At 49.2% G+C, this 115,343-nt stretch carries 108 protein-coding genes (2 of these 108 running past the window's edge); 51 read left to right on the top strand and 57 right to left on the bottom strand.

Annotated features, from left to right (window positions below; translation table 11 throughout):
* Nucleotides 1–302: the start of a GOLPH3/VPS74 family protein gene (locus tag ACN0UY_RS09130; protein WP_417666406.1), read on the bottom strand. It extends 412 nt beyond the left edge of the window; only the first 302 of its 714 coding nucleotides appear in the window; it begins with the start codon at nt 300–302; the stop codon falls past the left edge of the window.
* Between the two features lie 301 nt (nt 303–603).
* Nucleotides 604–1,446 carry an HNH endonuclease gene (locus ACN0UY_RS09135; protein ID WP_417666408.1) on the bottom strand — a complete coding sequence of 281 codons (843 nt, stop codon included), beginning with the start codon at nt 1,444–1,446 and terminating at the stop codon, nt 604–606.
* 262 nt (nt 1,447–1,708) lie between these two features.
* Between ACN0UY_RS09135 and ACN0UY_RS09140 the strand changes: the two genes are divergently transcribed.
* From ACN0UY_RS09140 to ACN0UY_RS09155, 4 genes are all read left to right on the top strand, one after another.
* The gene (locus ACN0UY_RS09140) at nt 1,709–3,937 is read left to right on the top strand and encodes a type I restriction endonuclease subunit R (RefSeq protein WP_417666410.1); all 2,229 of its coding nucleotides are present in this window, start codon (nt 1,709–1,711) and stop codon (nt 3,935–3,937) included.
* A gap of 45 nt (nt 3,938–3,982) precedes the next feature.
* Nucleotides 3,983–4,840 (top strand): hypothetical protein, encoded by an 858-nt coding sequence (locus ACN0UY_RS09145; protein ID WP_417666412.1) that lies wholly within the window; start codon nt 3,983–3,985, stop codon nt 4,838–4,840.
* A 61-nt stretch (nt 4,841–4,901) separates the two neighbouring features.
* A complete protein-coding gene (locus ACN0UY_RS09150; protein WP_417666414.1) occupies nt 4,902–6,533 on the top strand; it encodes an HsdM family class I SAM-dependent methyltransferase in 1,632 nt (543 codons plus the stop codon).
* On the top strand, nt 6,526–7,728 hold the full coding sequence (locus tag ACN0UY_RS09155) for a restriction endonuclease subunit S (RefSeq protein ID WP_417666416.1): 1,203 nt from the start codon (nt 6,526–6,528) through the stop codon (nt 7,726–7,728). Before ACN0UY_RS09150 ends, ACN0UY_RS09155 begins: the two co-directional genes overlap by 8 nt.
* A gap of 252 nt (nt 7,729–7,980) precedes the next feature.
* On the opposite strand, the gene ACN0UY_RS09160 is transcribed toward ACN0UY_RS09155, so the two are convergent.
* From ACN0UY_RS09160 to ACN0UY_RS09175, 4 genes are all read right to left on the bottom strand, one after another.
* Nucleotides 7,981–9,069: a HigA family addiction module antitoxin gene (locus ACN0UY_RS09160; RefSeq protein WP_417666418.1), complete on the bottom strand. Its 1,089-nt coding sequence runs from the start codon at nt 9,067–9,069 to the stop codon at nt 7,981–7,983.
* Nucleotides 9,062–9,406 (bottom strand): type II toxin-antitoxin system RelE/ParE family toxin, encoded by a 345-nt coding sequence (locus tag ACN0UY_RS09165; protein ID WP_417666420.1) that lies wholly within the window; start codon nt 9,404–9,406, stop codon nt 9,062–9,064. Before ACN0UY_RS09165 ends, ACN0UY_RS09160 begins: the two co-directional genes overlap by 8 nt.
* A 114-nt stretch (nt 9,407–9,520) precedes the next feature.
* Nucleotides 9,521–9,952: a hypothetical protein gene (locus ACN0UY_RS09170; RefSeq protein WP_417666422.1), complete on the bottom strand. Its 432-nt coding sequence runs from the start codon at nt 9,950–9,952 to the stop codon at nt 9,521–9,523.
* A gap of 92 nt (nt 9,953–10,044) precedes the next feature.
* Nucleotides 10,045–10,908 (bottom strand): YicC/YloC family endoribonuclease, encoded by an 864-nt coding sequence (locus ACN0UY_RS09175; RefSeq protein WP_417666424.1) that lies wholly within the window; start codon nt 10,906–10,908, stop codon nt 10,045–10,047.
* 122 nt (nt 10,909–11,030) lie between these two features.
* Here ACN0UY_RS09175 and rph point away from each other — a divergent pair, with 122 nt between their 5' ends.
* Nucleotides 11,031–11,744: a ribonuclease PH gene (gene rph / locus ACN0UY_RS09180; protein WP_417666426.1), complete on the top strand. Its 714-nt coding sequence runs from the start codon at nt 11,031–11,033 to the stop codon at nt 11,742–11,744.
* 53 nt (nt 11,745–11,797) lie between these two features.
* On the top strand, nt 11,798–12,442 hold the full coding sequence (gene pyrE / locus ACN0UY_RS09185) for an orotate phosphoribosyltransferase (RefSeq protein WP_417666428.1): 645 nt from the start codon (nt 11,798–11,800) through the stop codon (nt 12,440–12,442).
* Nucleotides 12,443–12,458: 16 nt separating this feature from the next.
* On the opposite strand, the gene ACN0UY_RS09190 is transcribed toward pyrE, so the two are convergent.
* Complete coding sequence (locus ACN0UY_RS09190; protein WP_417666430.1) at nt 12,459–14,150, bottom strand: cyanophycinase; 1,692 nt, start codon at nt 14,148–14,150, stop codon at nt 12,459–12,461.
* Between the two features lie 126 nt (nt 14,151–14,276).
* Between ACN0UY_RS09190 and ACN0UY_RS09195 the strand changes: the two genes are divergently transcribed.
* Complete coding sequence (locus tag ACN0UY_RS09195; protein ID WP_417666432.1) at nt 14,277–15,746, top strand: hypothetical protein; 1,470 nt, start codon at nt 14,277–14,279, stop codon at nt 15,744–15,746.
* Here the strand turns inward: ACN0UY_RS09195 and ACN0UY_RS09200 are convergent.
* The gene (locus ACN0UY_RS09200) at nt 15,743–16,219 is read right to left on the bottom strand and encodes a BCAM0308 family protein (protein ID WP_417666434.1); all 477 of its coding nucleotides are present in this window, start codon (nt 16,217–16,219) and stop codon (nt 15,743–15,745) included. The two genes, ACN0UY_RS09195 and ACN0UY_RS09200, sit on opposite strands and share 4 nt — an antisense overlap.
* 157 nt (nt 16,220–16,376) lie before the next feature.
* Between ACN0UY_RS09200 and ACN0UY_RS09205 the strand changes: the two genes are divergently transcribed.
* From ACN0UY_RS09205 to ACN0UY_RS09215, 3 genes are all read left to right on the top strand, one after another.
* Nucleotides 16,377–17,018, top strand: coding sequence for a response regulator transcription factor (locus tag ACN0UY_RS09205; protein ID WP_417666436.1), 642 nt, complete (start codon nt 16,377–16,379; stop codon nt 17,016–17,018).
* A gap of 124 nt (nt 17,019–17,142) precedes the next feature.
* Entirely contained in the window at nt 17,143–17,613 is a 471-nt protein-coding gene (locus ACN0UY_RS09210) for a CBS domain-containing protein (protein WP_417666438.1), read from the top strand.
* Between the two features lie 25 nt (nt 17,614–17,638).
* A complete protein-coding gene (locus tag ACN0UY_RS09215) occupies nt 17,639–18,100 on the top strand; it encodes an Hsp20/alpha crystallin family protein (RefSeq protein ID WP_417666440.1) in 462 nt (153 codons plus the stop codon).
* A 4-nt stretch (nt 18,101–18,104) separates the two neighbouring features.
* Here ACN0UY_RS09215 and ACN0UY_RS09220 read toward each other — a convergent pair whose 3' ends face one another.
* Nucleotides 18,105–18,569: a tRNA (cytidine(34)-2'-O)-methyltransferase gene (locus tag ACN0UY_RS09220; RefSeq protein ID WP_417666442.1), complete on the bottom strand. Its 465-nt coding sequence runs from the start codon at nt 18,567–18,569 to the stop codon at nt 18,105–18,107.
* Between the two features lie 77 nt (nt 18,570–18,646).
* Here ACN0UY_RS09220 and ACN0UY_RS09225 point away from each other — a divergent pair, with 77 nt between their 5' ends.
* Nucleotides 18,647–19,627, top strand: a complete 981-nt coding sequence (locus ACN0UY_RS09225; protein ID WP_417666444.1) for a cation diffusion facilitator family transporter — start codon at nt 18,647–18,649, stop codon at nt 19,625–19,627.
* On the opposite strand, the gene ACN0UY_RS09230 is transcribed toward ACN0UY_RS09225, so the two are convergent.
* The 12 genes from ACN0UY_RS09230 to ACN0UY_RS09285 all read right to left on the bottom strand — a co-directional run bounded on the left by ACN0UY_RS09230 (nt 19,551) and on the right by ACN0UY_RS09285 (nt 36,934).
* The gene (locus tag ACN0UY_RS09230; protein WP_417666446.1) at nt 19,551–20,534 is read right to left on the bottom strand and encodes an alpha/beta fold hydrolase; all 984 of its coding nucleotides are present in this window, start codon (nt 20,532–20,534) and stop codon (nt 19,551–19,553) included. The genes ACN0UY_RS09225 and ACN0UY_RS09230 overlap by 77 nt on opposite strands.
* A complete protein-coding gene (locus tag ACN0UY_RS09235; protein WP_417666448.1) occupies nt 20,535–21,923 on the bottom strand; it encodes a sensor histidine kinase in 1,389 nt (462 codons plus the stop codon).
* Nucleotides 21,924–21,930: 7 nt separating this feature from the next.
* The gene (locus tag ACN0UY_RS09240; RefSeq protein ID WP_417659158.1) at nt 21,931–22,608 is read right to left on the bottom strand and encodes a response regulator transcription factor; all 678 of its coding nucleotides are present in this window, start codon (nt 22,606–22,608) and stop codon (nt 21,931–21,933) included.
* A gap of 123 nt (nt 22,609–22,731) precedes the next feature.
* Nucleotides 22,732–24,129 (bottom strand): nitrogen regulation protein NR(I), encoded by a 1,398-nt coding sequence (gene ntrC / locus ACN0UY_RS09245; RefSeq protein WP_417666450.1) that lies wholly within the window; start codon nt 24,127–24,129, stop codon nt 22,732–22,734.
* On the bottom strand, nt 24,126–25,268 hold the full coding sequence (gene glnL, locus ACN0UY_RS09250) for a nitrogen regulation protein NR(II) (protein ID WP_417666452.1): 1,143 nt from the start codon (nt 25,266–25,268) through the stop codon (nt 24,126–24,128). The genes ntrC and glnL overlap by 4 nt, the downstream gene beginning before the upstream one ends.
* Nucleotides 25,252–25,857: a hypothetical protein gene (locus ACN0UY_RS09255; protein ID WP_417666454.1), complete on the bottom strand. Its 606-nt coding sequence runs from the start codon at nt 25,855–25,857 to the stop codon at nt 25,252–25,254. Before ACN0UY_RS09255 ends, glnL begins: the two co-directional genes overlap by 17 nt.
* Nucleotides 25,858–25,871: 14 nt before the next feature.
* A complete protein-coding gene (gene glnA, locus ACN0UY_RS09260; protein ID WP_220445678.1) occupies nt 25,872–27,284 on the bottom strand; it encodes a glutamate--ammonia ligase in 1,413 nt (470 codons plus the stop codon).
* Between the two features lie 284 nt (nt 27,285–27,568).
* Nucleotides 27,569–30,697, bottom strand: a complete 3,129-nt coding sequence (locus tag ACN0UY_RS09265) for an efflux RND transporter permease subunit (RefSeq protein WP_417666456.1) — start codon at nt 30,695–30,697, stop codon at nt 27,569–27,571.
* A complete protein-coding gene (locus ACN0UY_RS09270) occupies nt 30,690–31,640 on the bottom strand; it encodes an efflux RND transporter periplasmic adaptor subunit (protein ID WP_417666458.1) in 951 nt (316 codons plus the stop codon). The genes ACN0UY_RS09265 and ACN0UY_RS09270 overlap by 8 nt, the downstream gene beginning before the upstream one ends.
* A gap of 110 nt (nt 31,641–31,750) precedes the next feature.
* Nucleotides 31,751–33,421, bottom strand: coding sequence for a PepSY domain-containing protein (locus ACN0UY_RS09275; RefSeq protein ID WP_417666460.1), 1,671 nt, complete (start codon nt 33,419–33,421; stop codon nt 31,751–31,753).
* Nucleotides 33,418–34,161 (bottom strand): hypothetical protein, encoded by a 744-nt coding sequence (locus ACN0UY_RS09280; protein ID WP_417666462.1) that lies wholly within the window; start codon nt 34,159–34,161, stop codon nt 33,418–33,420. The genes ACN0UY_RS09275 and ACN0UY_RS09280 overlap by 4 nt, the downstream gene beginning before the upstream one ends.
* A 70-nt stretch (nt 34,162–34,231) precedes the next feature.
* Nucleotides 34,232–36,934: a TonB-dependent receptor gene (locus tag ACN0UY_RS09285; RefSeq protein WP_417666464.1), complete on the bottom strand. Its 2,703-nt coding sequence runs from the start codon at nt 36,932–36,934 to the stop codon at nt 34,232–34,234.
* Nucleotides 36,935–37,354: 420 nt separating this feature from the next.
* On the opposite strand from ACN0UY_RS09285, the gene ACN0UY_RS09290 reads away from it, so the two are divergent.
* Together ACN0UY_RS09290 and typA are read left to right on the top strand one after the other, a co-directional pair.
* Nucleotides 37,355–38,383 carry a CNNM domain-containing protein gene (locus ACN0UY_RS09290; RefSeq protein WP_417666466.1) on the top strand — a complete coding sequence of 343 codons (1,029 nt, stop codon included), beginning with the start codon at nt 37,355–37,357 and terminating at the stop codon, nt 38,381–38,383.
* A gap of 162 nt (nt 38,384–38,545) precedes the next feature.
* On the top strand, nt 38,546–40,387 hold the full coding sequence (typA, locus tag ACN0UY_RS09295; protein ID WP_417666468.1) for a translational GTPase TypA: 1,842 nt from the start codon (nt 38,546–38,548) through the stop codon (nt 40,385–40,387).
* 163 nt (nt 40,388–40,550) lie between these two features.
* Here the strand turns inward: typA and ACN0UY_RS09300 are convergent, their stop codons facing one another.
* From ACN0UY_RS09300 to ACN0UY_RS09310, 3 genes are all read right to left on the bottom strand, one after another.
* Nucleotides 40,551–40,937, bottom strand: coding sequence for a GreA/GreB family elongation factor (locus tag ACN0UY_RS09300; protein WP_417666469.1), 387 nt, complete (start codon nt 40,935–40,937; stop codon nt 40,551–40,553).
* Between the two features lie 218 nt (nt 40,938–41,155).
* Complete coding sequence (trhA, locus tag ACN0UY_RS09305; protein WP_417666471.1) at nt 41,156–41,812, bottom strand: PAQR family membrane homeostasis protein TrhA; 657 nt, start codon at nt 41,810–41,812, stop codon at nt 41,156–41,158.
* Between the two features lie 13 nt (nt 41,813–41,825).
* Complete coding sequence (locus ACN0UY_RS09310) at nt 41,826–42,110, bottom strand: DUF3081 family protein (protein ID WP_417666473.1); 285 nt, start codon at nt 42,108–42,110, stop codon at nt 41,826–41,828.
* Between the two features lie 148 nt (nt 42,111–42,258).
* Between ACN0UY_RS09310 and ACN0UY_RS09315 the strand changes: the two genes are divergently transcribed.
* A complete protein-coding gene (locus ACN0UY_RS09315) occupies nt 42,259–42,882 on the top strand; it encodes a TetR family transcriptional regulator (protein ID WP_417666475.1) in 624 nt (207 codons plus the stop codon).
* 12 nt (nt 42,883–42,894) lie between these two features.
* Here ACN0UY_RS09315 and ACN0UY_RS09320 read toward each other — a convergent pair whose 3' ends face one another.
* Genes ACN0UY_RS09320 through ACN0UY_RS09330 form a run of 3 tightly spaced genes read right to left on the bottom strand, consistent with a single transcriptional unit; the run spans nt 42,895 to nt 44,813 of the window.
* A complete protein-coding gene (locus tag ACN0UY_RS09320) occupies nt 42,895–43,407 on the bottom strand; it encodes an NADPH-dependent FMN reductase (RefSeq protein WP_417666477.1) in 513 nt (170 codons plus the stop codon).
* The gene (locus ACN0UY_RS09325; protein ID WP_417666479.1) at nt 43,408–44,061 is read right to left on the bottom strand and encodes a DUF2959 domain-containing protein; all 654 of its coding nucleotides are present in this window, start codon (nt 44,059–44,061) and stop codon (nt 43,408–43,410) included.
* A 59-nt stretch (nt 44,062–44,120) separates the two neighbouring features.
* Complete coding sequence (locus tag ACN0UY_RS09330; RefSeq protein ID WP_417666481.1) at nt 44,121–44,813, bottom strand: SDR family NAD(P)-dependent oxidoreductase; 693 nt, start codon at nt 44,811–44,813, stop codon at nt 44,121–44,123.
* 133 nt (nt 44,814–44,946) lie between these two features.
* On the opposite strand from ACN0UY_RS09330, the gene ACN0UY_RS09335 reads away from it, so the two are divergent.
* Genes ACN0UY_RS09335 through ACN0UY_RS09350 form a run of 4 tightly spaced genes read left to right on the top strand, consistent with a single transcriptional unit; the run spans nt 44,947 to nt 47,459 of the window.
* Nucleotides 44,947–45,843: a virulence factor BrkB family protein gene (locus ACN0UY_RS09335; protein WP_417666483.1), complete on the top strand. Its 897-nt coding sequence runs from the start codon at nt 44,947–44,949 to the stop codon at nt 45,841–45,843.
* Entirely contained in the window at nt 45,840–46,289 is a 450-nt protein-coding gene (gene dtd, locus ACN0UY_RS09340) for a D-aminoacyl-tRNA deacylase (RefSeq protein WP_417666485.1), read from the top strand. Before ACN0UY_RS09335 ends, dtd begins: the two co-directional genes overlap by 4 nt.
* 2 nt (nt 46,290–46,291) lie before the next feature.
* Entirely contained in the window at nt 46,292–47,197 is a 906-nt protein-coding gene (locus ACN0UY_RS09345; protein WP_417666487.1) for a YiiD C-terminal domain-containing protein, read from the top strand.
* A gap of 13 nt (nt 47,198–47,210) precedes the next feature.
* A complete protein-coding gene (locus ACN0UY_RS09350; RefSeq protein ID WP_128352635.1) occupies nt 47,211–47,459 on the top strand; it encodes a TraR/DksA family transcriptional regulator in 249 nt (82 codons plus the stop codon).
* Here the strand turns inward: ACN0UY_RS09350 and hutH are convergent.
* Genes hutH through hutC form a run of 3 tightly spaced genes read right to left on the bottom strand, consistent with a single transcriptional unit; the run spans nt 47,456 to nt 51,393 of the window.
* Nucleotides 47,456–48,997, bottom strand: coding sequence for a histidine ammonia-lyase (gene hutH, locus ACN0UY_RS09355; RefSeq protein WP_417666489.1), 1,542 nt, complete (start codon nt 48,995–48,997; stop codon nt 47,456–47,458). The genes ACN0UY_RS09350 and hutH overlap by 4 nt on opposite strands.
* Nucleotides 48,994–50,673, bottom strand: coding sequence for a urocanate hydratase (gene hutU, locus ACN0UY_RS09360; RefSeq protein WP_417666491.1), 1,680 nt, complete (start codon nt 50,671–50,673; stop codon nt 48,994–48,996). The genes hutH and hutU overlap by 4 nt, the downstream gene beginning before the upstream one ends.
* A 21-nt stretch (nt 50,674–50,694) precedes the next feature.
* Nucleotides 50,695–51,393, bottom strand: a complete 699-nt coding sequence (gene hutC, locus ACN0UY_RS09365) for a histidine utilization repressor (protein WP_417666493.1) — start codon at nt 51,391–51,393, stop codon at nt 50,695–50,697.
* A gap of 113 nt (nt 51,394–51,506) precedes the next feature.
* On the opposite strand from hutC, the gene hutI reads away from it, so the two are divergent.
* Nucleotides 51,507–52,712 carry an imidazolonepropionase gene (gene hutI, locus ACN0UY_RS09370; protein ID WP_417666495.1) on the top strand — a complete coding sequence of 402 codons (1,206 nt, stop codon included), beginning with the start codon at nt 51,507–51,509 and terminating at the stop codon, nt 52,710–52,712.
* On the opposite strand, the gene ACN0UY_RS09375 is transcribed toward hutI, so the two are convergent.
* The 9 genes from ACN0UY_RS09375 to rpmE all read right to left on the bottom strand — a co-directional run bounded on the left by ACN0UY_RS09375 (nt 52,694) and on the right by rpmE (nt 62,668).
* Nucleotides 52,694–53,740 carry a formimidoylglutamase gene (locus ACN0UY_RS09375; protein ID WP_417666497.1) on the bottom strand — a complete coding sequence of 349 codons (1,047 nt, stop codon included), beginning with the start codon at nt 53,738–53,740 and terminating at the stop codon, nt 52,694–52,696. The two genes, hutI and ACN0UY_RS09375, sit on opposite strands and share 19 nt — an antisense overlap.
* 6 nt (nt 53,741–53,746) lie before the next feature.
* Complete coding sequence (gene rraA, locus ACN0UY_RS09380; RefSeq protein WP_417659183.1) at nt 53,747–54,232, bottom strand: ribonuclease E activity regulator RraA; 486 nt, start codon at nt 54,230–54,232, stop codon at nt 53,747–53,749.
* Nucleotides 54,233–54,324: 92 nt separating this feature from the next.
* Nucleotides 54,325–55,662 carry an HslU--HslV peptidase ATPase subunit gene (hslU, locus tag ACN0UY_RS09385; protein WP_417666499.1) on the bottom strand — a complete coding sequence of 446 codons (1,338 nt, stop codon included), beginning with the start codon at nt 55,660–55,662 and terminating at the stop codon, nt 54,325–54,327.
* Nucleotides 55,655–56,191 carry an ATP-dependent protease subunit HslV gene (gene hslV / locus ACN0UY_RS09390; RefSeq protein WP_417659184.1) on the bottom strand — a complete coding sequence of 179 codons (537 nt, stop codon included), beginning with the start codon at nt 56,189–56,191 and terminating at the stop codon, nt 55,655–55,657. The genes hslU and hslV overlap by 8 nt, the downstream gene beginning before the upstream one ends.
* Before the next feature lie 67 nt (nt 56,192–56,258).
* Nucleotides 56,259–56,810 (bottom strand): SPOR domain-containing protein, encoded by a 552-nt coding sequence (locus ACN0UY_RS09395; RefSeq protein ID WP_417666501.1) that lies wholly within the window; start codon nt 56,808–56,810, stop codon nt 56,259–56,261.
* A gap of 2 nt (nt 56,811–56,812) precedes the next feature.
* The gene (argS, locus tag ACN0UY_RS09400; protein WP_417666503.1) at nt 56,813–58,555 is read right to left on the bottom strand and encodes an arginine--tRNA ligase; all 1,743 of its coding nucleotides are present in this window, start codon (nt 58,553–58,555) and stop codon (nt 56,813–56,815) included.
* A 127-nt stretch (nt 58,556–58,682) separates the two neighbouring features.
* Nucleotides 58,683–60,857, bottom strand: a complete 2,175-nt coding sequence (priA, locus tag ACN0UY_RS09405) for a primosomal protein N' (protein ID WP_417666505.1) — start codon at nt 60,855–60,857, stop codon at nt 58,683–58,685.
* An 86-nt stretch (nt 60,858–60,943) separates the two neighbouring features.
* The gene (locus ACN0UY_RS09410) at nt 60,944–62,188 is read right to left on the bottom strand and encodes a malic enzyme-like NAD(P)-binding protein (RefSeq protein ID WP_417666507.1); all 1,245 of its coding nucleotides are present in this window, start codon (nt 62,186–62,188) and stop codon (nt 60,944–60,946) included.
* A gap of 258 nt (nt 62,189–62,446) precedes the next feature.
* A complete protein-coding gene (gene rpmE, locus ACN0UY_RS09415; RefSeq protein ID WP_128352648.1) occupies nt 62,447–62,668 on the bottom strand; it encodes a 50S ribosomal protein L31 in 222 nt (73 codons plus the stop codon).
* Between the two features lie 348 nt (nt 62,669–63,016).
* Here rpmE and argC point away from each other — a divergent pair, with 348 nt between their 5' ends.
* From argC to argH, 5 genes are read left to right on the top strand one after another with little or no spacing between them, the layout of a single operon-like run.
* Nucleotides 63,017–64,036, top strand: a complete 1,020-nt coding sequence (gene argC, locus ACN0UY_RS09420; RefSeq protein WP_417666509.1) for an N-acetyl-gamma-glutamyl-phosphate reductase — start codon at nt 63,017–63,019, stop codon at nt 64,034–64,036.
* Nucleotides 64,033–64,797, top strand: a complete 765-nt coding sequence (gene argB / locus ACN0UY_RS09425; protein ID WP_417666511.1) for an acetylglutamate kinase — start codon at nt 64,033–64,035, stop codon at nt 64,795–64,797. The genes argC and argB overlap by 4 nt, the downstream gene beginning before the upstream one ends.
* 43 nt (nt 64,798–64,840) lie before the next feature.
* Complete coding sequence (gene argF, locus ACN0UY_RS09430) at nt 64,841–65,755, top strand: ornithine carbamoyltransferase (protein WP_417666513.1); 915 nt, start codon at nt 64,841–64,843, stop codon at nt 65,753–65,755.
* Nucleotides 65,752–66,975 (top strand): argininosuccinate synthase, encoded by a 1,224-nt coding sequence (locus tag ACN0UY_RS09435; protein WP_417666515.1) that lies wholly within the window; start codon nt 65,752–65,754, stop codon nt 66,973–66,975. The genes argF and ACN0UY_RS09435 overlap by 4 nt, the downstream gene beginning before the upstream one ends.
* A 3-nt stretch (nt 66,976–66,978) precedes the next feature.
* Entirely contained in the window at nt 66,979–68,820 is a 1,842-nt protein-coding gene (gene argH / locus ACN0UY_RS09440) for an argininosuccinate lyase (protein WP_417666517.1), read from the top strand.
* Nucleotides 68,821–68,844: 24 nt separating this feature from the next.
* Here the strand turns inward: argH and metJ are convergent, their stop codons facing one another.
* Nucleotides 68,845–69,174, bottom strand: coding sequence for a met regulon transcriptional regulator MetJ (metJ, locus tag ACN0UY_RS09445; protein WP_417659193.1), 330 nt, complete (start codon nt 69,172–69,174; stop codon nt 68,845–68,847).
* A gap of 218 nt (nt 69,175–69,392) precedes the next feature.
* Between metJ and metL the strand changes: the two genes are divergently transcribed.
* Nucleotides 69,393–71,843 (top strand): bifunctional aspartate kinase/homoserine dehydrogenase II, encoded by a 2,451-nt coding sequence (gene metL, locus ACN0UY_RS09450; protein ID WP_417666519.1) that lies wholly within the window; start codon nt 69,393–69,395, stop codon nt 71,841–71,843.
* Between the two features lie 21 nt (nt 71,844–71,864).
* Here metL and ACN0UY_RS09455 read toward each other — a convergent pair whose 3' ends face one another.
* Nucleotides 71,865–74,327 carry a penicillin-binding protein 1A gene (locus tag ACN0UY_RS09455; RefSeq protein ID WP_417666521.1) on the bottom strand — a complete coding sequence of 821 codons (2,463 nt, stop codon included), beginning with the start codon at nt 74,325–74,327 and terminating at the stop codon, nt 71,865–71,867.
* A gap of 213 nt (nt 74,328–74,540) precedes the next feature.
* Between ACN0UY_RS09455 and pilM the strand changes: the two genes are divergently transcribed.
* From pilM to ACN0UY_RS09515, 12 genes are all read left to right on the top strand, one after another.
* On the top strand, nt 74,541–75,608 hold the full coding sequence (pilM, locus tag ACN0UY_RS09460; protein ID WP_417666523.1) for a type IV pilus biogenesis protein PilM: 1,068 nt from the start codon (nt 74,541–74,543) through the stop codon (nt 75,606–75,608).
* Nucleotides 75,596–76,189, top strand: a complete 594-nt coding sequence (locus ACN0UY_RS09465) for a PilN domain-containing protein (RefSeq protein WP_417666525.1) — start codon at nt 75,596–75,598, stop codon at nt 76,187–76,189. Before pilM ends, ACN0UY_RS09465 begins: the two co-directional genes overlap by 13 nt.
* Nucleotide 76,190: 1 nt before the next feature.
* The gene (locus ACN0UY_RS09470) at nt 76,191–76,781 is read left to right on the top strand and encodes a type 4a pilus biogenesis protein PilO (protein ID WP_417666527.1); all 591 of its coding nucleotides are present in this window, start codon (nt 76,191–76,193) and stop codon (nt 76,779–76,781) included.
* Entirely contained in the window at nt 76,778–77,314 is a 537-nt protein-coding gene (locus tag ACN0UY_RS09475) for a pilus assembly protein PilP (protein ID WP_417666529.1), read from the top strand. Before ACN0UY_RS09470 ends, ACN0UY_RS09475 begins: the two co-directional genes overlap by 4 nt.
* A complete protein-coding gene (locus ACN0UY_RS09480) occupies nt 77,314–79,455 on the top strand; it encodes a type IV pilus secretin PilQ (RefSeq protein WP_417666531.1) in 2,142 nt (713 codons plus the stop codon). Before ACN0UY_RS09475 ends, ACN0UY_RS09480 begins: the two co-directional genes overlap by 1 nt.
* A 124-nt stretch (nt 79,456–79,579) precedes the next feature.
* Nucleotides 79,580–80,098: a shikimate kinase AroK gene (gene aroK / locus ACN0UY_RS09485; protein ID WP_128352659.1), complete on the top strand. Its 519-nt coding sequence runs from the start codon at nt 79,580–79,582 to the stop codon at nt 80,096–80,098.
* Between the two features lie 31 nt (nt 80,099–80,129).
* A complete protein-coding gene (aroB, locus tag ACN0UY_RS09490; protein WP_417666533.1) occupies nt 80,130–81,230 on the top strand; it encodes a 3-dehydroquinate synthase in 1,101 nt (366 codons plus the stop codon).
* Between the two features lie 14 nt (nt 81,231–81,244).
* The gene (locus ACN0UY_RS09495) at nt 81,245–82,114 is read left to right on the top strand and encodes a Dam family site-specific DNA-(adenine-N6)-methyltransferase (protein WP_417666535.1); all 870 of its coding nucleotides are present in this window, start codon (nt 81,245–81,247) and stop codon (nt 82,112–82,114) included.
* Nucleotides 82,111–82,557 carry a GNAT family N-acetyltransferase gene (locus tag ACN0UY_RS09500; protein WP_417666537.1) on the top strand — a complete coding sequence of 149 codons (447 nt, stop codon included), beginning with the start codon at nt 82,111–82,113 and terminating at the stop codon, nt 82,555–82,557. Before ACN0UY_RS09495 ends, ACN0UY_RS09500 begins: the two co-directional genes overlap by 4 nt.
* Nucleotides 82,554–83,339, top strand: a complete 786-nt coding sequence (locus ACN0UY_RS09505; RefSeq protein ID WP_417666539.1) for a class I SAM-dependent methyltransferase — start codon at nt 82,554–82,556, stop codon at nt 83,337–83,339. Before ACN0UY_RS09500 ends, ACN0UY_RS09505 begins: the two co-directional genes overlap by 4 nt.
* Nucleotides 83,332–83,817 (top strand): peroxiredoxin, encoded by a 486-nt coding sequence (locus tag ACN0UY_RS09510; protein ID WP_417666541.1) that lies wholly within the window; start codon nt 83,332–83,334, stop codon nt 83,815–83,817. Before ACN0UY_RS09505 ends, ACN0UY_RS09510 begins: the two co-directional genes overlap by 8 nt.
* Before the next feature lie 8 nt (nt 83,818–83,825).
* Nucleotides 83,826–85,016: an NAD(P)/FAD-dependent oxidoreductase gene (locus tag ACN0UY_RS09515; protein WP_417666543.1), complete on the top strand. Its 1,191-nt coding sequence runs from the start codon at nt 83,826–83,828 to the stop codon at nt 85,014–85,016.
* A gap of 11 nt (nt 85,017–85,027) precedes the next feature.
* Here the strand turns inward: ACN0UY_RS09515 and ACN0UY_RS09520 are convergent, their stop codons facing one another.
* The 7 genes from ACN0UY_RS09520 to ACN0UY_RS09550 all read right to left on the bottom strand — a co-directional run bounded on the left by ACN0UY_RS09520 (nt 85,028) and on the right by ACN0UY_RS09550 (nt 90,926).
* Nucleotides 85,028–85,726 (bottom strand): SGNH/GDSL hydrolase family protein, encoded by a 699-nt coding sequence (locus tag ACN0UY_RS09520; RefSeq protein WP_417666545.1) that lies wholly within the window; start codon nt 85,724–85,726, stop codon nt 85,028–85,030.
* A 5-nt stretch (nt 85,727–85,731) separates the two neighbouring features.
* Nucleotides 85,732–86,472, bottom strand: coding sequence for a DsbA family protein (locus tag ACN0UY_RS09525; RefSeq protein ID WP_417666547.1), 741 nt, complete (start codon nt 86,470–86,472; stop codon nt 85,732–85,734).
* 11 nt (nt 86,473–86,483) lie between these two features.
* Entirely contained in the window at nt 86,484–86,978 is a 495-nt protein-coding gene (locus ACN0UY_RS09530; protein WP_417666549.1) for a protein disulfide oxidoreductase, read from the bottom strand.
* Complete coding sequence (locus tag ACN0UY_RS09535) at nt 86,975–89,047, bottom strand: protein-disulfide reductase DsbD family protein (RefSeq protein ID WP_417666551.1); 2,073 nt, start codon at nt 89,045–89,047, stop codon at nt 86,975–86,977. The genes ACN0UY_RS09530 and ACN0UY_RS09535 overlap by 4 nt, the downstream gene beginning before the upstream one ends.
* 73 nt (nt 89,048–89,120) lie before the next feature.
* Nucleotides 89,121–89,474 (bottom strand): hypothetical protein, encoded by a 354-nt coding sequence (locus ACN0UY_RS09540; RefSeq protein ID WP_417666553.1) that lies wholly within the window; start codon nt 89,472–89,474, stop codon nt 89,121–89,123.
* A gap of 26 nt (nt 89,475–89,500) precedes the next feature.
* On the bottom strand, nt 89,501–90,271 hold the full coding sequence (locus tag ACN0UY_RS09545; RefSeq protein WP_417666555.1) for an SDR family NAD(P)-dependent oxidoreductase: 771 nt from the start codon (nt 90,269–90,271) through the stop codon (nt 89,501–89,503).
* 97 nt (nt 90,272–90,368) lie between these two features.
* A complete protein-coding gene (locus ACN0UY_RS09550) occupies nt 90,369–90,926 on the bottom strand; it encodes a TMEM165/GDT1 family protein (RefSeq protein WP_417666557.1) in 558 nt (185 codons plus the stop codon).
* A gap of 163 nt (nt 90,927–91,089) precedes the next feature.
* Here ACN0UY_RS09550 and ACN0UY_RS09555 point away from each other — a divergent pair, with 163 nt between their 5' ends.
* Nucleotides 91,090–91,509, top strand: a complete 420-nt coding sequence (locus tag ACN0UY_RS09555; protein ID WP_417666559.1) for a hypothetical protein — start codon at nt 91,090–91,092, stop codon at nt 91,507–91,509.
* Nucleotides 91,510–91,582: 73 nt separating this feature from the next.
* Nucleotides 91,583–92,497 carry a surface lipoprotein assembly modifier gene (locus tag ACN0UY_RS09560; protein ID WP_417666561.1) on the top strand — a complete coding sequence of 305 codons (915 nt, stop codon included), beginning with the start codon at nt 91,583–91,585 and terminating at the stop codon, nt 92,495–92,497.
* 1 nt (nt 92,498) lies between these two features.
* Here the strand turns inward: ACN0UY_RS09560 and ACN0UY_RS09565 are convergent, their stop codons facing one another.
* A complete protein-coding gene (locus tag ACN0UY_RS09565) occupies nt 92,499–93,869 on the bottom strand; it encodes a S8 family serine peptidase (RefSeq protein ID WP_417666563.1) in 1,371 nt (456 codons plus the stop codon).
* 158 nt (nt 93,870–94,027) lie between these two features.
* Between ACN0UY_RS09565 and ACN0UY_RS09570 the strand changes: the two genes are divergently transcribed.
* The 4 genes from ACN0UY_RS09570 (at nt 94,028) to fnr (ending at nt 96,649) form a co-directional block, all read left to right on the top strand.
* A complete protein-coding gene (locus tag ACN0UY_RS09570; RefSeq protein WP_417666565.1) occupies nt 94,028–94,564 on the top strand; it encodes an RNA polymerase sigma factor in 537 nt (178 codons plus the stop codon).
* Nucleotides 94,554–95,264 carry a hypothetical protein gene (locus tag ACN0UY_RS09575; RefSeq protein ID WP_417666567.1) on the top strand — a complete coding sequence of 237 codons (711 nt, stop codon included), beginning with the start codon at nt 94,554–94,556 and terminating at the stop codon, nt 95,262–95,264. The genes ACN0UY_RS09570 and ACN0UY_RS09575 overlap by 11 nt, the downstream gene beginning before the upstream one ends.
* Nucleotides 95,265–95,294: 30 nt before the next feature.
* On the top strand, nt 95,295–95,816 hold the full coding sequence (locus ACN0UY_RS09580; RefSeq protein ID WP_417666569.1) for a CC0125/CC1285 family lipoprotein: 522 nt from the start codon (nt 95,295–95,297) through the stop codon (nt 95,814–95,816).
* Nucleotides 95,817–95,944: 128 nt separating this feature from the next.
* Nucleotides 95,945–96,649: a fumarate/nitrate reduction transcriptional regulator Fnr gene (fnr, locus tag ACN0UY_RS09585; RefSeq protein WP_417666571.1), complete on the top strand. Its 705-nt coding sequence runs from the start codon at nt 95,945–95,947 to the stop codon at nt 96,647–96,649.
* A gap of 28 nt (nt 96,650–96,677) precedes the next feature.
* Here fnr and ACN0UY_RS09590 read toward each other — a convergent pair whose 3' ends face one another.
* On the bottom strand, nt 96,678–97,214 hold the full coding sequence (locus ACN0UY_RS09590; protein WP_246013947.1) for a hemerythrin domain-containing protein: 537 nt from the start codon (nt 97,212–97,214) through the stop codon (nt 96,678–96,680).
* A 165-nt stretch (nt 97,215–97,379) separates the two neighbouring features.
* Between ACN0UY_RS09590 and norR the strand changes: the two genes are divergently transcribed.
* Nucleotides 97,380–98,936: a nitric oxide reductase transcriptional regulator NorR gene (norR, locus tag ACN0UY_RS09595; RefSeq protein ID WP_417666573.1), complete on the top strand. Its 1,557-nt coding sequence runs from the start codon at nt 97,380–97,382 to the stop codon at nt 98,934–98,936.
* A 44-nt stretch (nt 98,937–98,980) separates the two neighbouring features.
* Entirely contained in the window at nt 98,981–99,385 is a 405-nt protein-coding gene (locus ACN0UY_RS09600; protein WP_417666575.1) for a YbaN family protein, read from the top strand.
* Here ACN0UY_RS09600 and ACN0UY_RS09605 read toward each other — a convergent pair.
* Genes ACN0UY_RS09605 through ubiU form a run of 3 tightly spaced genes read right to left on the bottom strand, consistent with a single transcriptional unit; the run spans nt 99,382 to nt 102,476 of the window.
* On the bottom strand, nt 99,382–100,587 hold the full coding sequence (locus ACN0UY_RS09605) for an NnrS family protein (RefSeq protein ID WP_417666577.1): 1,206 nt from the start codon (nt 100,585–100,587) through the stop codon (nt 99,382–99,384). The genes ACN0UY_RS09600 and ACN0UY_RS09605 overlap by 4 nt on opposite strands.
* A gap of 12 nt (nt 100,588–100,599) precedes the next feature.
* Nucleotides 100,600–101,478 (bottom strand): U32 family peptidase, encoded by an 879-nt coding sequence (locus tag ACN0UY_RS09610; protein WP_417666579.1) that lies wholly within the window; start codon nt 101,476–101,478, stop codon nt 100,600–100,602.
* Between the two features lie 2 nt (nt 101,479–101,480).
* A complete protein-coding gene (gene ubiU / locus ACN0UY_RS09615) occupies nt 101,481–102,476 on the bottom strand; it encodes a ubiquinone anaerobic biosynthesis protein UbiU (RefSeq protein ID WP_417666581.1) in 996 nt (331 codons plus the stop codon).
* Nucleotides 102,477–102,563: 87 nt separating this feature from the next.
* On the opposite strand from ubiU, the gene ubiT reads away from it, so the two are divergent.
* Nucleotides 102,564–103,070 carry a ubiquinone anaerobic biosynthesis accessory factor UbiT gene (gene ubiT / locus ACN0UY_RS09620; RefSeq protein WP_417666584.1) on the top strand — a complete coding sequence of 169 codons (507 nt, stop codon included), beginning with the start codon at nt 102,564–102,566 and terminating at the stop codon, nt 103,068–103,070.
* A gap of 124 nt (nt 103,071–103,194) precedes the next feature.
* Entirely contained in the window at nt 103,195–104,574 is a 1,380-nt protein-coding gene (gene hemN / locus ACN0UY_RS09625) for an oxygen-independent coproporphyrinogen III oxidase (RefSeq protein ID WP_417666586.1), read from the top strand.
* Between the two features lie 16 nt (nt 104,575–104,590).
* Here hemN and nrdD read toward each other — a convergent pair whose 3' ends face one another.
* Nucleotides 104,591–106,426 (bottom strand): anaerobic ribonucleoside-triphosphate reductase, encoded by a 1,836-nt coding sequence (gene nrdD / locus ACN0UY_RS09630; RefSeq protein WP_417666588.1) that lies wholly within the window; start codon nt 106,424–106,426, stop codon nt 104,591–104,593.
* A gap of 35 nt (nt 106,427–106,461) precedes the next feature.
* Complete coding sequence (gene nrdG, locus ACN0UY_RS09635; protein WP_417666590.1) at nt 106,462–106,914, bottom strand: anaerobic ribonucleoside-triphosphate reductase activating protein; 453 nt, start codon at nt 106,912–106,914, stop codon at nt 106,462–106,464.
* Between the two features lie 413 nt (nt 106,915–107,327).
* On the opposite strand from nrdG, the gene ACN0UY_RS09640 reads away from it, so the two are divergent.
* Nucleotides 107,328–109,607, top strand: a complete 2,280-nt coding sequence (locus tag ACN0UY_RS09640) for a nitric-oxide reductase large subunit (RefSeq protein ID WP_417666592.1) — start codon at nt 107,328–107,330, stop codon at nt 109,605–109,607.
* A 95-nt stretch (nt 109,608–109,702) separates the two neighbouring features.
* On the opposite strand, the gene ACN0UY_RS09645 is transcribed toward ACN0UY_RS09640, so the two are convergent.
* On the bottom strand, nt 109,703–110,917 hold the full coding sequence (locus ACN0UY_RS09645; RefSeq protein WP_417666594.1) for a permease: 1,215 nt from the start codon (nt 110,915–110,917) through the stop codon (nt 109,703–109,705).
* 146 nt (nt 110,918–111,063) lie between these two features.
* Between ACN0UY_RS09645 and ACN0UY_RS09650 the strand changes: the two genes are divergently transcribed.
* Nucleotides 111,064–112,869, top strand: a complete 1,806-nt coding sequence (locus tag ACN0UY_RS09650) for an ATP-binding protein (RefSeq protein WP_417666596.1) — start codon at nt 111,064–111,066, stop codon at nt 112,867–112,869.
* On the opposite strand, the gene ACN0UY_RS09655 is transcribed toward ACN0UY_RS09650, so the two are convergent.
* Nucleotides 112,866–114,185 carry a hypothetical protein gene (locus ACN0UY_RS09655; protein WP_417666598.1) on the bottom strand — a complete coding sequence of 440 codons (1,320 nt, stop codon included), beginning with the start codon at nt 114,183–114,185 and terminating at the stop codon, nt 112,866–112,868. The two genes, ACN0UY_RS09650 and ACN0UY_RS09655, sit on opposite strands and share 4 nt — an antisense overlap.
* A 208-nt stretch (nt 114,186–114,393) precedes the next feature.
* On the opposite strand from ACN0UY_RS09655, the gene narL reads away from it, so the two are divergent.
* Both narL and ACN0UY_RS09665 read left to right on the top strand, forming a co-directional pair.
* A complete protein-coding gene (gene narL, locus ACN0UY_RS09660; RefSeq protein WP_417666600.1) occupies nt 114,394–115,038 on the top strand; it encodes a two-component system response regulator NarL in 645 nt (214 codons plus the stop codon).
* 82 nt (nt 115,039–115,120) lie between these two features.
* A protein-coding gene (locus ACN0UY_RS09665) for a thiamine pyrophosphate-binding protein (RefSeq protein ID WP_417666602.1) crosses the window boundary here: on the top strand, nt 115,121–115,343 show its start. The gene runs 1,373 nt beyond the window's last position; only the first 223 of its 1,596 coding nucleotides appear in the window; it begins with the start codon at nt 115,121–115,123; its stop codon lies beyond the right edge, outside the window.

Raw genomic sequence — 115,343 nt, forward strand, 5'->3', positions numbered from 1 at the left:
AGCTTAGGGATCTGGCCAATACGCATCACCCAATTTTTAAGCGTGTCGGGGCGCTTTTTATCGGTTATTTTTTGCAAAACTTCATCCAGCACCGCATCGTGGGTTGGTGATGCATCGAGCACTTCAACTTTGTCTTTGTTGCCGCGGTTCACGCGAATACGATTAAGCAACAGCAATTCCGCCAACACTGCAGCAGCCACACTGTACTCAACGTACCAGCCCTCGGTAGTGCCTTTTTCATCGTGCAGCGCCAGCAGCACAAGGCCTTCATAGAGCTTCACTTTGAGTTCGTTGGTGTGCATGGATTGCCTCGTTATTGATTTTATTTGATTCATCATAGGGAGGTGCGCACGAATGCTCAATTTTAGTGTGTAAGTTTTTGTATCAGTGTGGCTGATGAGCTGTTTATCGTGCTTATTCGGCTCAATGTATGAGCCGAATAAGCAGATTGACAGCGGCAACACTTGCGTGCGGAGGAGTTGTGGTGGCTATTCGATGTTTTGGATCTGAATATTTATAAATAACCCATACTATTGATAAACATAATAAATGCTTTAAACTCAACTTGATTAGTCACCACTATTGTCACCAAATTAGAATGCTTTATAGAGCAAGTTCAGCCTCAATGAGGCTTACCTTATCCTTTAAAATCTGATTGTATTCTTTTCCATCCGTCGCGTAATGAGCCCGCCGGTGACAATTCGGGCAAACGGCAACTACATTCTCAGGATGATCAGGGCCACCATCGGCTAAGCGCGTCATATGATGGCATTCAAGGAATGGACCTGCCTTTGTTTCAAAAGGCGCCGGTTCTCCGCAACCCTCACAGATTCCTTTTGAACGTTTCAGCACATATTGTTTTATCGCTTCTGAACGAAGCTGAGTGATCGAAGCTCGCTCTTTTGGCGTTGGGTCAGGTGAGACTGATGCTGCCGCAAGTGCAAGCTCTCTCAACTCTTTCAAACTAGAGTTTCTCAACTTGGTATCAGTGTAATCGCCATATATCTTCTTAGGTTCATGAACTTGTTCTTTATCAAGAATCGAATCAACAGCAAGATGGAATACAAAAGCGTTTCTTAGGTTACCATCTCGATCAGGCCTCTTCTCTTCGTGATAGTCGATACACTCTGCCTCGCCGACAAAAGTGACAAATGGGCTTTTTGAGTCCTGCTTTTCGAATATATACAGCTTTTTCCCGTTCGTTTGGTGATCTCTTATCGCTAAATTCCCTTTTTGCATTTTCATATCACCGACCTGCCCCTCGCCGGTATACATGAAAACCCCACCTACAAAGCCATCGATATACCCATGTTCTTCGCCACCAGGAGAAGTAAACAAAAAGACAGCTCGGTGGCCTTTTGGTGTGGCTATGCCGCCCCGTTGCTGACCTCCAAACTGCTCATGTATATCAGTTGCACGTCGGTAACTTTTCCCAACTTCAAACATCGATATCCCTCTCATAACATTCGTAGTTATCGCAGATTACCTTTTAGACACTCAAATGTCTGCAGAGTTAAGTCGCAAGTCGTTGTGCGACAACCTGACAAATGCGAGTCAGATTATTACCATAATTGTTTACTTATCGTTATAGTATGGAAATCTCTTAGGCGGAAACACGGGATTTTAATATCCTAGTCGAAACTATTAATATGCGCGTGAAGCAATTTGCTTGAACAGACCCCGAATAAAAACGATTACAAGGAATGTCATGGCCTTCAATACGAATAAATTCAATGAGGATAGCCGGGTCAAAATACCAGCAATACTGCACCTGATGCGCTTAGGCTATCGGTATCTATCACTCAAGGGTCAAACCTGGGACTTAGATACCAATATCTTCCCGGATTTATTCAAAGCGGCTATTGGAAAAATTAACCCCGGTATTGAAGATGCCGAAGTAGGCCGTTTATTCGACGATGTCAAACTACTGCTTGATAACGAAGACCTTGGTCGTGCTTTTTTTGAGCGATTGTCTGAACGTTCAAACACCAAACTGATCGATTTCGAGAATTTCAAAAATAACAGTTTTCATGTTGTAACCGAGCTGACTTGTCAGAATGGTGATGAAGAGTTCCGCCCAGATATCACTGTGTTGATTAACGGAATGCCGCTGGTGTTTATTGAGGTGAAAAAGCCCAATAACCGCGAAGGTATTCTGGCCGAGCGTGACCGCATCAATAAACGTTTTCAAAACCCCAAGTTCAAGCGTTTCGCCAACATCACCCAGTTTATGATTTTCTCCAATAACATGGAGTACGACGACGGCGACCCTGAACCCGTGCAAGGAGCCTTTTATGCGAGTAGCTCGTATCACAAACCTGTTTTTAACTATTTCCGCGAGGAAGAAATTTTAAATTTAACAGCGTTACTTAAGCCGGTATCGGATGATGAGGAGCTAAAAGTCCTAAAAGACAATAACCTGGAAGTAATCCGCAGTAACCCAGAATTTCAAACTAACAAGCAACCTGAACGCCCGACAAACCGAATCTGTACCTCTTTGCTAAGCCGCGAACGCCTCGCCTTTATTCTTCGTTATGCATTAGCTTATGTAACGGAATCAGATGGCTTACAAAAGCATATCATGCGTTACCCGCAGTTGTTCGCAACCAAGGCCATTGAGCGCAAACTAAGCGAAGGTATCAAAAAGGGCATAATCTGGCACACTCAAGGTAGTGGTAAAACCGCTTTAGCCTTTTATAGTGTTCGCTATTTAACCGACTACTTCCAAAAACAACAGATAATTCCAAAGTTTTACTTTATCGTTGACCGATTAGACCTTCTACAACAAGCACAACGGGAGTTCACTGGGCGTGGCCTAACCGTGCATATCATTAATTCACGTGATGCGTTTACACGTGATATTAAAGCCACACAGGTGATCCATAACCATTCTGGGAAACCAGAAATTACTGTGGTTAACATTCAAAAGTTTAAAGATGATCCGGATGTGGTTAGTACCAATGACTACAACGTCGCAATACAGCGCGTCTACTTTTTAGACGAAGTGCATCGCAGCTACAATCCCAAAGGCAGCTTTTTAGCGAATTTAAGTCAATCAGACAAAAACGCCATCAAAATTGGCTTAACTGGTACACCATTATTGGGTGATGACTACAACTCGCGAGCGTTGTTTGGCGAATACATTCACAAGTACTATTACAATGCTTCAATAGCCGATGGTTACACTTTGCGCTTAATTCGCGAAGAAATCAGCACACAGTACAAAATCGAACTACAGCAAGCCCTTGAAGAAGCCGAAGTCCAAATGGGAGATGTGGACCGTAAATTAATATACGCTCACCCAAGCTTTGTAGAGCCCATGCTAGCTTATATTGTGAATGACTTTGAAAAAAGCAGAGGTGCTTTGAACGATTCTAGCATTGGCGGGATGGTCATCTGTGATAGTTCAGACCAAGCCAAACAGATGTTTGATATTTTCAATTTGAAATATGCAAAAGCGCCTATCTTACCGCAAAAATATGGAGACCAACGCTCAGAAATGTTAGAAGCGGCCGAAGCGCCGCCAGTCACTTACGCAGACTTTGGTCAACAGTCGAATAAGGTAAAAAGTGCCGCACTAATTCTTCATGACATAGGCACCAAAGAAGAGCGTAAAGACTGGGTTGAAGATTTCAAGGCTGGTAAAATCGACTTTTTGTTTGTATACAACATGCTACTCACCGGCTTTGACGCGAAGCGCCTTAAAAAACTCTATCTTGGCCGCGTAATCCGCAAACATAACCTGCTACAGGCGCTCACTCGGGTAAACCGTACTTACAAAGATTTCCGCTATGGCTATGTGGTAGATTTTGCCGATATTCGACAAGAATTTGATGCAACGAACAAAGCCTATTTTGAAGAGCTACAGTCGGAGTTAGGCGATGAGATGGAGCATTACTCACACCTATTTAAATCTCAAGAAGAGATCGTACAATAAATTGAGCATATCAAAGACGTTCTGTTTCGTTTTAATACCGACAACATGGAAGAGTTTTGCAACCAAATCAGCCAAATTCAAGACCGTGATACCGTTTTAACGTTGAAAAAGGCCCTCGCCGATGCTCGCAGCCTGTATAATTTGATCCGCTTGCAAGGTGATTATGACTTTCTGGATGAACTGGACTTTGCCAAACTCAATGTGCTTTACCGTGAAACCAGCAACCACCTAGACTTACTCAACCTTAAAAATGATTTAGAAAGCGGCCAAGACACGTCAACACTGCTTAACCGTGCCTTGGAAGACATTATTTTTAAGTTTGTTAAAATTGGCGAAGAAGAACTGGTACTTGCCGACAAGCTTAAAAACACCCTGCGCCAAACACGCGAAGCCTTAGCAAGTAACTTTGACCAGCAAGATCCGCGGTTTATTAGCTTAAAAGAAGAATTAGAGCGACTGTTTAAGAAGAAAAACCTAAGCGAAGTCACGCAAGACGAAATGGTTGCCAATATTGATGCCCTGAATAAAATTCATGACCATGTCAAAGAGCTAAACCGCGAAAACAACCTGCTAAGGCAAAAGTACCTCGGCGATACTAAATACACGCGTATTCACAAGCGCCTGCAAGAGCGCCAACGGAGCCAATGCGATATCAGCGAGTCCGAGCGTAAAATATTTGAAGCCCTAGCGGGCGTGAAGCAAGATGCTGACGAACAGGTACTCAACAACAGCCAAGTGCTTCATAACGAAAATTACTTCGAGCGTCAGATGATGCCGCTCGTGATCGCGCGCTTTATGAAAGAACAAAACATTAAACTCAACGCCGATGCCTCACGTTATATCAATCATTTGGTCGTCGCCGAATATTTAAAAGAATTTAATACCGGTAACCAAGCGTGGTAGTGGCTATTTATTGACTACTGAAAATAAGCGCCGGTAAAACCAAATAGGAAATAAACAGAAAATGGTTGAGTTAGAATTTCAGCAAAAAACCAAAACTCTTATTGATAGTCTGAAGAGCATTTGTGCAAGTAATGGGTTAGGAAACAGTACGGGAGAATTTGAGATTATTACCCAAGTTTTTCTTTATAAATTTCTTAACGATAAATTTGCATTTGAAGCAAAAAAAATTGACTCGAAAGTGGCAAGCTCCGAGAAATGGGAGGAAGCCCTCGTTTCCATGAGTGAGGACGAGCTAGAGATGCTGCAACTGCAAATGGGTGGAGATACCGCGCGCTTGAAGCCTCATCACTTTCTCAGCCATTTATTTAAGCAGCAATACGCGCCAGATTTCGCTCGATTATTTGATGACACACTTATAGATATTGCGATCGAAAACAATGATGTATTTGCTGTAATGACTGATTCCGGAGAAAAAGTTCAACTCTTTACTCGCATCAGTGAAAATGTGACGGTATCAAAGCGAGACGCATTCTGTCGGGCAATTATTAACAAATTAGTGGAGTTCAGTTTCGAAAGAATCTTTACACAAAAGTTTGATTTTTACGCCACCATCTTTGAATACCTAATCAAAGACTATAACAGCAACTCCGGTGGGAAATACGCTGAATATTACACGCCTCATGCCGTAGCTCGTATAATGGCTGAGATCCTCGTGCCAAAAGATGTACAGGGAAAAGTCAAGAACGTAAATTGTTATGACCCGTCTGCTGGTTCTGGCACGCTACTGATGAATGTCGCTCACGCTATTGGGGAAAATCGTTGTAGCATTTACACACAAGATATATCAAAGAAGTCGTCCAATCTTCTTCGGCTAAATTTAATTTTAAATAACCTCGTACACTCAATACCAAACGTTATAGAAGGCGACACTTTACTTCACCCTCACCATAAGGACGGATTGCAGTTGAAGAAATTTGACTACATAGTGTCCAACCCCCCATTCAAGCTAGATTTCAGCGACATTCGTAGCAAACTAGACAGCAAAGAAAACAAAGATCGATTCTTTGCCGGTATTCCAAAGGCGCCAGCTAAAGCTAAAGACAAAATGGCAATTTACTCGTTGTTTTTACAGCACATCATTGCGTCAGTTAAACCAAACGGTAAAGCCGCTGTTGTGGTGCCAACGGGTTTTATCACCGCGCAATCGGGTATCGATAAAAAAATCCGTGAGCACTTGGTAAGAAATAAAATGCTGGCGGGCGTGGTCTCCATGCCATCCAATATTTTCGCCACCACCGGCACCAACGTGTCGATCCTGTTTATCGACGCCAGTAACGATGGCGATGTGGTACTGGTAGATGCTTCAAACTTGGGTCAAAAAGTCAAAGATGGCAAAAACCAAAAAACCGTATTAACGCCATTTGAAGAACAGCAGATCATTGATGTCTTTAACGCCAGAAAGGCGGTAGAAGATTTTTCCGTTGCGGTGAGTTATAACGACATCGAAGCAAAAAACTACTCGTTAAGTGCGGGCCAATACTTCGATGTCAAAATCGAATACGTGGATATTAGCCCCGAGGAGTTTGCCCAAAAGCTGCAGAACTTTACCAATGATTTAGATGGCTTATTTAGCCAGTCTCGTGAATTAGAAGCTGAGATTAAAGAGCATTTAACGGGATTAAAATATGAGTGATTGGCATGAAACTACCCTAGGAAAGGTTGCTGATGTTTTTACTGGCCATCCGTTTCGAAGTGAATTTTATTCTGATGGTCTTCAAGATATTAGACTTTTACGAGGGGACAACATTTCACAGGGGGCAATGGACTGGAGTGACGCAAAGAAGTGGCCTGCCGAACAGCTTGAGGAATATGAAAAATATCAGCTAAAAGAGGATGACATTGTTCTAGCAATGGACCGTCCGTGGATAGCCGCAGGGTTAAAGTACAGTCAAATAATTAAGAGTGATCTGCCCGCGTTATTAGTTCAGCGAACTGCAAGATTACGTGGCAGTAGTAACTTGGATATAGGCTATTTAAAATATATTATTGGTAGTCCTTGGTTCACAAGTTACATCAAAAGAATTACCACAGGTTCATTGGTTCCGCACATAAGCTTAAAACAAATTCGTGAGTTTCCGGTAAAGTTACCGTCTCTCGAGGAGCAAAAACAAGCGGCTACTGTTTTACAAGCGATCGACAAAAAAATCGAACTCAATAACCGTATCAACGCCGAACTGGAAGCCATGGCCAAAACCCTGTACAACTACTGGTTTGTACAGTTCGATTTCCCCGACGCCAACGGCAAACCCTACAAAACCTCCGGCGGCAAAATGGTCTTCAACCCAACCCTAAAGCGCGAGATCCCGGAGGGGTGGGAAGCTATTTCTATAGGGAATATAGTCGATATAAAGACAGGCAAAGAAGACGCTAACTTCGCAACAGAGAGTGGTAAATACCATTTTTTTACATGCGGAGTATCAGCGCTCAGATGTGATGATTTTGTATTTGAGGGTAAGGCTGTACTCTTAGCTGGAAATGGCTCTTTTTCAGTAAAGCGATATGAGGGGAAGTTCAACGCCTACCAACGAACTTATGTGTTAATCCCGAAACAAGGCGAATTATACGCGCCATTGTATTTTGCAGTCCATGATAAGGTAAAAACACTTACATCTGGATCTAGGGGTTCAATAGTCAAATTCATAACAAAAGGAGATATCGAGGATATCTATTTACCTCTTCCGATAAACAAGAAATTAGGCTTTGTAGAGGCGCTAAATTCTTGTTTTGCGCAGTCGTCCAGATTATACGAGCAGAATTTAATGCTCATATCGTTGCGGGACTGGCTACTTCCGATGTTAATGAACGGGCAAGTTACGGTTGGAGAATGATGAAAATGGCACGATCGAAATGAATAGCTTTACAATGAGTTATGGTCTGAAAGTTAGCGCAAGCCCCTATCAGTTTCGCCATGCCCGGATTACAACGATGCCTTAATCAGTAGACTGATTTGTCTGCATTAGGGGTTAGCCATACTTAAGAGAGAGGCACAATAATTATTTGTCGCACCGCAACCGAGGCTTCAATTACAGCTTGTTCATTTAACTAGAACCGGAATCCTTATATTTATTTCATTTGAGATATTATTCATGCGCCCATTTGAACCGTTGTTTTAGATCATTGCAGAATCTAACGTCCAATAACTTCCTATGTTGAAGCTGGCCTACGACTATTCCTGGAGCAATACCGATTGATTCAGCGAATGAAGAAATTGAGGCTTTACTAAAGTTCTTTTCAGCAATGAATGAGGAAAATAGCTTTTGAGGAATCAGTTCATTTTCTGCAAAAATGTTAGCTTCATCCTCCTTTTCTTTATCCATACCGTTATTACCTTCCAGAAATAGTTCTTTTTTCCCGTGGAGCAGGATATGACCAACTTCATGAAAAAATGTAAACCATAAATGGTCATCTGTTTTGTATCGAAGGCTTAATTGAATAACTGCTTTTTCCTTATTAAGCCAGCGAGTTGCGCCGCTGACACCGGTTTTCGGTAATGCAGGGACGAAAACTACAGCAACACCGGCTGAAGCACATAACTCTTGCATTGCAGGCACAAAGTGCGTCGGTTTTGTAGTCGTTAAACTCTTGACATCGTTTAGCGTTTTAATAAAAAGTGCTCGGTTATAAGGAGCGCACTCAATATTCGATGCCTCGATTTCCCCCTGTCTCAGCCATGCTGATAAAGCTTCAGCATAAACTTCATTAGTCTGACTTTGACGATATGCCACGTTAAGCCTAGGCCACATATCATCCCATTGCTCGACGCTAGCAATACCAAAAAACCGCAACACTTCGATTAGTTGTTGCTTTTTATCCTTGTACTTTTCGATCCAGCGCAGCTTTATCATCGCTCCAATGGGAATTCTCTTAAGCCAACCTAAGTCCCGTTCTAACTGTTCCTCTTCTGCAATTCGGGCTCGAATTTCGTGATAATGTGCTTGCAGATTTAGCCAGTATTCAGCCGGCATACCCAATGCTCTTTCAAGCTTTATCGCCGTTTCCGGAGTAATCGCAGCTTTCGCCTTCAATATTGAGATAATGTGTTTGGGAGTCAAGCCAGTGCGTTTTGATAATTCTTGCTGAGTCATTTTTCGTAGATCTAACTCAAAATTTAGAACATCACCAGGTGAAACCGCATAATCGGGTTGAAATTCATTTCTTATATCAACCATGGGTATCCTCCACATCTATAATTTCTATTGCTGTAACTCGAAACCAATCAAGACCACCCTCTGCTCTCATTGGCAATGGATCATTTATTGGTCTAAAAATCAGTCTGTAAGGATGATCTAAATCCAACGACAATTGCCCTTTTTTATTTCCTTTAAGTTCATGACAACGGTTAGGAGGGCTGTACGGTGGTGCAAAAGCTCCTAAGTTCGGAGCCGCTCGTAATTGCGTCATTACAATTTTTAAAAGTCGAGTTCGTCTAGGACCATGGGTTCGTGCCATGACCTTAGCCTCACTGAGTTGTTTTTGAACTTTCTTACTGGAGAATGTTATATCCATATAAAAAGATTAACCTATTAGGTTAGTAATTTTAATCCATAATAGTTGATATAGCAAGATACTACGCAAGTTAATCTAGGCGTTTGGTCTGCCGAGTGAGGTCGGAATTGCTATTTATGGGTCCGGACCGTTCCACTCAACCTGATCAGGGTCTATTCTTCGGATGGGTTTAGCGGTCAGCATACCGTTTTTTCTCTCAATACAATAAGACCACCCCAATTGCATCATATGCCCTGACGCGTCAATAAATCGAAAAATGCGATACTGTTTACGAAATCCATCAAAATTCACCATCAACGTTGAAGCCCAACCGAGGGGTCTCGTTGGTTTTTCTATTGACTCCACGAAGCCGGATTTTCTCGCCATATCGATGGTTCCGTAATAATGGTCGCCTGCAAAGTCAGAACGCATCAATACTTGGTTACCTAATTTGAGAGTGATCGTTTCTTCCTCTTCATCAAAAGCATGCTCCGACCCGCAAAATTTTTTATAGTCGATTTGAGAGAAGACTTTACCTCCAATCTTTCTAGCTTTATCTCGACTCACTATCTCCGACGACCACCAAGTAATGCGTTCCCGGCAATAACGCGACTCCGTTAGAGTCACGAACTTTGTGAACGGCCATGTAACGGATCACGCTACTCGATGTTCTGAATCTGCTCCCGCATCTGCTCAATCAACACCTTCAACTCCACCGCGGCGGCAGTGATATCCGCATTAATCGACTTCGAGCCCAAGGTATTCGCTTCGCGGTTAAATTCTTGCATCATGAAGTCTAAACGGCGGCCGCAGGCGCCGCCGTTGCGCAGAATTTTGCGGGTTTCAACAACGTGGGCGTTTAAGCGGTCTAGCTCTTCGGCTACGTCCACTTTCTGCGCCAGCATCACCATTTCAGCTTCAAGGCGTGCTGGGTCAAGCTCTACTTTCGCTTCTTCGAAGCGTGCGAACAGCTTGTCGCGCTGCCATTGCAGTACTTCTGGCATGTGGCCGCGCACGAAGGTAACTTGCTCAGAAATGCCTTCCAGGCGGGTTGCAATCATGCCTTCTAGCGCCTTGCCTTCACTGCCTCGGTTGGCAATAAATTCTTGTAGGCAGGCTTCAAACGCGCTCAAAATGTCGGCTTGAATGGTGTCCATGTCTTCTTCTTGCTGGGCAACCACGCCAGGCCAGCGCAATACGTCTAACGGGTTCAGTTGGGCGCTTGAGCTTTGGTTGGCCACCCAATTGGCTGATGAAATTACACTGCGCGCCAGCTCTTCATTTAAGCTCAGGCCGCCTTCGGCTTTTTGTTCAATGTGTAAGCGCAGGTTGCACTCCACTTTGCCGCGTTGCAGTTGCTTACGCAGCCTGTCGCGCAAGCTGTTTTCCATAGAACGAATCTGTTCTGGCAAACGAAAGTACGTTTCTAAAAAGCGTTGGTTTACCGAGCGCATTTCCCACGTTGCTGTGCCCCATTCGGCTTTTAGTTCGTGGCGCGCGTAGCCGGTCATTGATTGAATCATTGGTATTCCTCTAAATTTTAATTGCGGCTAGTTTAGCACCTCTCGCATAGCAACGGAATTTCGCCAGCACTTCTGATATAATTGCCGCCACAAATTTAGCGCCAACAGCAGAGGAATACATCATGCGTCCAAGTGGTCGTACAGCTCAACAGATTCGTCCGGTAACTATTACTCGGAATTACACGCGCCACGCCGAAGGTTCGGTGCTTATTGAGTTTGGTGACACCAAAGTGTTGTGTACCGCCAGTGTGGATAAAAATGTACCGCGCTTTTTAAAAGGCAAAGGGCAAGGCTGGGTCACCGCTGAATACGGCATGCTGCCACGCTCTACCCATTCGCGCATGGACCGTGAAGCGGCGCGCGGCAAGCAAGGTGGCCGTACCGTTGAAATTCAGCGCTTAATCGGTCGTTCACTGCGGGCCTGTGTCGACATGGCGGCATTGGGTGAGAACACCATCACCATCGACTGTGACGTATTACAAGCCGATGGTGGCACGCGCACTGCGTCAATTACTGGCGCATGTGTTGCACTGGTGGATGCCCTGAACTGGATGCGCAAGCAAGGCATTGTTAAAACCAACCCGTTAAAAGGTTTGGTGGCTGCGGTTTCTGTGGGCATGTATAACGGTCATGCAGTAGCGGATTTGGACTACCCAGAAGACTCTAAAGCGCAAACCGACATGAACGTGGTGATGACCGAAGCTGGCAAATTTATTGAAGTGCAGGGCACCGCAGAAGGCGAACCTTTCTCAAGTGAAGACATGACCGAAATGCTGGACTTGGCCAAGCACGCCATCCGCGAGCTCATGGACTTGCAAAAGCAAGCCCTCGCCTAACGAACAGCGAAGCGGACGAACAGCGCAGCGCACGAATAACGAGAAACGTACTTATGAAAGCTTATCAAAAAGAATTTATTGAATTCGCCATTGAACGTGGCGTACTGAAATTTGGTGAATTTACGCTGAAGTCGGGCCGTACCAGCCCGTATTTCTTTAATGCGGGACTGTTCAACCAAGGCTCTGACTTAGCCCGCCTTGGTCGGTTTTATGCTGCTGCGCTGCAAGACAGCGGCGTGCAGTATGACCTGCTGTTTGGCCCAGCGTACAAAGGCATTCCAATTGCCACTGCAGCGGCAATTGCCTTGTATGACACCTACCAGAAAGATGTGCCGTATTGCTTTAATCGCAAAGAGAAAAAAGACCACGGTGAAGGCGGTAACTTGGTGGGCTCGCCACTGAAAGGCCGCGTGATGTTGGTTGACGATGTGATAACGGCCGGTACCGCAATTCGTGAGTCGATGGAAATTGTACAAGCCAATGGCGCCGAGCTAGCGGGCGTATTGATTGCGCTCGACCGGCAAGAAAAAGGCCAAGGTGAATTGAGTGCCATTCAGGAAGTTGAGCGTGATTACAATGCCACGGTTATTAGCATTGTGAAGCTCAATGACGTGATTGCTTACTTACAAAATTCAACAGACTTTGCTGAATATTTGGACGCGGTAACTGCTTACCGCGCCCAATATGGTGTTGCATAACAAGTAAGCTAACGGCTTACCAGGTTTCGGGTTGCCAAGACACGCCAATGCGCGCATTGGTCACTTGGCATTCCCCGCCTGCTTTTTGGCGCTTGGTGCTCTCGTCACCCACCACCATTAAGCGAAATTCGTTTTGTACCAAGTTAAAGCTGTCGCGTTTTTGGCACAACAACCGCAATGAGTCGACCATGCCGCGATTGTTTAAGAAGCGCGTGGTCGGTGCTTCTTGCACCACGCCTTCACCTTCGGCAAATTCAATGTTACGCACGCCGTTGTCGGTCATTTGACCCGACGCACCACCCACTAAATAGTGGAAGGTTGCAGCAACTGCAGTTTCCGTTTGCTGAGCGCCAACACCAAAGAACACACCACGCTCACCAAGCACCTTAAATTTCCCATTCAGCACGTTCACGGCTAACGCTGTACGCGTATCAATGCCCACTGCCAGTTGGGTGTTGGTTGTTGCCGCAACGCGCAATAAACGACCATGGCGGCCTAACTCTGAGAATTGTCCGTCAAGCGTTGCCTGGCTCAATAAGCCCACGCCTCCCAACGGGTGATAGGTGGCGCTTTCGGCATTCATGTTACGCGGGCAACTGTCGTCTTTGCCACAGGCAAACGGCGGTGCTTCGCCGGCAATTGCGCCAGCACGCAGCGCTTCAGCACTGGTGCCACTGGCCACCATAGAACGTGCAGTCATAGCGTTCATGGCATCGCTGGTTGCGCCCACTACCAGTTTATTGGCACGCATCTTCAAATAAATGCTAGTCATTAAATCCGTTGGTTGGCTGAGTGGGTCTAAAAAGGCCTTACGCACTAAATTTGGCTGGTTCCCAACAATCAGCACCGCGTCGGCCCAGTCGACAATTTTGGCGCCTTGCAAGGGTGCTTTGCAGAATTCAACTTGCTCTTTATGCTGATTCGGAAATACCCGCGCCCGCTTCCAGGTGCCAAGTTCTTGTTCACGAATTTCATCAAGCTCGTCACATTTACCGGTGCGCTGCGCGGTGTTTACCGCCGCATCTATCGGCAACCAACGCACTTCTGCCCCTAAGCTAACAAAGGCACTGATAAACGGCTCAGCAGCAGTAATAGGGTCACGTGCGCCAGCAGCAGCGATGGCAATACGCGGCATGTCGTCACCACTGCGCACTTGGTCAGCTTGCACCAACATAGCCTGCAAAATATCGCGTTTGGCGCGTACTTTGGTCAGGTTAATGCGTGCGGTGTCATGCTTACCTTTTGGGGCTGGCATTTCTAAATGATCAACAATGAGGTTCCACTCACGCTCTGACAAGCTGTCGTACAAATGACGCGTGGCGCGGCGGGTAAACTCTTCTTGAAAGCTTCGCTCAGGCACTACTTCAGAGCGCATGCGTTCATACAATATCTCTATGGCCATTTTCACGTCATCACGAGTTTTGCGACGATGCGCAGGCCACAGTGCATCATCAAGCATGGGCGTCACGTAGCTGTCGCTCAGGTTAATGTAGCGATCGGTACGCATGCTTTCGCCGTCTAGCCAATCGGTGTCGTTACAATGGGTCCAGGCCATGCTCGAGCATAGCGCCATTTCATCGCCCATTAAGAACAACTGATACTCTGGCCCGCTCGCTTTGGCAGGTTCTGGTTGCTGTGTCTGCGCCTGCGCTGGGGTAAAAGCAGCGGCGCCACCCACTAGGAGTGCAGCAAAAATGGAAGCTTTCATTATTTTCTCCTACAACTTAAGGCGCTCAACCTAACGGCATTAACCGTTACAGTCAATTCTAGTTTAGTTTCATAAGTTTTATGACCTGATATACTGCTAAAGGTTTAAAGCGAAAGGAAAGTTGTATTGCGTGACATGACAAAACAGTTGGTTTATATCCTCTCGGTGCTGGTTGCAGTTGGCTTTTACATGCCTGCGCAAGCGCAACCATCGTCCAGCAGTGCGTCTGATCAAACATCCACACTAACCTTTCGCCAACCTGACGCTGGGCCCGTCGTTTACGCGGTGCAAGAAATTCTTGAAGAAGCTTATGCGGCGCTGGGTATTACCCTGCGCTATGTGGATATGCCGCGTAACCGCAGCTTGGTGGAAGCCAATAACGGGCGTATTGCTGGCGAGCTGGGTCGTTATGGTGAGCTCGATGACGCCTTCAAAAATCTTCAGCGCGTGCCATTTCCGTTATTTGCATTTGAAATTGTGCTGGTCGCCGACCGGCGTAACTGCGGTTTATGCAGTATTAACAACGTTGAAAATCTAGCGTTTATCAGCGGTATGCAAACTGTCATGCAACTGCTAAAAGACAACAACTTCAGCCGTCCAACGGTGCAAGCACTCGATATTCAGCAACTGAATCTAATGTTCATCAATAACCGCGTAAATGCCGTGCTGATGAATGACTTTGAGGCGCGCCAACTGGGTTACTACGACAACCCACATCTTATCATTACGCCCATGCTGTCGCAGATTGGCTACCATTATTTGCATAATAACTATGCGCATTTAATTCCAAGGCTAAACGAAGAACTTGAACGCATGCATGCAGAAGGCCGGGTAACCACGATTTATCGTGAACACGGCGTGACGTTTGAGCGCATGAGTTTATTTCAACAGACTCCTTTTTATCCCACGGTTTCCGTCACTGCAGGGTTAATGCGTGATCGCACCCATGTTGACGGCAGCGGGAGCTACTGGAACTTGATGAAACGCGTGTTTGAGCCAGTTACCGATAAGCTTGAATTGCATACCAACAGTTATCAGCGGGCCGTATTGGGTTTAAATGAAAACCGCTTTGACGTGTTAGTTGGCGGCACCCAAACACAGTCATCTATTAAGGGTGTTGCGTCATACACGCACTTTGATTACGACCGCGATGTGCATGCATTTACGCTGACGCAACAAGCCATGGATGAGCTGTTAAAGGCTAAGTTGGAACGGCCAGTCTGTTTTGTTGCAGGGTATGATTACGACACCTTTTTTCCAAAAGGGATGACTTACTACCGCGCGAACAACTCGCTGGACTGCTTTGCCATGCTGGATATGAAGCGAGTAGGTGCGGTAATAACGTTTAATGACAATACGCCGGACTGGAACACCACGCCATATATAGAACACAAGCTGCGTGAAGCCTACCCGATTCACGTCATGTTTCACGACACACCGCGCGGTCGCGAATTACGCGACTGGTTCGACAAACGCATGCGAGAGCTGGTGCACAGCGGTGAAATTCGAGAAATATTTGACCAAGCTACGCTGCGGCGTTCGTATCTCTATCACAGTTTACCGCCGTCCACGACACCGCAAGACCGCAACCGCTAGCGCTTCCATGTGGCCCGGCAGATGGCCTCATCATACTGTATGTCGAGCTCACCTGAGTGCGCATGCTTTAATGCGTTACCCACGCGTTTCGGCAAGTGCATATCGGTAAAACTGTATGTAACAGCATCCGGCTTCTGGTCCATTTGGATAATTCGATTCATCGGGTGCTGCTTATTCTCATGGTCAACCTGATGCTGAATTAAATGCATAATTTCATCTTTGTGGGCGAAAAAATAATCACCACTTAAACTCAGCACGCCTGTGGGGCTTTGTTCATTTGTTTGCCGACAAGCAGGGCAGACGACGCTTGCCGCTTCTGCACTTGCTTCACTTGGCCAGCACCAGCGGCCATCATGAAACTCGGCGCCACACTGCTTACAGCGCGACGGGCTCGTCAGCTTTCTTGATTCGTCATCAAGCCTCCATACACGAGGCTTTCCTTTTATTGTCTGGGTTGAATGCACGCGCGCCATAATGAAATCACCTTGAAGATTCAAATAGAACTAAAGCATACCGCAGCCATGGTGGTCATGAATTCAGACAATGGATGAAATTGGCATCAGGAAAAATCGTATCTATACACTATACTCATAGCCTGTATCGCCAAATTGTGGGGAGTAAGCCCCAACCATGTATAAAATACTTTTAGCGGATGCCTACCCCATCTGCCGATTAGGCTTAGCGACACTTATTGAGAGTGTGACCGATTTGAGCGTTTGTGGTGAAGCCGATTCAGCACATGAAGCGCAGCATCTCGTACAAAAATTACGCCCTGATGCGCTGGTGCTTGGCTTACAACTTGCTCAAGGTAGCGGGTTACAACTTATTCACAGCCTTAGGGCACAGCACCAAAAACTCCCCATACTTGTCGTTTCCATGTACGACGAAATACTATTTGCTGAGCGCGTTATCCGTGCTGGTGCAAATGGGTACATGCATAAGTCGGAGACAGGCGCGAACTTGCTGGTTGGGCTGCGGCAAATTCTGAAAGGTAAGCTCTACCTCAGTGCAAGTATGTCGGATAGGTTGTTGCGCTCGCATTTACACGGTCACGTATCCGACCCATTGCCCAGCGAGAGTAAGCTTACTGATCGCGAAATGGAGGTGTACATGCTACTTGGGCAAGGCTATACAACCAAGCGAATTGCCAACGAGCTACACCTTAGTCCCAAAACGGTAGATTCACATAAAGAACATATTAAAGAGAAGCTTGGAATTACCGACAACATCATGTTGTTGCGCCGAGCACTTACATGGAGCATTGAAAAGTAATCATGTAATCGTCTATCAGCAATTTCCCTATCCGCAATACCGACTCCTCCCTACAGTTTTATCTCGTCTTGATAACTAGTTTTATCAGGCGTTTTGCGCATTGTGCGCTTTTGAAGAGAACGTTATGAAAGTGAAAACCTATATGTCACCCGACGTACGCACTATAAAGTCAAAGGAAACTTTGCAAGACGCTGCGAAATTAATGTTGGAGGCCGACTGCGGCGCGCTGCCTGTTCTGAACGAAAAGCGCCAGCTGGTTGGCATGCTAACCGATCGTGATATTGCTTTAGCCGGATTTCGGAAAGGGCAGCCGCTGAAGGAAATTTCAGTAGCTGATGCCATGTCGAAGAAGGCTTTCAGTATTAACGCTGACGATCAACTCACTGTAGCTGAAGAGCTTATGCAAAAAGAGCAAATACGCCGTCTGCCAGTGCTTGATTCCAGTCAACATCTAATCGGAATTTTATCGCTCAGCGATATCGCTGTCGCTTTTCATCGCGATTCAGGCCGTCAGGTAAAAGCTGACGAAGTGGCAAATACACTAGCATCTATTTGCAGGCATCGCTCGCACGCTCACACGCCTGCGATTCTGTAATTTTTCATACGAAGAGGAGATTATCATGAGCTTTTTCCCGCAATTACGTAATGAAAGTCAAGTTGCCCGTTGGGACCCCTTTAATGGTGCAAGTTCAATTTTTGATGCGTTTAATGATGTGTTTAACACCTCATGGCCTGCGCCAATTGAGTCAAAATGGAATCCACCGTTAGATATCATTGAAAATGACAAAGAAGTGGTGCTGAAAATGGATGTGCCGGGCATGGAAAATAAGGATATTCACGTTGAAATTAATAACGGCGCATTAGTTATTCGTGGTGAACGAAAATACGAAAAAGAACATAAAGACGACAATTATTTATGTATCGAGCGTCGCTACGGCCAATTTGCACGAAGCTTCCGTCTGCCCGACTATGTCGATCAAGACCACGTTAAAGCGGAGTGTAAACATGGTTTGCTACAGGTTCACTTGAGCAAGAAACCTGGCAAAAAGAAAGACGTTAAAGAAATTTCAGTAAGTAGTTAAGTAGTTAGAGCTCGGTCATAAAGTTCTGCTGTCGCCACGCTTCATAACTAACCAACGCCACGGCGTTGGATAAATTCAGTGAACGGTTATTTGGCATCATGGGAATCAGCAGGCGTTGACCGGGTTCTATTTGTGCCATCACATCAGGGTCGAGCCCACTCGTTTCAGAACCGAATAACAACACATCGCCTGGCTGAAAAGCAACTGATGCGTAGCTGCGCGTGCCTTTGGTGGTAATGGCGTAAATTGGCCGTTCACCCATGGCTTGCTTGAAGGCGTCAAAATTTGGATAGCGCTCCACACGGCTTAGGTCATGATAGTCCAACCCAGCGCGGCGCAGCTTCTTTTCTTCAAAATCAAAGCCCAAGGGTTCAATTAAATGCAGCGCGCAGCCATTGTTGGCGCACAAACGAATGATGTTGCCAGTATTGGCGGGCATCACTGGATTGAACAGCGCTATATGAAACATCTAATTTCTCCATCGGTTCTAAAGGGTGTATTCTATCTTATTGGCACGGTGAATACAGAGCGAAATCAAGGGCAGGTATGTCAACCTCACAGCAATCAAAACAAGAAAATTATGCGTTTTGGGTAAAGCTGGCGACGCGCGCTTCGGTGACTGTTGCGTTCGTATTAATCACTGTGAAAGTTGTGGCATGGCTGATAACAGATTCGGCCAGTATGATGGCCTCACTTACCGACTCTATGCTCGACAGCCTGGCTAGCTTGTTTACCTTTTTTGCTGTGCGCTACGCCATTCAGCCGGCCGACAATGAACACCGTTTTGGTCATGGTAAGGCCGAGTCGTTAGCCGCTATGGTGCAGTCAGCATTAATTACTGGCTCAGCGATGCTGCTGGTTATTCACAGTGTGCAACAATGGATACAAGGCACGCCTGTAAGCCAAGCTGAAATTGGGGTGTATGTGTCGCTGCTAGCCATTGCGCTTACCTTAGCGCTAGTGATTTTGCAACGCATTGCCATACGCAAAACAGGTTCGCAGGCGATTGCCGCCGATGCCCTGCACTTTTCCTCAGACTTGCTACTGAACAGCGCAGTTATTGTGGCGCTGATTTTAAGTGCTTATGGCATGCTGTGGGCCGACAGTGTGTTCGCAATATTAATTGCAGTATTTTTGGCCCAAGGTGCCATTCGTATTGGTTGGCATGCATTTCAGAGTTTAATGGACCGCGAATTGCCCGATGCCGAAAAGCAATTGGTGATTACCACCATTAAGGAAGTGCCCGGCGTACGTGGCTTGCACGGGTTACGCACGCGCTCTGCGGGCCCTATGCGCTTTGTGCAAGCACACATTGAGCTTGATGATCATTTAAACCTGCGCCAAGCGCATGACATTGCCGATATGGTTGAGGTGCGGGTTGAAGCCTTGTTTGACCATACCGATGTGATCATTCACATGGACCCACTCTCGGTGGTACCCAAAGAGCTTCCTACTGAGACGCGTCCGGCTGAAACCAGCGCAATACCGCATCAAGAGCCGGCTGACGGTAGCGATCAGACTCCATAAATAGTTCGTGTCTTGCACCATCAATGCATTTTATTTGGCTACGTTCGTCTTGCAGACGCGCTAAAAAACGGTGGTGACTTTGATTGTCAACCACGCTATCGGCACCTGACTGCAACACCAGCACGGGTATGTCAATTTTGTCGGCCTGCTGCTGCGCTGCGCGCATTGCTGCGAAGGCCTGCGCCAGCCAATTAAACGTTGGCCCACCCAATTGCACTTCAGGATTTTGTTCGTAGGCGTCACGAAACATTTGATAGCGGGCTTCGCTATGGGTCAGTTCATTTTCGTCAAACGGCACGTACCGATAGTCAGTCATGCCGAAGAAGTACCAGGGTTTGCGTGGGCTAAGCAAACGGTTCAGTAAGGCACCAGCAATGACCATAGTTTGCGCATACCACTTGGGCTTATTACCGGTGAGTACACCCAGCATGGGCGACGACAATACGGCTTTTTCAATGCGGTGTTCATGTTGCGCTAGATATAATGCTGCAATCGCGCCCCCCATGGAGTGGGCAAGTAGATATTGAGGTACCTTTGGGTAATAGCTGGTTACTTGCTGTACCACGGCTTCAAGGTCATCGACAAAGTCTTGAAACTGATCAATATGCCCATGATGTGGATTATTGCTGAGCCGATCAGAGAAGCCTTGCCCGCGATGATCGACCACAGCCACTGCATAATTAGATTGTGCCAGTTGCCAGACTAATTCTTGGTATTTTAAAGCGGCTTCAATACGGCCCGGGCAAATCAACACCAGCCCTTGCGGATGCACGGGCCGGTGCAAGTACCAATGCAATAGCACGCCGTCGGGACGCGCTAACTGATGCGACTCAACGTGGTCACGCCAAAAGGGTTCAATTTGTTGGGTGTAAAAACGAATCCACTGCGGATCATCATCCGTGTACATCTAAGCGGGCTCCTGTTGCTCCTGTTGCAACGTGTCGATGGCCACAACTGGCAGGTGTATGGATACCTCGAGCCCTCCCTCAGGATGATTGCGCGCTGTAACCGAACCGCCAAGTACGTTTGCTGCCCTTAAGCTTAATGCCATACCTAAACCAACGCCAGCTTTGTGATGTCGTGACGGGTCACCACGGAAAAAGGGTTCAAATAATTGCACCAGTTGGTCTTCTGGCACGCCGTCGCCATGGTCACGCACAATAATGGTGAAATTGGCGTCATCGTGACGCTCACAACTTAGCTCGATAATCCCTGCGGTGTATTGCAGCGCATTGCGCACTAAGTTTTCCATGACCAGTCGCAATAACTCCTCGTCAGTACCTGTCACCAGCCAACCGCCATCCATAACAATCACGCGTTCGCCATGTTTGGCGTCAGCATAGGCTAAATCGGCGGCCAGTGTTTTGGCTAGGGCATGGGTATCAACCGGCTGTGGGTTCATTTTCACCAAGCCATTTTCCAACCGCGACAACGACAAAATGCGTTCAATGATGGTACCTAGGCGGTCCACGTCGCGGCTCATTTGCACTAAGTGCGGGTTGGCATCAAGATTGTCTTCGTCTTGGCTAAGCATTAAAGCAACTTGCATACGCGCCAGCGGCGAGCGCAGTTCATGTGACACATCGCTTAAGAGTCGGCGCTGGGCGTCACGGGATACTTTTAAGTCATGGGCTGCGGTTTCTAATGCGCGCGCCAGCTCACCTAATTCGTCAGTGCGGCGCGGTAAGCGTTTCAGGTGCAGGTGATCGGCGCCGGCCGCAATTTCACGGGTTGCGCGAATCAACCGTTTTAACGGTAGCACCAGCCAGAAACCAAGCAGTACCGCAATCAGCAACGAGCCAAACAATAGCGTCATGGTTTGTGCTTTATCAGACTGTTTCTGCGAAATGATTTGCTGCTGACGTTCGTCATCGGTTAACGGTCGGATGAGCAAAATACGCTGCTCGTCCAACACAAATGGACCTAACAACATGCCGTTGGGCATGCGCAACTGTTCCGGCTGTTCGGCGTCGAGTTGGCGCATCAGCTCGCGTCGGTGGGTATTGGCGAGGTTGGGTTCTAATTGCAGCCTACTTGGCCCTTCTTCAGGCGTAACCGCCGCCGCAACCCGATAGTTACCCGCCAGTAAACGGCCTGGAGTTAATGAGCTGAAGGTAGTTTGGTCAGTCAGTAAGGGCGATAGCGTTTCACGCACATCGTCAGAGAGTGGTTTAGCTGTTTCCGGCTGCGCATACCAAATCGCCAATAGGAAACCGCTGCTGGCCACTGCAAAAAGCAGCGCCCAAAACAGCAGCAACAAGCGAAGTGTTAGCGAATGGTACCAGCGGATTTGCATGCATACCTCAAGCTAACTGAAGTAGGCGATAACCTCGACCGCGCACGGTTTGAATACGCTCTGGATTATGATTGATTTTTTTACGGATGTTACTAATGTGCACGTCTAAGCTGCGATCAAATGGTGCTAACTGGCGGCCAAGAGCTGCCACGGAGAGCTGATCTTTGCTGACCACCTGACCTTTGCCTTGCACTAGGGAGCGCAGAATATCGAATTCCGTTGGGGTAAGTTCCAACACCTGCTCGTCGCAGCGTACTTCGTTTTGCAACGGATCAACGTGGAAGCCGGCAAATTCTAGCGGTTCTGGGCGTACTGAGGTGTTCGGGGTGCGACGTAACAAAGCGCGCACGCGGGCAACCAGTTCACGTGGATTAAACGGCTTCGGCAAATAGTCATCGGCGCCGAGTTCAAGACCCTGCACCCTGTCTTCGTCATCGCCACGCGCGGTTAGCATTAATACTGGTGTGCTACGGGCTTGTTGGCGGAGACGTTGCAACAGCTGGAAGCCGTCAATACCGGGTAACATCACGTCAAGTAGAATCAAATCAAACGAGCCGCTTAACGCGCGTTGTAAGCCAATTTCACCATCCGGCGCCAAGGTAAGTTGGTAGCCTTCTTTGGTAAGAATTTGTTCCAGCATACTGCTTAGTTCTGCGTCATCATCTACAAGTAAAAGCTTGGTCATTTCGATGTTGTCCTGCGTCATTCGTTACAGCTTATAATAGGTGGTCTTAATTATGTAAAGATAAGCCGCGGCTGCATACCCTGTTTACTGAACTTTTACTTGAATTTAGTCACTTGAAATTAGTCACTTAGATTCGTTCAGTTTACGGGCAAGGGTATTGCGTCCCCAACCTAATAATTCGGCTGCTTTTTGTTTATGCCCGTCGGTATGCTCTAAGGCAATATCAAGGGCTAAATGTTCAATGGTGGGCAACAGGTTATCTAAGATGTGGGTATCACCTGCTTCGCACCGACTTTTAATTTCGTTACGTAACAGTGTATACCATTCGGCGGAATTTGCTTGGGTATTTTTTACCTTGTCGTTTGATAAATCTTGAGGTAAATCAGCAACATCGATAGTTTGCCCTGGCGCCATGACGGTTAACCAACGGCAGGTATTTTCAAGTTGTCGAACGTTTCCGGGCCAGGCTGCGTTCACCAGCATCTGCTCTGCGGCAGGCGTAAGTCGCTTGGGGCTACCGCCAAGTTCTTGCGCCGCGCTTTGTAAAAAGTGCTGCGCCAATTGCGGAATATCTTCACGGCGCTCAGCCAGCGTTGGCAATTGCAGACGAATTACGTTCAGTCGATGGAACAGGTCTTCACGAAAGTCACCCTGACTTACCCGCTGCTCGAGATGCTGATGGGTGGCGGCGATAATACGCACATCAACTTTCACTGGCTGGTAGCTGCCTACTGGGTAGAACTGCCCTTCGGCCAATACCCGGAGTAAGCGTGTCTGCACTGCTAATGGCATGTCACCAATTTCATCTAAGAATAACGTGCCGCCGTGAGCTTGCTCGAAGCGGCCTTGGCGCTTTTGGGTCGCGCCGGTAAAGGCGCCTTTTTCGTGACCAAACAGTTCTGATTCAATCAAGTCGGCAGGAATTGCCGCCATGTTCAGTGCAATAAATGGCTTCTTTGCGCGCGGGCTATGTTGGTGCAAGGCGCGAGCAACCAATTCTTTACCGCTGCCGGATGCGCCGGTGATTAACACGGTTACGCTGGAATGCGACAAACGGCCAATGGCGCGAAACACGTCCTGCATAGCGGGCGCATTGCCGATGATTTCTTGCACGTCGTTGGCTTGCTCAGCGGCATCAGCCGGGCTAGCTGTGTGTTCGGTTTCACGCGCGAGCGCGCGGCTGACCGTATGCACCACTTCGTCAATGTCGAACGGCTTGGCCAAGTACTCGAACGCACCACCTTGAAAGGCGCTTACAGCGGAGTCCAAATCGGAATGGGCGGTCATCACAATCACCGCGATCTGTGGATAGTCGTGATTCAGTTTGCGCAATACTGCCAGGCCGTCATCGCCCGGCATACGAATGTCTGTCAGCAAGACTTTCGGTTGCGTTTCGCCCAGCGCAGTATAAAGGCTTTGTGCATCAGCGAAACTGGTGCAGCTTAACCCGGCTCGCGCCAAGGCGCGTTCCAGCACCCATCGAATCGAGCTGTCATCGTCCAGAATCCAAATCGAGTTCATGCTCTATCACCGTTTGCTTTGTCACCGCAAAGGGTTTCACTATAAGGCAGGTACACGCAAAATTCGGTGTGGCCTGGTTCAGATTGCACTTCAATTTTACCGGCATGCTGGTGCACCAAGTTTTGCACAATCGACAGCCCCAAACCTGTGCCGCCAGCCCGGCCGCTCACCATTGGATAGAACAAGGTGTCACGCAGCGCCACAGGAATGCCCGGGCCATTATCTTGAATAACCACCACGGCACACTGACGATAGCGCTTGCCATGAATGGTCTGCTGATGCGCAATACGCGTGCGTACGGTGATAGTTGGGTTGCTGGTGCTTTCGCTCTCCAGCAGTGAATCACAAGCGTTCATCACCAAGTTCAAAAACACCTGTTCCAATTGTTCAGGGGCCATTGTCAGTTCGGGCAGGCTTGGGTCGTAGTCACGCAACCATTCGATACCGGTACCCGCGCCTAAACGTGCCACCTTGATCACTTGCTCCAGCAGCGCGTGCAGGTTGGCTTCTTTGCGTTGGGGCAATTGATGCGAACCCAACATTCTGTCCACCAAGGTGCTCAGGCGGTCAGCTTGGCGAATGATTAAGTCGGTGTACTCTTGCAAGGCGCTGTCGTTCAATTCACCGGCCAGCAATTGCGCTGCACCGCGCAAACCACCCAGCGGATTTTTAATTTCGTGAGCCAGCCCACGCACCATACTTTGCGCAGCTTGCAGTTGTTGCTGCTGTGTTGTTTCCTGATTAATGCGGCGAATTTGGTCAATTTGGCGCAGCTCAAGCAAGATACTCAAGCGCCCGTCAGGTTGGCGCAGCGGCTGCGCAATGAACTCAATGGTAATGCGTTGACTGTCATGCAACACCAGCGTCACGTCGCTGTCGGAAACCGACTGCTCATCACGCAACGCGTGTTGTATCACCATGGGGTCAAGGCTACTGAAATGGAATAAACTGAAAAATGGCTGCAACTGAAAACGCCGCAGGCTGCCATCTAGAATAGCTTCAGCCGCAGCGTTCATATATTGAATTCGAAGTTGGTCGTCCAGCAGCACGACCGCAGTAAGCAACTGGTCAAGATGCGGTTGCACCAAGTTGGTGCAATCGCTGGGTGACGTTAGTTCGCGATCAGGCTCCGCCGCCATTGCCACCGCTACCTGCGCCTGCACCATTGATGGCGACGCGCAATACAAACACGACCACGGTATCCGAGCGCGCAACTTGATTGCCTTGTGCATCAACAATACGCACATAGATACGGCGCTCACCGCGACTAATTTCCGCCAGCGTTACCTGATTGCTGTCGCTGCCACGCCATGCTGGTTGTCCGTCAACGAACAACTCATACACGTAACCTTCTGGCAGGCGTTCAGGATCAGACTGCCACAACACATCGAACTGACCGTTGTTGGCCCGAATCGGCTGTTGTTGCTCAGGCGAGGTAATCGCTACCGAAAACTCAGTGGGAATCGCCTCAGCTTCGGCGGTACTGTCACCGCCGGTCGCTGAAACTTCAGGTTCACTCGGTTGTGTCGCCACAACCGGCTTCGCAAATTCAGTCACTGGCGCCTGCTCAATCTCTACCTTTTCAGCGCCTTGCAGCGGCTTGTCCGTGTAGGTGATTGAGCCATCGGCATTGCGCTTCTTATAGACTTGCGCATCGCTTGGTTCAACGTGCAACGCAGCGCCTATCAAAAAGATTAATAAAATTGCCAATAACGCCAGTGGTTTCATCGTTGCTCCAAACCTTACACGCTGTAGTACAGGTCAAACTCAATTGGATGCGTGGTCATTTTTAACTTCATCACTTCCTGGTGCTTCAGTTTAATGTACGCATCAATCATCGCGTCAGTCATCACGCCGCCAGCAGTCAAGAACTCACGGTCTTTGTCCAACGCTTCCAACGCCATTTCTAACGAGTGACATACCGTCGGAATTTCTTTCGCTTCTTCCGCTGGCAAGTCATACAAGTCTTTGTCCATCGCATCGCCAGGGTGAATCTTGTTTTTAATACCATCAAGACCAGCCATCAACAATGCCGCGAAACATAAGTACGGGTTTGCCGCCGGGTCAGGGAAGCGCACTTCAATACGACGTGCTTTTGCACTTGCAACAACCGGAATACGAATTGACGCAGAACGGTTACGCGCCGAGTAGGCCAACATAACAGGTGCTTCGTAACCTGGCACCAAACGCTTGTACGAGTTGGTGGTTGGGTTACAGAACGCATTCAATGCACGTGCGTGCTTGATGATACCGCCAATGTAATACAACGCCATTTCGCTCAAGCCACCGTACTGGTCGCCAGCAAACAAGTTTTTACCGTCTTTGCTAATCGACATATGTACGTGCATGCCTGAACCGTTGTCGCCAACAATTGGCTTCGGCATAAAGGTTGCCGTCATACCGTATGAATGCGCCACGTTGTGCACAACATACTTATAAATTTGGATTTCATCCGCTTTTTTCACCAAGGTGTTAAAGCGTGTTGCCACTTCGTTTTGACCCGCAGTTGCAACTTCATGGTGATGCGCTTCAACAACTAAGCCCATGTCTTCCATAACCGTACTCATGGTGCTACGAATGTCGTGCGCCGAGTCAACTGGAGGCACTGGGAAGTAACCGCCTTTCACACCTGGACGGTGCGCCAAGTTACCTTCTTTGTATTCTTTGCCCGAGTTCCATTTCGCTTCGTCAGCTTCGATTTTGTAGAACGAGCCGCTCATATCGGTATGAAAACGTACATCGTTAAACAAGAAGAATTCTGGCTCTGGGCCGAAAAATGCAGAATCACCAATGTTCATGCTTTGCAGATACTCTTCCGCACGACGCGCAATTGAACGCGGGTCACGGTCATAACCTTGCATGGTGTCTGGCTCAAGAATGTCACACACCACGTTCATGGTGATTTCATCCGTGAACGGGTCTAATACCACCGAGTCACAATCCGGCATAAGTACCATGTCTGACTCGTTGATGCCTTTCCAACCGCCGATGGACGAACCATCAAACATTTTGCCTTCTTCGAAAAACTCTTCGTTGATTTGCGAAACCGGGATGGTCACATGCTGTTCTTTACCTTTAGTGTCGGTAAAGCGTAAATCCACGAATTTGACATCGTGTTCTTCAATGTAAGCCATAACGTCTTGTGGTGTTGCCATGTGATCCTCCGCGATCGTGCATGTACTAGGTTCAGAATGAGTATAGCAAGCATCGACTGTTGTGCTTGCTTCTTTGCACCAAATTAAAGCAAAAACGATGCCAATATTAGATTTGGCAAATTTTTCAATAGGTTAACTTGATTCAGGTGCGGTTATGGTACTAGCTAATGGCTCTATTTGCACCATTATAGTGCAAATTAATGCACCACGGAAGTGCAAAGGATTTGAAGGCGTGGTTCGTTATTGGTTATTCGTTATTCGGAACAACCAATAACGATTAACGATTAACGCTCTTTAGCCATTCGGCGGCGTAGAAGCGACGCGTACAACAACGGAATAACCACTAGCGTTAATGCCGTAGACACCGCGATACCGAATATAAGGCTCACTGCAAGGCCGTTGAAAATGGGGTCGTCGAGTATGAAAAACGCACCCATCATTGCGGCGATTGCGGTCAGGGTAATCGGCTTGGCGCGCACCACTGCAGCTTCAATTACGGCGGTATTGAGATCTTTGCCGGCAGCGACTTCTTCACGAATAAAATCCACCAGCAAAATCGAGTTCCGCACAATAATACCGGCCAGGGCTATCATGCCGATCATTGAAGTGGCGGTGAACTGCGCTCCCAATAACGCATGGCCTGGCATGATGCCGATTAAAGTAAGTGGTATTGGCGCCATGATCACCAGCGGCGTCATATAGCTGCCGAAGTGGCCGACCACAAGTACATAAATCAGCAGCAATCCGACCGCATAGGCGAGGCCCATGTCACGGAATGTCTCGTAAGTAATTTGCCATTCGCCGTCCCACTTCAGCGCCGTTTGATCCCAAATATCGGGTTGCGCAATAAAGGTTTGTGGAATGTCGATCTGACCTGCGGCGTCGAACAGGCCGTACAGCGGGCTGTCGAGTTCGCCGGCCATGTCGGCGGTCACATACACCACCGGTCGCAGGTCTTTGTGATATATCGGCTGCGCATAGGCAAGTTCTTCGCGTTCAATCAGTTCAGCAATTGGAATTGCCTCACCGGTGGTTTGGCTGGTCACCGACAGGCTTTCTAATTGCGCCAATTGCCCTTGCCAATCGGCTGGCAAGCGCAGTTTTACGGGTACTGGCTGGGTTTGCCCAGGCATCGCCAAAAAGGTGACATCCATGCCGGCTAGTGCGGTTTGTAAAACTTGCACCACTTGCCCAGCCGAAACGCCAAGTTGTGCCGCACGTTCGCGGTTTACTTGCCAAATCTCTTGCGTGGCATCGGCCACGAGGGTGCTGTCAATGTCCACCACGCCTTCGGTTGCGCGAAGCTGCGCAAGCACGTCACGGGCGCCCTGCTCGCGGGCACTGGCCGACGGGCCATAGAGCTCGGCGACAATCGGTGCCAGTACGGGCGGGCCTGGCGGTACCTCAACCAGTTTTAATGAAGCGCCTACGGCGTCAGCAATAGGTGTCAGCATGGGACGAAGCGCTAGGGCAATTTCATGGCTGGCGCGATCACGGTCGCCAAGGTCAGCAAGGGTAACTTGTATGTCGCCCATATTGGCGCCTTCGCGCAAGTAATATTGGCGCACTAAACCGTTGAAGCCGATCGGTGATGCTGTTCCCGCATAAATCTGGGTGCCGACAACTTCGTCCACTTCATCCAGCTTCTGCGCCAATTGCATCAATACGGCATTGGTGTCTTCTAAGGTGCTGCCTTCTGGCATATCCAGTACCAGTTTGATTTCACTTTTGTTATCAAATGGCAGCATTTTCATGACCACGGCTTGCACCACGGCCAGCCCCATCATCAAGACAATCAGGGCAATTAAGCCAAAGCCCATAAAGTAGCGACGCTTGCGGTGCGTTAACAGCGGCTGCATGATTTTTTCAAAGAAGTTATGCAGCTTGCTGCTATGCGCTTCGCCTTGGTGGTGCTCGTCTTTCAGTAAATGACGGGCCAGCCACGGTGTCACGGTTAACGCAATAATCAGCGAGAGCAGCATACCCAACGACGCATTAATCGGGATTGGGCTCATGTAAGGGCCCATCAGTCCGCTGACGAAGGCCATAGGTAGCAATGCGGCGATAACGGTGAAGGTGGCCAGAATTGTTGGTCCACCCACTTCGTCAACAGCAGCTGGAATTGCTGTTTTTAGTGACTTCCCGAGGCCAAGGTGGCGATGTATGTTTTCCACCACAACAATGGCGTCATCGACCAAAATACCGATTGAAAATATCAGCGCGAATAACGACACGCGGTTCAGGGTAAAACCCCAAGCCCAGGATGCAAAGAGTGTCATGGCCAAGGTCAGTACCACGGCACTACCAACCACGATGGCTTCGCGCTTGCCCAGCGTTAACAACACCAAGGCGACCACCGAGATGGTTGCAAAAATGAGCTTTTGAATCAGCTTGGACGCTTTATCATCCGCGGTTTGCCCGTAGTTCCGGGTCACGTCGATGGTGATCTCAGGGGGCAGCCACTGCTGCTTGAGGGTGTCTAATCGGGCCAGCACTTCTTGGGCCACCACAACGGCGTTTTCGCCCGCCTTTTTGGTGACGGCTAAGGTCACTGCCGGTTGTGCTTCTCCGCCTGCGGGGCGCGACCACACGTAGCGCGACGGCACCACGGCGCTGTCACTTATTTCAGCAACTTGCTCCAAGCGCACGGGTTTGCCATCAACGTTCGCTACAATCAAGTTACGCAGAGTGTAAACGCTGTCGATAAAACTACTGGCTTGCACCGGAATTTTTTGCCCGTCTTGCAACCGATAGCCGGCCTGAGCACTTTGATTTTGCCCTGAAAGTGCTTGGCTGACAGCATTAAAGTCGAGGCCAATGCGGCTTAAGGCGGTGTTATCCAGAGTCACATTGATCTGTTCTGGCTCGGCACCAATTACAACCACTTCACGCACACCGCTCACATTTTGGAGCGGTTCAATTAAGGTGTCAGCGACCGACTTCAAATCAAGCCCATTTGAGGTGATGGTTAACCCAAGTATAGGAACATCGTCAATACCACGGGCTTTCACCAAGGGTTGAGAGAAGCTGGGGTGGCGTACTTGCCAGCTCGATAAGCTATCGAACAGTTCAACCAGCGCTTTTTCGCGCGGCACACCCACTTCAAACTGAACCGTCACCAGCGCTTGGCCTGATTGCGATACCGAGTAAATGTGTTCAATGCCCTGCATGCGGGCAAAATGTTGCTCTAACGGGGTAGCCAGCTGCGCTTCAACCTGGTTTACATCGGCGCCGGGAAACGCCACCATGACATCCGCCATGGTTACGTCAATTTGCGGTTCTTCTTCACGCGGCGTGATTAATGCGGCCATGATGCCGAGCATTAGACCAAAGATAGCGAGCAGCGGGGTGAGCTGCGAGCGTTCACCCCACGCCGCAATTTTACCTGCGATGCCGAGGGGTTTGTTACTCATAGCTGATCACCTCACCCGCCTGCAAGCCACTTACGATTTCGATATGGTCGTCTTGCTGCAGACCTAAACGCACCGCGCGCCAGCTATTGTCTTGCATTCGTACCATGGTCAACTCACCTTGATGGTAAACCGCAGCTACTGGCACTTGTACGCCTTGATGCTCACCAACTTTCACCAACACCGGTTGCCACTGGCCAGGCATCAGCCCACTGTCATGGGGCAATATCAACCGCATGCGCACGGTACTGGACTGGCTGTGCACGGTTGGAAACACTTGCTGAGACGTTGGCGTCAAGCCGTTGATACGAGCCCACTGATAGTCTTTTGCCGCTTGGGCATAGCTCGCTGGCAGGTCGACATGCAGACGCAGCTCACTGGGGTCAAAACCTGACAATAACGGGGTGCCGGGTTGCACCAACTCACCCGGTTCAACCATACGCGCGCTAACAATACCGGCATAAGGTGCTTTCACTTCGGTGTATGACAACTGCTCTTCAGCACGTTCGACGGCTGCTTCGGCTGAGCGCCGTTGTGCTTTCGCATTATCGAGTCGCGCTTTGGCGCGATCGCGCTCAGCAACCGGAATCAACTCACGTTCAACCAGGCTGATAATACGATCGTACTCTTGTTGCTCCGCCACCAGTGTGGCTTGCGCCGCAGCTACTTGCGCTTGCGCTTGAGTCAGCATTTGGTATTGCTCAACAGAGGTAATGGTCAGCAACGTTGCACCAGCTGACACTTCATCACCCACATCGACCAGCACACGTTCAATGCGGCCAGACACCTGCGCTGATACGGTGGCACTATTGGTTGACTCTACCAAGCCCTGCAAGCGCAAGTATTCCGCAATCGTTGATTGCTTCAACGACAATTCGGCGGCAGTAGCATTTGCCACTCCAGCAATACAAATAACGAGTAGATAGACCCATTTGTAGATAGACATCATCATCTCCAGACTTATCATTGCCAAACTTCAATATGGTATTTATTGAAATTATAGAGCAAAAAATAAGTCTGTTAATGATTTATTTCGTATTTATCTAAAATAAGGTTCTAAATGCCGAAGTCATCATATCGAATATGCGCTTGCGGAACCCCTATTGCACGCAGCATAGCTTGCGTTGCTGCTAACATAGCAGGCGGACCGCAAACGTATACATCGAGCGATTTCACATCTTGTGTTTGAATCCAAGCCTGCGCAATTTCGTGAACAAAACCGCTCAGGCCACGCCAATGCTCATCCTGCTCAGATAAAACGGGGTGATATTGCAAGCGTTCTTCGCTTTGTAACGCCATAAACTCATCGTAATAGCAAAGCTCAGATTTATTGCGTGCACCGTAGAAGAACTGAATTGGACACCTTGGCTGTGCCGATTCCAATTCAGCTTGGATAAGTGCACGCAATGGTGCAATACCCGCGCCACCGCCGATAAACACTTGTCGACGCTCATTCGCCGCTTCATTGTTGAGCAAGAAGTCGCCCATAGGGCCCATCGCATCTATCGTATCGCCAGGTTTCATGCTGCATAAATAAGTTGAACCAAGTCCAGGCTGACAACTCGTATTCGGCGCTGGCATTTTACGCACAGTGAACGTCAGTTCCGGTTGTCCTGGTGCAGTTGCGAACGAATAGTTTCGATGCAACACCACGGCTTCATTGCCGGTACTGCACGGAATAAGAAACTGCATAAACTGTCCAGCTTGATAGTTGAAGCCCGATTCCGTTTGAGGCAGAAACGTCAGTTCATTGATGCTCGGGGTTAAAACGCGATTATGCACAAGCTTAAGCTTAATCTGACGCGCGTCGGTTGCAGCAATATCAACCTCGTGGCCCTTGCTGATACGATGTTGACAGCTTAAGCGCAATCCATCACTCAGATCGGATTCGGTCAGCATGGCGCGATCGTTTTTCGTGGGGCTGGGCACTACGCCGCGAAAACGCACTTTACACAACCCGCACGTTCCGCCCCCGCCGCATGCGCTTGCAATTGGCTGCTGCTGCGCTTGGTAAAACTCTAGGTAAGTTTGCTTACGGCGAGGATTCATATCACCGCGCGCAAGGTTACGCCCTAACAAGATCAAACCTGACAAAGTAAACCAGAGTGTTACAACACCCGCACTGACAATCAGTAGATGGTTAAAATTACGCTCGCCGCTGTAGTCCATAAAGTGCAACTTGAACGCCCAGTCGGCTAATAACCATGGGGTATTGCGATGATCAATCACTGTGCCCGAAGCTGCGTCGACATAAATCCGTGTATTTAAATCGTCACGCATATCAACGCGATAGCCCGGCTCACGCCAACCGTTAACTTCGCTACTTCCTTCGGTAAGTGGGGTGACGCTTTCAATCGCCCCTGGGCCTGAATAGGTTGCTCGTGCCAAGCTAGCCGCCATGGCTTCCGAGGTTGACCACAGCTCACCCGTCGTTGCATCAAGGTAGCTAACGCCATCAAGATGCGTCACCACGTATTGCGGAATCCCACCGACGGTGCGTAAATCAACACCGCTGATACCGGAAAATTGGTTTGCTATCTGCGGCCAGTCAATTGTTTGCGAAGAGGTTAGCGGCGCATGACTATGGTCCATTTGGTGATATTGATGGCCCGACATCGCATGATGGCCTTGCAGTGAAAAATAGAAGCCGCTGATTATCCACAACAACACTTGAATAATAATAATCAGACTCGTCCATCGATGAAGCCATTGTAAAAAGCGCATCATGCTGAACCCTCCGTGGTGGTTTTCAGTGTCGGCTTCGGCTTACGCAAGGTGTAAACCAACAATACAGCGCCAGTCATCAAGAAAATAAAATTGGCTATAATAAACCCGCGCAACAACCAACTTTCAATATCCACTCGCTCTTCGTAATCCATAATGTGCAACATCCACATAATATCGAAACCACGCCAAAAGGTGTGACGCTTGGTTACTAGTTCGCCGGTTGATGGTGAAAAGTAAAGGCTGGTGCTACCAAAGTCATCGAAATCTACCCGCCACACCGGCAAGTGATCAGGGTTAAGCTCACTTGGAGGGTTTTCGGTTAACCATTGCACTCGGCTTGCTGGCTGCTCACCCAATGCATACATTTTTTCCGCAATAGCTTGTACGTCTGACTGGCTAAGCTCAACGACCGCTAAGCTTTGCGCATCAACGAGCTCAGCCATACCATGATGGCTAATGCGATACACGGGTTGCCACTGATGATTTAACCACTGTGACGTAAGTTGAATCTGCGATGCTTCCGGATAAGCCTTTAAGACATCATTGAATGGCGCCACGTGGTTCGCATGTTGGATCACAGCATCATGCTGGTGAACCAAGTGATCACCGTGAATAAATGGTAATTTAAAGAAAACCATGTACGCGCCGCTGATACTCCAAACTACCATTTGTAAGCCGACAATCAACGCCATCCAGCGGTGCCACACACGCCAGCGGCTACTGGCTATTTTTACGGCCATAAAACTCTCCACAAAATTCTATAAAAAACTGCGGGAGAGCCTAAGCCCTCCCGCAATTAAACGTCCAGGGTTAGAACGTATAACGCATTTTAACGAACAACTGACGCCCCAAGAGGTTGTATGTCATGGTATCAGTGTTCGCATCAGTCCAGCTTTGTATAAATGGAGGTTTCTTATCAAATACGTTGTTAATACCACCCACTAAGCTCATATTTGAATTAACAAAATAAGTGCCTTGTACGTTGTGGTAGAACACGCTTGGTGCATGGTCACCTACATCGCCTGGTGCCGCATTGATATCATCTGCGCCGCCAATATACTGAACACTCCAATGTGCCTGCCAATGGTCATGGTCAACCGTTACCGAGGCATTTGAGCGCCAGTTGGTGTAACTACCGCTGCCACCGGTGATCTTCCCAGCATATGCGATAGGTGTTCCGCCAGCGAATGGCGTAACGGTATATTCATCTAAATAGCTAACTGTCCAGTTCATGGTTGTTGCGAAACCAGAAAGATCCGTTTTATAGAATACGGCCGCATCGACACCCGACACTTCTTCCGTTGCTGCATTCGTTGGCTGTGCCGAGAGAAAGTTAATCTCGCCCGTTAAACTGTCCCGGGTGAACTGACTGTCGTTACAGAACGGATGCGATAGGTTTTCTGAGTTGTAACATACCGATAACTTGGTTGACCCAGGAATACGCTGAATCGCGTTCTCGATGTCAATTTTATAATAATCGACGGTGAACTGCAGATTATCTGCAAATGGCGCATCCCATACCACTCCAGCGGTAAAGGTTTTGGCATCTTCCGGTTCAAGGTTTGGATTACCGCCAACCGTTGTCAGTACAGTTGAGCCTAATTGGGTATACCCAGATGGCACGCCAGCAGCTTGGCAGTTTGCTGCTACAGTTGAATCTTTTCCAGGTTGATCCCAGCCGTCACACGGGTCAGTTGTGGTTAAGTTACCTTCAGCCACACCACCAAATAATTCAGGAATATTCGGTACACGAAACGCTGTAGAACGGGTTGCACGAAACTTCAATGAGTCATTGAGTTGCCAATGCAGGCTTGCTTTATAGTTACCGTCACTTCCAAAGGTATCGTAATCACTGTAACGGTATGCCAGCTCTAAGTTAACATCCTTCGCAAAGGCCTTATCGGATAACAACGGTAGCGCAGTTTCGACATACACCTCGTCAACGCTATAGCTGCCATCAATTGGATCGGCCTGGTTGGTATTCATAACGCCAGCAACAACCGCTGAATCTGGATTACGCCAGCCCTTCTCTTTGCGATGCTCAATGCCAAACGCGACTGGCACGTAACCAGAAGGCAGTTCAAACAAATCGCCAGTAATGCTCGCTGTAATTGAGCGCTGCTCGTTACCACCCTCGGAATCAATACGGAACATAATATAATCAACCGCATCTTGGCCAAAACCGCCAAAACCAAGTAAGTCGAGGCATGGAATGCCTGCATCTCCGCATTGGTCAGGGTCAATAGCGCGATTCAGTCGCTCCATATTAGCGATATTAGTTGCACCATCAATGCCTGAAGTACGACCGAAGTTGTAAGCAACTTCCCAATTCCAATTCGCGGCAATAGTGCCATTTAAGCCACCCACAAAACGCCAAGTGTTCACGTCTTGGAAGAATTCACGAGGTCCGGCTTCAAGCAAGCGGCGACTATCTAAACGAATAGTCTCGCCAGTCGGATTGTCCGGATGATCAACAGCATACTCAATACCACCAACTGTTCCTGAAGTCGCTAACTGGTTTGAGCGGCGATTGTTGTAAAGGACTTCGACAAACCCGTAGGTATCACCTGTTAGGCGATAGTCTGCAAACGTTGAGAAGTTCCAGTTAGTAATTGGGTTAACTGAATTCAGTTGAGAAAAGAAATCAAAGTTATGCTTGGCTGGGTCGTACGCCTCATAGAAATCGCTGTCACCACCTGGTTCTTGATTAAAGTTGATACGGCTGCCAGCATCAGGCCCAGTTAATATTGTTGCACGACCGCCAATGGTGCTTGAACTGCCGAAACAACCTAGCTCGCCTGGAGAAACTTCAGCTAATGCACAACCGGCTTGCTCTTGCATGTTGTAGGCATCACTTGAACGGTAGCCCACGGTACCCACAATTCGGGCACGATTCGTACTTGCACCAAATACCGTATTAATCGCTCTTTCTTCGGCATCACCGCTGTCGGTGGCACCAATGCGAGCGTCAACTGAAAAACCTTCATAGCTTTTACGCGTAATAATATTCACCACGCCAGCAACGGCGTCAGCACCATAAATAGCTGACGCACCATCTTTAAGTACTTCAATGCGCTCAATCATCTCAACAGGAATCATATTCAGGTCAACACTGCTGTTCGCACCGGTACCGCCGTTGACGACACGGCGACCATTAAGAAGAACCAGCGTGCGGTTAATACCTAAACCACGTAAGTTGACCTGCGCGGTTCCCCAGCCATTACTGGTCCAGTAAGCGTTGCTTTGCCCACCAGCCGCGCCTGCTGAAGCTGACATGCGCTGTAAAATAACCTCTAACGAGTTCACACCGGAGTTTTCAAGATCTTCCGCTGTGAAAACTTGAACGGGCGCGGCACTTTCAGCTTCGGTGCGCTGCAATCGCGAACCCGTTACGGTCACGCGCTCTACTTTTTCTTCTTCAACTTGTTGTTGGGTGTCTTGAGCTATGGTTTGAGTTGGTAATAGCAACGCAGTTAGTGCGGTTGCCACACCTGATAAGGCGAATTTGTTCATGGTGTCCCCTGAATATATTTTCATTGTTATTGAGTGTGGTCGTTATTGACAAACCCGACAGCCCAACTGAGTTGTCTATACATCTACAACATAACTAGTTTTTGTAAGCTGTAAAGTGGAAAATATCGCAAGTTGTCTATTTTTAAGGCATACAGCGTGGTTGTATAGTCAACTTGGTAGGCGATGAATGGCGGTTTAACTTGTTATTTTCTGCGAAAATTTCGTAAGCCTAGGGGGGCACGAAAAAAAAGTTGTCGAACTATGCATTAAATTACAATGAATAGAACCAACCATTAAGTGAATAGTTATTCGCGCTAACGTTAACGTAAACTCAGCTCTGCCGAAAATCATTACGTTGTTATTGTGAAATCGGCGACTCTTTGCGAGAATTCAGCATCGAATTAACCATTTGTGAGCCTCATGTTCTTATTAATTGTCTTTGCATTTATTGCTGTAGGCATCTCGTTTATCTGCTCCATTCTTGAAGCCGCTTTATTGTCTATTACCCCAAGTTATGTTGCGCAGCTTCGTGAGCAACGCCCCAAGTTGCACGCCAAACTGGCTAAGCTCAAAAACAATATCGACCGCCCACTGGCTGCAATTTTAACGCTCAATACCGTGGCACACACGGCTGGCGCGGCGGGTGTGGGTGCGCAAGTTGGCGTGGTGTTTGGAGACGGCTATTTGGCTGTGGCTTCGGCGGTTATGACCGTGCTTATTTTGGTGCTTTCAGAGATTCTACCCAAAACTATTGGCGCGAAATTCTGGCGCCAGTTAGCGCCTGTTTTGCCAGGTATTTTGAATTTCTTAATCAATAGCCTGCTGCCGTTCATTTGGCTATCTGATCAAATCACCAAACGCATTGGTGGTGAAGAAAACATCGACGTACGTTCAGAAATTAAAGCGTTGGCAATTCTGGGGCATGAGCAAAAATTGATCGACACCGACGAGCGCCGTGTGATTGGTAATATTCTCGACTTGCACACCATTCGTGTTCGCGACGTGATGACGCCACGTACGGTATGTGAATCGGTGCGTCCTGATGAGACTATCAGCGAATTCTTGTACCGCGCCAAATCCATGCCCTATTCGCGCTTTCCGGTGATTGATGCTGACGAAGTTCCGCACGGGATTATTCTACGTAACGAGGCATTAGAAGCGGAAACCGATAAAACCGTCAACCAATTGAGCCGCAACGTTGAAGTGGTGAGTGAAACTGTCAATGTTGAGAAACTCATGACGCTGCTGATTCAGAAACGCCAACACATGGCCTTGGTATTCGACGAACACGGCACATGGATGGGTTTGGTGACGCTAGAAGACATTATTGAAACCATATTGGGGCAACCAATTATGGATGAAACCGATACCATTCCGAGTCTACGCCGTTACGCGCAACAGCGCTGGGACAAGCGCCTCAAGCAAGAAGAGCCACCCGAAGACGCTTAACAAAAGCGTTCTCTGAGCCCTCTCGCAGGTTACTTCACGTAAAAAAGCTAGCGTGTGAGCGGCTGCACGCGTATAATACGCCGCTATTTTAACCAATGGTGGACCACCACCCGCGGTGCTCTACTTTTGGGTACACACCTCGCGTTTTAACAGGCTTTATCAATGACAATTCAAGCAACAGAACTTTCCAAGCTGCGTAATATTGCAATTATTGCGCACGTTGACCATGGCAAAACAACCTTGGTTGATACCCTTCTGCAGCAATCGGGCACGCTCGAAAGCCGCGGTGGCGCTGAAGAGCGCGTCATGGACTCCAACGATCTTGAGAAAGAGCGTGGCATTACCATTTTGGCGAAAAACACAGCGGTAAACTACAACGACTACCGTATCAACATTCTGGATACTCCAGGCCACGCCGATTTCGGCGGTGAAGTTGAGCGTGTTATGTCAATGGCTGACTCAGTATTGTTGGTTGTTGACGCGGTTGACGGCCCAATGCCACAAACCCGCTTCGTAACCCAAAAAGCGTTTGCTCACGGCTTGAAGCCAATTGTTGTTGTGAACAAAATTGACCGTCCGGGCGCACGCCCTGATTGGGTTGTTGACCAAGTATTCGATTTATTCGACAACTTAGGTGCAACCGACGAACAGCTCGACTTCCCTGTGGTTTACGCATCAGCGTTAAACGGCTGGGCGACACTTGATTACAACAACGTAACCGACAACATGACCGCCTTGTTCGAAACCATTTTGGACAAAGTGTCACCACCTGATGCTGACCGTGACGGTGCGTTGCAGATGCAAATTTCACAGCTTGATTACTCAAGCTACGTGGGCATCATCGGTATCGGTCGTATTAAGCGTGGTACCTTAAAGCTTAACCAGCAGGTCACCATTGTGGGTGCTGATGGCTCGAAACGTAACGGCAAAGTAGGCCAGATTTTTGGTTACTTGGGTCTTGACCGCATTGAAACCGACCACGCAAGTGCCGGTGACATTGTTGCGGTAACCGGTTTGGGTGAATTGAAAATCTCTGACACCGTGTGTGCAGCAGGTGCTGTAGAAGCACTGCCAGCGCTAACCGTTGATGAACCAACCGTAACCATGACGTTCCAGGTAAACACCTCGCCGTTTGCCGGTAAAGAAGGTAAGTTCGTAACTTCGCGCCAAATTCTTGAGCGTTTGCAACAAGAATTGAGACACAACGTAGCGTTGCGCGTTGAAGAAACTGACAACCCTGATCGCTTCCGTGTTTCAGGCCGTGGTGAACTGCACTTGGGTGTGTTGATTGAAAACATGCGTCGTCAAGGTTTCGAATTGGCGGTGTCTCGTCCAGAAGTAATTTTGAAAGAAGAAAACGGTGTAACGCTTGAGCCGTTTGAAAACCTGACCATTGATATCGAAGAACAGCATCAAGGTTCAGTCATGGAAAAACTCGGCATCCGTAAAGCGGAAATGACCAACATGACCCCAGATGGTAAAGGCCGTGTCCGTATCGACTTTACCGTTCCAAGCCGTGGCTTGATTGGGTTCCAAACTGAATTTATGACGCTCACTTCAGGCTCTGGCTTAATGTATAAGACCTTTGACCATTACGGCCCGCATAAAGGCGGCAAAATTGGTCAACGCGTCAACGGTGTCTTGATCTCAAATGCCACCGGTAAAGCGTTAACTTATGCACTTTTCAACTTGCAAGAACGTGGCAAGTTAATGACTGCTCACGGTGATGAAGTCTACGAAGGACAAATCATTGGCGTTCATAACCGTGGTAATGACTTAACCGTGAACTGTCTGAAAGGCAAGCAGCTAACCAACGTGCGAGCATCAGGAACGGATGATGCATTGACCTTGTCACCGCCTATTCGCTTAACCCTTGAGCAAGCACTTGAGTTTATCGATGATGATGAGCTGGTGGAAATCACGCCGAAATCGATTCGTATTCGCAAGCGTTTACTCACTGAGAACGACCGCAAGCGCGCTGGCCGTAGCAGCAAAGACGATTAATTTTTGCTGAGCCTTAGCTCAATCTTACGTACCAAAAAAAGAGCACCTTTTCAGGTGCTCTTTTCATATTAGTCGCTTCTGTTTTTCTTTTCGCGACGTTTTTCTTTTAGCGTCTTCTGTGGTTTTTTCTTCTGCTTCTCTTTACTCATGACTACTCTCCTCATCAGTTGAGTGCGATTAAGCACCAGTGGCTTTCACTGGCACGAACAGTGACTGTGAATACCGCGCCCAAGGGCACTGAAAGCAACGCCAACCCCATAGGAGAAAGGTAAGAAACTTTTCCTTGTGTGGGGTTGGCACTGCTTGGCTCGACCACGGTAAAACGCAAAACGGCGGGCGCGTTATCACAGTGGGTTTGACGAATCACCACCGACGAACCTACGCGCACGCGTAAGCTCATGTTCGAACGGGGTAATTCGGCAAGTTCTAGGCGTTGAAAAAGCTCCGCCAAAACCAAGGGATCGTGTAAAACGCGATACTGCTGACATTGGAAAATACGATGGTTAAAACATTGCGATGAGTCACAATGACCCAATACACGCGCAAGCACGGCTTTTCTCCTACCGAACTAAAACACGAAAATTAAAATATGGTTTTTTGGGAATACAGACATGTGCCGACTGCAGGAATGCAATCGGCTTAATTTGGAAAGGTGAGCGCGGTACTCAAAATTGAATAATCGTACTTAAACATGGTGGTCCTCTTAATCTGGAGGCAACCATAGCCCTTCGCGATCGGAAAGGCAAGCTGAATAAGCTAGGGAAAGTTTTAGAGCAATTTAGACTGCGGCAACACAAAATAAAACACTGAAAGAAAGTGTAAAACGCTGCCCACCAACACGAATAGATGCCAAATAGCATGGTGAAAGCGCAGCGATTTCCATACATAAAAAATAACGCCAACGGTGTAAGCTAGGCCGCCAGCCAGTAGTAACAATAAACCGCCAGTTGCGACATTTTCAAGCATCGGCTTAATCACGATCAACGCCATCCAGCCCAAGCCCAGGTAAAGGCTCAGCGACAACCATTTTTTACGATCGGCAATAGCCAGTTCGAGCACCACACCAATAATCGCGATGCCCCATACCACGCCGAGCAATGACCAGCCCCATGCACCGCGCAGACTGATCAACGCAAACGGGGTGTAGGTGCCGGCAATAAGCACGTAAATGGCAGCGTGGTCCATTTGCTGAAAGAACGCCTTTACGCGCGGCCATGGGAACGCATGATAAAAGGTGGATGAGGTGTAGAGTAGAATAAGACTGGCACCGTAAATGCTGGCGCTGACCACATGGTAAGTGTCGCCATAGCTAATCGCCCACACCAACATAAACACCAAACCAACAATAGCAGCTATCGCGCCAACACCGTGGGTAAGCGCATGCGCCACTTCTTCTGCTACGCTGTAACCTTCTGAATTACTCACAATTCATTCCCACCTATTCTTCGCCACGCTCTGGGGTGTAATGCCCCTTACTGATATTCTCGAGCGCTTTCATAAAGTTTTCAAACTGACGCTCGTTGTCATAGTCCAAATGATACTTGTTATGAAACTCAAGTCGCATTTTTACACCTTGCCCTTCCAAGTACACCGTATACCCATCAAAATCGGTATAGCCGGTTATACCCTCAAGGGTTCGACGCCCTTCGTCGTCCACTTTGCCGTACTCATGGATGGTTTCAAACGCATCAAGCACGAGCCGTTGGTCAATATCATTTTTCATAGTCGACCTCCTTCCTATATAAGAGACTTCTACAGCATAACATCGTTTATTCGTGTAATTGTTGATCTTTCTTCAAACAAACATACATACATGCATGTTTGTTTAATTTCGATTATAATACAACCACTACTACGTAATGAGGTGACTTGTGGTTCGTCGTACAAAAGAAGATGCTTTAACAACGCGTGGTGAGCTGCTTGATGCGGCCGAGCGCTTGTTTAGTGAAAAAGGTGTGTCCAGCACATCGATGAACCAAGTTGCGGAAGCTGCCGGGGTAACACGCGGTGCCATTTATCATCATTTTCAAAACAAGCTCGACTTAATCGACGCGCTAATGGAGCGCGTGCGCCTGCCCGTTGATGAAATGCGTGATGAACTGGCGCAAACCTATCAAGGTGACCCTATTTCCTTGCTTCGCGCTCGTTGCCTGCACATTATTGGCCAAGTGCAGGACGATCCGCACACTAAAGCGCTGGTGAATATATTGCTGCACAAGTGCGAATACGTTGACGACGCCTTGCCGATACATCTACGTCATTTAGGTGGCCGTAACGCCTGCATTACAGAGTGCATTTTGTTGACCGACAAAGCCAAAACTCAAGGTTTAGTGGACGAAAAGTACGATTCGAAAGCAGCCGTTATTGGGCTATTTAGCCTGGTCGACGGTTTGCTGTACAACTGGCTGCTTGATCAAGATTATTTTGACCTGTCACAAACAGCCACTCAGGCTATTGATACCTACCTAGCAGGGTTAAAACCACGCGGCGCGTAACCTGTATTGCGGTTAATCGCCCTGGCGCAAAAACGCTCGGATTTGTTCTTCATCAAAGTCGTTAATCGTTTGTGCGCTTGCCTGTGGGCAACTTAAAAACATAGGGGCCACCCAACTTTGCACCGCGCCCATAACCACCATCAGGTGAGTCATGGCGCGCATGGCACCCAACCGTCCCGGCGAGGCGCCTGCTAACAACACATTTTTACCAACCCAAGGGTTTTGTTCTAAACGGGTGGTCCAGTCAATGGCGTTTTTTAACAGCGCCGGAATCGAGCTGTTGTACTCTGGTGTCACAATGACAATTTTGGTGGCATCGGAAATAGCGGTTGCTAGTTTTTGCGTGTTCGACGGTACACCGTTTTCTTGTTCATCGTCGCCGTTGTAAATAGGCGCGTCCAACTCTTCTGCGGCAAACACGTAACATGCACGGCCGTCCGCCTCTGCGACATCAGCGATGCGTTGCTGTAGTTTTCGGTTGAGTGATTCGGTACGGCTGCTTCCTGCTAAAATAAGTACGCTCACTTACGAGCCCTCCTGCATAGATTCAATAAAGGCATTGGATTCTTGAATTGCGGTTTCCATTTCACGAATCAATACGTCAACATCGCTGCTCAAACTGCGGTACTCACCTCGAATAGCGTCCACAGCTTTAGCGTTCAAATTGTGTTTTAAGTACAGCACGTTGTCTTGCAATTTGGACAAAACGGGATCCATGGTGGCCGCAGCACGTTCCATGCTTTGCAACAAACTGGTGTAACGGCGCTCGGTTTCACGCAGTGAGCGCTCACTTTCCCGGCGCATTGCGTCATTACTGTACAGTTCCAGTTCATCTTGCCATTCATCAAACAGAGCTTGGGCAACGTCATCAATGGCTTCGATGCGATCATAAACGCGCTCGGCTGCACTTTTGCTGCTTTCGTAGTCGTCATTCAGCGCGTTGTAACGCGCCTCCAATTCGCCACCATCGAACTGCAACAGCTCGTCTAAGCGTTGCAGGGCAGACTTAAATTCTTCCTGAGCATCAGACTGCGCGTCGCGCGCATCATCAACCCGGCCAACGAGAATATCGCGTTTGTGTACGCCTACTTTTTCCATGGCGCCGTAGTAAGCACTTTGACAGCCAGTAAGTACTATGGCTATTGCAAGTGCCCCTACCAAGGTTAATAGCTTACGCATAACCACTCCTTCGCTTATTTTACAGGCCGATGCCTGAACTTATCAGCGGTCAGTATAGCTTAATAGGGTAAAGCCGAACCATCCCAATGCCAAAATCCGCCTGAATTTTCAGCAGTTAGGTTGTGAATTACCGCCGCAATGCGCGCTGCTGACTGCTCAGGCGTGTACAACTTCCCTGCTGGTAAGCGTTGTTGAAATGGCTTCGATAGCTGAGTGTCGGTGGTGCCAGGGTGAATTGCCGCAATGCATAATTGTTTGTGAGTTCGTTTTAATTCAATCGAGGCAGTTTTAAGCAGCATATTCAAAGCGGATTTACTTGCACGGTAACTGTACCAACCGCCAAGGTAATTGTCAGTGGTACTGCCAACCTTGGCGCTAAGCTGCGCCCAAACACACGGGGTTTTATTCGGTAACACTGGCAACAATTGCTGTAACAGCAAAATCGGCAGTACCGCGTTCACATGAAAGGTGTGCTCTAACTGTTCAAGGTTCACGTCAGCAAGGCGCTTCTCAGGCATAAAGCCGTTGGTGTGCAATAGACCAAGCGTGCTAATCACCACGTCGGGCTGCTGCAATTGCGGGCGAATGGCTTGCAAACTTTCCAAACTATAATCGGCTACGGTGAACCACTGGCCCGGCTGATCGCTTAGGTGCTGCCTACTTAATGCCTGCACCGTAGCGCCTTGGGTCGCGTAATAACGCACCAACGCCTGGCCCAAACCTCCGCCCGCACCAATCACTAATACCTGCATGACACGTCTCCGAAAGGGTATTGCTGACGCAATCCTTTATTGGCTAACAAATTAGAACAAGGTATGTTGTTTACGCAATTTACTGGGTTTGGGATTATAGTGGTGGCATAAGTTGCACCAAAATGAGGGTACGATGACCGAAGAATCTGCGGAACAATCAGCTCAAGAGCGCTGGTTAGAGCGCGCCCGCAAGGCTTGGCGCTTTTTAAAATATTACGGCAAACGCTGCTTGGATGACCGTGTAACTATTGTTGCTGGGCATTTAACCTTTGTCAGCATGCTCGCGCTGGTGCCGTTGCTGGTGGTGATGTTCTCGGTATTTTCTGCGTTTCCTATGTTTGAGCAGCTTAAAGAAGAGCTCGAAAAATTATTGTTTGCCAATTTACTTCCTACCTCGGGCGAGGTGATCAGCGAATACCTTGATCAGTTTGTCACCAATGTTTCGAAAATGACCACTGTTGGGGTGATTTTCGTGATTGTGGTGGCGGTGAACTTAATTAGCACCATTGATGCCACCATGAACCGCATTTGGCGCAACCACAAACGCCGCCGCATGGTTGTAGCCTTGGCCGTATATTGGATGATTCTAACCCTTGGCCCGCTATTAATGGGCTCGGGCATGGCGGTTACGTCTTATGTGATTTCATTAACAGCTGTGGCCGAAGAATACGTGTCCGGTTTGCGTACTACGTTGTTAAGTATTGTGCCCCTGCTGACCTCGTTGGTTGCCTTTATGCTGTTGTACATCATGATGCCAAACCGTATAGTGCGCGCCAAACATGCGTTTTGGGGCGCGTTACTCGCGGCTATTTTATTTGAGCTCAGCAAAAGCGGCTTTGCTGCCTACATTACGGCGTTTCCAAGTTACCAAGCCATTTATGGCGCATTGTCAGTGATTCCAATTTTGCTACTGTGGATTTTTGTGTCCTGGAATATTGTGTTACTTGGCGCCGAATTAACCGCCAGCATTGAGGAATTTTTTGACCCGCCAGAAACGGGCGAAGAACAAATAAAAGAAGGCACTGAATGAAAGCATTGATTCAACGCGTTAGCGAAGCATCAGTGACAATTGCTGGCAAGCGCGTGGGTGAAATACAGCAGGGGCTATTGGTGTTACTGGGCATTGAACGCGACGACGGTTTAGACGATGTCACCAAGCTGGCGAACAAAGTCGCAAGCTACCGTGTGTTTGCGGATGCCGACGACAAAATGAATTTAAGCGTGCACGATATTGCTGGTGGCGTGTTGGTGGTTTCACAATTTACCCTGACGGCGGATACCAACTCGGGCCGTCGCCCAAGTTTTTCGTCAGCGGCACCGCCGGACCACGCCGAACCACTTTATCGTGCGTTTGTGAGCGCACTGCAACACCAGGGCATCACGACCGCTACTGGCGAATTTGGCGCTGATATGGCCGTCGCGCTGGTCAACGACGGACCCGTCACCTTTATGTTGCATTCAAATAACAAGGGCTAAGCATGTATCGTGTTATCGCACCGGAAACCCCGGAACAATTTGCAACCTATTATGATTTACGCTGGCGTGTTCTGCGCGAGCCTTTTCAGCGCCCACGCGGCTCAGAACAAGACGAATATGACCAAGTCGGCATTCATCGCATGGTGGTCAACAGTGCCGGCCAAGCCGTTGCGGTGGGCCGCCTGCACTTTAATAGCCCCGATGAAGGGCAGATTCGGTTTATGGCCTCGGCGCCTGAGCACCGTGGCGCAGGCCACGGCGTGGCGATTGTTTATGAATTAGAAAAAGTTGCGCGCGCAGAGGGTGCTAAGCACATTGTCATTAATTCACGCGACAACACATTAGGGTTCTACATTAAGTGTGGTTACGAAGTGGTGGAAGAAGGTGATCGCGTTAAAAATCCACAAGCGGAACATCAATTACGTAAAACGTTGACCGAATTCAACCGGATTATCTATCGACCAAGCTGGTGTGCTGAACTGCAAAAAACCTGGCATGAAGAAATTCCAATTTCCGAAACCATGGGCATTCGCATTACCCAATACACTGGGCGCGACTTTGAAACAACGGCCACGTTATCGCGCAACATCAATGTGCACGGCACCATGTTTGCTGGCAGTATTTATTCGCTCGCCACCTTGACGTGCTGGGGGTTACTGCATTTACAATTGCGCGAGCGCGAACTTGAAGGTGCAGTGGTATTGGCCGATGGGCAAATTCACTACCATAAACCAGTAAGCCGTGAACCACGCGCAGTAGCGCGCTTATCCGCAATGACCGGCGACTTGTCGGCGCTAACGATGGGAAAAAATGCACGGGTTACTTTAAAGTCACAAGTATTTGACGGAGATAAACCAGTCGCCGAATTTACCGGCCAGTTTGTTGTGCTAGCCAAAAACGAAAAATAAGAAGGACGTTAACATGAGTGATTCTTTATCCGCCCAGCAGTTGTTACGTATTCGCAGTAAACTTGAAACCATCGTGACGGAGCAAGCCGGCACTCGCCGCGCGGACCATTGCGAGGCCGCTTTGCAACGCATGCGCAGCGGCGAATATGGGTATTGCGTGGAATGCGGCGAAGAAATCTCCGCCGCACGGTTGGCCGCTAAACCTGAAGTGGCTTTATGTGTCGACTGCCAAGCACTGAAAGACGAAGAAGAGGACGCTTAAGCGTCCTCAAGCACTGCCCCTTCCTGCACGAGATTGTGCAAGCCACCTTGCTCAATCAAATCTGCTATCGCTTTGATATCCGGCGCAAAGTAACGGTCTTGATCATAAAAACTTACTTGCGCGCGCACCCGCACATGCGCTTCTTCAATCGCAGCCGCTGCAGTTAGTGGACGGCGGAAGTCGAGCGCCTGTGAAGCTTCCAAAAGCTCTATAGCAACAATGTCACGAATATTGCGCGCAATGTCGGTCAACCGACGTGCGGCAAAGGTTGCCATGGACACATGGTCTTCTTGATTGGCAGACGTCGGTAAACTATCTACCGATGCAGGGTGCGCTAAGGTTTTATTCTCTGAGGCAAGTGCTGCTGCGGTAACTTGCGCCAACATAAAGCCTGAATTCACACCGCCGTCGTTCACCAAAAATGGTGGCAAGTTACTTAAATGATGATCGATAAGCAGCGCACTGCGGCGCTCTGACAGCGCACCAATTTCACTGGCTGCAATGGCCAAAATATCGGCCGCCATAGCCACCGGTTCGGCGTGGAAGTTACCACCTGAAATGATGTCGCCATTGTCGCTGAACACCAATGGATTATCGGTAACACCGTTAGCTTCACGAACCAGTATTTTGCTGGCGTGCTGCATCTGATCAAACACTGCACCCATTACTTGTGGCTGACAACGCAGTGAGTATGGGTCTTGTACCTTTTCACAGTTCTTGTGATTGGCACCAATCTCCGAACTTTCGCCCAGCAAATTACGGAAGGTTTGTGCTACAGCGATTTGCCCCGGCTGGCCGCGCACGGCGTGAATGCGCGCGTCAAACGGTGAGCGCGAACCCATTGCGGCTTCTACCGCCATCGCGCCAGTCACTAGCGCAGCATTGAAAACGCGCTCAATTTGGAACAAACCATGCAGCGCTAACGCGGTGGATGCTTGCGTGCCATTGAGCAACGCCAAGCCTTCTTTTGGCGCTAATGCCCCTAGCGGTTTCAAACCAGCTTTGGCCATGCCTTCCACGGCAGGATAAATTTTCCCGTCAACACGCACTTCGCCTTCACCAAGCAGTGGCAACACCATGTGCGCAAGTGGCGCCAAATCACCCGACGCACCTACCGAACCTTTACTTGGCACACATGGGTACACTTCATGGTTCAGCATGTCGGTAAGCGCATCAATAACTTGGCGCCGCACACCTGAAAAACCACGGCTAAGCGAGTTAATTTTTAGTAGTAGCATCAGCCGCACTACGGTGTCGCTCATGAGTTCTTGCGTACCAGCGGCATGCGACAACACAATGCGTCGCTGCAAATCTTCAAGTTTTTCTGGCGGAATACGCGTGTTTGCCAACAAGCCAAAACCGGTATTAATGCCATACACCACTTTCCCGGTAGCAAGCACGTTCGCAACGGTTTGATGCGAGCGTGTAATGACTGTATCCGCGTCAGCATGTAAGCTCAACTGGTATGGTTGTTGCCACCATTGGCGTAATTGACCAAGTGACAGCGTACCGGGTTGTAATTCAAATGCGTTGCTCATGACTTGCCCTCCAACATTGGTAAGTCGAGACCTTGTTCGCGTGCGCAGTTTTGTGCAATCTCATAACCGGCGTCTGCGTGACGCATCACGCCAGTACCTGGGTCATTCCAAAGCACTCGGCTTAGCCGCTGATCAGCAGCGTCTGTGCCATCTGCAACAATCACTACACCCGAATGCTGCGAGTAACCCATGCCAACCCCGCCACCATGGTGCAAGCTTACCCACGTAGCCCCGCCTGCCGTATTTAGCAGTGCGTTTAATAATGGCCAGTCAGAAACCGCATCGGAACCGTCCAACATGCTTTCGGTTTCGCGGTTCGGGCTCGCAACTGAGCCGGAATCAAGATGATCACGGCCAATGACGATCGGCGCTTTGAGCTCGCCGTTTTTCACCATCTGGTTAAAGGCACGTGCAATGCGCGCGCGGTCTTTTAAACCAATCCAACAAATACGTGCTGGCAACCCCTGAAAACTAATGCGCTCGCGCGCCATGTCTAACCAGTTATGCAAATGAGGGTCATCCGGAATCAGTTCTTTTACTTTGGCATCGGTTTTATAGATGTCTTCTGGGTCACCGGATAACGCAACCCAGCGGAACGGCCCAATGCCTTCGCAGAACAACGGGCGAATATAAGCGGGTACGAAACCCGGGAAGTCAAAGGCATTATCGACACCCACATCTTTCGCCATTTGGCGAATGTTGTTGCCGTAGTCCAGCGTGGCAGCGCCGCGCTCTTGCAGGGTCAACATAGCGCGCACTTGCACGGCCATGGATTCTTTTGCAGCACGCACTGTTGTTGTTGCGTCAGTTTCTTGACGCGCTTGGTAATCAGCGAGGCTCCAGCCTTGTGGCAAGTAGCCGTGTAGCGGATCATGTGCCGAGGTTTGATCGGTTACAACATCTGGGGTTACGCCCCGTTTAACCAGTTCTGCAAAAACGTCCGCGGCGTTGCCAAGTAGCCCAACAGAAATGGCACGGCCGTCACTGCGGGCTTGCTCGAGCAACTCCAGCGCTTCGTCCAGTGACGTTGCTTTGTAATCAAGGTAGCGGGTACGTAAACGAAAATCGATTCGTGTTTCGTCCACTTCCACAGCCAACATACTGTAGCCAGCCATAGTGGCTGCTAATGGCTGCGCACCACCCATGCCACCTAAGCCACCGGTGACAATCCAACGGCCTTTAGTGGTGCCATTAAAATGTTGGCGCGCAACGGAGACAAAGGTTTCATAAGTACCCTGTACAATGCCTTGCGAGCCAATGTATATCCACGAACCTGCGGTCATTTGGCCGTACATCATCAGGCCTTGTTTATCGAGTTCGTTAAAATGCTCCCAGTTTGCCCACTGTGGCACCAGGTTTGAATTTGCAATCAGTACCCGCGGCGCATCTTCATGGGTTGGGAACACCCCAACCGGCTTACCCGACTGCACCAACAAAGTTTCGGTAGGTTTCAGGCGCTCCAATACTTCAACAATCTTGTCATAGGCTTCCCAGCTGCGTGCAGCCCGGCCAATGCCGCCGTAAACAACCAATGCTTGTGGGTGCTCGGCAACTTCATCGTCGAGGTTGTTCATAAGCATGCGCTTTGCCGCTTCAATCTGCCAATTAGCAGTAGTCAGCTTGCTGCCGTGGTCGGCACGGATTTTTCTACTTTTATCTAAACGGGTAAAACTCATAACCTTGTCCATCCTTACAGCTTAAGGCTTAAATGTTAAATGCCCACCCAGCACAAAGCGTGAGCCTGGGTGGGTTAGAATTGCGTAGGTCACCACGCCCGCGTCACTCCAAGTGCGGCGAATAATTCGCAAACATGGCTCGGGCTTGGCTAAATCAAGCCACTCACAAACGTGAGCGCTAGGGGTGACCGCTTCAATTTGATGACTCGCTTCGGTAAGCGGTGCCGAAGCACTTAAATATTCATGGGGAGTAATGTAGGTAAAATCTTGGCGCAAATAATCAGCAGCCACAGCTGGGTTCACGTAGCGCTCTTCAACCTGCACCGCCAAACCATTTTCAAAATGGGTTATAACCGAATAAAACACGGGGCTATCAGGCTCTAGCGCCAATTGTTCGGCAACCTGTAAACTGGCTGGCACTTGCTTCAGCACATGCACATGGGCAACATAATCATGGTTGCGGGCACGAATTTCGTCTGCAATGTTGCGAATTGCCATAAACGAGGTTTGTGATTTAAGCGGCGCAACGTAAGTGCCAGAACCCTTGCTACGAATCACTAACCCTTCGTCGGCGAGCTCTTGCAGCGCACGGCGAGCCGTCATGCGACTTACTTTAAACTGCGTCGCTAGTGCATTTTCAGAGCTTACCGGATGATTTTCCGGCCATTCTCCGGTCGCAATTTTGCTATAGAGATGCTGCTTTATCTTGGAAAATTTCATAGAAATCCTCACTGCGAGTGACACTGTCGACTACTTACTGTCGAGAGTTCTTAGATTGTGATAAAGTGTAGGCATATTGAATTGTATATACAAGTAGTCGCGGGGATATTTTTATGACAACGCCTTTACAGCGCATTCACAACGTGCGCCTCGCTACCATGACAGATGCCGGTTACGGGCTCATTGATGACGGTGTGGTGGTTTTTGATCACAACCAAATTCATTACGCGGGTTCGCGTGCTGAAGCGCCCGAGTACCCACAGGCAGAACAAATTGATGGGCACGGTGGGTTGCTGACCCCAGGCTTGATTGATTGCCACACGCACTTAGTCTGGGCTGGCTCACGTGCCGATGAATTCGCCCAACGCTTGCATGGCGTCAGTTATGCCGATATTGCCGCTCAAGGTGGTGGCATAGCGGCAACCGTCCGCGCAACGCGTGCCGCCACAGAGCAACAATTAGCGGAAGTGACCACGCCGCGACTGCAAGCTCTGATGCGCGAAGGGGTAACAACCGTTGAAATCAAGTCAGGCTATGGTCTTAGTCTTGCTGACGAGCGCAAGCAGCTGCGTGCGGCACGGCAACTTGCGGTGCAACACCCAATAAGCGTTGCAACCACGCTGTTAGCAGCACACGCCGTACCGCCCGAATTCAAAGACCGTGCAGATGCGTACATTGATGAGGTGGTAAATTGCATCATTCCTACGCTTGCCAAAGAAGGCTTAGCAGATGCTGTTGATGCATTTTGCGAATCGGTAGGGTTCAACCCCGCGCAAACAGAGCGTGTATTCCAAGCAGCCAAAGCCGCTAATTTACCCGTTAAATTGCACGCTGAACAATTAAGTAACCAGCACGGTAGCGCGCTTGCAGCACGCTATCAGGCACTTTCGTGTGATCATTTAGAATACCTTGATGAGGCTGGGGTAAAAGCAATGGCGGCAGCTGGCACTGTGGCGGTATTGTTACCTGGCGCGTTTTATTTCTTACGTGAAACCAAACAACCCCCACTTGCGCTTTTGCGGGAGCATGGTGTACCCATTGCGATTTCGACGGATGCAAACCCCGGCACATCGCCAATTTTAAGCTTGCAGCTGATGTTACAGATGGCCGCAACGCTGTTCCGAATGACACCAGAAGAATGTTTACGTGGCGTAACCGTAAACGCAGCAAAGGCTCTTGGGCTGAATGACCGTGGGCAATTACGCGAAGGCTTACGTGCTGATTTGTGCTTATGGGATGTCGATGACCCAGCTGCGCTTACCTACCAGTTCGGAACCAATCCGTTGGTAGCATGCTGGCATCACGGTGCGCGGCGCTGAAACCCATGCAAGTAAGCAAGTACTAACTCACTCAGCAATTGAGCACAGGCCATATCGCCGGCTTCACGGCCGGCAGGGTGCAAGCTCGGTGCTGCTTCGGCCAAATGCAGGTAGCGGGTGCGCGGCAAGCTCGCGAGTTTCTCGACTAGGCTATACGCATTTGCTACCGGTAATCCATTGAAGTTTATGGCACTGGCAGGAACACCGTGCAGCGCGTCTACGTCAATTTCAATTCCTAATGGTACGTGCCAAGCTTCGGCTTTTGCCGCCGTTGCCTCAAGCTCTAACGTCCAATCAGTGCAATAGAGTTCGTGAACACTGCGATATGTAAATTCTGCATCAACCAGTTGCTTTAAACTTTCGGCGTTGTTTTTCCCTTCATGCAAGCCCACTACATGATAATGCGCCAAGGCCCCATCCATATAGGCATAGCTAAAGCCGTTTCCGCTGTGGCGACCTTCGCGAGCGCGGAAATCAGCATGTGGGTCAAGATTCACTGCTCCAACCGATTCGCCTGATGCTTGTTGCAAAGCAGTGAGCAACGGGTATGCATTATTATGCCCGCCACCAATAAGTATCACATCAAAGCCGCCTTCAAACAGCGGCAACAGAATTTGACTGACACGCTGATCTAAACGTTCACAGAGTTCACGCAATAGGGCTAACTCGCCGCTGTCGCTGTTACGCAGAGCATCGCCTTGCTGCTGTAAATCATCGCACTGCACCTGACCGACCATCAGTAATTCATGGTCGGCGATCATCGGATTCGACTGTAATGCCAGCAAGCCTTTCAACGCTGCCCCAAACGCATGTTCAGCGCCGCCACGGCCTAGATTTGCGCGTGGCCCAATGGATTCGGGCACGCCGACGATGGCAATGCGTTGACCATTCTCCCAAGCCTGCTGGATCGCCTGATGATAGGCGTGTATATCAGCAATTTCAGGTAGGCAGTTGACGGTTTGACCGAGGCGAACCTCGCCGCTACGGGGTGTTACCCACGCAGCGGCATCTATCGGAGTTAGAAACATAACAGATTATTCAATATCAAGCGGCTCTGGAGAAATAATGATACCCGTACTGTCCGCATACAAATGGTCTTCGGGTAGGAAAGTTACGCCGCCAAAGTTTACCGCAAGGTCCACTTCGCCGATGCCGTCATTGGCTGCACCAACCGGAATTGAAGCAATCGCCATAACGCCCAAATCGAGCTCGTCGATAGCATCAACGTCGCGCACGGCGCCGTAGCAGATGATGCCTTCCCAGTCGTTTTCAAACGCTAAGTCAGCTACCGCAATATCAACCAACGCACGCCGGGTTGAACCGCCGCCATCGATTAACAATACTTTGCCGGTACCTTGCTGCTGCACCACTTCTTCAATGATGCCTTTGTCTTCGAAGCACTTCACGGTGACTAACTGACCGCCGAACGAAACCCGACCGCCGTAATGGATGAACATAGGTTCAACCACATCGACCATGTCAGGGTATAAGTCGCAAAGTTCTGACGTGTTGTATTCCATTGCCGTACTCCATACTGTGACTTAACGTCTTGAATGTTAAGCCACAGTATAGCCCCTTATGCGCAACTGCAAAAGCGACGCGGCACAAGCGATTACAAAATAAACCGACTTAGGTCTTCGTCTTGTGCAAGTTCGCCTAGATAACGATCCACATAGGCCCCGTCAATTTCTATCTGTTGGCCTTGTAAGTCACTGGCATTAAATGAAATTTCTTCCATCAGTCGCTCAAGCACTGTGTGTAAACGGCGCGCACCGATGTTTTCGGTGGTTTCATTTACCTGAAACGCTATTTCTGCAATTCGCTCAATTCCGTCGCGGGTAAACTCGATGCCAACCCCTTCAGTGTTCATTAATGCCTTGTATTGGGTGGTCAACGACGCATTCGGCTCGGTCAGAATACGCACAAAATCACCGCTGGTTAATGCTTGAAGCTCTACGCGAATAGGTAACCGCCCTTGTAACTCGGGAATCAAGTCAGAAGGTTTTGACATCTGAAATGCGCCCGAGGCAATAAACAAAATATGGTCAGTTTTTACCATGCCATGCTTGGTTGAGACTGTGGTGCCTTCAACCAATGGCAGCAAGTCACGTTGCACGCCTTCACGCGATACGTCTGGGCCTGATACGTCGCCACGCTTACAAATCTTGTCAATTTCATCCAGGAACACGATGCCATTTTGCTCAACCGAATGCAGCGCTTGTTCCTTGATGTCTTCCGGGTTCAGCATTTTGCCTGCTTCTTCTTCAATCAAGTGCTTAAACGCATCTTTGATTTTCATTTTTTTCGGTTTTGATTTGCCGCTACCTAAGTTCTGGAACATGCTCTGTAACTGCGAGGTCATTTCTTCCATACCCGGTGGCGCCATAATTTCCACACCCATTTGGGCAGCGCTAATTTCTATTTCAATTTCTTTGTCGTCCAACTGCCCTTCGCGCAGTTTCTTGCGAAACACTTGGCGGGTATTCGACTGTTCACGCGGCTCATCCTGCTCGTCTGCCCACCCCGCCTTTTGAGCGGGTGGCAACAAGGCATCCAGAATGCGTTCTTCGGCTGCATCTTCGGCACGGTGACGCACTTTTTGCATCATTTGCTCGCGAGTTTGCTTTACCGCAGTGTCGGTAAGATCGCGAATTATCGATTCAATTTCTTTACCAACATAGCCAACTTCTGTGAATTTCGTGGCTTCTACTTTAATGAATGGTGCGTTTGCCAGCTTAGCTAAGCGGCGCGCAATTTCTGTTTTACCAACGCCGGTTGGACCAATCATCAAGATGTTTTTCGGTGTTACTTCTTGGCGCAATTCATCATCTAATTGCATCCGGCGCCAGCGATTGCGCAACGCAACAGCAACAGCTTTTTTAGCATCGTTCTGGCCAATAATGTGGCGATTGAGCTCATCAACAATTTCACGGGGGGTCATATCAGACATTGCTTACTGACTCCTGTTCTTCAATAGTTTGGAAACTGTTGGTGTAGACACAAATGTCACCTGCAATGGTCAGGGCTTTTTCAACAATCTCACGTGCGCTTAAATCGGTGTTTTCCAATAGTGCCGTTGCGGCAGCTTGGGCAAAAGGGCCACCTGAACCGATAGCGATCAGATCATTTTCAGGCTGAACCACATCGCCATTACCGGTAATAATCAAAGAGGTGTGTTTATCAGCCACAGCTAATAACGCCTCAAGCCGGCGCAAAGCGCGGTCAGTACGCCAGTCTTTGGCTAATTCGACTGCAGCACGCATTAAGTTGCCTTGGTGTGCTTCAAGTTTCTTTTCAAAGCGTTCAAATAAGGTGAATGCGTCCGCAGTACCACCGGCAAACCCGGCCAATACTTGGTTGTTATATAGGCGTCGCACCTTGCGTGCATTGCCTTTCATGACAGTGTTGCCAAGTGAAACTTGGCCATCGCCACCGATGACAACTTTGTCACCGCGACGGACAGATACGATAGTAGTCACAAATACGTCCTCTTGGTTGCTATGCTCCAGTTATGAGGCCGTATTTGCGAAATTCAATGGGGCGGGGTTAATTCCAGTTCCAAATTTGGCAGCCATGAATGTTGCCGCGCTCAAGTTTATGGCGATCGCGCTCGGCATCGCGCTTCGTTTCATAGGGGCCTAATACCACGCGATGCCAGACGCCGTTACCGCCATCAGTAGTGCGGATTAATGACTCAAGCCCAATCATGGCAATCATTGCACGCATTTGTTCCGCATCACTTAAATTACGGAACGAGCCGCACTGCATCAGTTTAGGCGGACCAATTTCGCGCTCAGGCACATCCACAATCACTTCCTGATTTTCCAGTACATCTGGATATTGGTAACGCTCTTCTGGCATATCAGGTATGGGTTTAATTTCTTGCTGGGGCTGTTTTTCTGGCACATCCGTGACGACTGGCGCCGGATCAGTTTGATTGGATTTACCGGAAATAGTCACCAGAAACCAAACAAACCCTGCCACCAAGACTACAGCCAACAGCACAACCCACCAAGATACTGAGGGCTTCGCTGCTTTCTTGCTCTGTTTTTTAGGCGGCGTACGTTTTGGTGGACGTTTCCTGTTTGCGTAATCCATGCTTACATCTTCTCGAGCGTTGGAATGCCTAGTAAATCAAGACCTTGGCGCAAGGTTTTCGCGGTAAGAGCAGCGAGTTTCAAGCGACTTTGGCGTAAGTGTTCATCTTCGGTCTGCAGAATCGGGCACGCTTCGTAAAAGCTTGAGAACGCACCAGCAACATCATACAGGTAGCCACACAAGAAGTGTGGCATGGCTTTGTCGGACACGTTATGTATCACTTCGTTAAAGCGCACAAGAATATTGGCCAGCGCAATTTCACGCTCGTCATTCAAACTAAATTCACCGCTGATATTATCTGGGTTTACCCCTGCTTTACCAAAAATACTATTCACTCGTGTAAACGCATAAAGCAAATAAGGTGCAGTATTGCCGTCAAAGCTGAGCATGGTGTCCCAATCAAAAATGTAATCACTGGTGCGGTTCTTAGATAGGTCAGCATACTTCACTGAGCTAATACCAACCACCTTTGCCACATGGGCCTGTTCTTCGGCATTTAGTGAGGTGTTCTTACGTTGCACTTGTTCCAACGCGCGTTTTTCTGCTTCATCGAGCAAATCGGCAAGCTTGGTTACGCCGCCGTCACGGCTCTTGTATGGGCGCCCGTCTTTGCCCATCACCGTGCCGAAACCATAATGGTCCATTTGCAAATCTTCGCGGGCAAAGCCTGCTTTTTTGGCGAGCGTGAAAATCTGCTGGAAATGCAACCCTTGGCGCTGATCGACAAAGTATATTAAATGGTCGCCTTTAAGAACGTTTTGGCGATAACGCACAGCGGCTAGGTCGGTCGTGGCATACAAATAACCACCGCCTGACTTTTGCACGATAACCGGTAATGACTCGCCATCTTTATTCTTAAATTCATCTAAAAATACGCACTGTGCACCCTGGTCTTCAACCAAGAGACCTTGTGCTTTTAGGTCTTCCACCACTTGCGCTAAGTCATCGTTATAAGCGCTCTCGGCCATAACATCTGCACGTGTCAGTTTCACCCCAAGGCGATCATACACTTCCTGACAATGGCTCAAGGACACATCAATAAACTGTTGCCATAGCGCTCGGCATTTCGGTTCGCCGGATTGCAGCGCAACCACGAGCTCACGCGCGCGTTTTGCAAATTCTTCGCTTTCATCAAAACGTTTCTTTGCCGCTTTATAGAAGGTTTCTAAGTTACTCAACTCCATGTCCAGTTCGGCGTTGTCGAGTTCTTCCATGTGCGCCAGTAACATACCAAACTGCGTTCCCCAGTCACCCACGTGATTCTGGCGAATCACCTTGTGGCCAAGCAGTTCTTTAACGCGAGCAACCGCATCGCCAATAATGGCTGAACGCAAATGCCCTACGTGCATTTCTTTGGCAAGGTTAGGTGATGAATAGTCGATAACCACCGTTTGGGTTTCGGCAGCTGGCTGCACGCCCACACGGGCATCGGTATAGGCATGTTCAAGCTGATCAATCAGCTGTTGCTGACTGATCGTGAAATTGATAAAGCCCGGCCCGGCAATTTCTGTTTTGGCCACAAGGCTGTTTTCCGGCAACGCACCGATTAACGCTTCAGCCAACGCACGTGGATTCATTTTCGCGGGCTTTGCCAGCATCAGTGCGAGATTAGTCGCGAAATCGCCATGGCTTTTATCGCGGGGGCGGTCTAGCTGAATCCGAGCGTGCACGTCAGTCGGCAACGTGCCTTGTTGTTGCAGGGTGGCCACGGCGGTGGCAAGTAAGGATTCCAGCTGTTCTTTCATTGAATTTTAAACCTTAAAGCGATATTAGCTATTGGATACTAGTAAGGGCGCTGCAGTCATTTTAGCTAATATCTGATAGCTAACGGCTGATAGCGCATTTGCTCGTCATTTTATATGCTTTTGCGGACTAACTGAAGTCTTGTGGGTCGATGTCTAGCGACCAACGTACTTTTCGCAGTTCCGGTAACTTTTCTAAGTGGGGCAATACATAGCGCAATAGTTGCGCGCGCAAGCCGCGTTGCTCAGTTTGTAGCAGCAATTGATAACGGTAGCGCCCGGCACGACGTTCCATCACCGCGGGTATTGGGCCAAGCACAATCACGTCATCACGCACTGGGAATAACTTTGCAATGCCTTCTAAAGCGGCGATAACCACTTCGCTGTTATTTGCTTCAGCGCGAAATAAAGCATGCTGACTGAATGGCGGCAAATGCGTTAGCTGCCGCTCCCGCAGCGCGGTTTCTGCAAAGTGGCTGTAGCCGTTGTTGATCAAATCTTGAATCAATTCATGTTCAGGATGGTGCGTTTGCAGCACCACGGTACCCGGTTTACTGGCCCGGCCGGCACGTCCCGCAACTTGGGTGAACATTTGCCCGAGTCGCTCTGCCGCGCGGAAATCAGCACTGTAAAGTGCTCCGTCTACATCGAGCAGCGCCGCCAAGGTGACATCCGGAAAGTGATGGCCTTTGGCGAGCATTTGAGTGCCCACCAGAATTGGATATTTATTGTCGCGCGCGTCTTCTAGGTGCTGCTGCAAGCTTCCTTTCTTGCGGGTGCTGTCGCGGTCGATGCGCAATACCGGATAGTCAGGAAACTTCTCGTGCAGGGTTTGTTCCAACTGCTCCGTGCCGACGCCACGACCAATCAGCTGGGTCGAGCCGCAGTCATGGCACTGCTTTGGAATGGGCTGCTGCGCGCCGCAATGATGGCATTGCAACTGACGCTTGCCTTGATGCACCGTGTAATACGCATCACAGCGTCGGCACTGCGCCAGCCATCCGCACTCATGACACAACAGAGCGGGCGCAAATCCGCGCCGATTTAAAAATAATAACACCTGTTGTCCAGCCTTAAGGTGCTCGCCCATCAGCTGAATCAATGGCTGTGATAGCCCCGCTTTCAGCGGTAAATTCTTAATATCCATCAGCACATGCTTGGCGGCGATTGCTTGCCCCGCGCGCTGGCTCAATTGCAGGTGCGCATAGCGCTTATTCAATGCATTGTTTAGGCTTTCTAATGAAGGGGTGGCCGTGCCTAAAATTACCGGGACTTGCTCTTCATGGCCGCGCATCACAGCAATATCTCTGGCGTGATAGCGAAAGCCATCTTGCTGCTTGAGCGAGCCATCATGCTCTTCATCAACAATAATCATGCCCAACGCTTTGCAGGGTGTGAATATTGCCGAACGCGTACCAATTATAATGGCCGCACTGCCAGCACGCGCGTCAAGCCATGCATCAAGGCGTTCGCGGTCACTCAAGGCGGAATGCAACATCACCACAGGCACTGCAAATCGCTTTTGGAAGCGACGCAATGTTTGTGGCGTAAGGCCAATTTCTGGAACCAACACCAACACTTGTTTGCCGCGGCGCAGAACGTCTGCCATAGCTTGCAAATAAACTTCGGTTTTGCCGCTGCCGGTTACCCCTTGCAATAAATAGGTTTGCGCTTGCTTGGCCGCGCCGATAGCTGCCACCGCGAGCGCTTGCTCAGGGTTGAGTTGCAACGGTTCAGCCGCAATTTCAAATTGCCAGCTTTGTGCTGCAGCAGGAATGTGCTCAACCGCTTCAACCCAGCCTTTTTCTTGCAACGCTTTGAGAGCCGATGGCGAATACTCTTGCATGCGGATATCGCGACTCAGCAATGCTTGTTGTTGCAATGCCGCCAATAGTCGCTGCTGTTGCACCGCGCGTTTTAAATCGTTCAACGCAACCGCCGCACCCTGTTCAGTCACTTGGTAACGGGTGGTGGCTTGGTAGCTGGCACGCTCGCCTTGGCGTAACAATACGGGTAAGGCGTTTTGAATTACGTCACCCAAAGGGTGATGGTAGTAGTCAGATGCCCAGTTCAGCAGTTGCCACATTGGTGCGGGCCATACGGCATGCTCATCGATAACTTCGATAACTGCCTTGCGTTGGTAGCTATCATCAGCGGCACTGGCCTCACCCACGCAAACGCCAACTAATTCCCGTTTGCCGAACGGTACGCGCACACGCGCACCCACCGCAGGAAGGGTATCGCTGTCGTAGTCGAAGAGGCGCGGCAATGGAACGGGCAGCGCGATTTGGATAATAAATGCCATGCGCCAGAGTTTACCGCGTTAATCGTTGATCGTTAATCGTTATTCGTGATTGAGTTACTAATGAAGAACGGTAACGAAGAACGACGTTAATCCTTCATATAATTTTTGGGTAACGCGATGCGGGCGGCGCCAGAAGCTACTGCGGCTTCAGCAACTGCGCGTGAAACCCGTGTGCGCAAACGCGGATCAAGTGGTTTTGGAATGATGTACTCGGTACCAAATTCCAGTTTATCAACGCCCGCAGCTTTCATAACCGCCTCTGGAACAGGCTCTTTCGCCAAGGTGCGAATTGCTTCAACTGCGGCAAGTTTCATCTCATCGTTAATGGCTTTTGCACGAACATCCAGTGCACCGCGGAAAATAAACGGGAAGCACAACACGTTATTCACTTGGTTTGGATAATCTGATCGGCCGGTGGCCATGATTAAATCGTCGCGTACCGCCAAGGCAAGTTCTGGTTTAATTTCCGGATCAGGGTTCGAGCAGGCGAAAACGATTGGCTTGGCAGCCATCAGTTTCAACGCATCTGGTGACAAGAGGTTAGGCCCCGACACGCCAACAAACACATCGGCTTCCGTAATCACTTCTTCAAGCGTGCGCTTATCGGTGTTGTTGGCAAATAGTGCTTTGTATTCGTTCAGGTCTTCCCGGCGGGTATGAATTACGCCTTTGGAATCCAGCATATAAATATGCTCGCGTTGCGCACCGCATTTAATCAGCAATTCCATGCATGCAATGGCCGCAGCGCCAGCACCCAGACAAACGATTTGAGCTTTGCGCAAATCTTTACCCTGAATCTCCAACGCATTTAAAAGGCCAGCCGCAGTGACGATGGCAGTACCGTGTTGGTCGTCATGAAAAATTGGCACTTCGCAACGCTCAATCAGCGCTTGTTCAATTTCAAAGCATTCCGGGGCTTTAATGTCTTCCAGATTAACACCGCCGAAACTATCCGCGATGTTGGCCACGGTGTTAATAAAGTCTTGGGTGGTGCGATGGGTTACTTCGATATCAATCGAATCAAGCCCCGCAAAGCGCTTAAACAATAACGCCTTGCCTTCCATAACTGGCTTGGAGGCCATGGGTCCGAGATTACCTAATCCGAGTATTGCCGTACCGTTAGAGATAACCGCGACCATATTGCCTTTGGCGGTGTACTTATAAACATCGTCAGGGTTTTCGGCAATGGCTCGAACCGGCTCTGCTACGCCCGGACTATACGCTAGCGCCAAGTCTTTGCTGGTTTCAGCCGGCTTGGTCAATTCAATACTTATTTTTCCAGGGGTTGGATATGCGTGATAATCCAAAGCTTGCTTGCGAAAGTCGGTCATAATATGAGCATACCTATTTTAGATATAGAGAAAACAGGAATAGAGAAAATAACGTCTATGAATATTCCACATTGTAGAGGGAATCCACTCAATAAGACATCTTACCTGATAATAGCTTATTAAAAGCTTTGAAGATTTTGGATTGTATAAATTGACACCATCGGTTTTTTCAATGAAACCGCTGGCTAGAGGGAAAGTTGGAAATAAAAAAGGCGCCTTCTGGCGCCTTTCTTGTAAATCTGTGCAGAAGTGCCTGAATTAAGACTCTTTCTTGCCACCCAACACTGCGAAACGCTTGTTGAATTTTTCGATACGACCGCCAGTGTCCATAATACGCTGCTTACCAGTGTAGAATGGGTGACACTCTGAACATACGTCCAAGTGCAACTCGCCGCCTTTGGTTGAATTGGTCACAAAAGAATGACCACAAGAGCATGATACGCTCAGCTCAACATATTCTGGATGAATACCTGCTTTCATGGGATTACCTCGTTAGGCTGCATCGCCATCCGATCTATTGCCGGATACCATACAAATTGTGTTTAAAAAATGCGTTGCTTTATTAATCAACGCAGCAAATTAGGGCGCGAATTATAAGCGCCAAGGGCCTCAAGATCAAGAGCGTTGATCGTTATTCGTGCGCTTCGCTGTTCGTCCGCGCTTCGCGCTGTTCGTAATATCAACGAATAGTGAGGCGAAGCCGAGCGGACGAACAGCGAAGCATACGAAACACGAATAACGAATTATGTATTTTTATTCTTGTTTTATGAATTTATATGCACTATTATTCAACCAAGTTATTTCTTAAATGGTTGAGTGGGTTTTTTAGTGGAGCACAGCAATACAATACCGTGTGCAGTATTTGGCGCAAGTGGCTACAGTGGCGTTGAGCTGGTTTGGCTAATGCATAACCATCCACAATTCACACTTATCCATGCATTTTCTTCTAGCGCACGTGAAGAAGCAGAGCCTATTGCTAGTTTGTATCCCCAGTTAACGGGACAGCTTGATGTCATTCTGCAACCTTGGCACTCGGATTTGCTGAGCCAACTCGCTCAGCAAGTTCGGGTGGTTTTTTTAGCGCTGCCCCATGAAGCAAGCGCACAGCTTGCTCCCCAATTAATTAAAGCTGGACTGGTTGTATTTGATCTTTCCGGTGCTTTTCGCTTAAACGATAACGCTGTGCATGAACAGGCCTACGGCTTTAAGCGTGCGGCTGACACGCCCAAACATATTCCTTATGGTTTAGCTGAATGGACGCCGTTGCAGGGCTGCGAGCAGCTTATTGCGGTGCCCGGTTGCTACCCAACGGTTGCCGCACTTGCGTTAAAGCCTGTGATGGAATTTATTCAGGGAACGCCCATTGTGAATGCCGTTAGCGGTGTTTCGGGCGCAGGAAAAAAAGCAGCGGCTCACACCAGCTTTTGTGAAGTGAGTCTGGCTGCCTATGCCGTAGCACAGCACCGGCATCAACCTGAAATTGCGCAAAGTATTGGCAGTGACGTGCTATTCGTGCCCCACCTCGGTAATTTTAAGCGGGGTATTTTGGCCACTATTTATGCACAACTAGCCCCAGATGTAACCCAGCAGGTAGTTGAACAAGCTTTTCAAACCGCTTATGCAGCACATCCGCTGGTGCGCATACGCCAGCAGCCTCCAGCTATTAACGACGTTGTGGGTACCGCATTTTGTGACATTCATGCCGTTGTTCATGGCCAACAGCTTATTCTGTGCGCCGCCATTGATAACTTGCTCAAAGGTGCTGCAGCACAGGCGGTTCAACTGGCCAACAATTACTTTAAATTACCAGCAACCTTAGGCCTGACCTCGCGCGGAGGTGTGGTATGAACACACTCGTACTCAAGTTAGGCGGTCGTGTGCTGCAAAACGCTAAAAATCTTTCCGCATTGCTCAGCACAGTCCAGCAACTTGCCCAATTACGTCCGTTGGTATTGGTGCATGGTGGTGGCGACCAAGTTGAACAGATGTTGCTGCAGTTAGGGCACACCAGCTTAAAAGTAGACGGACAACGCATCACGCCTACTGCGCAGATGCCAATTGTTGCGGGTGTTCTAGCGGGTGATATTAACTCGCAGTTGGTTGCGCTGGCACAACAGCACCAGTTAAATGCGGTGGGCCTTACCTTAGCCGACGGACAGTCCGTACGCTGTGATATTGATAGTAGCCGCGGTGCGGTCGGCGTGCCCTTCCCGAACAATGCCGCGTTGCTCACGCTGCTATTAGCGCATAACTATGTACCCATTTTGAGTTCTATCGGCGTGTCGGCTGACGGCCAACGCCTTAACGTCAATGCAGACCTTGCTGCAGCGGCTATCACCCAACTACTCGACGCGGACTTAGTTTTACTCACCGATGTACCCGGAATTTTAGATAAACACGGTGCGCTCATTGACAGTATCTCTATCGATCACGCCGAAGCACTCATTGCCGACGGCACAGTGCGCGATGGCATGCTGGTCAAACTCAACGCTGCGGTTCAAGCCGCGCAAGCATCGCGACGAAGCATCGCGGTGGCCGGCTGGCAAAACGCCAAAGCGCTAACCCGATTGGCACAGGGTAAAGCAGCCGGAACCCGCATCCACCTCTAAGTAGCCGCTGATTTTCATTTTCTTTTATTAGGTTATTAAACAGATGAACGATTTACTTCAATTGCAGGATCTTAATCCGCAACAAGCGACAGATTTATTGCAGCGGGCGCAGTCTATGAAACAACGTCCAGCGGCTTGGTCTACTTATTTGCAAGGCAAAAGTATTGCCCTGCTGTTCGAAAAGCCATCGCTGCGCACCCGCGCCAGCTTTGCTGCAGGTATTAACCGGCTTGGCGGCCACAGCATCTATCTTGACGCCCAGCATCTGATTGGCGAACGCGAGCCCGCCAGCGACGTGGGTGCGAATTTAGCACTGTGGCACGATGCCATTGTCGCGCGGGTGTATTCACAAGACACACTGACAGAATTGGCGCAGGCTTCGAATAAGCCTGTGATCAACGCACTAAGTGATCGCTGTCACCCTTGCCAGGCTCTAGCCGACTTGCTCACCCTGCAAGAGCAATTTGGCGACTTAAGCAAGGTGCATTTAACTTACATTGGCGACGGCAATAATGTGTGCCAAGCATTAATAGCCGGCGCTGCGCTGGTGGGTATGTCACTGCAGGTGGTTACACCTCCCGGTTATGAACCGGATGCCGAACAATTCCAGGCAGCACAGCAACAAGCGCAACAAACAGGGGCGCAGATTACCGTGCTACATGATTTGAGCGAATTGCAGCCAACCGATGCCATTTACACCGACACCTGGTTTTCAATGGGGCAAACGCGAGACAACAATGCCGTGATGCATGACTTTGCGCCATACCAAGTGAACAACGATTTAATGCAACGCCTGGGTGCCAAGTTCTTTATGCATTGCTTGCCAGCTTCGCGTGGACGGGAAGTTACCACTGAAGTGATTGATGGTGCCGGTAGCTTGGTGCTGCACCAAGCAGAAAATAGGCTACACGCCCAAAACGCTATTTTAGTTACATTATTTGAAGGAGATCACGCATGAGTAAGTCCGTTCACAAAGTTGTTTTAGCTTACTCAGGTGGCTTAGACACCTCGGCCATCGTGCCGTGGCTGAAAGAAAACTACGACTGTGAAGTGGTCGCCTTTGTCGCTGATGTTGGCCAAGGCGATGATGAACTGATTGGCGTTGAAGAAAAGGCTATTGCTTCAGGCGCCAGCAGCTGCCACATCGTTGACTTAAAAGACAAGTTTGCCCGTGAGGTGATTTACCCAACGCTTAAAACCGGCGCGATTTATGAGGGACAGTACCTACTGGGAACCGCGCTGGCGCGTCCGATTATTGCTGAAGCACAGGTTGCAGTAGCTCGTGAAGTGGGTGCTGACGCGCTGGCACACGGTTGCACTGGTAAGGGTAACGATCAAGTTCGGTTTGAATCTGCATTTGCTGCCTTAGCACCTGAACTCAGGGTGATTGCCCCGTGGCGCGAATGGCACATGCGTTCGCGCCCACAACTCTTAGCTTATTTGGCTGAGCGCAATATTCCCTGCAGTGCATCGGCGACCAAAATTTATAGCCGCGATGCCAACCTTTGGCACATTTCTACCGAAGGCGGTGAATTGGAAGACCCTTGGAATGAGCCAACCGAACAAGTATGGACGTGGACTATTGCACCGGAACAAGCACCTGACCAGCCTGAATACCTCAAGCTTTCGTTTGTGCATGGTGAGCTCGCTCAGATTAATGACACGCCATTTCAACCGGTCGAAGCTATTTTGCACCTGAACCAGTTAGCTGGCGCACATGGTGTCGGCAGATTGGATATGGTGGAAAACCGCTTGGTTGGCATGAAGTCGCGGGGTTGTTATGAAACGCCAGCCGGTGAAGTACTCTATACTGCGCTACAAGGCTTAGAAAGCTTGGTGCTTGATCGCACCACGCAAGACTATCGCATTCGCTTGGGCAATGAATTTGCCCAGCTGATGTATGACGGTCGCTGGTTTACCCCACTCAAAGACATCATGCTGGCTGCTGCAACCAAAGTTGCCGAACCTCTGACCGGTGACATTGTGGTGAAGCTGTACAAGGGACAAGCAACAGTCACCCAGAAGCGCTCCCCAAACAGTCTATACTCGAATGCGTTCGCAACTTTTGATGAAGATGACGTGTACAACCAGCAACATGCTGAAGGTTTTATTCGTCTCTACAGTTTGGCCAGCCGTATTCGTGCGTTGCATGCACACACTAACGGCGGCAAGGAGTAGACCATGAGTTTATGGGGTGGACGGTTCAGTCAGCCGAGCGCTGCTGAATTCAAACAATTTAACGACTCGCTGCGGTTCGACTATGTGCTGGCACCGTTTGATATTCAAGCGTCACGAGCCTGGGCAGGCGCGCTGCAAAGTGCCGGGCTCATTTCAACAGAAGAAAACCAGCAGTTGCAGCAAGCTCTGCAGGCGTTGGCCAAAGCCGTTGCTGCTGAGCCCGAGTTGCCGCTGCAGACAGACGCAGAAGACATTCATAGCTGGGTCGAGGCGCAGCTGATAGCAAGCATTGGTACAACAGCCAAAAAACTGCACACCGGACGTAGTCGTAACGACCTGGTGGCAACCGATTTACGCTTGTTCTGTAAACAGTTCGCTGAGCATCTGATCAAGGCCAATTTGGCCGCCATTGAAAACTTGCTCATCTTTGCAGAGCAGTATACAGATGCCATGTTGCCCGGCTATACCCATCTGCAGCGGGCACAGCCGATTGTAGCGGGGCACTGGGCTATGGCCTACGTCAGCATGTTGCAGCGCGATGTTAGCCGGCTGCGTGAAGCAGTGCGCCGCATGGATGTTAGCCCTCTGGGTAGTGGTGCCCTGGCGGGTACTACTGCAAGCATTAATCGCGAAACGCTCGCACATGAACTCGGGTTTCGGTATGCCAGTGAAAACAGCCTCGACGGAGTGTCGGATCGTGACTTTGTACTGGATCTATTGAACGCCGCCAGCACCGGTATGATTCATTTATCGCGTCTGGCTGAAGACGTTATTTTCTATTGCTCCGGTGAATCTGGCTGCTTCAGCATGAGCGATAGCATTAGTAGTGGTTCATCGTTGATGCCGCAAAAGAAAAACCCCGACTTGTTTGAATTGCTGCGCGGTAAAACAGGCCGCGTGTTGGGCCATCAACATGCCATGCAAGTGACTCTAAAAGGGTTGCCGCTGGCCTATAACAAAGACATGCAAGAAGACAAAGAGGGTCTATTTGATGCCCTGCATAGTTACTTGCAATGCCTGCAGATGCTTGCGTTTGCAGTACCAGAACTCACCGTGAACCGTGAGCATGCTGCATTGCAGGCGGCTTTGGGCTATAGCAACGCCACTGAATTGGCCGATTATATGGTCAGCAAGGGTGTCGCTTTTCGCGACGCACATCATATGACCGGCACCTTGGTGGTGAACGCGCAACAACTTGGTATCGCGCTAGAGCAGCTTACGCTTGAGCAGTTTCAACGGGTTTGTCCAGCTGTCGATGCGGATGTGTATGCCAGCTTGGATTTGCAGTATGGCTTAAATCAACGCCAAGCCATGGGGGGTACCGCGCCTAAGGCTGTAAAAGTTGCCGTAAAACATGCGCAAGATTGGTTGCACGCTGCCGAGGCCGCCAGCAAACATGTGCGCCAAGCACGTTTAAGTGATGCAGATAAAATCTGTGAACTAATTGCTTACTGGGCTGATCAAGGCGAAAACTTGCCGCGTGATAAAGCTGACGTGCTGCAAGCGATTCAAAGTTTTGCCGTGGCCGAAATCAATGACGAGGTGGTCGGCTGTGCGGCATTGTATGTGTACAGCACGGGCTTGGCTGAGATTCGCAGTCTTGGCCTATTTAAGAATGCTCAAGGCAAGGGTTTAGGCGCTGAGCTGGTGGCATTTTTGCTTTGGAAAGCACGTGAACTCGGCATTGCCCGCACCATTGTGCTGACTCGGGTACCTGAATTTTTTGGCAAACTTAACTTCCGCATTACGCTGAAAGAAAAGTTACCGGAGAAAGTCATGAAGGACTGTGAATTGTGCCCACGCAAAGACAATTGCGACGAAACGGCACTGGAATATCTGCTGTAGGGTTTTCTACAGCAGTATTTTTGCTTATTCGACCTCGTCGAACTCAGCGTCGTCTGGAATTGGCAGGCCACGGCGCGTTAGCTCTTCGCGCACGGCTTTGGGTATTTTGTTAGGGTTATCTTTGCGTAAGTCATCATCGGTTGGCAGTGGCTGCCCGGTGAACGCATGCAAAAAAGCCTCACAAAGCAATTCGCTATTGGTTGCATGGCGTAAGTTTTTAATTTGCCGACGGGTACGCTCATCAGTGAGCACTTTGAGTACGCGCGTGGGAATCGACACGGTTATTTTCTTCACGTGCTCACTTTTCTTACCGTGTTCCACATACGGGTAGATGTAATCGCCGTCCCATTCCATACTGCGCCCCTTTACTTGCTAAGTGTTGCTGCGTGACTAAAAAAACCCTGCACAATGTGGTGAATTGTACTGGCGAATTTGGCACAGTCAACTTTATACGCATAGCTGTCTATACGTCTTTTTGTGCTAACCTTGCGTAATGGCGCTTTATTGGCACAAAAACGCACAGTATAATCAATTTCTTAATTAGGTTTCTTACAGGAGAACGCACGCGCATCATGACGGTTGAGGTTCAAGTTACCCCAGAGCAAATCCAAGCCGTGGCCGATACGGTTCAAGTTCACAAATTTGGTGGCAGCAGCTTGGCTGATGCGTACTGTTACCGTCGTGTGGCACGTATCGTTACCGAATATGCCGGCGCCAGCGATTTGGTTGTGGTTTCGGCAGCGGGTGACACCACCAACCGCATTCTCGAAATTATTGATGCGAAATCGGACGACAAAGGTGTCGCCGAGGTTCTACTAAAGCAACTCGAAAAATATCAGCAAGGCCTGATTCATGAACTGCTCAACGGTGACGTGCAAGCGCGCGTGTTGCAGCAGTCGCAAACCGACTTTAAACGTTGGTACGCGTGGTTAAACGATCAGGAAGAAATTAAACGTCGCCCAGAATTGCTTTCGTATGGTGAGTTATGGAGTGCACGTTTATTATCCGCGTTGCTCGAGCAACAAGGCGTAACTGCAGACTACATTGATGCCCGCACGTTTTTAGTTGCCGATGACGCCCCTGAGCCACACATTCGCGTTGACGTATCCCGTGCCGGTTTACTCAACCGCATAGCACCGCACCCTGGCACACGCTTCATTGTTACTGGTTTCATTTGTGCCGATCCTGACGGTAATTCGCTTATTCTAGGCCGTAACGGCAGTGATTATTCAGCTACGCTGGTCGGCAGCCTGATTGACTCTAAGCAAGTAACTATTTGGAAAGATGTAGCCGGTGTTTACTCCGCTGACCCGCGTAAAGTTGAACGGGTGGTGAGCTTACCGACTATTGATTGGCAAGAAGCCGAAGAACTGGCGCGCTTGGGTAGCCCTGTGCTGCATCCACGCACTTTTCAACCGGTTAACCGCGAGCGCATGGTAATTGCTGTACGCTCCAGTTTGAAGGTTGAAAATCAACAAACCCGCATTGGCCAATACAACGACACTGAGCCAAAGGGTAAGGTGCTGACTTCGCTAGCCGATGTAGTGCTATTTCGAGTTGATTTGAGCGATCCAAAATTAGTTGAGCAATTCGAAGCTCTTGAATTAACGCCGTTAATCAGCTGGAACGAAGTCGCCCAGCACCACGCCTACTATGCCTACCATCAAAACCATTTAGAGTTTATGGAGCGGTGGCTGGAGCAAGTCGACAAAGCGGACCATGTGGTGCAAATGGCCGGGTACTCGATGATTGCGCTGGTTGGCGCACGCATTCAGGAAAGCGACCAATACGGGACGTTTAAAACCGAACTGAGCGCGCAGAACTTGCGTCGCTTGGCATTTTCGCCCGACAGCAACTCCGTTATTGCGATTTTGGAGCAAAAGCTTGATAACCGCTTATTAAACCGTTTACACAGCCAACTCTTTAATTATCGCCGCAGTTTGGGCGTGTTAGTGGTTGGCCGCGGTAATATTGGTAGCGCTTGGCTTTCGCTCTACCGTCGCTTACGTGAGCGGATTAACGAGCAAATGGACGTGCGCATTATTGGCATCTTGAACTCAACCCGCATGTGGCTGGACTACAACGGCGTTGAACTGGATGACTGGGAGGCCAGTTTCGATAAGTTCGCACGCCCGTATGAGCTGAGCCAACTTATTCCTGAGCTGCCGAATGCCCCGTATGATGAATTGGTGATGCTTGATTTAACCGACTCCGTAGGGGTTGCTCAGCTGTATCCGAGCTTTTTTGCCAACGGGTTGCATATTATCAGTGCCAACAAACGCGCTGGCGCATCCGGTGAATCGCAGTATCAGGAAATACGCACTATCCAGCGCGAGTACGAACGCGAGTGGTATTACAACACCACGGTAGGCGCCGGATTGCCGTTAAATTATGCGTTAAATGACTTGCGCAACTCAGGCGACACCATTCGCAGTATTTCCGGTATCTTCTCAGGCACCATGAGTTGGCTGTTTGAAAATTTTAACGCTGACGTGAAATTCAGTGACTTAGTACGCGAAGCGAAAATGCGTGGCTTGAGTGAGCCGGATCCACGTGAAGATTTAACCTGCCAGGACATCGTACGTAAATTACTTATCTTGGCGCGTGAAATTGGCTTGAAGCTGGACTGGAAAGACATCGACGTTGAGAGTTTGCTGCCCGAACAGCTCGAAGATATCCCACTGGATGAATTTATGCAGCGCTTGCCTGAACTCGATGATGCCATGCATCACTTGTATCTGGATGCACAGCAAACTGGCAAAGTGCCGCGATTGCTCGCCAGTTTCGCAGTGCAGGAGAATGATCAGGTGCGCGCTCGGGTTGGCATCGAATATATTCCAGAGGGCGATATGCTCGCCAACCTGATTCCAGGTGAGAATATTTTTGTCATTTATACCGATTGGTATCATGAAATGCCGCTGGTTATTAGCGGTCCTGGTGCGGGTAAAGAAGTGACAGCAGGCGGTGTGCAATCTGACCTGAACCAGTTACTGAGTCGCCTCAGTAACCGGCATCAAGGTTAATAACGCACAGGCTTTCAACGCTTAGAATATAGAATCGTCTTCTGAGAAAATATCCTTTGAAGACGATTTCGCATCTGCGTATTCAGTCGGTGCCGTGCCCGGCAAGAAATACTCAAATCGCGTGGTGTAATCACTCTTACGACTCAGCTTGCCGGTTTCTAAATCAATACGTGCCATAACCAGCCCTGGCGGCACTTGAAACGGTTCAATCGTTGCATCTTCAAGCGCGATTTCCATGTAATTTATCCACATTGGCAATGCCGTTTTTGCGCCGCCTTCAGCGCCGCTGATTGGCTGTTCACTGCTATCCAGATTTTCATTCATGGTGGTGCTACCCAGCGCGCGCTCTAAGTTATCAAACCCGACCCATGCTGTTGTCACCAAGCCACTAACGAACCCTGAGAACCAGGTATCTTTACTGTCGTTGGTAGTACCGGTTTTGCCAACAATGTTGCGACCCGCTAAATCAACAATGGGTTTTGAGCGTTGAATACGCCATGCGGTGCCGTTCCAACCGGTGCGATGCTGCCAGCTACCGCCACCCCACACTGCTGAGTTCATGGCTTGGGTGACCAAGTATGCATTTTGCTCCGTGATTACTTGTGGTGCTTGCACCACTTCGCGTTCCTCATCTTCACACAATACGCAGGCAACAGCTGGGCGGGCGGTGTATACCACCTGCTCATTGTTATCCACAATGCGTTCAATAAAGTACGGATTAACCAAATAGCCGCCGTTGGCAAATACCGCATACCCGCGCGCAACTTCAAGCGGTGTCATCGAAGCAGAACCCAGCGACAAGGATTCATTGCGTGGCAATTCATCAATCGCAAAACCAAACCGCGTGAGGTACTCAACGGTGGTATCAATGCCCAATGAGCGTATCAAACGCACAGAAACCACGTTTTTAGATTTCGCCAGAGCTTGGCGCACTCGTATCGGCCCTTCATAAACATCAGGCGAGTTGCGGGGGCGCCAGGCGATACCGCTACCCGGATTCCATTGGTTAATTGGCGCGTCATTCACCAAGGTAGCTAACGTGAAACCATTTTCTAAGGCCGCTGAATAAATAAACGGTTTGATATTCGAACCAGCTTGACGTTCCGCTTGAATGGCGCGGTTGTATTGGCTAATGGCAAAACTGTACCCACCAACAGCCGCAGCAATGCTGCCATCTTGAGGGCGCAATGAAATAATTGCACCGCTCGGTTCAGGCACTTGCGCCAAGCGTAAGCCGTTCTCTGTAGCGCGTACACGAATCAACTGGCCCGGCGCTAACACTTCAGCCGCGGTGCTCGGCGCCGCACCTTGACGATCTGCATGCATGTAGGGGCGAGCCCAAGCAATACCTTGCCAAGGTAACTCTCGTGGACTACCACTCGCAGTTAGCACCAAAGCGGCGCGTTCCGTTACACCCAGAACAACCGCCGGCACGGTTAAACCGATAGCCTCTTGCTGACGCAAAAACTCGCGAATGGCATCATGTTCCCACGCGCTTTCTTCGGGCTGCCACAACACTTGCTCAGCACCTCGATAGCCATGACGCTCGTCATATTCATGTAAGTTAAGCTGAACAGCACGTTGGGCGGCACGTTGTTGTTTCGCATTCACCGTGGTGAACACTTTAAAGCCACCGTTATAGGTTGCGTCTTCACCATAGCGAGAAACCATGTCTGCGCGCACCATTTCCGCCAAATAAGGTGCGCTCATGGTTACTTCAGCGCCATGCAATCGCGTCTCGATTGGCTCAGCCAACGCATCACGGTATTCCTGCTGGTTGATAACCCGCTCAGCCAACATACGCCCTAACACCACAGCGCGACGCTCTCGCGCACGCTCAGGATTCGAAATTGGGTTCATGGTGGAAGGCGCTTTCGGTAAGCCGGCAATCATCGCCATTTGGGCCAAACTTAAGTCGGCAACATCCTTACCATAGTAAACTTGCGCAGCCGCGCCAACACCGTGGGCGCGGTGCCCGAAGGTGATTTTATTCAGGTACAATTCAAGAATTTCATCTTTGGTCAGTTCTTTTTCCATGCGCAGCGAAATAAATGCTTCTTTAATTTTTCGCGTCCACGTTTGATCAAAGCTTAAGTAGAAATTTCGCGCCAACTGCTGCGTAATCGTACTACCGCCGCCTTGAATTTCGCCAGAACTCACCATTAAAAAGAAAGCACGTGCCACGCCGATGGGGTCAATGCCGAAGTGATCATAGAAGCGTTGATCTTCGGTGGCTAAGAAAGCGTTGATTAACGGCTGGGGTATTTCTTCTAATTGCAGCGGAATTCGACGAATTTCACCGAACTGTGCAATGAGTTCGCCGTCTGACGAGTACACCTGCATAGGGGTTTGCAGGCGCACTTCTTTCAGCTCGGCAACACTTGGAAGCTCGTCTTCCCAATAAAGGTATAAGCCAGCAACGATTATCGTCCCGAAAATAGCTAGCGCTACGGATACTCCAAGCACCCACTTAAAAATTTTCAATGAAAACCCCTTTTTTTCCTTTCGACTATACTGTTTTACAGGTTGCGCATTTTACGCTCATATTATAGAAAGATAAGGTAAGAAACGTAATGTTTATTTAGAAAGTGCAAAGAACTTTGCACAATGCTTACCTTTCTGCTTAATATGAGGTTCGGCATAGAACAATTTTAATAATATAATGCCGTACAAATCGGTTCACTTCAGGGGAGCATTATGGGGCTATTTGGTCTGGGAAAAAAGCCAGGTCTTGGAATTGATATTGCTTCGGATGCAGTTAAAGCCGTTGAGCTGATGCCCAGCGGGGATACTTACGACATTACACATGTGGCGGAAGCATCACTACCGAAGAATTTAATTACCGATGACGAGATTACCGATATCGAGAAACTTGCGAAGACAATTACGCAGGTGCGTAAGCGTATGGGCAGCACCCGTGTTGCCGTTGCAGCGGTATCTGGTAACCAAGCAATTTCGAAACAAGTACCAATGAGCCTCGACCTTGATGACGAAGCCATTGCGGAAAAAATTGAAAGTGAGGCCGAAGCACTTATTCCCTTCCCCATTAATGAAGTGCGTTACGACTTTGAAAGTTTAGGCGAGCACCAAACCCTACCAGGCCAGCAACGTGTATTAGTTACGGCCACGCGCACCATAAGCGTCGACAGCCGCGTGCAAGCGCTTGAAGGTGCCGGTTACAAGGTAGGCATTATGGATGTGGACAATCAGGCCATTGCCCGTGCTTGCGGTCATTTGCTGCCGCACATGCACCCAGAAATTCTAGAAAGTAAATTGCCGTATTTAATTCTCGATATCAGCACCAGCGCCATTCAGATTGTTGTTATTCATCATGGCGAGGTTGCGTTTAACCGCTTCCAGTCAGGTGGTTTAGCACAACTACTTGCTGCGCTTGACGAGGACGGCACTATCGACCATGGCGAAATCATGGCGAAATTGCGGTCCGGAGACATCGACGATTTTCCATCACTGATTATTCAAGACTTCTTAAGTAATTTGTGGAACCAAGTTAGTCGCGGTGTGCAGATGTACCAAAGCAATGCGGCCGATAAAGGTTTTTCTGCAATTCTGTTAATCAACACGGGTGCCATGCTGCCGATGGTTGCTGAAGCACTGAGCGATCAAGTTGAGTACCCGGTACATGCGCTAAATCCGTTTGAGCATTTTATTTTGCCAAGCAAACTGTCGCACCTTCAAAATCACGGCCCGCGCTTTGTTGAAGCGATTGGCCTGGCGCTTCGGAGTTTCGCAACATGGCACATGTAAACCTACTTCCATGGCGCGAAACGGCGCGCCAGCGCGCAAAAACACGATTCGGCATTCATATCGGTATTGCTATAGGCATTGCGGGCGTTTTATTTGGCGCCGCTTACATGGTGATCGGTGACTATAAAAGCTACCAGCAACGTCGCAATGGTTTTTTGCAGTCACAAATCCAAGTTTTAGATAGCCAGATTGCTGAAATCAGCAACATTAACAAGAAAAAACAAGAAATATTAAACCGCATTAAACTGATTCAGTCGTTGCATGAAGACCGCAACACTGCAATTACCATTTTCAATGAATTAACTGAACGCACCCCTGATGGTGTTTACCTGCACTCACTCGAAAAACGTGATCTGCAACTCATAGTCAGCGGTCGCAGTATTTCAAATAATCGCGTGTCTGAATTTTTACGCGACCTGAAAGATTCACCGGTATTTGAAAACCCAGAATTACGCAGTGTTACCTCAGCCACAGTCGGCAACCGTAACCGCAGTGGTTCACGTGAAGCGAATTCCGATTACGATGCATTTTCTTTGGTGGTTACCATTGTGCCGCCAACAACCACGGAGGCGGAGAAATAACATGAGTATGGACAGCCTACGTGAACTCGACATTAACGAGCTGCCGTTTTGGCCGCGCCCGTTTCGGATGGCGATACTTGCCGTCGTTGGTGTTGCGGTACTGGGGTTAAGCTATCACTTTATCTTGGCGGACGAATGGGCCAACTATAAACGTGAGGTGGCGCGAGAAACCCAGCTTAAGCAAGATTACCAAACCAAGTATCAAACGGCGGTCAACTTGCCGCTGTACCGTGAACAGTTAGCTCGCTTAAATAGCGACCTTGAAACGCTTTTAAATATGCTGCCCAATGATGACGAAACGCCGAAGCTACTTGATGACATCAGCTTAATTGGTACGCGCAGCGGGCTGCGTTTTGATCGCATTGAATGGCTTAACCCGCAGCCACGCGAATTCTATACAGCACTACCTATGCGGATTGAATTGCGCGGGGCCTACCACCAAATTGGTGATTTCGTTGGGCAGATGTCTGGGCTTGACCGCATTATCAGCGTCAAGAATTTCAAAATGCAGTTACAAGATGATGAAGGCACCTTGAACCTGTCAGTAAATGCTGAAACCTATCGTCAACAAACATTGAGGGCACAACCATGATGCGTTTTATGCTCTCAATTGTCGCACTGAGTTTGCTGGCTGGTTGCGCACCAACCGGTCATCAAGATTTGGAACAATTTACGGCCGAAGTGCAACAGCGCGCCAAGCCTGGCATTAGCCCACCACCCGAGTTGCCGTTACTGGAACGCATTGAATATACCGGTGCGGACATTCGTAACCCATTTCAGCCAACGCCATTGCGTGGCGATGCAGCGCAGGCCACGGGACAAAATTGCCCGCAGCCAACGCTAGGGTCACCCCGAGGTGGCTTAGAAGGCGTCGCGCTTGATCAACTTGCTTTAAGCGGCACCATGCGCTCAGGCAATGGTCAATTAATTGCCTTGTTAGTCTCAAACGAAGGCAAACTTTTCCGGGTAGAACGTGGTGATTTTGTCGGGCTCGACAATGGCCGCATCACCTCTATTACTCCACAACAAATTTCGATTCGTGAATGGCTGGCTACCGGCGATGGCTGCTGGCAACAACGTGACGTATCGCTAACCTTGCTGAACTCGCAAAGGAGCTCGAACTAATGAAGCACTTAATCCGTACCCTATGTCTCCTGCTCTTGCTGCCGCTGACGGTATCTGCCAACGAGCTTTTACGGGTTGAGCAGATTGCGTTAAATAAAGATCGCTTTAACTTAGAGGCGCACTTTTCCAAACGTGTCGAGTCACCCGTTGTCCGTCGCAATAATGACGCTAACTTGCATGAGTTCTTGTTACTAGGCACCCGTGCCAACATGCCTGATGGCCGTTTAAATTTAAGCGAACACCCACTCTTAGATTACGTTGAAATTGAGCAACAACGTGAAGACTTGCTCGTTCGCGTACACACCAAGAAGCCACTGGAAAATCTAATGAGCCGCTTTGGCGAAGTTATGGTGATGGTGTTCGTTGCCAGCAAAGATGAGACAATGCAAACGGCAGCCACCGAACCCGCTGCTAGCAAACCTGCGGCACCAAAACCACAACCGGCGAAGCCTGCGCCCGCCAAAGCTGATAAGGTTGCTGAAGCTAAGCCCGAACCTGCGCCAACAAAAGCTGCAAGTGAGCCAGCTAAACGCGCTGAAGTTCGCACGGACAGCCAGCAAGTTTCAGACAAAACAGCGGTAACCAACATTAATTTCTTCCGCTTGCCCAATGATGTCGGTCAATTAAGCATTGCCTTGAATAAAGACAATGTTGAACATGAAGCGCGTGTGGCAGGCAATGATCTTGAACTGATTCTGTATGACACCCAGTTGCCTGAAGATCTCCTGTATGTGCTTGATGTCAGCCAGTTTGCGACCCCTGTTGCTTACGTTGAAACTTTCCGTGAAGGACGCCACAGCCGGATAAAAATTGCCGGTAAACGCAAGTTTAAGCATCAGCTTGAGCAAATCGATGGCTACTTGCGACTCAACCTTGCGGAAGCTCCGCAAGTTGATGCTGCCGAAGCTCAGGCGCAATCAAGCCAGAAGCCAATTTCATTAAACTTCCAAGATGTTCCTGTGCGCCAGTTGCTGCAAATTTTGGCAGATGAAAACAACCTCAACTTGGTCGCCAGCGAGTCCGTAACCGGCAATATCACGTTACGCCTTGAGAATGTGCCATGGGAGCGCGCACTTGAGACTATCTTGCGGGTTAAAGGCCTGGATAAGCGTTACGACGACAATATTTTGATTGTCGCGCCAGCCTCAGAACTGGCCCGACGTGAAGCGGAGCAGCTCGAAAGTCAGCAGCGCATGCAAGACCTAACGCCTCTGGAAAGCTCATACATTCAAATTAACTATGCCAAAGCTGACGAAATTGCCCAGATTCTGCGTACTGATAGTTCTGATTTACTGTCAACGCGCGGAGCAGTAACCGTTGATGAGCGTACCAACACTCTGTTAGTGCGTGATACGCCAGAACAAATTGCAACCGTTAAAGCCATGGTAAAAGTGCTGGATGTACCGGTTAAGCAAGTCATTATTGAAGCGCGTATGGTAACCGTACGTGACAATATTAGTGACGAACTGGGTATACTCTGGGGCATTAGCGAACCTGCGCTGGACACCTCCACACCGCCACCATGGGGTACCGGAACCAACGTAACTGGCGACTTTAACGTTAATTTACCGATTGCCTCACCCGCTGCAACCATTGGCTTCCAGGTCGCAAAACTGGCCGATGGCCGCTTGCTTGACCTTGAACTGTCTGCTTTAGAGCGCGAGAACAAAGGTGAAATAATTGCCAGTCCGCGCATCACCACAGCAAACCAGAAAGAAGCTTACATTGAGCAAGGTACTGAAATCCCATATGTGGAAAGTGCCTCGTCAGGTGCCACCTCAGTGCAGTTCAAAAAGGCCGTACTCGGCTTGAAGGTAACGCCGCAAATCACCCCAGACAATCGTGTTATTTTGGACTTAGTCATCACTCAAAATACTCGTGGTGAAACGGTTAGCACGCCAACCGGTCCTGCTGTTTCAATTGATACGCAAGAAATTGGTACGCAGGTATTGGTTGAAAATGGCGAAACCATCGTACTTGGCGGCATTTACCAACAGCAAATTTTGAATGATATTTCAAAAGTACCGTTGCTTGGCGATATTCCGTACGTTGGGGTATTGTTCCGTACCGATAGTCAGGTGAACGAAAAACGTGAATTGTTGATATTCGTGACACCAAGAATTGTAACGAATAATCCGTAAACCTTGCTTATATAGCTGTGACTTGCGATAATCGCGCATCTTTTTGGTTGGGTAAAGGAAGGTCTTGAGACACTCCGGATTCCGTGAGTCACAGCTAGTTAAATAAGTGAAGTAACACATCAATATGGCTGAAAAACGTAACATTTTCTTAGTTGGCCCTATGGGGGCCGGCAAAAGCACAATAGGGCGGCAACTTGCCCGCCAACTCCACCTCGAATTTTTTGACTCTGACACGGAAATAGAACGCCGTACCGGTGCAGATATCGCCTGGGTTTTTGAGTTAGAAGGCGAAGAGGGTTTCCGCGCACGCGAAGAAAAAGTTATTGAAGAGCTGACCGAAAATACCGGTATCGTGCTCGCAACCGGTGGTGGTTCTATCTTAAGCAAAGAAAGCCGCAACCGATTATCGGCACGTGGTGTTGTGGTTTATCTGCAAACCACCATCGATAAGCAACTTGCTCGCACACAGCGCGACAAACGTCGGCCTTTAATTGCTGAAGCTGAGAACCCGCGTGAAGTGCTTGAAGAGCTGGCTGACGAGCGCAATGCTTTGTACGAAGAAATTGCTGACATTATTGTTCGTACCGATGAGCAAAGCACGAAAGTTGTGATTGACCAAATTATCGAGAAAGTGGGTATATAAACATCACGTTTATTGTAAACCGGAGGCGCTCATGCAGGAAACCACACAGCAGATCATCGTGGGTTTGGGTGAGCGCAGCTATCCGATTGATATTGGCGCCGGATTATTAGCGCGCACACCGCTTTTTGACAACCTACCGAAACAACTACTTATTGTAACCAACACCGTTGTGGGGCCTTTGTACGAAGCTCAGGTTCGCGCACAACTCGCTGCACACGACGTGGTGACACACACCATTGACGATGGCGAAAGCGCCAAAAGCCTAGTTAACTTCGGAGCGATTATCGATACGCTGATTGCCAACAATTTTAATCGTGACTGTGCGGTTATTGCGCTAGGCGGTGGTGTAGTTGGCGATTTAGCCGGATTTGTTGCCGCTACGTATCAACGCGGTGTGGATTTTTACCAAATACCCACCACCTTATTGGCGCAAGTTGACTCATCGGTGGGCGGCAAAACAGCCATCAACCATCCCGGTGGTAAAAACCTTGTGGGTGCCTTTTATCAACCGCAAGGCGTACTTATCGATACCCAGTGCTTGCGCACCCTTGACGATCGCGATTATGCCTGTGGTCTTGCTGAAGTGGTCAAATACGGCATCATTGCCGACGCTGACTTCTTTGCTTGGCTAGAAGCTCACCAGCATGACTTGAATCAGCGTGACTCTGCGGCATTAACCTACGCCATTCGCCGCAGCTGCGAAATCAAAGCTGAAGTTGTTGCGGCCGACGAGCGTGAACAATCAGTGCGGGCATTATTAAACTTAGGGCATACCTTTGGCCATGCAATTGAAGCGGCCCACTATGAATCGTGGAAACACGGCGAAGCCGTTGCTGCAGGTACCATGATCGCTGCAACCTTAATGCACCAGCTGGGTGAGTTTACCGCCACAGAATTAACGCGCATTGAAACGCTGCTTAATGGCCTCAAGCTGCCCGTACGGGCGCCTAAAATGCCACTGGAACGGTGGCAGACGTTTATGCAACGTGATAAAAAAGTAAAAGGCGGCACACTGCGTTTTGTGCTGCCTACCGCCATTGGCGCAGCTTGTTTGCGGCCTATTTCAGATTGGCAAGCCATTGGCGCAGCCATTGCTGCAATGAGTCATGCCGACGCACGTAGCCCTTTGTAGAATGAGCACGCATCATGAGTAAGCAACGCGCCTTCCTAAAATGGGCTGGCGGCAAATACAATCTCATCGAACCGATTACCGCTGTGTTGCCAGAAGGCAATAAGCTGATCGAACCCTTTGTTGGGGCTGGCTCGGTATTCTTAAATACCAATTATCCGAGTTACTTACTGAATGATGTAAACCCAGATTTAATTACCCTATTCAAAACCGTGAAGCGCCGACCCATGCGCTTTATCGAAGACGCACGCAAACTGTTCTCTATGGCCAATAATACGCCTGAAGCCTATTACGCGTTGCGCCAGCAATTTAATGCCAGCACCGATGGCTATGAACGCTCTTTATTGTTCCTGTATTTAAACCGTCATGGTTACAATGGGCTCTGCCGCTATAATTTATCGGGCCAATTCAACGTGCCGTTTGGACAATACCTACGCCCGTACTTTCCGCGTGCTGAAATCGAATTCTTTGCCGAAAAAGCGCAACGCGCTACCTTTACCTGCATGAGCTTTGAAAAGGTATTTCGTCGGGCTCGCAAAGGTGACGTGGTGTATTGCGATCCGCCCTATGCACCGCTGAGTTTGACGGCCAATTTCACCAGCTATGCCAGTGGCGGGTTTAGTATTGATCATCAAACCGAGTTGGCGCGCCGTGCTGAACAGACAGCGCGTAAGCGTGGCATACCGGTACTCATCAGTAATCACGACACTGAGTTTACTCGGTTACTTTACAAAAAGGCGCAGTTGGAAACCTTGCAGGTATCGCGGTTTATTAGCCCGAAAGGCGAAAGCCGTGGCAAAGTTGCCGAACTGCTGGCTTTGTACCAAGATGACACCCGCGCCAATGTGGTCGTGCTTAATCCTCAACTTCGGAAGCGTGCACAATGAACTGGCAACTAAAAACCTTTGCTGCGTTAAATACCAATGAACTGTATCTGCTGCTGCAGCGCCGTGAACAGGTGTTTGTGGTGGAGCAAACCTGCCCGTATCTCGATGCGGATGGTGCCGATACCCAAGCCCTGCATCTCTGGGCCGATAGTGACCACGAGGCGGTGATTGCCTACGCTCGGATATTCCTTGGCCAAGGTGGCGATGCATACAGTCGTATAGGCCGTGTGTTAACAGCGCAGTCAGTAAGGCGCACGGGCATTGGCCGTGAGTTGATGCAGCGCGCAATTAATATCTGCCGTGAGCACACGCCTGAACTGCCAATTCGTCTCGGCGCGCAAGTTTATTTGCGGGCGTTTTACGAGAGCTTCGGTTTTGTCGCAATCAGTGCCGAATACTTAGAAGACGGCATTCTACACATTGATATGGAATTGCGCCCGTGAGCGAAGCGCTTGCCGATAGCTTGCTATACGGCTTGGTGGTGTTGGACGAGTCAACAACCAATGCCCAGCGTGAGGCTGTTCTGAGCCAAGGCATTCCCTTGTGTGAAGCCGCGCAGTGTACCCATCAATTTCACCTTGAGCTAAGCGCTACTGGTTTGCAGTTGCGTTGGCTTGAACACCCCAAAATGTTGCCGCTGCAGATTGATTTTCAAACCGGTAAACATGCCTTTCGAGCCGCACAAGCACGGATAAAAGATGAAGCCATTGCCCGCGCTTGTGGTTTGCAGAAAATAAAGCAACCGCACATTCTTGATGGTACCGCTGGGCTTGGCCGCGATGCCCTTGTGCTGGCGCAGCTTGGCGCCCGTGTTGGTCTTAATGAGCGTCACCCTGTTGTAGCTTTGTTGCTGCAAGATGGGCTGCGTCGTTTACATCAGAGCGCCCAAGAATGGCAACAGCGACTATACTTTGCGGGTACAGATTGTTTTTCAACAGAAGCCGCTGATGTTTATGACGTGATTTATTTAGACCCAATGTATCCAAAGGGTGATCGCAAAGCCAAAGCGGCCGTAAAAAAAGACATGCAAATGTTTCAACAACTTGTAGGTAGCGACACTGATGCTGATGCGTTGTTATCCGCAGCAATGCGCATGGCCATTCATCGCGTTGTCGTCAAACGCCCACAACACGCCGATTTTTTGGCTGGGGTGAAACCCGATAGCCAAGTGATCAGTAAAAAACATCGATTCGACATTTATTTTCCGGAGCAACATAATGATTAAAACTAATGACCGTATTCCCGCTGGCACACTCACTGCACTTGGTGAAGTGGGTATGCAGCAATTCAACCCAGCTGAACTTTTTGACAAGGGCACGCACATTTTGTTTGCTGTACCAGGTGCCTTCACCCCAACTTGTTCAGAAAAACACTTACCTGGTTTTGTTGACCACGCAGCCGAACTGAAAAAACACGGCGTACAAACCATTGCCTGTGTTGCCGTAAATGACGCCTTTGTGATGAAAGCTTGGGGCAAAGCGCTCAATGTTGGCGATAGCGTCATGCTGTTGTCTGACGGCGATGCTTCGTACCATCGTGAACTCGGTTTAATTAAAGAAACCGGTAGCTTTGGTGGCACCCGCGCTGAGCGTTACGCCATGGTGATTACCGACGGCGTTATCACGCATCTGTTTGTGGAAGATGAAAAGTCCTACGGCGTTAGCAGCGCTGAACATGTGTTAGAAGCATTGAAAAAAGGCTAAACACATTCATGGCTGACTCAAGCACACTGGACGTGATTGTGATTGGGGCCGGCGCTGCCGGCCTCCATTGTGCAGCCACAGCCGCCAAGCGAGGCAAGCGCGTACTGTTGTTAGATCACGCCAAACAGGCCGGTAAGAAAATACTTATCTCCGGCGGTGGCCGCTGTAACTTCACCAACATGTACGCCAGTGCTGAAAATTTCCTGTCGGAAAACCCGCATTTTTGTAAGTCTGCACTAAGCCGTTATACCCAATGGGACTTTATTGGGTTGGTAAATGACTATGGCATTGCGTACCACGAAAAAACACTTGGCCAACTTTTCTGTGACCACAGCGCCAAAGATATTGTCGCCATGCTGATGGCAGAATGCAGTAAATATGGCGCCAAAGTTCAGTTGCGTACTGAAGTGCAGCGCGTGGAGGCAACCGCGGATGGTTATGTGGTTCATACCTCTACCGGTATGTTGCAAGCCAGTAAACTGGTTGTCGCCTGTGGTGGGCTGTCCATGCCCAAACTCGGCGCTACGCCGCTCGGCTACCAAATCGCTGAACAGTTTGGCCATCGCATTGTTCCAGTGCGTGCGGGTCTTGTGCCTTTTACCCTGCATGAAGCCGATAAAGAACGCTATGCTGAGCTGTCCGGCCTAGCCGTCGATGTGATTGCTGAAAATGAGCGCGCCAGCTTTAAAGAAGCCTTATTGTTCACCCATCGCGGCGTATCCGGCCCTTCAATGCTACAAATTTCATCGTATTGGTTTCCCGGTGAAGCAATTTCAGTGAACCTGCTGCCCGAAGAAGACTGCTTTGCGCGCTTAAATGAACTGCGCCAAAGTAGACCGCGCATGAGCCTGCGCAGCGTGATTCAAGAATGGTTCCCTAAGCGCCTTGCGCTAACACTATGCGACCAATACCAGTGGCCTGATAAGAACCTAGCTGACTGCACCAACAGTTTGTTACAGCGCGTCGCCGACACCCTGCATGCATGGCAGCTTAAGCCGAATGGCACCGAGGGCTATCGTACCGCTGAAGTTACTCTTGGCGGCGTAGACACCAATCAGGTAAGTTCAAAAACGATGGAAAGCCGACTGCAACCTGGCTTGTTTTTTATCGGTGAAGTCATTGACGTAACTGGCTGGTTGGGCGGCTACAATTTCCAATGGGCCTGGAGCAGCGGCTGGGTTTGCGGTGAAAGCGTTTAGTTGCAACCGAGTCAATCGTTCTGTAACAGATCGCTAACGCCATGAGCCCACAAACTTGCCGCTTGGGCTGATGGATGAAAGCCATCGGCGGCCATATAGTCGGCTGCAAAGGGTAAATCGAGCGCTAAATAATCACAATCGTGGCGCCGACAGTGGTGCTTTAACTCAATATCAAGCACCCGCGCTTGGCGCCCAATAAACCATCGCAACGGCTGCGGCAGTGCTGGAAATTTATGCATGGGTGGCAGCGCGGTAAATACAATGCGCTGCGCCTGAAACTCGGTTCTTAACAACTGTGTTAGCGCACTTAGGTCATGTTGCCATTTCGTCGGCGCCGTGCGGCGGGTGACATCATTGACACCCACAGATATCAACACAACATCAAATTTAATTCCACCGGCGTGTTGCTCGGCTAACTGACATACACCTTCGCAGGTTAGGCTTGATTGCGCCCATAATTCCCATGTAACGCGATACGTTTCGGCTAAGCGCTGCACCAATTGACCGGTCACAGCCTCCGCTTGCGTTGCGCAGCCAACACCAGCGGCGGCCGAATCCCCCAGCACTAAAAGCCGCAACGATTTACCTGCCCCCATAACACCCGCGCGCTCACCGCTGGCCTCGGGCAGTCGCACCGTTGTGCGCTGCACGCGCTTGCCCTGCCACAGCAGTATTGGCGCAAGTACTAACATGAGCAGTTTATTCATCATTTCCTCTATGGAGCTTTTTGTTGTTTCAGGCTTTCTGCAACAACAGCTTTTAACTCATCGTATTCCACGTAGCCCGGAATTGTGCGGCCGCCAACCATAATTGCGGGCGTTCCGCGCAATTGAAAGTCGGTAAATACACGGTAATTACGCTCAATGATAGTCGGCGTAGCATTGGCGCTGTTCAACTGTGAACGCGTACCTGTTTTGCGAGCTATTTGTTCCAGTGACGTGCCAGTATGCAAACCATTCTTTGCATACAGCAATTCGTGGACATCCGCGAACTGAGCAGGCTGATTTTGCCATACGTTCAAAGCGAAATTGGCTGGATTTAACTTGCCGCCTTGCACATTTTGCTGACGCAATGGCACCAGTACATTAACCACTTTTACCTGCGGAAACTCTGCAATTAACTTTTGCAAATGTGGCTCTAAGCGCTTGCAAAACGGGCAGTCGTAATCGGTGAATACAATAATGCTCAATTCTGCGTTTTCGGCACCGAACCATGGGTGCGCATCGTCGTTATCGAATAGCCACTTGCCATGCTCGCGTTGTGCGTTAAGCGTCGATTTTTTGCTAGCAATGTACTGTTCAAGGCTGGCCAAGACACTTGGGATTACTTCAGGATTTTCAGCCAGAAGTTGGTTGATTTGCTGCAATTGTTGGGCCTGCTGAGCGCCTTGCTGGGCGCTTGCCTGAACGCTGAACACCATCATTACTGTAAATACTGCACTTAAAAGGTACTTCATAACTTCTCCAATTAATGTGTGAGTCGCGCCCACCAAAGGCGCAACCACAAACCGACCGGTGTTGATGCACCGGTGGTGTAAGAAACAATTTCGCCGTTGGCAATAATCGCAACCGTTGGGGTTGCCGTTACTTGCCAGCGACGCGCAAGTTCGCCCGTATTATCGTTTACGGTAACGAACTGATAGTCGTGTTCGCGCAAAAAATGCTGCACCCGTTCATCGGTGCCAGAGCGGATCGCCACACTAACCACCTGATGGTTGTCTGACAGCCAATTGATTGACGGCGAAACCCAATCACAAATGGGGCACCAGGTAGCCCAAAAATAGACCAACACGGGCTGCTCATGGCTAAGCGCGACAACATCGGTTTGCTCCTGCTCTAAAGTCACGACGGTTAACGCATCAATTGGGCCTGATGGTAACCCACGACTGCGCCAGCTATCTACCGCGTAGCTTATTGCGATAAACAAGACTAAATAAATCAGAACCGACTTGATAACCTTCATTCGCGAGCCTGCTCAATTGCCGACAATACCGCATTATCGGTCAGTATCACCGGTAGCGGAATGCCTTGCGGAGCGCCCGGCCCATAAACTTGATTGAACGGCACGCCATAACGCCCGTAACTGTGCAGATAATCTGTAATGGCCTGATTTGGGCGGGTCCAATCGCCTTGCATCAACACCACGTTATCAGCGCGTAACGCGCTGGCTACAGGATCTTGCAGCAGTACGCCTATCTTATTCGCTTGGCAGGTCACGCACCAATCGGCGGTTACATCAACAAACACAACTTGCCCTTGCGCCACCGCTGACGAAATTGCACTTGGCTTTAGCGGTTGCCACGGGTGCTGCTCAAGCTTCGTAGGGCTGCTGGTCCAACTGCTTGCGACCAATGCTACACCGCTTAACAGCAACACTGTGGCAAGACTTACAAGCACGCCTTTACCACCATGGCGACGATACGCTAACCAGAACGCAAACGCGATGAAGCCGACTAGCACGGCCACGAATACCGCGCGACTTAAATGGTTGGCGAGCAAACTTACTAGCCACGCTGTCGTGAGCAGTAATAAGGCAGCAAAAACGCGATTCACCCATTGCAGCCACGGCCCAGGTTTCGGCAATTTTTGTGCAAGCCCCGGCCACACCGCCACCACCAACCACGGCAGCGCCATACCGACACCCAAGGTGATAAAAATAAGCAGTAATTTTACATTTGAAGCGGCTAACGCAAAGGCTACCGCGGTACCTAAAAATGGTGCCGTACAGGGTGTAGCTAATAGCGTTGCAAACATACCTTGTACAAAATGGCCTGTTGTTGACTGATTGCCACGCGCCGCAACCCATTGCTGCATACCGTGCGGCAATTGCAGCGTCCATAAGCCGCTAACTGACAATGCGAAGAGGCCGATAACCAGCGCCATGCCCCCAATAAAATATGGGTTCTGGAACTGAATGCCCCACCCAATCGCATGACCACCCAGCTTGAGCGCCATAATCATTAACGCCAGCAATACAAACGACGTGATAATGCCCAGCGCAGAAGCAACAAACTGACGGCGAATTTGACCACGCGCTCTGTCAGCGCCAATCAGCCCCTGCATTTTTAAGCCCAAAACCGGAAGCACGCAGGGCATAATATTCAGAATCAGCCCACCCAATAACGCGAATGGCAGCATATACCATACACTTGATGTCGCAGCTGAGTGTGGAATCGTCCCGGCCGTCGCAACTGCCCTTTGCTCGCCACGTACAAGCTCATCGGCAATAGTCACTTGCAGCGTTTCACCCACCAAGTTCGGTTGTTCCAACCAATGTGAAATGGCAAAGTGTGCGGTAAGACGATTACCATCTTGCTGCTGATACACCTGCTCAATCGTTAAATCGGTTAACTCTTGTTGCAAGCTATCTACAAAAATACGCGGTTGTTGCCAACCATCAGCATTTTCAACCGTCACCGATAGTTGCTGTTGGCTTGCTGACCAAATCAACTGCTCTACCCGTAGTAACGGGTGATCACGATGGGGTAGTCGACTCTGCGCCTGCTCCAGTAAGAACATGGCATCCATGTCCGTGCGCAGGTCACTTGGCGTAAATTCCAGTGCTATTGGGTAATCCGAAATAACACAAATGTTGGTGCAACTTGCCAAGGTTAGCGTGCCTTGTAACGACACCCTTTGCTGCCAATCCTGCACTTCAATTTGTAGTGGAAAACTAACGTCACCTTGATAACCCACGGTCTCAACACCCTGCACGCTGAAACGCTCAGGCACGGGGAAACGCCAATTCACTGCAGCAATATTTTCTGATTCAGCTTGCCAGGCCAGCTGCGGTGGCACGCCACCTTCACCGGGGGTTCGCCAATAGGTTTTCCAGTCGTCCGCTAATTTCACTTGCAACAATGCATCGACCGTCAGGGCTTCAGCATCGATTTTACCTGGCACAACAAGGCGCACTTGCACCGGCTGATGCGACTCAAGCTGCTGCCAGTCGGTTGCGACTTGCGCCTGCGCTGAGCTACTTAGCAGCAGGAGCAAGGTGACAAGCTGCCAAATGACTAAATGTGGTTTCATAAATTTATCCCATGTATTCAGTTACTTCACTGCCAAAAGCTCTGGCAGCACAACGTGTGCAATACATGGTGTGTTATTCGTTGAATACACAAAAAACAAGGTGGGAGCGACATCGCCGCCGCGCAGGAGGTGTTTGAATAGACGCTTTTGTGACCAGACCAATGCTAACAAGGATAAGAAAGCCGACAAAGAGTGATGTGGCCGCCGCGCTGTCTAAAATATTTAGGTGCGCTTGCTGCAGCAGTTGGGATGAACTGTCACATTCAGCCAAGCTTGTTCCAGCTTCCGTTTGATGCTGGCCGTGCTGTGCTTGTGGGCACTGTGTTGGTACCCAGGTGCTTTGCTGCCCCCAACATAAGAACAGCACGCAAAATACCGCCACTAAGGCGGTATAAGCACGTTTTCTGTCAGCTTGACTGCGTTGCATCGTTGCTCGTTTTATTCGTTATGCGTTCAGCTGGCACCCATACCACCGTCAACACGGTACTGGCACCCAGTTATGAAAGTACTTTCATCAGACGCCAAAAACAGAACTAAGTTCGCGACGTCGATAGGCTCACCATAATGCTGCATTGGGATGATTTGTTCAAACTGGTTTTGTACTTCTTTACCATGTCCAGGGTTCATAGCTTCTTCAATAGCGCGCATCATACGTGTATGGATTGGTGACGGATGCACAGAGTTCACCCGAACGCCAAATGGGGCCGCTTCAACGGCTGCTGATTTGGTTAAGCCCACCACCGCATGTTTGGATGCCACATAGGGGCTCATATTGGCAAAACCGTCTAGCCCTGCCACGGATGACATATTAATCACGCTACCCGACTTGGCCTTGATTAAATGCGGGAGCACGTATTTCATGCCGAGAAAAACACCGCGTAAGTTCACGGCAATGACGCGATCAAAATGACTGGTTTCTTGCTCGTGAGTTGGGGCGGGTTTGCATTCAATGCCGGCATTATTGACAAACACGTTGATTGCACCAAAATGGTGCAAAGCAGCATCGACATATTTCTTGGTACTGTCTTCGTTGGACACATCCGCGGCTACACTGAACATGCGCTCCGGATGCCCTAAATGCTGTTCGGCTTGTTCAAGGTCGGCTTCTTTTAAGTCTACCAACACTACTTTTGCGCCCTCGCGCAGAAACAGTGCTGCCGTGGCAAGACCTATGCCTGCCGCACCACCTGTAATAATAGCTACTTTATCTTCAAGACGGGGCATCACACACCTCCAATTAACTCATGAGTGTGCGATCAACTATAGATTATATTTTGTACTATTTTATGATCTAAGGTAAGTTTTTTGCTGACCCCAGCACCTACCAAAGCAGTGCAACGATACCCAGCACAATAAATACAGCGGCAGCAACGTATCGCGCTAAGTCTAGTGGCAGCTTCTGCATCAATTTGCCACCCAGTAATACGATAGGCACATTGGCAATCATCATGCCGACAGTTGTACCCATAGTAACCGCTAGAACATTGCTGTATTGCGCACCAAGCACGATAGTTGCCACTTGTGTTTTGTCACCAATTTCTGCCACAAAAAATAGAATGGTCGTGGCAATAAATGCGCCATACTTGCGCACCTCGTTGTGTTCATCATCATCTAGCTTATCAGGGATTAGCACCCACAAACCCACCGCAATAAAACATGCTGCAACAATATAAGTGGCAATATCTTCTGGCAGCACGCCAACAATCCAGCTACCAAACCAGGCTGATATGAAATGATTTAGTACTGTTGCCACAAAAATGCCGGCAATAATTGACCATTTATGCCGATACCGTGCGGCTAAAAATAGGCTGAGCAGTTGGGTTTTATCACCTATTTCAGCCAGCGCCACGGTGAGCGTTGAGGTAAGAAATGCGTCCAAGTCGGGCTCCTCAATAAAGTAGGCGCGCATTTTATCGGCTATCGCTTCAATCGGCAACAAAGCGTCAAAGTTAGCTTTGCTATCTCTTTACAAACCAGGTGGGAATAATTTGTGTTGTCGCAGCGTTATCGAGGTGTCACTACGACATAACGGAGGAATCATTATGAAAAACGTATTTAAATTTAACGTAATTGCTTTATCACTTGCTCTCACTTCAGGTGCTGCTTTCGCACAAGAGGCATCAGTAAACGCTAACGCCTCTGTTGCAGCACAACAATCGGTTTCGGCCAATACAGAAAATGACCAAGCTGACGCCTCTCTCGACACGATGAACACCCTTCAGTCTGAGGTTGATGGCACAGCTAGTTCTGCAGTTGATGTGGCACAAGACGTTACCGGTAGCGTTAGCGCAACGGTCAATGACACCGTCGACTCAACGGTATCTGGCGCCATCGAAACAGCCTCTGAAACTGCGGTAACGGATAGTGTGAACGGCACCATCAACGACACCATAAATAGTTCAGTGGAGTCGACTGTTGATGCAACCGTCCGCAATACCATTCGCGGCAACATTGGTAACTAAGCCAATCTGATTGGCGTTGATAACGTGGGGCTAGCCGTGGGGCTAGCTCCACATTTTTCGAGGAGGAAACACCATGAAAACGACATCGCTTATTTTTGGTTGCACCGTGGTCAGTTTGCTGCCAAACCTTGTGAATGCTGATGAACAACGATTCAGCTGGCAGGGTAAATTAGAAGCTGGCTACGTTTACGACAGCAATGTAACCGTGCGTGAACTTGATGCCACCACCAATCAATCAGACCAAGCCGCCCTGCTGGACGGGAGCCTTTCATTAAAATGGAACCCGTGGGCGAATTTGCAGTGGAATGCTGGGATAAACCATAGTGAAACCCTCTATCGCTCACAGGATGAATTTGATTTGGCCATTACCACCTTGCATGGCGATTTGTCGTATGACTTTAGTGCATTCACGGTTGGGTTAAGTCGCCACGATGCACAAGCGGATCTGGCTAATCAAGCATTTATGGATTACCAGCAAGACGCATTCTATTTATCCCGTTTGTGGGGAGCACGCTGGTACACTCGATTCGCGCTGCAAGACATTGATAAAACCTTTGCCCAGGTACCGGAGCGTAACGCCACCGCCCGTGCCTACACCGGCGACCTCTATTGGTTTACGCCCTCAGCTGAAAGTTATATTTTGGTGGGTTATACCTACCATGACGAAACTGCCACTGATCCTGAATTAAGTTATCAGGAACCCCAGTACCGCCTAACTTGGCAAACACAAACATCGGGTTGGGGTGGCGCGCATCGCTGGCAGTTGGCCTTGCAGTGGCAGCAACGCGATTACGCCGCACCCATGCAATTATTGGATGGCGAAGCGCGTAAAGAACAACGCTTCAGTGTACGCGGCCAATGGGATATTCCGCTTGCCGCAGCCGTAACGTTAACGCCGACACTTGAATATGTTGATAACCAGTCAAACTTTGATGCCGTTGACTATGATGAGACGCGTGCGGGCGTTCGGCTGGGTTTTAGGTTTTAAGTTACATGGACAATTTGGATGCCAATAGGCCGAACCCAAACACGGAGTCACGTCCTTTCTCACCCAAATCCACCACCCGCTGCTGAAGCAGATCACGCACTTCCGTGGCGGTTACGGTGGACTGCTCAAACCATAAACACGCTGCTGCTGCCGTAACAACCGGTGCAGCCATGGAAGTTCCTGTTTCATATCCCACATCGCCATTGCGCCTGGCAGTACTCACCTGCACGCCTCGGGCAGTAAACTCAACATAGTTACCTTGATTTGCCCACCGATAAATCCGCCCTTGCGCATCTGCGGCGGTTACCGCAACAACATCATCATAAGCGGCTGGATAATTCGCCGGTGCGGCGGGTCCATTATTACCAACCGCGGCAACCAGCAAAACATTGCGTTCAGAGACTCGCTTTACAGCTTGCTCCAATAAAGCATTGGCCGGCCCTGTTAGGGACAGATTAATCACTTTGACATGCTGCTCCGCAAGCCAATTCATTGCTTCCAACAACGGCAACAAAGCAGCACCTTGCTGCATGGCATTATGGCGATGAAAAATTGCCGCGCTATAAAGCTTAGCGTTAGGAACAAGGCTTACATAGTCGTCATGCGCGCCTATTAAGAGCCCAGCAACCGCAGTGCCATGGGCAGTTGGCTGCGCAACATCTGCTTGAAGAAAGCTTTTCTGCACAATGGTCTGCTGCGCAAATGCCGGGTGCGAGGTATCTATCGCCGTATCAATCATGCCGATTGTCAGCGGCGCTTCACACCATTGTTGCTGCGCAACGTCCATACGAGAAGCCCCTGCGTCACTGCTTTGCGCATGGTAAACAAAATGGCGTACTAACGATGCAGCAGCAGCTTTGGAAAATTTACTTCGCAGCAACGCTTCATCATTCAGTTCGGCGGGTACCTTAAAGCGCAATACCGTAACGTTCAATGCCCCCAATGTTTGCTTGGCAAGTACCTGCGCGTCTATCTGCTGCAGCGCCTGTTCAGTTTCCGCAGATGCCACAATCAGCCACTCCCGTTCAAGTACCCGGTTGCCATTAGGCAGCGTCACCTCTGCAAATAGCTCCTGCTTGTTTGCACCAAGCACGGCTAAGCGCTCGGTAACCTTGGGCAGCACGGTGACTGAGTTTGTGTTAATGCCTAGCGTAAGGCGTTGCGCCGACTCAGGAACCTGATCTTGCACCCTTTGTTGAACGCGATTTTGTACCTCATCACGCACCGTTTGGGTGGTGCGCTGAATATCTTGTAGCGCCGGCTGTATCGTATTATCAATGACTTGCGCATAACCAACCATTGGTAAAACCAAGGTTAATAATGCCAGTCGCAGTAATCGCTGCGTGGCATATTGTGCTAGCTTTATAGTCATAACTTTGTACCTCGTGCAGAAGAACCGATATGTACTCGGTTAACGGTTCCCAGCAAAAAAAATTCCATATCCATGGAATAAATCATAGGTGCCGTTCGTTACCAAGGTAGCACAGGATGAATTTTCTTTGTTTTAGCTAACGCAACTTGGGAATAACGATGACAGCAACACAAGTTAAACAGCAGCTTAACTCGCTACTGCCAGCATTGCGACGGTTTGCGTTATCGCTGTGCGGCAACCTTGCCGATGCCGATGACTTACTTCAGTCCACCGTCGAGCGCTTGCTAACACGGCCAATACCGGATGACGTTGAGCTTCTTGCTTGGGCTTTTAGAGTATGCCGCAACGCTTGGATTGATGAACATCGCGCACGTAAAGTTCGTGAAAATGCGACGCAGCGTGAAGAATTGCAGCAAACGACCAGCCCAGACGATGCCCAACGGGTGCATGATCAGATGGAATTGCATGAAATAGATGCGGCATTAGCTGGACTACCTGATGATCAGCGCGCTGCATTGGCACTCGTCGCAATTCAAGGCCTGAGCTATCGTCAAGCCGCTGACATTCTTGATGTGCCAACGGGCACGGTCATGAGCCGACTGGCCCGTGCCCGCATTAAACTCGTTGAACTCTTGCAGCAGCCAAGCCCTTCATCGGGCGATAACGGCTCAAAGGGAGCGCCTTATGTTCATTGATGACGTTAAATTATCAGCTTTTCTCGACAATGAACTTGAACCCAGTGAAGCTGAAGCCATTCGACAACAACTAGAGCGCGACGATGCTTTGGCAGAGCGCTTATCCGCCTTGGCAATGGTTGATTTAAAGGTTGGCGAGCGCTTAGACGCCCAGCTGCAACAGCCAATTCCAGCACGTATTTATGCGTTGCTTGACGAACCTGTAGAAGCGACCAAGGTCGTTTCCATGGGGCATTGGCGACAGCTTCGCTCTGCGTTCAAGGAACACTTCGCTTTGGCGGCTGGCGTCGCGTTAATTGTCGGTTTCGGATTCGGACACTGGTTGCCTGGTTCAGCACCCTCAGCCGTCAATCATGACGTGGCGGTAGCGCTTGAAACGCAGCCAAGTGGCATGCCGTATCAGCTCGATGCCGACACCACCTTGACTGCACAGCTGACATTTAAGGATGATCAAGGCGATTACTGTCGCCAATATCAGCTTGCCCAGGCAGAGCAAACCACCGTGGCCATACAATGCCGTCGCAGTGGGGAATGGCACCAAATAGCCAGTGTCAGTATGGTAATGCAAGCAAACAACGCAGCGTATCAAACGGCGTCAGGGCAGCACGTACTCGACCCGTTACTTGACCAAATGATGCGCTCGGCGCCATTAACGCCGGCGCAGGAAAAGGAAAAAATTACCGCGGCTTGGAAAGACTAAGAAGCTGCATCAAAAAGAAGGAGAACGACCATGAAAACACTGAATATTATGTTGTTCACAGCACTCACTTTGGTGCTTGCAGGTTGTAGTTCACAACCCGACTATCGCAAAGCAGAAGGCTCGGGCTACGGCTACCAAGAGACTAAAATTTCGGATACACAGTACCGTGTCAGTTTCAAAGCGCGCGGCTCGGATAAAACCAAAGCCATGGATTATGCATTGCTTCGCGCGGCTGAAGTAACGTTAGAAAATGGGTATGACTGGTTTGTGGTAACACACCGCGAAACGCTTGTTGATCGGGAGCGGGTGCAACCAGACACCAGCTTGGGCTATACCAGTTCACGCGATATGGTCACCCGCTGTGGCTTAGTGACATGCACCACCACCAGTTACCCACGCACCAGTATGAGCGCCGGTGTACACATTGGTGGCAATGAATCGAGCGAAATTCAAAGCATATTAGAAGTTAAGCTCGGCAAAGGCATGCGCCCGGATACGGATTACAGCTTTAGCGCACAAGAAGTAAAAGATAACCTGAGCCCTAAAGAATAAGCCGACAACGCAATATACCCCTAGAGAGGGATCTCGGGGGTACTCCATCAGCACAAGGTTAATTTATAAACATAGCGCGTATACTGCATGCATCACATATCGATTTTGATCTGCATCAGGAAAACGTTATGACGAACATGACCTCACACATTCATTGTCAAAATTGCAGCATGGCGGCGCTATGTTTGCCGTATCAACTCGACCAAGAGGGCATGGCGCGTTTAGATACGATTATTCAGCGTCACAAACCGCTGCAAAAACGCGATATATTGGTTAACGCAGGTGCGCCATTGAAGTTTCTATATGCTGTGCGCAGTGGCTCACTGAAGTCGTACACCATTGATGACAATGGCGTTGAACAAATCATTGATTTTCACCTTCCTGGCGACTTGATTGGCTTTGACGCGTTAGCGAATAGCGAGCATCGCAGTTACACGCAAGCGCTCGAAACAGCTATGTTATGCGAAATTCCAATCAGCGCGTTGGATGACCTTGCTGAGCAAATGCCTGGCTTACGTCGGCAAATGTGGCGATTAATGAGTGGCGAAATATTCTCAAGCAAACAACTGCTGGGAACGCTCAACAATCGTTCAGCACAGCAACGTCTTGCACAATTCCTCGTTACCTTAGCTGATCGCTTCAAGGAACGCGGATTATCAAACCGTTCATACCGCTTAACCATGACCCGTGCCGATATTGGCAATTATTTAGGGCTCTCGGTTGAAACCATTAGCCGCATCTTGTCGGCGCTGCAGGTCGAAGGTGTCATAGACGTACAAAACAAGTTAGTGAACGTGCTTGAACCCAGCCGTTTGCGCGAACTGGCTCAATAATTGAGCCAGCTTCGCTAACGGTTGTTACTTACTGACAACCGCCACAGCAATGGCCATTACCATGGCCTTTACTGGCTTGTTCTTGCTGCTTAAACAGCACGGCGTTTTCCAATGCAATGTGCTGATGCAAGTCACTCACAAACTCGTTAATGCCTTCATACAACATGATCCAGCTGCCACAAGCACCGCGTGGCGCATTGCATTGATTCGTCAATTCCAATAACTGTGCAACCATTTGCTCGTGTTGATCGTGCTCTTCTTCCATAACCGCTATTGGGCCTTTTGGAAAAATGTCACCGGCCAACATTGGGAAAAGAATTTGTTCTTCTTTCATCATATGGCTTTCTAATTCTTGATACATTGCTTGCAGATGCTCGGCTAATCCAGCTGGGCACTCGTCATGATCGTTGTGCACGTCTTCAATTTTACGAGCTAAGTTAATCAGGTTAGGCAGTTGTGCACGATGTTTTTCGTGAAAATGCTCAATAACGAATTCGGTCAGTGCTTTCTTTGGCATGGCCTGGTAAACCGCCAAGGCTTCATCATGAATGGTATGGGTCGTCATGGTCACTCTCCTAAAATGGGTGATATAAATTGCTTGAACACCACGTAACTACTGCAAATTAGATGCCAAAACTACCCACTTTGATTTATATCGAGTTTTTGGTCGGGATGGTAAATTAAACCCATATTTAATCGGGTCATTAGGCCCTAAAGGGTTGTTTATACCATGCAAGATGTCACGTTACTCGAAACGCTTATTGCCGATTTGGTGACCGATTTACCGGCTGTAATTCGGCTGGAAAAGTTGGTTAAAACACTGCGCGCCCATTTCAATTGTGGCGCTGTGGTGATTCTGAAACATGACCAAGACATGCTTCGCCCTATCGCAAGTATAGGGCTGCGACGTGAAGCTTTAGGTCGGCGCTTCTTGGTACAACAACACCCGCGCTTGGCGCGCATTTTAAACAATCGTGAAACCGTTCGTTTCGAACCGGACAGTGCGCTTCCCGACCCTTATGATGGGCTTATTGAAGATAGCCCGGACGGCCATCTTGCCGTGCACGACTGCATGGGCATTAGTTTGCACATTGAGGGCAAAATATGGGGTGTGCTGACACTGGATGCACTAGAGCCTGGTACCTTCGACGCGCAAACCATGCAGGCGTTGCAGCGAGCAAGCTTGCTGGTTGAAGCGGCCATCCGCATGGGCCTTATCGAACAAAACATTCGCGCGCTGCGCAACAACCGTCGCGACAGTGAGTATTCACTGACAAGCAACGGCACCGACAGCCAAGATATTATCGGTCACAGCGCTGCGTTGATTGCCGTTTTACAAGAGTTAGACGTAGTTGCCGGTTCTGACCTACCGGTTTTATTACTTGGCGAAACCGGCGTTGGTAAAGAACTGTTCGCACGCCAACTGCACCGTTTATCGCCGCGTAGCAACAAGCCAATGGTGTATGTGAATTGCGCCGCACTGCCCGAAACACTCGCGGAAAGCGAACTGTTTGGTCACACCCGAGGCGCATACTCAGGTGCCACGGGTGAGCGCGCTGGTCGGTTTGATAGTGCCGACGGTGGCACCATTTTCCTTGATGAAGTGGGTGAGCTGCCATTGTCAATTCAAGCAAAACTACTGCGCGTGTTGCAAAACGGCGAAATTCAGCGGCTTGGCAGTGATAAATCACACACCGTAAACGTCCGAATTGTGGCTGCGACCAACCGTGATTTAAAACAACAAATTAAGTCGGGGGACTTCCGCGCTGATTTATATCATCGCTTATCGGTCTATCCGTTACCGATTCCGCCGCTGCGAGATCGGCAAGATGATATTGCAGTGCTAGCCGGCCACTTTTTAGAACTCAACCGAGCCCGTCTTGGCGTGCGCGCATTACGGTTGTCACCTGCAGCCGAGCAAGCCCTACACCGTTATGATTGGCCCGGCAATGTCCGTGAGCTTGAGCACACCATTAGCCGCGCGGCCATTAAGGCTCTAAGTCTAGGTGCTCGGCGGGATGATATTGTCAGCATTGACGCCGAACTGCTGGACTTACCGAGTGCGGTGCTCCAGACCATTTCAGCGCAAGACTTACCGTTGCCACGCGTAACAGAAACGCTTGAGGCAGGTTCGCTGAACTTGAAAACCGCGGTGCAGACAGTACAACGTGAGCTCATTCAGCAAGCATTGGAGCAAACAGACTATAAATGGACGCAAGCAGCTCGTATACTGGACCTTGACCCAAGTAACCTGCACAAACTTGCAAGCCGCTTAGGGCTCAAGTAAATATCTCCACTGCTGGTATAACTTTCAAGTGAGCTGAATTTCGCATGACTGTAATCTTGCGCATTATCGTATGGCGCACCATCGCTGTTTTATCATTGCTGCTGGGGGTTATCGGGCTAATGCTGCCGATCATGCCCACTGTCCCTTTTTTGCTGGCGGCCGCTTGGGCTGGCGGCAAAGGTTGGCCAGTATTAGAGCAAAAACTGCTGGAACACCCCAAATACGGCCCGCAAATTATCGCATGGCGTGAATACGGTGTGGTGAAGCGGCAACCAAAAGTGATTGCCAGTATCATGATGGCGGGCAGTGCCATCATGCTGACTTTTAGCCCTGTTCACATCGCCTTTAAACTTGGCATTATTGGCACGATGGCAACGGTTGCGGTATGGCTGTGGCTGCGCCCAGAAGCTGCCCCCACAAAATCATCCGCAACCGAATCGAACGACTAGCCCGGACGCCCATCAGGTCGTGGGGTAATTAAGATAGGCAAGTACACCACCACATAAATCAAATACGCCAGAATCCACGCGGCGGCACTAAACATAAACCATGACATGCTAAATTCTGGCACCAGCCAGGTTAATAGCACCCGCGAAAGTGCCGCAACAGCCACCAACAAAAACGCCAATGACATAATCGCTTTCGGCTGCAGCGGTCGTCCACTGTGCCCTAAGGATACGCGTGCAATCATCGCCAAAATCATATTGCCCATAGCACCGGCGGTAATCGCATGCAGCGCAATGGAGTTGCTGATATTAAAGCCCAGTTCGCGCAGTGCGAATAGCGCTAACCCCAGTGGAATAAACCAATACGCGATATGCAACGACCACAGCAGCGGCACCCGCAGGGTTATCCAGATGCGCCAACGTAAACAGCGAACACCCAAAGCAACTGCGCTGATGGCGTAAATCGCAGCCATAACAACGTCGGGTAATTGCGCGCTGAACAACGTGATATTCAAAATAAAGACTAACCACAAACTGCCAAGGCCAATCCGGTCAAGCCACACGATGGGCTCAGCTTTGGTGGTCATGGTGCCATTGGCGGTGAACATTGGAATAACGCGGCCACCCACGATTGCCATCAACAGCGCCACCAGCCACACGGCATTCTGGCTGCCAAGCTGTTGTATGTCGAAACGCTCACTGACCAAACCGTAATGCATCAAAGCGTTACAGAATGTCAGTAAAAATAACACCGGCACAAAAAATAGATTGCGCTGTTGCTTTACTTTGATTAGCGGCACCGCAAGTAAAATCGCTGACAGCGGCAGAAACAGCAAGTCAATGCCCGCCACCAACCAAACCGGTAAATTGGCCCCAAACAGAAATGCCAAGCGCCCCAATAACCACACTGTGGTAAGAATGCCCAGCGCGCGACCGTGGGTGGCGCGCATACCGGTCCAGTTCTGCACCGCGGTTAACAAGAAGCCCACCACGATGGCGGCCACGAAGCCAAAGATCATTTCGTGTGCATGCCAGACCAACACATTGCCGTACACGGGCAGTGAAATGGTACCCGCTAAGGTTAGAATCCAAAGCAGCATGGCAATGGCGCTAAAGCTGGCTCCGAGCAAAAACATGGGCCGAAACGCTTGGCGCAGTAGCGGCCACATTTTTTGTTCGACCTGAAGATCGGTAATTTGTAGCATGATGAATCCTTTTTAGTCGAGCTGTTGGACTAAGCCGGCTAATGCCAGCCAATAGCCGTTGCTGTCGTTCTGTTCTAGTTTTTGTGGTTGCTTGCCGGTGGTGTTGGCTCGAAACTTTTCCAACCAATCGAAAGTTCCGGTCAATTGCGGGCTGAGTCGCACAACGTCAACCAACCCTGCCATATTGGGCAGCTGGTTAATCAGGTTGTAACGGCTTCCCGACTGGGTTTGGATACCGTTCAAAATAAACACCTGTTGCCCTTCCTGGCTCGCCACCGGTCGCCCTTCGGGATAATTGATGCAAACCAATTCACACTGGTCTTTGGGACGATTTTCAGAACGTGCGGTGAAACAGCGCCCGGACCACGCCAGCGGCATGTGTCCCAGGGCAAATACTTCCACGTCAAAGCAATCGCGCACATCGTGGACCATCGGCTGCTGAAGCAGCTTCGCCAGCCATTCACGTGACAGCTCAACCGGCATCACCCAACGGCTCATTCCTAAACTCATTAATTTTCGCAGTGTATGGTGGTTGTAGCAGTTAATCGCAGGCCCTGCAACGAAGGGTAATTTTTGCTCCTGCAAATACGGAATCGCCCCCACATCATTGGCTTCAACGAGAAAGTCGCCATTGTCACAATATTTGCGCAGCTCACGTAACTCAGATGGCGCCTCTAACAGGGTCATCGTTGACAAGCACACTTGTTTACCGGATTCACGCAACATATGGGCTATCGCCATATAGTCTTCAAACTTCAGTTCACGGCGTTTGCTGCATACAGTTTCGCCAAGGTAAACAATATCTACCGCTGAGTCTGCGGCTTGTTTATAGAAGTTTTCGACCACTTGTTTCGGCCAAAAATACTGAATTGCTCCAAGTGAAAATTTCATAGTTACTTCCATTTCCGGTGGTAGGCACCTAAAGTTGTTTGACTGCCTTCTGAAAGGCCGGCTAGCACATGATCCCATTGGTGCTGGACCGAAAATTGTTCGCTATCCGCCATTACTGCGTCGATCGCTTGGCGCCAGACTTGGGTTATCTGCGCGACATACGCAGGGCTGCGTTGCCGTCCTTCAATTTTAAGCGAGGCAATTCCCTCTTTATAAAGCTCAGGAAGCAAGCTCAAGGTATTCAAGCTGGTGGGCTCTTCCAGCGCATGATAAGTGTCGTCACCGACTTTGAAACGCCCCTTACACAGGGTTGGATAACCAGCGGTTTCATCGGGTGCAAACCGATCAATGAGAATGTTGTTGAGGCGCGACTCCAAGGTACCGTCGTCGGCTTCGTCCCAGCGCACGTATTTTGCTGGCGAACACGCACCTGCGGTATTCGGTGACTCCCCGGTCATATATGAACTTAAGTAACACCGACCTTCGGCCATAATGCATAAGCTACCGAATGCAAAAACCTCCAATTGCATGTCGCTGGTGCGGGCAATGGCGCGCACTTGGTTCATCGACAATACCCGCGGCAACACCACCCGGCTTACGCCAAATTGTTTGTAAAACTCAATGGCCGCAGCATTGGTTGCAGACGCTTGCACGGACAAGTGCAACTCAATTTTTGGATAACGTTCAGCCGCATAAGCTAGAACTGCCATGTCGGCTAAAATCAGCACATCAGCACCCGCCTTAACCGCCATATCGACCGCTCTGCGCCAAGTTTCAAAGGTATCGACATGGGCAAAGGTATTGATTGCCACGTGTAGCTTTTTGCCATGCTGGTGCACATAACGTGCAGCTTCGGTTAAACCGGCTTGATCAAGATTTAAGCCCGCGAAATGGCGCGCGTTGGTTTCATCTTTTAAGCCCACGTACACAGCGTCGGCACCGTGTTCAATTGCTGCTTTGAGGGCTGGCATACTGCCAGCAGGGCACAGAAGTTCCATAATTATTGATCCCGTCGATAAACATGCATTCGTAATGAGCATTATAATAGGTTGAAAAATTTCCGGGACATTTATGGACGGCAACTTATGGTTATCCCCAAAGTAGTAGATCACTGGCCACGCGTTATTTCAGGGTTACAACGAATCGGGTCTGCAGTACCTAAACCCTTTTTAGAACATGTGCTTAGTGGCATGCTCAACCACGTTCTTGACGCTGAGCTGCGGCGCCATAAACTCGACTTCTTGCAGCAACAATGGGTGCGTATTGAGGTACCCGACCTTGAACTTATATTTTCGGTAACCGTGGTTGGTTCTGCACATCGCGCGCGCCTGCGCGCCTCCATGCAACCCCAACAAGCCAGCGTAACCATGCGCGGTAACAGTGCGTCGCTGTTACTCATGATGAGTGGTCAGGTGGACCCTGACACTTTGTTTTTCCGCCGCAAGCTCCTGATAAAGGGCGATACCGAATTAGGGCTTCAAGTGAAAAATCTACTCGACACCATTGAACTGGAAGGGCGCTTACCAGCACCGATATATCGCGCCACCCAACAAACGGCAGCGCTGATTTTGGCGAATCCTGAATTGCGCTAAGCGGGGTGATCAGCCACCAATTAGCTCGCTCCTATACCCCTTCAGGTGTATCAATTTTCTGATCTGCATCATATAAACTGCGCTTAGAAATTCACAGGTAAGGGGTTACCCCCAAGGTGTCAGCATGACCAATAACGCAAACCAGATTGTTTGGAGCCAAGCGCTCATCGACAAGTACAACATCAATGGACCACGCTATACGTCTTATCCAACAGCGTTAGCACTGCACAATAAATTTCCATTGAGTACCATGGAGCAAACGCTTGCTAACGCCCCTGACGAATTGAGTTTATACATTCACTTACCGTTCTGCATTAAGCTTTGCTATTACTGTGGTTGTAACAAAGTCATCACTCGCCATCAGCACAAAGCCGACATTTATTTGGACTACTTAGCCAAAGAAATGGCGATGTATAAAGCACTACTCGGCAACCGTAAATTTGAATCGGTACACATGGGCGGTGGCACACCAACATTCTTGAGTGAAACGCAGTTGTCGCGTTTGATGGATTTATTGCACGAACACTTTAGTTTCACGGACAACACGGAATGGTCGATCGAAATTGACCCACGTAGCTGCAGTGATGATAAGTTGCGCCATTTGCGCAAGCTTGGTTTTGACCGTGTCAGTTATGGCGTGCAAGACTTCGACACGAAAGTGCAAATTGCGATCAATCGGGTGCAAGACACCGACATGATCAAGCATCAAATTGCCTTAAGCAAAGAGCTTGGTTTTCGCTCAATCAACCTTGATTTGATTTATGGGTTGCCTTATCAGCGGCCAGAAACTTTTGCGGCGTCAATTGATCAGGTCATTGAGTTAAACCCTGACCGCGTGTCGCTATTTAGTTATGCGCATTTGCCATCGCGTTTTGCGGGGCAGCGTAAAATTGATGAATCAAGCTTACCTACCGCGCCGATTAAACTTGAATTACTGCAGTTAGGCATTACCAAGTTTACCGCTGCCGGCTATCAGTTTATTGGTATGGACCACTTTGCGAAAACTGACGATACCTTAGCGCAAGCCCAGCAACGCGGTGAGTTACAACGTAATTTCCAGGGCTATACCACATCCGGACAAGATGCTTTGCTGGGTATTGGCGCATCATCGATTAGCCAAATTGACGGGGTACTCTGGCAAAACGTGAAAGAGTTACCTTCCTATTACAAAGCTATCAGTAGCGGTACGCTGCCAATTATAAAAGGTTTTGAATTAAACACGGATGATAAATTGCGTGCGGCGTTAATTTCGCAAGTGATCTGTCATTTCGATTTAGACATTCAGGAATTTGCCAACAGCTGGAACATTGAGAATTTTTGGGACTACTTTGCTGATGCCAAGCGCAAACTGGAACCATTTATCGAAGATGGCCTGGTTGAGCTTGATGCCAACCAATTGCGCGTAACAACCCTTGGCCGACTGTGGGTACGCAGTATCTGTGCTTGCTTTGATGCTTATCTTGACGATTCAGCCACTGCACCGCGTTACTCCAAAGTGGTGTAACGCGGCGCCAGCAATCTTAACTTGCTTGCTTGAGCGCATTGGCTTGCGCTCGAGCACCAGCAATACTGGTGTCTTGTTGCTTACGATGATAATGCCGCGCTGCATGCTCTTGGCGACGCCCTGAGCTAAACGCTGACACCCGCTTCAAATAGCCAATCACCCGCGTACCGTAGTCAATATCGACAGAACCACATGCTGAGCATTCGCAAAGCGTACGCTTATCAATTTTTTCACAAGCGTTACAAATGGTGATTTTGACATTAATGCAGAAATAATTGCAGCCGGTTGTTGCGGCAATATTCAGCATCGACAAGTAGCCATCTGTTGTAAGCTTTTCATCCAAATTCAAATGCAATGCTGAGCCACCATCTAGAAACTCAATAAGCTCGTCGCCATGCATGATGAATTTATCCAGCGAGTTGGTCGCGTCATCTTCGACCACGTAGAAGTACGAGTTATAGCAGTCGCGTGGCACAAAATAGCCGTCTTCACGATCCCACTTCGCATTTTTAACACCGAGGTTTTCTGCGGGGACAAATTCAGTATTAAACATGTAACCATATTCTTGCTTCGCGCGTTTATTGGCGTCATAAATGACTTTCAAATGCCGCTGCACAAACTCGATATAGTCGCGATTGTTGCTTGCGACCAAACCTTGTGACTCGGCCGCTTCAACCATGCCGTTAATACCGATCGTCAAAAACTGCTTATCCAGTGAGATAAATCCAGCATCGTACACGGTGAGTAAACCAGCAGCTTTGTACTCTTCCATAATTTTCCGATAAGCCACTTGGTACTTTTGGATTTTTTCAATTTCAGTTTCCAAATCGCGACCATCCTGAACCAAGCGGTTCATATTAATGGTAATCACATTGATAGAGCCGGTCGCCACCCCACCTGCGCCAAGAGTGTAAGAGAACGTATTATCACTGATTTCACTGCGCAGGCGGCAGCATGAAGCCAGTGAGTCGGCATTTGGTGACAGGTATACGAAGAATGAATTGCCATCAGCAAGTTCGTGCGCAATATGGCGTGCAAACTCCTGATCTTTGCATTGCCCTTGGTCCGTCAACATCGCCACCGTTACCACTGGAAACGTTAAAATGGTTTTCTTGCGCTCTTCGTTAAACCAATGCAAGAAGAAGTCTTGCAGTTTACTCACTGACGCCCAGCTGCTTTTACTAAAGTCAGGGAATACAAAATCACCGAACATGCTTTCAAAGTAATGCTGGTCATACACTGAGATATTCCAAAATACACTTTGATAGCCACGCGCAGCGGCGGGTTGATTCAATGCATAAACCACGTGTTGAAGATGATTAGCAATCTCATGAGGGTGAGTTTCAAGGTAGTTATCACCGTAATCACGGCGCGCAAAATGATCGAAATACGCCAGGAATTCTACCGTGGCCACCGCACCAGCAAACTGTGAACTGACTGCAAATACAAAATTCACGAAGGTGCCACAAAAGCTTTCTAAATGCTTAGGCGCTTTCGACTCACCACCAAGTTTGGTTAAGCCGTCACGCAAAAATGGGTACATGGTTACCGACACGCAATAAGGCTTTAAGCTGGTTTCGTCATGTACATAAATTTCATGGTCTTCAATTTGGCGAATGTATTCTTGCCCCAGTTCCGAGCCAAATAATTCGCTGATTTTTGTACTAACTTGCTTGCGGTTAACCTGCACAAAAAAGTCTTTCATTAACTCGGCTTCTAGCGTCGCGATGTTCTTTTGGGTCACATTCGCATTGGCATCCATCTTCGAGCCATCAGCTGCATTTTGTGCTGCTAAATAGTGTTTGATGAAATCCATTTTCGCGTCAACTTGTTCTGGGTTTAAGCGCAACATGGCTACTCTCCTTATTTATATTTTTAATGATCCGGTTAACTTGCAAGGAACCGGCAGTTCAGCAATTGCTGGGTGCGTAGGTCATAAAATTTTTGATTGGTGGTTGGGCTATCAAGCCCCCCTAAACTGGCCACCCAGGGGCCGGTTTTGAGGTAGGTCAAATGTTGTTTAATCTGCAGCGACACATCCTCGTAACCCGTGTATAAACAGGTTTGCAGTCCAGCATTTCGTGCTTGCTGTAATCGCGCAATTAACGTTTCAGGCTGCCATTCACCGCCTAAAAACAGCACACAAGTAATTAAGTTGCGGTATTGGGCCAAGCGCGCAGAAAAATAATCAGCGGTTAGTTGTTCGCCGCTACCAACGGGCCAGCTATCCACACTGTGGCAGCCTTTGCAGCCCACCGGACAGCCGGTAATGGTGTAAGCAAGAGAGACCTCTCCGGGTACCTCTTGGAAAACCACTTGCTCTGCGCTGTATCGCAACATGAAACACCTATATGTTGTGTGTGTATTTATTTATATATCTATATATTGTGTTTTGTTGCTATCAAGCATAGACCCGACGCGCTTTACTGCATTGATCTGGATCAATAAAAACTACCCCCAATGGGTATACCCCATAGATTCCTTTCAGTTACCTCTTTAGCTCAATTTCTAATAGCACAGGCCCATGCGATTCTATACGCGGGTAATTTCTACCAAGGCGGTTTAAATGACTGCTTAAGAGCTGGGTTGATTTAACCCACAAAGATTAAATTTCCGTGTGATTTCAGCCAAATACGAAGTGGCACGGAGCTTGCTATAAGAATCAACGTGCGCGCTAGTCACATCTGACCCAGTGCAAACTTGATTAAAGGGAGAATCAACAATGCAACAACATCAACAGCCGGAGGTGCCAAATGGCCGGTTATAAAAAATTATGGTGGATACTGATAGCCATCTTGGCCATCACCTTTGGTGTCCTTGGATACTTCGGTAAAGAAGTTTACCGTGTCGCTCCGCCGATTCCTGATCAAGTCATGACCGAATCAGGTCAAGTTTTGATGACGGAAGAATCGATTCTTGACGGGCAAACCGCCTGGCAATCAGTCGGTGGCATGCAATTGGGCTCTATCTGGGGTCACGGCGCATACCAAGCACCTGACTGGACAGCCGATTGGTTGCACCGCGAATTAGTGGCTTGGTTAGAAATAACCGCTCAAAAAACTTACGGACAAAGCTATGAAAGCCTAACCGCAGCACAGCAAAACTCGCTGCAGTTCGAGCTGAAACAAGCTTACCGTCACCCAGCTTATGACGCCGCAACGGACACCTTGGTTGTCGGTGATGTGCGTGCACAAGCTATTGCGGAAACTGCGGATTACTACAAACGTCTTTTCAGTGACGATTTGTCGTTAAAAAGCACGCGCGAAAACTATGCTATGAAAGAAAACACATTGCCAAGCTTAGAGCGCCGCGAGCTAATGACCCAGTTCTTTTTCTGGACAGCATGGTCAGCCGCAACCGAGCGTCCTGATAGCGATGTGACTTACACCAACAACTGGCCGCATGAGCCGTTAATTGACAACAAACCGAGTGCCGAAAATTTAATTTGGTCGTTAGTGTCAATCATTCTACTTATTGCCGGTGTCGGCGCCTTGATTTGGGCTTGGGCCTTCTTGCGTGACCACGACGAAGAAGAAACTGAAGCGCCGAAAAAAGATCCAATCAGCTTGGTAAATCTAACCCCGTCACAAAAAGCACTGGGTAAGTACCTGTTCTTGGTCATGGCATTGTTTATCGTACAAATCTTCTTAGGTGGCTTTACCGCGCATTACACTGTTGAAGGCCAAGAATTCTATGGCATTAACGTGTCGCAGTGGTTCCCCTATTCATTAGTTCGCACCTGGCACATACAGGCGGCGCTCTTCTGGATTGCAACCGGCTTCTTAGCGGCGGGATTATTCTTAGCACCGATTATTAACGGTGGTAAAGACCCGAAATTCCAAAAAATTGGTGTTGATATCCTGTTCTGGGCTCTGGTTGTGGTTGTTGCCGGTTCGTTTATTGGTAACTACTTGGCCATTGCGCAAATCATGCCTGAGCACCTCAGCTTCTGGCTGGGTCACCAAGGCTATGAATACGTCGATTTAGGACGTTTGTGGCAAATTGGTAAGTTCCTTGGCATCGTATTCTGGCTTGGCTTGATGCTACGCGGCGTTGTTGGCGCGTTCAAACAGCCTGGCGACAAGAACTTGTTAGCATTATTAACCGCTTCTGTGGTTGCGATTGGCTTGTTCTACGGTGCGGGCTTCTTCTACGGCGAACGTACTCACTTATCTGTGATGGAATACTGGCGCTGGTGGATCGTTCACCTGTGGGTTGAAGGCTTCTTTGAAGTGTTTGCAACCGCAGCATTGGCGTTCATCTTTAATAGCATGGGCCTCGTGTCACGTCGTATGGCTACTGCTGCCGCATTGGCATCAGCGTCACTGTTCATGTTAGGCGGCGTACCGGGTACCTTCCACCACTTGTACTTCTCAGGTACTACAACACCAATCATGGCTGTTGGCGCAACGTTCTCTGCGCTGGAAGTGGTGCCATTAGTGGTACTTGGTTATGAAGCTTGGGAAAACTGGAGCTTGCAACGTCGCGCCGAGTGGATGCAACGTATCAAGTGGCCACTACTGTGCTTTGTTGCTGTAGCATTCTGGAACTTCTTAGGTGCTGGCGTATTGGGCTTCATGATCAACCCACCCATCGCGCTGTATTACATCCAAGGCTTGAATACCACACCAACTCACGCTCACGCAGCGCTGTTTGGGGTGTATGGCTTCTTAGCAATCGGTTTCGTGCTGTTAATCTTGCGCTACATTCGTCCGAACTTCGCGTTTAACGACAAGATTATGAAAACCGGTTTCTGGTGGTTGAATATCGGCCTGTGCTTAATGTTATTCACTAGCTTGTTACCTATCGGTTTCATTCAGTTCTTTGCATCAGCAACTGAAGGCCTGTGGTACGCACGTAGCGAAGCGTTTATGCAGCAACCATTACTGCAAAGCTTACGCTGGATTCGTACTATCGGTGACGTTGTGTTCATTATTGGCGGACTCGCTGTTGCCTATCAGGTTGTTATTGGCCTGTTTGGCAAGCAGCAAGAAGCTGAAATTGACGCTAAACCGGTAACCGTTGAAAGCTAAGTAGTTTGAAGTAACACAATTTGTGTTGTTGACCGTGGTTTACCACGGCAGTGTTAGCCCGAGACCTCCCAACCGTCTCGGGCTTTTTTTTTGCATTATGCAGTCGCGTAAACAATCGTGCCACCAATTAACCAAACTGCACTGATTACACAAAGACCAGCCATAATTTTGTCACTGAGCGATGACTCGCTATGGTCATGATCGTGATGACCGTGTTCACTGGCTTGTTGTGCCTGACGCCAATAAACAATCATCACCGCGCTAAGTGCCAGAAAGATTAGGTTCAAAACAAACCCATAGTTTAGCTGAAAGTGCTCCTGCTCTGCGGGCGAAGTCCATTGCGATGCATCAGGTAGCAAGTCAAACGCAACCAAGCCGTAGTGCATCACCAACGACGCTGCAACTAGGCATACAAATAACATCAAGGCTATGTAAAGCGCCATTTTCCAACCGTAGTAGCGTGCATTTATTTTCAATACAGGAAGCACAATCAAATCAGAAAATATAAATGCCATAACCCCAGCAAAAGCGACGCCTTCACCAAATAACACCGCCGCCAATGGAATGTTCCCCATGGAGCCAATAAAGGTAAAGAATGCAGCAATTGGCCCTACCACGGCTTGTTGCAACAATGACCAAAAACCAAGTTCACCGGCACTGCCAACACCAACAAAAAGCCACTCAAAAAATGCGCTTGGTACGAACGCCGAAATTACACCGGCGACGGTAAAGCCGATAAGAATGTCCTGCCAAACCATTTGCCATTCCATGACATATTTTTGGCCGACCTTCTGCCACGTTTCTTTGCTCAACAAGTCAGATAGCGTGCTTTCATGCTGATGCTCGTCTTCGCTGTCTTCGTGGCGGGCTTGCTTAATAAGATTTTGTGGATTGGTTAAAGTAATAAATAGCCACACAAACAGAATCAGCAGCAACCCACCAATATACTCACCAACCACAAACTGCCAGCCTAGAAAAATAGAAATCACAAAACCAAGCTCTATCACTAAGTTTGTTGATGCTAGCATAAAGGCCATAGAAGCACTGAAAGCAGCACCTTTATTAAAGAGCGCGCGGGTGGTCGAAAGCGCAGCAAAACTGCAGGAACTGGAAATGAATCCGAAAAACGTACCTAAAGAAACTGATTTCAGGTTGTTGTTTCCCATTGCGTTGCGCATACGTCGCTTGGTGATTAGCACTTGAATTAAACTACTTATCAAATAGCCTAATACAAAAGCCCATAATGCCATCCAGAAAAAGCCTAAACTGGTATACGCGGATTCTCCCCAAGCGGTGATAAATTCTGTCATTGATTCTCCCTAAACCGTATAACTGAATTTAGAGTATAGCAGGGTACCAAAAGCCTTCGGCCGTGCCATAAAATTCCTTATTCGCACCCAAACGTATTTGGCGTTAAACTATACAGCTACCTGCAACAACGCTCAGTTTAGGTGTTATGAATAAATTTTCGATTGTTACACGCATCGGTATTGCCCTAAGCGCCATGGTCGCGCTGACGATACTGACGTTGCTCGCGTCATATTGGCTGTCAGAAAAAGCGGACCATGATGCGCTGGCGATTAATGTTGCTGGTTCATTACGCTATCAAGCTTACCAATACAGCTGGCATGCCATGCACGACCCAGATAATGCGGCGACTGTGGCCACTGCGCTCAATGACAGCTGGAATCACCACGTTTTTAACCGTTTCAAAATTGAAGATAACGAACTAACCGATTTGTACACCGAATCAATGGCTAGCTGGCAAACATTTCAGCAGCAAGTAGCAACGGGCGAAATTACATCCGAGCAATTGGTTGCAGCAATCGGCCCACAAATTGATCAAATTAACGAGTTCGTTACTGCAATTCAGCAAGATGCTGAACAACGCATTCGCTCCATTCGCTCCATTCAAGTTTTATCGCTATTTGCCAGTATTGGCCTGGCCTTGGTTATTTTCTACTGGCTGCGCACGCGCGTACGCTACCCGCTGGAAGTGCTCACACAGGCTGCTCGCCGAATTGGCCAAGGTGATTTTACCGCGCGCGTGAAACACCCGATGAAAGACGAGCTGGGTGTACTTGCTGGTACCCTGAATAAAATGAATGAAGCGATCGGTTTTATGTACGGCAACCTTGAAAAGCGTGTCGACGAGCAGACACAAGCGATTCAGAAGTCGAATATTAGACTGCAATTCTTATACGACACAGCACGCACCATCATTGAACATTCGCCGGGTTATCACGACTTTACCGCGATTGTAAACGGCCTGAAACGGGCCTCAGAAGTTGACGATATTGAACTGTGTTTAATCACGGAAGCGGGCAACAAGCCGTATTTACAAGTGCAACCCATTGGCGCCCCCATCGACCCGTGTGAGGGTGTGGACTGCAGTCAGTGCGTAAACGCAGGTGGTGGTGTATCAATCATCGACGGCTTGCGAATTTATCGTTTCCCAATCGATCGCGAAGATCATAATTACGGGGTGTTGGTTGCGCGCTGTCCAACTAGTGAGCAACTCAGCGACTGGCAACAGCAACTCATTCAGTCGGTGGCCGACCAGCTTGCTGTGGCATTAAGCCTGAAACAAGAAGAAGAGCAAGTGCGACGTTTAGCGCTGATTCAGGAACGCACCGTGATTGCGCGTGAACTCCATGATTCACTCGCGCAGGCACTGTCTTATTTGAAGATTCAGGTCACGCGATTAAACAAAGCCATTGAGAAAGATAACCGAGAAGTTATCGAAGACGTTTCGAAAGAACTGAAAGAAGGTTTGAACGCGGCATACCGTCAGCTCCGAGAATTGCTGACAACGTTCCGTTTAAAAGTGGATGGCGCAGGTATGTTGCACGCACTGCAAACCACCATCAAACAGTTTAACGATCAGTCAGACATTGCGTTTCGTTTAGATTACCAATTAGAAAGCACACCACTGGTGCCCCACGAAGAAATTCATTTGCTGCAAATTATTCGTGAAGCTTGTCAGAATGCCATTCATCATAGCCAAGGTTCTGATGTGGTCGTGAAGCTGGCACAGGACGAAAATAATGGTATTCACCTAAGCATTGAAGATAACGGTGTCGGTATTCCAGAAAACGCAGAAAAACTGAATCACTATGGTTTAGCTATCATGCAGGAACGCAGTCGCCATTTAGGGGGTGACATTTCCATTCAACGCCGTGCCGCAGGTGGTACAGGAGTGTATTTCGAATTCACACCGCAGTACATATTAGAACGCCAGGATGCCCCAACAACGGCTTAAGGGTTATAAAACTCCGCTTTGTTACGCAAGTACATGTAAGCAACCAACACGGCGCATACCACATAGAATATGGCGAATACGAACAGCGCGTAAGCTGGGGTTGCCGTGGTGCTATTTACGTACCACAGCGCCGGAATATATGCAGCGCCAGCGCTAGCCACCGCAGTGAGCCAGCGCAGCGCCAGCGGCAACTGCTCCAGCGGTAACACCACGCTAACACTGCGAAAAATGGCACTACTTGCTGCTCCTGTTGCTATAAAAATAGTCAAGAACACCAACAGGTACCCCAAAAACCACTGTTCTGGCAGTGGGCTGTGCGTCGCTTTATACGTGATGACACCAGCCACCACGCTGCTTATCGCCAACACCACGGCACACCAAAAGGTTACCTTTGAGCCGCCAAATAAATCGGCTAACCAACCACCAAATGGGCGCGCCAAAACCCCCAGTAACGGGCCAATCCATGCATAGGTTAATGCGTTTGGGGTATACGTTGCGCTGAAATTTTGCAGACTTAATGGAAAGGTAATGGTGAACCCAATAAAAGAACCAAACGCCATCACGTACAGTAAGGTCATGACCCACGTATGTTTGTTACGCAATATTGCCCGGTAATGCGTACGGTCGGTAATCGTGCCGAAAGGCTTTGCTGGGTCATGTTGCGTGCGCCGAGCCACTTGCCAAACAATACTCGCAACGGCAATCGCCGCAATAATCACCCAACCCATATTCGACAACCACAGCGACGAACCTGGGGCAATAACGCCAACAATGTCACCACTTCCATGGGTTGAAACCCACGGCATGCCAGCAAGCGCGCCGAATAAATTTATACTCGATAGAAACGGCAAAGCCGCTTGCGCGATAACAATGCCCACACCGGCAATGCCAGCATTGACTGCGAGGGTCCAACCAAGGCCAGTTTTATCGATTTTGTCATTGCGGGTGAAGGCGATAAATTGTGCACCGCCAAACCCACAAGCTACTGCGAGCCACTGCAATGCCGCATAGCTTAATGGCGGGTGCATGAGCAACCACACCATGGCAGCGGCCGGGATCAAAAGGGCCGCGGTGCTTAGATAAATAAACCGGGATTGCATAGCACGCTCACCCAGCCAGAAAAACACAAAATGCCATGCCGTTGCACTGAGCCCCGATAAAGCCAGCAAGCGATAGAGCTGTGCGAAGTCAAAGCCAGCGTCGACTGAAAACAACTGCACCACCAGCACACTCAAGCTCATCCACAACGTCATGCCAACAATCAAATTGATTGCTGTTGGTTTATCGACAGTTGAGGACGCTCTTACCGTATTCACGCGCTGCTCCATAAAATTTTCCAATGTGTAAACTATGCGTGATCTCGCGCAGTACAACAATTCAGCGGGAGTGATAACTAGCAGGGCATAAGGGGCACGTAAAACTACCCCTTTTGGGTTAGATTGCGCTAACCTATACTTTGTCATGGAACAATGTGTAACAATACTGACCGAACGCAACAAAGTTGATGCAAACAAGGAGCTCGTCATGTCTGACACCCCCGCTAGCATAATGCTTGTGGATGACCATCCGCTGCTACGCAAGGGTTTGAAACAATTAATCTCGCTTGAAGATGGCTTGGAAGTTGTTGCTGAATGCAGTAACGGTGCCGATGCCCTGATTCGAGCAGAAGAACTGGACCCAGACCTGATCATTCTCGACCTTAATATGCAAGGTATGGACGGTTTAGAAACCTTGAAACGCATGCGCGACAATGGCGTAACCTCACGTATTGTCATGCTGACCGTGTCCGATGCTGATGAAGACGTGGTCACTGCTATCACCAATGGCGCTGATGGTTATTTGTTGAAGGACATGGATCCCGAATTGTTGCTGGAGCAAATTCAACGCGCTGTCGATGGGAAAATGGTTTTAAGCGAAGCCATTACCGAGGTGTTAGCCACTGCATTACGCCGCCCTTCAGCACCCACGGCGAGCAAACTGGACGGATTGACCAACCGTGAGCGAGAAATCTTAGAACTCATCGCCAAGGGCATGAGCAACAAGGTTATCGCGCGTGAATTGGATATTTCCGACGGCACGGTGAAAGTGCATGTAAAGCACCTGCTTAAAAAGCTTGGCCTACGTTCACGTGTAGAAGCTGCCGTGTGGATGGTCAATCAAGACACTTAAGTATTGTTGACCAACATCAAAGCATTACCTAACTAAACAGCCCACACTCGTGGGCTGTTTAGTTTCTGATAAGGGTATTGCGATGCAATTGGGTACTGCGATTACCAAAGCTCTGCGCCACATTGGCGTCAACGAGCTTTTTGGGATTCCTGGGGACTTTATTTTGCCAATGTTGCAACAGTTGCAACAACAACCCGACGCGCTGCCATTCTACTACCTGACCCACGAGCCAGCTGCCGTTTATGCAGCCGATGCCGCAGCCCGATGCGCAAACCGTCCGGCCGCTGTTGCACTGACCTACGGTG

The sequence above is a fragment of the Pseudidiomarina sp. genome (assembly GCF_048268165.1).
In the GTDB taxonomy this organism is placed as follows: domain Bacteria; phylum Pseudomonadota; class Gammaproteobacteria; order Enterobacterales; family Alteromonadaceae; genus Pseudidiomarina.

Coding starts and splice junctions, on each gene's coding strand:
- ACN0UY_RS09135 (WP_417666408.1), bottom strand. CDS start 1,446: ATGTTTGAAGTTGGGAAAAGTTACCGACGTGCAACTGATATACATGAG.
- ACN0UY_RS09140 (WP_417666410.1), top strand. CDS start 1,709: ATGGCCTTCAATACGAATAAATTCAATGAGGATAGCCGGGTCAAAATA.
- ACN0UY_RS09145 (WP_417666412.1), top strand. CDS start 3,983: ATGGAAGAGTTTTGCAACCAAATCAGCCAAATTCAAGACCGTGATACC.
- ACN0UY_RS09150 (WP_417666414.1), top strand. CDS start 4,902: ATGGTTGAGTTAGAATTTCAGCAAAAAACCAAAACTCTTATTGATAGT.
- ACN0UY_RS09155 (WP_417666416.1), top strand. CDS start 6,526: ATGAGTGATTGGCATGAAACTACCCTAGGAAAGGTTGCTGATGTTTTT.
- ACN0UY_RS09160 (WP_417666418.1), bottom strand. CDS start 9,069: ATGGTTGATATAAGAAATGAATTTCAACCCGATTATGCGGTTTCACCT.
- ACN0UY_RS09165 (WP_417666420.1), bottom strand. CDS start 9,406: ATGGATATAACATTCTCCAGTAAGAAAGTTCAAAAACAACTCAGTGAG.
- ACN0UY_RS09175 (WP_417666424.1), bottom strand. CDS start 10,908: ATGATTCAATCAATGACCGGCTACGCGCGCCACGAACTAAAAGCCGAA.
- rph (WP_417666426.1), top strand. CDS start 11,031: ATGCGTCCAAGTGGTCGTACAGCTCAACAGATTCGTCCGGTAACTATT.
- pyrE (WP_417666428.1), top strand. CDS start 11,798: ATGAAAGCTTATCAAAAAGAATTTATTGAATTCGCCATTGAACGTGGC.
- ACN0UY_RS09190 (WP_417666430.1), bottom strand. CDS start 14,150: ATGAAAGCTTCCATTTTTGCTGCACTCCTAGTGGGTGGCGCCGCTGCT.
- ACN0UY_RS09200 (WP_417666434.1), bottom strand. CDS start 16,219: ATGGCGCGCGTGCATTCAACCCAGACAATAAAAGGAAAGCCTCGTGTA.
- ACN0UY_RS09205 (WP_417666436.1), top strand. CDS start 16,377: ATGTATAAAATACTTTTAGCGGATGCCTACCCCATCTGCCGATTAGGC.
- ACN0UY_RS09210 (WP_417666438.1), top strand. CDS start 17,143: ATGAAAGTGAAAACCTATATGTCACCCGACGTACGCACTATAAAGTCA.
- ACN0UY_RS09215 (WP_417666440.1), top strand. CDS start 17,639: ATGAGCTTTTTCCCGCAATTACGTAATGAAAGTCAAGTTGCCCGTTGG.
- ACN0UY_RS09220 (WP_417666442.1), bottom strand. CDS start 18,569: ATGTTTCATATAGCGCTGTTCAATCCAGTGATGCCCGCCAATACTGGC.
- ACN0UY_RS09225 (WP_417666444.1), top strand. CDS start 18,647: ATGTCAACCTCACAGCAATCAAAACAAGAAAATTATGCGTTTTGGGTA.
- ACN0UY_RS09230 (WP_417666446.1), bottom strand. CDS start 20,534: ATGTACACGGATGATGATCCGCAGTGGATTCGTTTTTACACCCAACAA.
- ACN0UY_RS09235 (WP_417666448.1), bottom strand. CDS start 21,923: ATGCAAATCCGCTGGTACCATTCGCTAACACTTCGCTTGTTGCTGCTG.
- ACN0UY_RS09240 (WP_417659158.1), bottom strand. CDS start 22,608: ATGACCAAGCTTTTACTTGTAGATGATGACGCAGAACTAAGCAGTATG.
- ntrC (WP_417666450.1), bottom strand. CDS start 24,129: ATGAACTCGATTTGGATTCTGGACGATGACAGCTCGATTCGATGGGTG.
- glnL (WP_417666452.1), bottom strand. CDS start 25,268: ATGGCGGCGGAGCCTGATCGCGAACTAACGTCACCCAGCGATTGCACC.
- ACN0UY_RS09255 (WP_417666454.1), bottom strand. CDS start 25,857: ATGAAACCACTGGCGTTATTGGCAATTTTATTAATCTTTTTGATAGGC.
- glnA (WP_220445678.1), bottom strand. CDS start 27,284: ATGGCAACACCACAAGACGTTATGGCTTACATTGAAGAACACGATGTC.
- ACN0UY_RS09265 (WP_417666456.1), bottom strand. CDS start 30,697: ATGAGTAACAAACCCCTCGGCATCGCAGGTAAAATTGCGGCGTGGGGT.
- ACN0UY_RS09270 (WP_417666458.1), bottom strand. CDS start 31,640: ATGTCTATCTACAAATGGGTCTATCTACTCGTTATTTGTATTGCTGGA.
- ACN0UY_RS09275 (WP_417666460.1), bottom strand. CDS start 33,421: ATGATGCGCTTTTTACAATGGCTTCATCGATGGACGAGTCTGATTATT.
- ACN0UY_RS09280 (WP_417666462.1), bottom strand. CDS start 34,161: ATGGCCGTAAAAATAGCCAGTAGCCGCTGGCGTGTGTGGCACCGCTGG.
- ACN0UY_RS09285 (WP_417666464.1), bottom strand. CDS start 36,934: ATGAACAAATTCGCCTTATCAGGTGTGGCAACCGCACTAACTGCGTTG.
- ACN0UY_RS09290 (WP_417666466.1), top strand. CDS start 37,355: ATGTTCTTATTAATTGTCTTTGCATTTATTGCTGTAGGCATCTCGTTT.
- typA (WP_417666468.1), top strand. CDS start 38,546: ATGACAATTCAAGCAACAGAACTTTCCAAGCTGCGTAATATTGCAATT.
- ACN0UY_RS09310 (WP_417666473.1), bottom strand. CDS start 42,110: ATGAAAAATGATATTGACCAACGGCTCGTGCTTGATGCGTTTGAAACC.
- ACN0UY_RS09325 (WP_417666479.1), bottom strand. CDS start 44,061: ATGCGTAAGCTATTAACCTTGGTAGGGGCACTTGCAATAGCCATAGTA.
- ACN0UY_RS09330 (WP_417666481.1), bottom strand. CDS start 44,813: ATGCAGGTATTAGTGATTGGTGCGGGCGGAGGTTTGGGCCAGGCGTTG.
- ACN0UY_RS09335 (WP_417666483.1), top strand. CDS start 44,947: ATGACCGAAGAATCTGCGGAACAATCAGCTCAAGAGCGCTGGTTAGAG.
- dtd (WP_417666485.1), top strand. CDS start 45,840: ATGAAAGCATTGATTCAACGCGTTAGCGAAGCATCAGTGACAATTGCT.
- ACN0UY_RS09345 (WP_417666487.1), top strand. CDS start 46,292: ATGTATCGTGTTATCGCACCGGAAACCCCGGAACAATTTGCAACCTAT.
- ACN0UY_RS09350 (WP_128352635.1), top strand. CDS start 47,211: ATGAGTGATTCTTTATCCGCCCAGCAGTTGTTACGTATTCGCAGTAAA.
- hutH (WP_417666489.1), bottom strand. CDS start 48,997: ATGAGCAACGCATTTGAATTACAACCCGGTACGCTGTCACTTGGTCAA.
- hutU (WP_417666491.1), bottom strand. CDS start 50,673: ATGAGTTTTACCCGTTTAGATAAAAGTAGAAAAATCCGTGCCGACCAC.
- hutC (WP_417666493.1), bottom strand. CDS start 51,393: ATGAAATTTTCCAAGATAAAGCAGCATCTCTATAGCAAAATTGCGACC.
- hutI (WP_417666495.1), top strand. CDS start 51,507: ATGACAACGCCTTTACAGCGCATTCACAACGTGCGCCTCGCTACCATG.
- ACN0UY_RS09375 (WP_417666497.1), bottom strand. CDS start 53,740: ATGTTTCTAACTCCGATAGATGCCGCTGCGTGGGTAACACCCCGTAGC.
- rraA (WP_417659183.1), bottom strand. CDS start 54,232: ATGGAATACAACACGTCAGAACTTTGCGACTTATACCCTGACATGGTC.
- hslU (WP_417666499.1), bottom strand. CDS start 55,662: ATGTCTGATATGACCCCCCGTGAAATTGTTGATGAGCTCAATCGCCAC.
- ACN0UY_RS09395 (WP_417666501.1), bottom strand. CDS start 56,810: ATGGATTACGCAAACAGGAAACGTCCACCAAAACGTACGCCGCCTAAA.
- argS (WP_417666503.1), bottom strand. CDS start 58,555: ATGAAAGAACAGCTGGAATCCTTACTTGCCACCGCCGTGGCCACCCTG.
- priA (WP_417666505.1), bottom strand. CDS start 60,857: ATGGCATTTATTATCCAAATCGCGCTGCCCGTTCCATTGCCGCGCCTC.
- ACN0UY_RS09410 (WP_417666507.1), bottom strand. CDS start 62,188: ATGACCGACTTTCGCAAGCAAGCTTTGGATTATCACGCATATCCAACC.
- rpmE (WP_128352648.1), bottom strand. CDS start 62,668: ATGAAAGCAGGTATTCATCCAGAATATGTTGAGCTGAGCGTATCATGC.
- argB (WP_417666511.1), top strand. CDS start 64,033: ATGAACACACTCGTACTCAAGTTAGGCGGTCGTGTGCTGCAAAACGCT.
- argF (WP_417666513.1), top strand. CDS start 64,841: ATGAACGATTTACTTCAATTGCAGGATCTTAATCCGCAACAAGCGACA.
- ACN0UY_RS09435 (WP_417666515.1), top strand. CDS start 65,752: ATGAGTAAGTCCGTTCACAAAGTTGTTTTAGCTTACTCAGGTGGCTTA.
- argH (WP_417666517.1), top strand. CDS start 66,979: ATGAGTTTATGGGGTGGACGGTTCAGTCAGCCGAGCGCTGCTGAATTC.
- metJ (WP_417659193.1), bottom strand. CDS start 69,174: ATGGAATGGGACGGCGATTACATCTACCCGTATGTGGAACACGGTAAG.
- metL (WP_417666519.1), top strand. CDS start 69,393: ATGACGGTTGAGGTTCAAGTTACCCCAGAGCAAATCCAAGCCGTGGCC.
- pilM (WP_417666523.1), top strand. CDS start 74,541: ATGGGGCTATTTGGTCTGGGAAAAAAGCCAGGTCTTGGAATTGATATT.
- ACN0UY_RS09465 (WP_417666525.1), top strand. CDS start 75,596: ATGGCACATGTAAACCTACTTCCATGGCGCGAAACGGCGCGCCAGCGC.
- ACN0UY_RS09470 (WP_417666527.1), top strand. CDS start 76,191: ATGAGTATGGACAGCCTACGTGAACTCGACATTAACGAGCTGCCGTTT.
- ACN0UY_RS09475 (WP_417666529.1), top strand. CDS start 76,778: ATGATGCGTTTTATGCTCTCAATTGTCGCACTGAGTTTGCTGGCTGGT.
- ACN0UY_RS09480 (WP_417666531.1), top strand. CDS start 77,314: ATGAAGCACTTAATCCGTACCCTATGTCTCCTGCTCTTGCTGCCGCTG.
- aroK (WP_128352659.1), top strand. CDS start 79,580: ATGGCTGAAAAACGTAACATTTTCTTAGTTGGCCCTATGGGGGCCGGC.
- aroB (WP_417666533.1), top strand. CDS start 80,130: ATGCAGGAAACCACACAGCAGATCATCGTGGGTTTGGGTGAGCGCAGC.
- ACN0UY_RS09495 (WP_417666535.1), top strand. CDS start 81,245: ATGAGTAAGCAACGCGCCTTCCTAAAATGGGCTGGCGGCAAATACAAT.
- ACN0UY_RS09500 (WP_417666537.1), top strand. CDS start 82,111: ATGAACTGGCAACTAAAAACCTTTGCTGCGTTAAATACCAATGAACTG.
- ACN0UY_RS09510 (WP_417666541.1), top strand. CDS start 83,332: ATGATTAAAACTAATGACCGTATTCCCGCTGGCACACTCACTGCACTT.
- ACN0UY_RS09515 (WP_417666543.1), top strand. CDS start 83,826: ATGGCTGACTCAAGCACACTGGACGTGATTGTGATTGGGGCCGGCGCT.
- ACN0UY_RS09520 (WP_417666545.1), bottom strand. CDS start 85,726: ATGATGAATAAACTGCTCATGTTAGTACTTGCGCCAATACTGCTGTGG.
- ACN0UY_RS09525 (WP_417666547.1), bottom strand. CDS start 86,472: ATGAAGTACCTTTTAAGTGCAGTATTTACAGTAATGATGGTGTTCAGC.
- ACN0UY_RS09530 (WP_417666549.1), bottom strand. CDS start 86,978: ATGAAGGTTATCAAGTCGGTTCTGATTTATTTAGTCTTGTTTATCGCA.
- ACN0UY_RS09535 (WP_417666551.1), bottom strand. CDS start 89,047: ATGAAACCACATTTAGTCATTTGGCAGCTTGTCACCTTGCTCCTGCTG.
- ACN0UY_RS09540 (WP_417666553.1), bottom strand. CDS start 89,474: ATGCAACGCAGTCAAGCTGACAGAAAACGTGCTTATACCGCCTTAGTG.
- ACN0UY_RS09545 (WP_417666555.1), bottom strand. CDS start 90,271: ATGCCCCGTCTTGAAGATAAAGTAGCTATTATTACAGGTGGTGCGGCA.
- ACN0UY_RS09555 (WP_417666559.1), top strand. CDS start 91,090: ATGAAAAACGTATTTAAATTTAACGTAATTGCTTTATCACTTGCTCTC.
- ACN0UY_RS09560 (WP_417666561.1), top strand. CDS start 91,583: ATGAAAACGACATCGCTTATTTTTGGTTGCACCGTGGTCAGTTTGCTG.
- ACN0UY_RS09565 (WP_417666563.1), bottom strand. CDS start 93,869: ATGACTATAAAGCTAGCACAATATGCCACGCAGCGATTACTGCGACTG.
- ACN0UY_RS09570 (WP_417666565.1), top strand. CDS start 94,028: ATGACAGCAACACAAGTTAAACAGCAGCTTAACTCGCTACTGCCAGCA.
- ACN0UY_RS09575 (WP_417666567.1), top strand. CDS start 94,554: ATGTTCATTGATGACGTTAAATTATCAGCTTTTCTCGACAATGAACTT.
- ACN0UY_RS09580 (WP_417666569.1), top strand. CDS start 95,295: ATGAAAACACTGAATATTATGTTGTTCACAGCACTCACTTTGGTGCTT.
- fnr (WP_417666571.1), top strand. CDS start 95,945: ATGACGAACATGACCTCACACATTCATTGTCAAAATTGCAGCATGGCG.
- ACN0UY_RS09590 (WP_246013947.1), bottom strand. CDS start 97,214: ATGACGACCCATACCATTCATGATGAAGCCTTGGCGGTTTACCAGGCC.
- norR (WP_417666573.1), top strand. CDS start 97,380: ATGCAAGATGTCACGTTACTCGAAACGCTTATTGCCGATTTGGTGACC.
- ACN0UY_RS09600 (WP_417666575.1), top strand. CDS start 98,981: ATGACTGTAATCTTGCGCATTATCGTATGGCGCACCATCGCTGTTTTA.
- ACN0UY_RS09605 (WP_417666577.1), bottom strand. CDS start 100,587: ATGCTACAAATTACCGATCTTCAGGTCGAACAAAAAATGTGGCCGCTA.
- ACN0UY_RS09610 (WP_417666579.1), bottom strand. CDS start 101,478: ATGAAATTTTCACTTGGAGCAATTCAGTATTTTTGGCCGAAACAAGTG.
- ubiU (WP_417666581.1), bottom strand. CDS start 102,476: ATGGAACTTCTGTGCCCTGCTGGCAGTATGCCAGCCCTCAAAGCAGCA.
- ubiT (WP_417666584.1), top strand. CDS start 102,564: ATGGTTATCCCCAAAGTAGTAGATCACTGGCCACGCGTTATTTCAGGG.
- hemN (WP_417666586.1), top strand. CDS start 103,195: ATGACCAATAACGCAAACCAGATTGTTTGGAGCCAAGCGCTCATCGAC.
- nrdD (WP_417666588.1), bottom strand. CDS start 106,426: ATGTTGCGCTTAAACCCAGAACAAGTTGACGCGAAAATGGATTTCATC.
- nrdG (WP_417666590.1), bottom strand. CDS start 106,914: ATGTTGCGATACAGCGCAGAGCAAGTGGTTTTCCAAGAGGTACCCGGA.
- ACN0UY_RS09640 (WP_417666592.1), top strand. CDS start 107,328: ATGGCCGGTTATAAAAAATTATGGTGGATACTGATAGCCATCTTGGCC.
- ACN0UY_RS09645 (WP_417666594.1), bottom strand. CDS start 110,917: ATGACAGAATTTATCACCGCTTGGGGAGAATCCGCGTATACCAGTTTA.
- ACN0UY_RS09650 (WP_417666596.1), top strand. CDS start 111,064: ATGAATAAATTTTCGATTGTTACACGCATCGGTATTGCCCTAAGCGCC.
- narL (WP_417666600.1), top strand. CDS start 114,394: ATGTCTGACACCCCCGCTAGCATAATGCTTGTGGATGACCATCCGCTG.